The organism is Herbidospora cretacea (genome assembly GCF_001570605.1).
Taxonomy (GTDB): domain Bacteria; phylum Actinomycetota; class Actinomycetes; order Streptosporangiales; family Streptosporangiaceae; genus Herbidospora; species Herbidospora cretacea.
Map to the genome: position 1 here is coordinate 57,672 of NZ_BBXG01000019.1, position 113,163 is coordinate 170,834.

Below are 113,163 nucleotides of genomic sequence, written 5' to 3' on the forward strand. Positions count from 1 at the left end.
CCGACGACGTGGTCGGGGTCTGCGCCTTCGACTTCGGTGGCCGGGTCCTGCTGGCCACCGCGAGCCGCGACCGTACGGCCCGGATCTGGAACGCCGTGACCGGTACGTGTGAGATGACGATTCCCGTGCACGACCCCGCGACCAGTTGCGCGTGGATCGACGGGGCGCTGGCCGTGGGGCTGGACACGGGCGTGCTCGTGATCCGACTCAATCCCGGACTGGCCGGGGGCACTAACTGGGAGGGCGGATCATGACCCATGTCGTCAGGTACGAGATCGACGAGAACACGACGGTCGGGTTCGAGGTCGCCCCGATCCCCGGCTATCACGCCGCGGGGGCGGGGGAGATCGCCGGTCCCATCCGCCAAGCCGTGGAACCGGCGATCCGGGCCGCGCGCGCGGTCCTCGACAAGGCCAAGGAAGCGCGGCCGGACGAGATCTCGCTGAAGTTCGGCATCAAGGTCAGTGGCACGACGAACTGGCTGGTCGCCAAGGCCGCGACGGAGGGGAACTTCGAGATCACGATGGTCTGGAAGGCACGGCCCGACGGCGCGGGCACGGCTGGCCCGCCCGGCGAGGAGGGTGACGACGCCTCAGCCAACGAAGACGACGAGGGCGACGACCCGGCCTAGATGATTGATTCCCAGCCGTTGGCGTGATGTTAGCGGTCGTAGGCGAGCAGGGACCGTTCACTGGCTGGCCGGCGTGGTCGTTGTGCCCGATCACGGCGGTGAGGGCGAGGAGGCGGACGATCACCCGGACGGCGACGCCGGGGATGGTCCGCCCGCCGTGACGCTCCATGTCCAGCTGAACTTTGAGGTCTGGCTGATCGATTCGACGGTCCGACGTAAGGGCTTGATCAGCGCTGTTCCGGTTCGTGGGGGTTCGCCTTCGCCGGTGAGGGCGAAGACGACCGGACACTCCGCCGGGGGCGCAGGGCAGGTGGAGGCGTAGCCCTCAGAAGAAGCGGCTGTGGGAGGAGCAGTAACCGTATTCGGCCCGGCCGGTCAGGGCGCTGTGGGTGGCGGTCTGGCGGGAGCGTCCGCATTCGACAGGGTGGAGTCGGCCCACCCATATGTCGTCGTTCCACAGGGTGGTGTCGTAGGCCAGGACGCAGATCATGTGCAGGACCAGTGGTGAGGCACCACAGGCGCCCTCGCCCACTACGCCAGCGATTCCCGAGCTAAGCCCTTGCAATCAATCATCTAGAGCCGACCGGCCGCCTTCAGGTTCAGGTAGGCGTCGGCCAGCGCCGGGGCCAGGTCGTCCGGCAGGGCGTCGACGACCTCGACGCCGTGACGGCGCAGCCGCGCGGTCACCTGGCGGCGCTCCACGCCCTGGCGTTCGGCCGCCGCCGCGTCGAAGACCTCCTCGGGGCCGTCGCGCCCGGCGGCCAGCGCGGCCACCCGGGGGTCGGCCACCGCCGCCAGCAGCACCAGATGCCTCGACGACAGCTGCGGCAGCACCGGGATCAGGCCCTCGTCCAGCGCGGTCGCGTTGAGGTCGGTCAGCACGACCACCAGGCTGCGCCGCCGGAGCCGGGACAGCACGGCGGCCACCATCCCGTGGGCGTCGGCCTCCACGAGCTCGGGCTGGAGCGGGGCCATCGCGGTGACCAGGGCGGGCAGCAGGTCGCCCCGGCCGCCGCCGCTGACCTGGGCCCGGACCGCCCGGTCGTAGGCGAGGAAGTCGACCCGGTCGCCCGCTCGCGCGCACAGGGCGGCCAGCAGCAGGGCGGCGTCCATGCCCCAGTCGAGCCGGGGCCAGCCGCTCGGGTCGCCGGAGGCGGGGTCGACGCCGACCCGCCCGGCCGAGGTGCGGCCGGTGTCGAGGACGATCAGCACCCGCCGGTCGCGCTCGGGCCGCCAGGTCCGCACGACGACGTCGGCCCGGCGCGCGGTGGCCCGCCAGTCGATCGACCGCACGTCGTCGCCGACGACGTACTCGCGCAGCGAGTCGAACTCGGTGCCCTGGCCGCGGATCTGGACGGGGTTGAGCCCGTCGATGGCCCGCAGCCGCGCCAGCTTGGCCGGGAGGTGACGCCGCGACAGGAACGGCGGCAGCACCCGAACCCGCCCCTCGACCCGGTGGGAGCCCTGCCGGGCGGCCACCCCGAGGGGCCCCAGCGCCCGGACGGTCACCCCGGCGGCCGTGAAGTCGCCCCTGCGGAGCGGCCGCAGCGTCGTGGCCACCCGGCGTCGTTCACCGGGCGGGATGTCCACCTCGTGCTCCCTGGGGGCCGGACGGGTGCTCGGCGGCCAGGCGTCCCGCAGCAGGCCACGCACCCGCCGCCCGCCCGGATTGGCCACCAGCAGGGTGACCTCGGCGGCCTCCCCGAGGCGTACCCGAAGATCGTCGGACCGCTCGAACCGCAGCACCCGCACGCTCCCCGCCAGCGCCAGGTCGACCGCGATCACCAGCACGATCACCGCGACGACCAGCCAGAACGCGACCGCGGCGAGGTCGGCGGGCGCCGCGAGCACCAGCAGCGCCCCGGCCACCGCGAGCAGCGCGGCCCGCCCGGTCAGCGCCATCAGCGCGGCACGGGGACGGACGCCAGGATGCCGTCGAGCACCCCGTCGGCGGTCGCGCCCTCCAGCTCGGCCTCCGGCCGCAGTTGCACCCGGTGGCGCAGCGCGGGCCGGGCCAGCGCCTTCACGTCGTCGGGCGTCACGTAGTCGCGCCCGGACAGCCAGCCCCACGCGCGGGCCGCCGCCAGCAGCGCGGTCGCGCCACGCGGCGAAACCCCCAGTTGCAGCGACGGCGACTGCCGGGTGGCGCGGGCCAGGTCGACGACGTAGGCGAGCACCTCGGGCGACACGTGGGTCTCCGCGACCGCCTTGCGCCCCGCCGCCAGGTCGGCCGCGCTCGCCACCGGCTTCACGTGGGACAGGTCGCGCGGGTCGAACCCCTCGGCGTGCCTCCTGAGCACGGCGATCTCGTCGTCGCGCCCCGGCAGCGGCACGGTCAGCTTCAGCATGAACCGGTCGAGCTGCGCCTCGGGGAGCTGGTAGGTCCCCTCGTACTCCACCGGGTTCTGGGTCGCCGCCACGATGAACGGGTCGGGCAGCGGCCGGGGCGTCCCGTCGACGCTGACCTGCCGCTCCTCCATCGCCTCCAGCAGCGCGGCCTGCGTCTTCGGCGGGGTGCGGTTGATCTCGTCGGCCAGCAGCAGGTTGGTGAAGACCGGCCCGGCCCGGAACTCGAACTCGGCGGTGCGCGCGTCGTAGACCAGCGACCCGGTCACGTCGCCCGGCATGAGGTCGGGGGTGAACTGCACCCGCTTGAAGTCGACCGACAGCGCCCGCGCCAGGGTCCGGACCAGCAGCGTCTTGGCCACACCCGGCACGCCCTCCAGCAGCACGTGGCCCCGGCACAGCAGCGCGATCACGAGGCCGGAGACCACCGCGTCCTGCCCCACCACCGCCTTGGCGACCTCCGCCCGGAGCGCGGCCAGCGCCTCGCGGGAGGCGTCAGGGGCCGTCACAGGTGTCACGAGTCTCGTACCTGCCTTTCGATCGTGTCGAGGTCGCGCGCGAGCGCGACCAGCGCGGCGTCACCGGAGGGGGTGCCGCCGAAGAGGACCTGGCGGACCTGCCCGCCATCCTGCCCGGTCCGGGCGGCGGCCGCCGTGACGATCTCGTCGTCGCCGGCCGTCGCGGTCAGCCCCAGCCGGGGCGTCAGCCGGGCCAGCGCGGCCTGCCGCAGGGCGAGCGCGGCCCGGTCGTGGGCGGCGCGGGCGCGGTAGAGGCGGCCCCGGCCCTCGACGGTCTCGGCGGCCCGGACGACCACCGGCAGCCGCTCCTCGACCACCGGCCCGAGACGGCGTCCCCGCCACAGGGCGGTGAGCAGCACCGCCACGACCAGCGCCCAGACGAACCAGCCGACGTTGGCCGGGATCAGCTCGCTCAGCGGCTTCGCGCCGCCGTCGGGCACCCCGAGCGGAGAGCGCGGGGCGAACCAGGTGACCCTCTGGTGGGTGCCCGCCAGGTTCATCGCCAGCGCGGCGTTGCCGTTCTCCACCAGTTTTCCGTTGGTCATGAACGTTCCCGACCCGACGAGGGTGACCTCGCCGGACACCGAGACCGTGCCGCCGTAGCAGGTCGCGCCGCCGAACGACCAGCCGCCGGTGACGGCGTCGCCGGCCAGCACGGCCGCGTCCAGGTCGCAGCCGGGGTCGCGGACCGTCTCGGCGGCACCGGGCCGGGCGGTCACCCCGGGCGCCAGCGCCCGCAGCACCGGCGGGGTCGGCGCGATCAGCAGCCGCGCCCCCGGCCGCGCCGCGAGCTCGGCCAGCTTCGCCGGGTCGGCCAGGAACTCGGGCCGGGCCACCACCAGCAGCGAGCCCTCGGCCCGCGCGATGGCGTCGTCGAACGTCGTCACCTGGGTCACCGTGACGCCCTGGCCGCGCAGCAGCTCGGCCAGCGCGCGGGCACCGGCGGGGGAGGTCGCCTCGATGTCGAGCCGCCCGCCGTTGCGGACCCCGCTGACCAGCACGATCAGCACCGCCACGACCACGATCAGGCCGGCCGCGCCGAGCACGCCGCGCCACGACCGCCACCGCTCGGTGATCGTCGGGGTGGTGGACGTCGTCACAGGGCCGCCTTCTCCCGCCGGACCGCCTCGTCGAGGCCGGTCAGCTCGGCGTAGGCCTCCGGGGTGCCCGGACGTTCGCCGTAGGTGACGTCGGCGAACGTCCGGGCACCCTGGTCCAGATCGGCCGCGAGCGCCGGCAGGGCCCGGCCCGCCTCGGCGGCCAGTTCGGCGGCCGTACGCCCCGGCATCGGTTCCACGATCGTGCGCTCCTCCAGCTCACGGGCGACGGCCCGGAGGCGCTCCCGGACCGCCTGGGCCCACTCTCCGGCGGCGGCGTGGCGCTCGGCCAGGGTCCGGTGTTCGCCGGCCGACAGCCGGGTCTCGCCGAACAGGCCGCCGCCCCCGGGCCGCCGGGTGGCCGAGGCCTTCCGGGCCGCCCGGATCAGCGCCACCGCGACGACCGCCAGGACCAGCACGAGCACCAGCAGGGTCAGCCAGCCCCCGGGCACGCCCTGGGCGCGGGCGATCAGCTCGGTGATGAGCTCCCAGATCCGGTCGAGCACCTGGTCGAGCCACGACGGCTTCGGATAGGCCGGATCGGAGAGCTCGCGCAGGGCGGCCTCCTGAGCGGCCTCGCGGCCGATCTCGACCGGGACGTCCAGGACCATGGATCAGGGCCAGGGGTTGCGCTGGCGCCACAGGTTCTCGTGGCCGGTGCCCGGAGCGCCCTGCTGACGCTCCACCGCCTCGGTCTGGAGGACCAGGTCGAACGCTTCGGCGCGCATGCGGCGGTCGGCGTACAGGAGAGTGGTGACCCCGGCGCTGAACGGGTTGGTGATGGTGCCGGCGATGATCGCGCCGATGCCGCCGAGGACGGCGGTGATGTAGAACCGCGTGTCGTCGAACGTGGCGGTCGGGTCGCCGAGCGAGCCGAAGATCGAGAACGGCGCCGAGACCGCCGTGGCGACCAGCCCGGCCACGACCGAGGTCAGCAGCAGGATCCCGAAGACCCGCCAGAAGTCACCCTTGACCAGCCGGAACGACCGGCTCATCGCCGCGCCGACCCCGATGCCCTCCAGCACGATCGCCGAACTGGCCAGGCTCAGCTTGGTGTAGAGGAACACCGCCAGGCAGACGCCGCCGACGAACAGGATCAGCCCCAGCACGACCGTCGCGCCGAACGGCAGGCCGGCGGCGGTCAGCAGGAGCAGCAGCCCCATCGGCACCAGGAAGACGCCGAAGACGATCGCCGACTGGAGCAGCGCCAGCCCGATCAGCGGCAGCACCCGGCCCTTGGCCATGTCCCACGCCGCGCCGATCGAGATCTTCTCGCCGAAGACGGCCCGCCCGACGATCCCGGTGAGCATGCCGGTCAGCACGACCAGGGCGATGGTGGTGACGACCGCGCCCAGCAGTGTGCCGCCCAGGAAGGAGAGGGCGGGGCCGAGGATGAGCTCGGGGTTGTCCCGGGCCGTGTCCTCGCTGAGCACCGCCGCGTCGGCGAAGGCGCCCAGCAGGGGCAGCTGGATCGCCAGCGTGACGATCTCGGCGACGGTCACCACCAGCGCCGAGAGCCCGAGCGTCGCCTTCGGGTTGGCCCGGATGAACGACACCGCGCCGTTGTAGAGGTCGCCGATCTGCAACGGCCGCAGCGGGATGACCCCCGGCTTGAGCACCGGGGCGCCGTAGTAGCCGCCGCCGGGCGGCGGCGGGTAGTAGCCGCCGTGCTGGGGCGGCGGGGGCGGCGGGTAGGAGCCGGGGTCGTTGGGTGCGGCCCAGGGACCGGGCGCGCCGTAAGCGGGCGGTTGCGTGGGGGACCAACCGGGAGGCGGCTGCTCACGATCGCCGGGGCCGTCTGTCATGTCCCAATCCTGGCATGATGCGAGCCCCGCCGGTGGGCGGCGTGAAGCACACTTGGAACGTGGCCCGACACAGGCGGATCCAGGGCACGAGCCATAGCCGGCCTTCGGCTGTCCATGGCTCTTGCTTGGGATTCTCGTTACGGTAGCGGCACGTCCGGCCATTTGGGCCTAAACTTCGTCCTTTGTCACGGTCGTGTTTCATCCACCGCAGGGTCACAGGTAACCTTCCGATAAATCGCCCAAATACCTCCTTAGCTGCGCCGAAGAACGAATGAGGGGCCATGAAAGGACGCGTGCTGGTCGTCGACGACGACGCCGCTCTCGCCGAGATGCTCGGCATCGTCTTGCGCGGGGAGGGTTTCGAACCGTCCTTCGTGTCAGACGGCGACAAGGCGCTCGACGCGTTCCGCGACACCCGTCCCGATCTCGTGCTGCTCGACCTGATGCTGCCCGGGGCCGACGGCATCGACGTCTGCCGGCGCATCAGGGCCGAGTCGGGCGTGCCGATCGTGATGCTCACCGCCAAGAGCGACACCATCGACGTCGTGCTGGGCCTGGAGTCGGGCGCCGACGACTACATCGTCAAGCCGTTCAAGCCGAAGGAACTGGTGGCCCGGGTGCGGGCGCGGCTGCGCCGCACCGACGAGCCGACCCCCGAGATCCTGCAGATAGGCGACATCACCATCGACGTCGCCGGCCACTCGGTCAAGCGGTTCGAGGAGACCATCAACCTCACGCCGCTGGAGTTCGACCTGCTGGTCGCGCTGGCCCGCAAACCGCGTCAGGTCTTCACCCGGGAAGTGCTGCTGGAGCAGGTCTGGGGCTACCGCCACGCCGCCGACACGCGGCTGGTCAACGTCCACGTGCAGCGGCTCCGGGCGAAGATAGAGAAAGACCCCGAACACCCCGAGATCGTCGTCACGGTCCGCGGCGTCGGGTACAAAGCCGGTCCAGCCTGAGCCGGATGCCCAAGAAGCGGCCCCGACGGACTCCCCGGCAGATCGCCCGGGGGGTCCGTCGTCGTGCTCGGCGCTACGCCGGGCGGGCCCGTTCGGCCTGGCGGCGCTCCCTCCAGATGCGGGTGGTCACGTCCACCCTGCTGATCTCGGTGGTCGTCGTGGCCGTGCTGGGCGTCTTCCTGTTCCAGTCGATCAACAAGACCATGCTGGCCGGACGGACCGACGCCGCCACCGCCGAGGCCCGCGCCAACGTGCTGACGGTCTCCGACTACCTGGCCAGGGCCGCCGAGCCGGTTCCGGCCGAGGGGTCCGACCCGGCCGTGTCGCCGCCGCCCGACCCCGCCGACCAGGCGATCAACGTGCTGGCCCAGCGCGCCGGGTCGCGCTACGCGGTGGTCATCTACAACAACGACACCGTCGGCCAAGACCGGGCCACCCTCGACATCGACGCGGGCAGGAGCATCCCGCCGGTCTTCCGGGAGCGGGTCCGCACCGACACCACCGACCAGACCGTCGCCCGCTACAGCCCGCTGCGCTACCTCAGCGGTGACACCGTGTCGGGGCTGGTCATCGGCAAGCGCGTCCCGGGCAGCAACGGCACCTACGAGATCTACCACCTGTTCCCCCTCAACGAGGAGGAGGAGACCCTCAGCTCGGTCCTCCAGCTCCTCGTGCTGGTCGGGGCCGGTCTGGTGCTGCTGCTGGCCGCCATCGCCTCGCTGGTGACCCGCCAGGTCGTCACGCCCGTGCGGCTGACCCGCCAGGCCGCGGAACGGCTCGCCTCCGGCCGCCTCGAGGAGCGGCTGAAGGTCCGCGGCGAAGACGACCTCGCCCGCCTCGCCGCCTCGTTCAACGAGATGGCCTCCAACCTCGCGCTCAAGATCCACCAGCTCGAGGAGCTCTCCCAGGTGCAGCGCCAGTTCGTCTCCGACGTCTCCCACGAGCTGCGCACCCCGCTGACCACCGTCCGGATGGCCGCCGATCTCCTGTACGACGCCAGGGAGGACTTCGAGCCCATGGCGTCCCGGTCGGCCGAGCTCATGCAGGCCCAGCTCGAACGGTTCGAGTCGATGCTGGCCGACCTGCTGGAGATCAGCCGCTACGACGCCGGAGCCGCCACCCTCGACCTCGAGTCGATCGACATGCGCGACACCGTGCTGCGCGCCGTCGGCGACTCCGAGGCGCTGGCCGAGCGCCACGCCACCCGCTTCGAACTGCGCCTGCCCACCGACCCGTGCATGGCCGAGTGCGACTCCCGGCGGATCGAGCGCATCCTGCGCAACCTGCTGTTCAACGCGATCGAGCACGGCGAGGGCAAGGACATCGTGGTCACCCTCGGCGCCGACCGCGACGCGGTGGCCATCGCGGTCCGCGACCACGGTGTGGGCCTGCGGCCCGGCGAGGAGAACATGGTCTTCGACCGCTTCTGGCGGGCCGACCCGTCCCGCGCCCGCACGATCGGCGGCACCGGCCTGGGCCTGGCCATCTCCCGGGAGGACGCGATCCTGCACGGCGGCTGGCTCCAGGCCTGGGGCGCCCCGGGCGAGGGCACCCAGTTCCGCCTCTCGCTGCCGCGCACGGCCGGGACCCAGCTCAAGGGGTCGCCGCTGCCGCTGGTGCCGCCGGAGGTCGAGATGCGGCGGACCTGGCGCGGCCACGTCACGCCGGTGCTGTCGGCAGCGGCGGGGGAGTCGGGGGTGTTCGATGTCGACTAGACGCGTCCTCACGCTGGTGGCGACCGCGGCTGCCCTCACGGCGTGCACGATCGTGCCCACCAGTGGCAACCCGCCCACGGCCAGCGAGGAGGAGCGCGGCGGCGACATCCTCAGCCAGACCTACGTCCGGATCCTGGCCCAGCCGCCCCGCCCCGACGCGACCGCCGTGGAGATCGTGCGCGGCTTCCAGGCCGCGATGGCCAGCTCCGACGACCCGCAGCACAAGGTCGCCCGGCAGTACCTGACCGGCCCGGCGGCGACCGGCTGGCAGCCGTGGGCCACCGCGACGACGGTCTGCGACTGCCGCTTCGCCGACGACCTGCCCGAGGAGGACGCCGACAAGTTCGCCGTCTCCTTCAAGGGCAAGAAGGTCGCCACCCTGGACAAGGGCGGGCGCTACCGCGCGACGGCCTCCGAGGAGACGGTCGACGCGTCGTTCACCCTGATCCGGGTCGGCGGCGAGTGGCGCATCTCCGAGGCCCCCGCCGGCCTGATCCTGCTCCGCAGCGACCTCACGAGGGCGTACGCCCCCGTGGACATCTACTTCCCCAACCTGACCTTCACCGGCCTGGTGGCCGACCGGGTCAGGGTGCCGATCGACCCCAGCAAGGGCCTGCCCGAGTCGCTCATCCGCACCCTGCTGAACGGCCCCTCGGGCCCGCTGGCGGGCGCGGTCGAGAACGTCTTCCCGACGGGCACCAAGCTCAACGGCATCCGGGTCGAGGGCGAGACCCTCTACGTCGACTTCTCCCGCCCGATCGCCGGCCTGCGCGGCAGCCCCGACCGCATCAGGGCCATGCAGGCCCAGCTCGCCTGGTCGCTCGGCACCGACCGCATCGGCGGCCGGTACATCGAGATCCTGGTCGACGGCGAGACCTTCCCCGGCGGGGGCATCCGCTTCAAGTCGACCGACTTCCCCACCTACGACCCGGCCGTGGTCACCGGCGACCTGCCCGGATACTTCGTCCGCGACGGCGTGATGCAGCGGGTCGCCAAGGACGGCGAGCAGTCGGCCCCGGTGCTCGGCGCGGCCGGTCAGCCGACCCGGCCGTTCGACCACGCCGCGGTCTCCTCCGAGGACCGCGACCAGGTGGCCGCGCTGATGCGGGACGAGACGGGGGTCTGGGCCACCCAGCTGGTCGAGGGCAGCCCGTGGCAGCGCTGGATCAACGCCCAGGGCCGTCTCACGCCGCCCTCGTGGGACCGCAACGGCGAGGTCTGGTCGGTGGAGTCGGCGGGCGGCAAGTCGCAGGTCTGGCGCGCCTCCACCGTCGGCAGCCAGTCGCCCGTCTCGGCCCCCGACCTCGTGGACGCCGACGTCAGCGCGTTCCGGATCGCCCGTGACGGCGTCAGGGTCGCGGTCGTCTCCGACACCGGGGCCGGTCAGACCGTTCAGATAGGCTCGATCCAGCGCGGCCGGACCTATCAGGTCAGTGCGCTGGAGACCCTGGTGCCCCCGGAGGAGGGTCAGAAGGTCGTCGACGTGGCCTGGAAGAACGCCACCACCCTGCTGGTGCTGACCGAGAAGAACGACTCCCAGCAGGCTCTGGCAGCCTACCCGATCTTGGACGGCGACGAGAAGACCCCGATCGAGCTGTCCAAGCGGCTCGCGTCCATCACGAGCACCGATTCGCGCATCCTGGCCAGCGACGTGAACGGCGCCCTCACGGTGTGGGACGGCAAGAAGTGGAACCTGCTCGTGAAGGGCGGCTCCAGCTTCCCCGCCTACCCTCTGGGGTGAGGTTCGGCAAGTTGTCGGCAGGGAGTGTCATGGTGGTCCGCGTGCTCGACGCGGTGCTCGATCTGCTCGTTCCCCCTCGGTGCGCCGGTTGCGGCGGCCGGGGGGCGTTGGTCTGCCCGCGGTGCGCGGCCGAGCTGACCGCCGCGCCACGCCGCCACGTCCCCGACGCGCCCCCGGAGGGCCTGCCCGAGTGCTGGGCCGCCGCCGGTTACGACGGGGTGGCCCGGCGGGTGCTGATCGCGTACAAGGAGCGCGGCCGCACCGCCCTCGGCGCCGCGCTGGGCGCCTGCCTGGCCCGCGCCCTGACGCATCTCCAGGTCGAGGGCCCGCTGGTCCTGGTGCCGGTGCCCAGCACCCGCCGGTCGAGAAGGGCCAAGGGCCATGATCCCGTACGCCGCGTCGCCGAGGTCGCGGCCCGGAGACTGCGCGCCGGAGGGCTCCAGGTGACCGTGGCGCCGGTGTTGCGGCCCGCCCGGAAGGTCGCCGACCAGGCGGGTCTGACCTCCGCCCAGCGGGCCGCCAACCTGGCCGGGGCGTTCACCTCCCGGCCGGTGCCCCGAGGGCGGGTCGTGCTGGTCGACGACGTGATCACGACCGGGGCCACGCTCGCCGAGGCGGCTCGCGCGCTGCGCGCGGCCGGCGCCGAGGCCGACTGCGCGGTCACGGTTGCGGCCACCCGGAAACGGGTCCCCGTCATGCGACACGCCCGGCGGTCACAATTTCGCTGACATCACGCTGGGTAAAGAAACAGTCAAATAACGACCTGGCTTCAGAGTGACATCCTGATGTCGGCAACCCTATGAACCACCAGTTCAGGAGACCCTTGACGGGATCGCGTGCGGGTGAGCCCATGGCGCCGCATACCATGGGCCGGTTCGGCGTGCCTGCCGAAAAATCACCGAAAGTGATCCTTTGGCGTGGCTCGCGGCTGACATTCGGCCGGGCAGCGACTAGCGTTCAGGACATGGCACCCGTTCGGGTCCGTGGTTGCGCCGGACCGAGTCCCCTCGGGGGTTCGGGCTGGCTAGCCGATGCCAGCCGCAGGCGAAACGGTCCACGTAAGGCGACTCTTGGTCGACCGATCACGGTGCGGCTTAGAGGTAAGACCTGCCTTCCCAAGAATCCAGATGATTCTTGCCAGAAGAGAAGGGCAGTAGTGGCGCGGAGCTGCGAAACCCTCAGCAGGCGGATGTGGGGACGAAGACCAGGTCGGCCGAACGGGTGCTCCTTCATGTCAGTCGATAGGCGAAGGGGGCTTTTGCGTGGACATCATCGTCAAGGGACGGCACACAGGAGTGAGCGACCGTTTCCGTGAACACGTGACTTCCAAGCTGGCCAAGATCGAGCGACTGGACAACCGTCTCATCCGCGTGGACGTAGAGGTCTCTACGGAGAAGAACCCGCGGCTGAGCGACCAGAAGGAGAGGGTGGAACTGACCATCCACTCCAAGGGCCCGGCTGTCCGGGCCGAGGCGGCCGCCGACGACCGGTTCGCCGCGCTCGACATCGCTCTGGGAAAGCTGGAGTCACGGCTGCGGCGGCTGAGCGACCGCCGCAAGATCCATCACGGTAAGAACTGCCCTCCGTCGGTCGCGGAGTTCACCGCCGGCCTGGCCGAAAGCGGCCTGGGCGAACCGGTGGCGAAGCTGCCCGAGCCGGAACTGCTCCACGACGAGTACATCCCGCCGCAGAAGCCGCAGAACGGCTACACCGAACCCATCATCCCGATCGAACAGGACGGCGACGGCCCCCTCGTCGTCCGCGAGAAGTTCCACCAGGCCGACGCCATCACCATCGAGCAGGCCCTCCTCGAGATGGAACTGGTGGGCCACGACTTCTTCCTGTTCCGTGACAAAGAATGCGGCCACCCGAGCGTCGTATATCGGCGGCGCGGATACGACTACGGCGTGTTGCGGCTCGTCGAGGGCTGAACCCGCGCCACCCCTTCCGACGTTTGTCCTTAGACAGAGTTCAACGTGAACGACATGCGCCCCGCCCGGTGCGGGGCGCATGGCGTGCGAGATCCTCGCCAGAACTGGAAGCCATGTCATGATGGCGATCCAGCTACCTGGCCCCCCGACGAGGAGGAGCTGTGAGCGACCGCAGCGTACGAGACGACGCAAGCCGCCCCACCGGGCGCGGTGAGCCGATCCGTGTGCTGATCGTCGATGATCACTCGCTGATCCGCCGCAGCCTGGTGCTGGCTCTCCAGGCCGAGGCGGACATCGAGGTCGCCGGTGAGGCGAGCGACGGTCAGGAGGCCGTGGCGCTCGCCGAGAAGCTGCTGCCCGACGTCGTGCTGATGGACGTGCGCATGCCCAGGCGCGACGGCATCGAGGCGACCAGGGCGATCAAGGAGAGCATGCCGACGACCCGCATCATCATGCTCACGGCCAGCGACGAGGAAGAGGACCTCTTCGAGGCCTTCAAGGCCGGCGCGACCGGATATCTGCTGAAAGACGTGCAGATCGACGAGGTCCCCGACGCCGTGCGCGGGGTCCACAGCGGCCAGTCGTTCATCAACCCCGCCATGGCGACCAAGCTGATCACCGAGTTCGCCAGCATCAGCCGCAAAGAGGCCGAGCGCCCGCCGCAGCTTCCGGTGCCCCGCCTGACCGAGCGGGAGATGGAAGTGCTCCGGCTGGTGGCCAAGGGGATGAACAACCGCGAGATCGCGAAGGAACTGTTCATCTCCGAGAACACGGTCAAGAACCACGTCCGCAACATCCTGGAGAAGCTCCAGCTGCACAGCCGCATGGAGGCAGTGGTCTACGCGGTGAGAGAGCGGCTGCTCGAAATCACCTGATGTGAGCGATCAGCCGCAGATCTCCCACTGCGGCACGTGGCGTTTCTCGCTCATCTGATCTCTTCGATCCGCACGCCGGTGCAGCCGACCCACGTCGCCGCTTCTCTCAGTGCTTCCTCGACCGCGTCGAGCTTCGTCACACCGGGCTGGAGTGTCACTCGCTTGGCCACCAAGGTGGTGCCCTCGCGGGCCGGGTCGACGCGGGCGATCAGCTTCCCGCCGTGCAGCACCGGCATCGCGAAATAGCCGTGGACGCGCTTGTCCTTCGGCACGTAGGCCTCCAGGCGGTGGGCCATGCCGAAGACGCGCTCCGCGCGGGCCCGCTCCCAGATCAGGGAGTCGAACGGGCTGAGCAGGGTGGTGCGGTGGCGGCCTCTGGCCTCACCCAGGGCCAGCGCCTCGGGATCGGCCCAGGCGTTGGGGCCGCCCTTCCTGGCCGGCGGCCAGCCCGCGACGTTCACCGGGACCAGGCCGCTCGCCCCGCTCAGCAGGGCGTCGTCGAGCATGGCGGCGTGCTTGTCCTTGACCCGCGTGTAGTCGACCAGGTCGGCCCGGGTCGCCACCGCCAGCGAACGGCCCGCGATCGCGGTCAGCCGGGTCACGCACTCTTCGTCGGTCAGGTCGATCTCACGGTACTCGGCGGGGATCGCGCGCTCGGCCAGGTCGTAGACCCGCCGCCAGCCCACCCGCCGGACGCAGACCACGTCGCCGACGTCGAGCAGGAACTCGATGGAGATCTTGGAGTCGGACCAGTCCCACCACGGGCCGCCCTTCTTGGCGCCGCCGATGTCCCCGGTGGTCAGGGGGCCGTCGCGGCGGACCCGATCGAGGATGTCGCCCACCGTGGCGGGCACCTCGTGCCAGCGGTATTTGCGCTCGCGGTAGGCGCGGCGCCGGAAGGAGTAGACCGGCCAGTGTTCGATCGGCAGGATGCACGCCGCGTGGCACCAGTATTCGAAGGCGGAGCCGCTCCAATAGGCCTTCTCGACCGCCGGGCGCCCGATCGCGCCCAGCCGGGCATAGGCCACCAGCTCATGAGAGCGCGCCAGCACCGAGATCGTGTCGAGCTGGACGGCCCCCAGCCGCCGCAGCATTCCCGATGGGCCGCCCTTGCGCCCATTGGCGCCCAGGAACCCCTGGGCGCGCAGGATGAGTCGCCGTGCTTCGTCGGCCGTGAGGTCCATCCGGCCGACTGTAGCCGGGGCCACCGACAAGTTCGGATATGAGAAGCGGCCGGACGGAGCCCGGCCGCGTCTCGCGCCTTGGAACTGCCTGAGGAAAGGTTCAGTGCTCGAAGGGGGAGTGGTGCTCCCGGGCGTCCATGACGCGCGGGGCGTCGATGACCACGTCGGAGAAGACGTCGAAGACCAGGGCGAGGACGGCCCCGATGGCCGACACGCCGACGCCGACCCAGACCATGGTCCAGTTGGAGGTGTCGGCGCCCAGCCCGGTGAGGCCCGCGCCGCTGATGATCGTGCCGATCAGAATGGTCGTCACCGCCACCCACGACTTCGCGCTGCCCGCGTGGCTTCCCTGGTGTGAGGTCTCTGCCATACCGTCCTACCCGACTCGCGTCCGCCGTGCCCAGTCTGGAACACCAGACGGTCTTCCTACGTTTGACAGGGTTGAGCCTATCGACCCGCTCACCCGGTCCGCCGCGCCGCTCCCCGCTCAGTCTCGTGGTGGCTGTGTCTGGTGGTCGAACGGCCTACCATGGCACAGGGGAAGTGTGTCTCGTCCTCAGACCTGCGAGGAGCTTTACAAAAGTGGCAGCCATTCTCGACCGAATTCTCCGCGCCGGCGAAGGTAAGACGCTGCGCAAGCTGAAGCGCATCGCCGAGCAGGTCAACTCCATTGAAGAGGACTTCAAGAGCCTTTCCGACGAGGAGTTGAGGGCGCAGACCCAGGAGTTCCGCGACCGCTACGCCGAGGGCGAGTCCCTCGACGACCTGTTGCCCGAGGCGTTCGCGACCGTCCGTGAGGCGGCCCGCCGGGTGCTCGGCCAGCGTCACTTCGACGTGCAGATCATGGGCGGCGCCAACCTCCACATGGGGAACATCTCCGAGATGCGCACCGGTGAGGGCAAGACCCTCACCTGTACTCTCCCGGCCTACCTCAACGCGATCTCGGGCAAGGGCGTCCACGTCGTCACGGTCAACGACTACCTGGCCAAGCGCGACTCCGAGACGATGGGCCGGGTCCACCGCTTCCTCGGGCTCGAGGTGGGCTGCATCCTCGCGAACATGCCGTCCGACGAGCGCCGCCGGCAGTACGCCGCCGACATCACCTACGGCACCAACAACGAGTTCGGCTTCGACTACCTGCGCGACAACATGGCGTGGTCGCTCGAGGAGCTCGTCCAGCGCGGCCACAACTTCGCCGTCGTCGACGAGGTCGACTCGATCCTCATCGACGAGGCCCGCACCCCGCTGATCATCTCCGGTCCCGGCGAGCAGTCCGGCAAGTGGTACTCCGAGTTCGCCAAGATCGTCCCCCGCCTCCGCAAGGGCGTCGAGGGCAAGGACGGCACCGAGAGCACCGGCGACTACGTGGTCGACGAGAAGAAGCGCACGGTCGGCATCCTGGAGGCCGGTGTCGAGAAGGTCGAAGACCTGCTGGGCATCGACAACCTCTACAAGCCGGAGCACACCCACCTCGTCCAATACCTGAACAACGCCCTCAAGGCGAAGGAACTGTTCAAGAAGGACAAGGACTACATCGTCGTCGACGGCGAGGTCCTGATCGTCGACGAGTTCACCGGCCGCGTGCTCCACGGCCGCCGCTACAACGAGGGCATGCACCAGGCCATCGAGGCCAAGGAAGCCGTGAAGATCAAGGACGAGAACCAGACTCTCGCCACGATCACCCTCCAGAACTACTTCCGCCTCTACACCACGCTGTCCGGCATGACCGGCACGGCCACCACCGAGGCCAACGAGTTCCACCAGACCTACAAGCTGGGCGTCGTGCCGATCCCGACGAACCGGCCGATGGTCCGCAAAGACCAGTCCGACATGGTCTACAAGTCCGAAGACGCCAAGTTCATGGCCTGCGTCAACGACATCAAGGAGCGCTACGAGGCCGGTCAGCCGGTCCTCGTCGGCACGACCAGCGTCGAGAAGTCCGAGCGGCTGTCGCGGATGCTCAAGCACAAGGGCGTCCGCCACGAGGTGCTGAACGCGAAGAACCACGCGCGTGAGGCCGCGATCATCGCCGAGGCGGGCCGCAAGGGCGCCGTCACCGTCGCCACCAACATGGCCGGTCGAGGCACCGACATCATGCTCGGCGGCAACCCCGAGTTCCGCGCCGACCTCGAACTCCGCAGCCGCGGCCTCGACCCGGTCGAGACCGCCGAGGAATACGAGAAGGCCTACCCCGAGGCGCTGGAGAAGGCGAAGGAAGCGGTCAAGGCCGAACACGAGGAGGTCACCGCCCTCGGCGGCCTCTACGTCCTCGGCACCGAGCGCCACGAGTCCCGCCGCATCGACAACCAGCTCCGCGGTCGTTCCGGCCGTCAGGGCGACCCCGGCGAGTCGCGCTTCTACCTGTCGCTCGAAGACGACCTGATGCGCCTGTTCAACTCGGCCCGGGTCGAGATGATCATGACCCGCCTGAACATCCCCGAAGACCAGCCGATCGAGTCGGGCATCGTCTCCAAGGCGATCGCCTCGGCCCAGCACCAGGTCGAGCAGCAGAACTTCGAGATCCGCAAGAACGTCCTGAAGTACGACGAGGTCATGAACCGCCAGCGCAAGGTGATCTACGCCGAGCGCCAGAAGGTCCTGGAGGGCGCCGACCTCCACGACCAGGTCAACACCTTCATCACCGACGTCGTCGACGGCTACGTGAAGGGCGCCACCGCCGACGGCTTCGCCGAGGAGTGGGACCTCGACAAGCTCTGGAACGCCTTCCGCCAGCTCTACCCGATCTCCATCAAGATCGAAGACCTGGCCGAAGAGGCCGGCGGCCGCGACGCCATCGACGCCGCCCTCCTCCACGAGAGGATCACGGCCGACATCCTCGCCGCCTACCGCAAGCGCGAAGAGGACTTCGGCGCCGAGGTCCTGCGCGACGCCGAGCGCCGCGTCATCCTCGACGTGCTCGACCGCAAGTGGCGCGAGCACCTCTACGAGATGGACTACCTCCAGGAGGGCATCGCCCTCCGCGCCTACGCCCAGCGCGACCCGCTGATCGAATACCAGCGCGAGGGCTACGACATGTTCACCGCGATGCTCGAGGGCATCAAGGAGAACTCGGTCAACTTCCTCTTCCGCTACCAGCCGCCGCAGCCGGCGCAGGACAGCCCGATCTCCTACGAGGCGGGCGCCGAGCCCAACTCGGCCGTCGCCGAGGCCGGTTCCATCATCGCCAACGCCCTCCGCCGCCCGCCCCGCGAGATGATCTACACGGCGCCGGGCGAAGACGGCGAGGTCGAGGTCCGCCGCTCCTCGCCGGAGCAGCGCGCCAACTACGGCAACGTCGAGCGCAACGCCCCGTGCCCGTGCGGCTCGGGCAAGAAGTTCAAGCGCTGCCACGGCGACCCGAAGCACGCCACGGCCTAACCACCCAAGCCAGAGCCCTCTCCTCCTCACGAGGAGAGGGCTTTCGCGCGTGTACGCCCTGAACCGCCCACCGCCCGGCTTGAACACCGAGCGCCGCGATGTCAGGGCGCTGAGTGGACCTGGACGGATGCTCACACCATCGCGATGTCCGCGTTGAGGCAGGGGCTCACTGAGAACTCCGCGAAGACCTTGTGGCGCTGCGACCGAGCTTCGGGTCCCGGCTGGGCATGCGGCCGGATCAGCGTCGGTTCCGCTGAGCGCTGTGTGGTTCCACGGCACTCAGCGAGCCAGGAGATGGTCACTTCTGGATCGGATGCGCCTCATCCCCGCACAGAAAGCAGTCAGGAGGGCTGCACGAGGCGAACCATGACTGACTTAGCGCCGCGCGGTTCTGCGGCGTTTTGCGGGCTTCAAGGGGCAGGTCATGCGGTCCCGAGCTCCCTCTGGACCGATGCGCCCCATCCTGTCGCAGGGACCAGTCAGTTGGCGGCTGCATGAGGCGAACCATGGCTGGCTTCGCTGAGCGCCGTGTGGTGCCACGGCGCTCAGCGGGTGTCAGGCTGTCTCGAACTCCGTCAGGACCCACTGGACGCCGTAGCGCTCCAGGCGGGCCGCCAGGACGCGGCTGCGGGGGGTGCAGCGGACCAGGGCGCACATTTCCACGACGTCGTCCTTCGGGTGCTGGACGCGGGGGACGCCGACCCATGGCGGGCGGGTGCTGTCGATCATCTTTCCGGCCCGCAGGAGATTGGCGTAGGCACGGCCGCTGAGGTGCTGCTGGACCGTCTGGGGCGGGCGGCGTCCGGCCAGGATCTCGGCCAGCGCCTGGGCCAGGCCGCGCAGGCGGCGCTCGTCGGGGACCGGGCCGGGGGAGGGTTCCGGCGCGTGGGCCAGCGCCAGGGCGCCGTGGGTGCCGGGAACTTGGCGGGGGAACTGGCGGACCTCGGCGGGCTGGCTCTCCGGGTGGGTCGGCAGGGCGAGAGTGCCGTGGTGGGGGGTGTCCGCCGGGTGGCGCTCGTGGGTGTAGACGGGGTCGAGGGCCGGGATGGGCGCGAGCCGGGGGAGTGGCATCGAAGCTCCGTGACAGTCGCAGGATGGGGACGTCAATAAGAGTTTTCGGGCCGGGGAACCGGATACGCGTCCGTAGGTATTCGTCGACGTTGGACGGGGTCGGATCGGCATACATGCCGATAGAGGCGTCCAGGTTGGTATGGACCGCGAGGCGACCGGCCATGGTCACTTCAAGAGGCAGTGCATGCCCGAAGCTCCAGTTGGCAGAGCAATCCAGGAGCCCCAAGCTTCTGGAGCCCCAAGCTGAGGACCGCCGAGCGGAGCCCTGTCGAGAGCCGCGCCTCAGTTGGTGGGGTCGAGGTCGGATTCCGGCTCTCGGCCTGGGGTCAGGATGTTGAGGCGTCTGATGAGGAAGGTGAAGATCGCGTAGTACACGACGAAGTAGACGACGCCGATCGCCATGATGAGGGCGAAGTTGTGGGTGTTGTCCTTGGTCGCGTTGAGGGTCGCGTCGATGGCGCCGCCGGAGAAGCCGAAGCCCAGCCGTCCGCCCAACCCCGCCACCAGCGCCATCGACACCCCCGTCAGCAGCGCGTGGACCACGAACAGCACGGGCGCGACGAAGATGAAGGCGAACTCGATCGGCTCGGTGATGCCGGTGACGAACGACACCAGGGCCGCCGAGATCATGATGGATCCGATCGCGTTGCGGCGGTGTGGGGGCGCCGCGCGCCAGATCGCGATGGCCGCCGCCGGGAGGCCGAACATCATCACCGGGAAGAACCCGGCCATGAACGCCCCGGCGCCGTCCTGACCGGCGAAGTAGCAGTTCAGGTCGCCTGCGGTGTGCAGGCCGTTCACGGTGCAGTCGGGCACGGTGAACCACACGATCGAGTTGACGAAGTGGTGCATGCCCAGGGGGATCAGGGCCCGGTTCACCACCCCGTAGATCCCCGCGCCCAGCGTCGAATGGGTGGCCAGCCAGTCGCCGAACGACGACAGGCCCTGCCCGATCGGCGGCCAGATCAGGCCGAAGACCACGCCGAGGACCAGCCCGGCCAGCGCGGTCAGGATCGGCACGAAGCGCCGTCCGCCGAAGAACGCCAGCCAGGCCGGCAGCTTGATCCGGTGGTATCTCTGCCACAGGATCCCCGCCACCAGGCCCATCAGGATCCCGCCGAGCACCCCGGTCGGGTTGGCCGCCGCCAGGTTGAGCGCCTCGGCGGGCGTCCCGGCGGTCACCACCGTCTGGGCCACCCGTGGCCGCAGCGAGGAGTCGAAGAACATCAGGTGGGTGACCCGGTCCCAGACCAGGTAGCCGACCACGGCGGCCAGCGCGGTCGACCCGTCGGACTTGCGGGCGAACCCGACGGCCACGCCGATCGCGAACAGCAGCGGCAGCGCGTCGAACAGCGCGCCGCCCGCTCCGCCGACGATCCGGGCCACCTTGTCGAGGGTGGGGTCGTCGGTCCGGCCCAGCAGGTCGTCCTGCCCGACCCGGAGCAGGATCGCCGCGGCCGGGAGGGCCGCGATCGGGAGCATGAGAGAACGCCCGATCCGCGACAGCACGGTCATCGTGGCAGGCATCGTCCCTCCCGTTCATCCAGGAGCGGCAGGACGATCCGCACAGCATGGGGAAGCGGGCGGGCCGAGTCTCCCGCGACGGTGAGATCGGGGGTCGCGCGCTTCATGGCTTCCTTCCGGGTCGCTAGGCCCGCCGTGGCTCCAGGAGTGTGCGGAGCTGGTAGCGGTCGGCGCGGTAGGTCGACACGCCCAGTTCGGCGCAGACACCCCCGGCGTACGACCGCCGGGACAGCAGCAGCACGGCTCCGCCGCGCGGCAGTTTGAGCAGGTCGGCGTCGCTGGGGTCGGCTATCCCGCCGTCGATGGTCAGCTCCCCGGCGTCGAGGATCAGACCGTATCGGGACTCCAGGAGCGCGTACAGGGACCGGCCGGAAAGGTCGTAGCTCTCCAGGTCGGGGGCCAGGGCCAGGGGGATGTGGGCGCGCTCGACGGCCAGGGGCTCGCCGTCGGCGGTCCGCAGGCGTTCGATGAAGTGAACCTCGTCACCCGGGGCGATGCCCAGTTCCCTGGCCAGGTGGGCGCTGGCGCGGACCACCCGGCGGTCGAGGTCGCGGCTGCCGGGCTCCAGGCCGCGGGCGCGCATGTCGTCGCTGAACGAGGTGAGCTGGAGGGCCAGCTCGATCTTCGGGCGGGCGACGAAGGTGCCCTTGCCGGGGACGCGGTGCAGGCGGCCCTCGCTGACCAGGTGGTCGACCGCCTGGCGGACGGTCATGCGCGACAGGCCGAAGCGCTGGCAGAGTTCGCGCTCCGACGGGATCGCCGCGCCGATGGGCAGCTCGTTGTTCTCGATGAGGTCGAGGATGATCTCGCGGAGCTGGAAGTACTTGGGGACCGGGCTGTCCGGGTCGATGGTGGCGCCGCTTCCCCTGGCGTCGATGCCGGCCACTGTCGCCTCCCCTCTCCGCTTTGTTATGGTTCGTACTGGTCTAGTCCGGACTAGACCACACCGCCGAAATGTCTGTCAACGTACGGACCGATTACAGGATGGGCACGTGACGACGACGAAGATGCGCAGTGAGATCGCCGAACAGCCGGCCGCCCTGCGCGCCACGCTGGACGCCCTGCTCCCCCGAATCCCCGATGTCACCTCTCTCGCCGGACAGACCCGCCACCTGCTCTTCATCGCCCGTGGCACCTCGGACAACGCCGCCGTCTACGGGCGCTACCTGATCGAGTCGCACGCCGGGCGCCTCGCGGCGCTGGCCGCGCCGTCGATCGCCACAACCTACCGCCGAAAGCTGGACCTCGACGGAGTGCTCGCCGTGGCGGTCTCGCAGTCGGGCCGTACCGAGGAGATCGTCGAGACCCTCGACTGGGCGCGTGACTGCGGCGCGAAGACCGTGGCCATCACCAACGGCGGCGAGGAGAGCCCGCTGGCGCGCGCCGCCGATCTCGCCCTGTGCACGGTCGCCGGGGAGGAGAAGGCGGTGCCGGCGACCAAGACGTACACGACCCAGCTGGCGGCCATGGCGGTGCTGGCGCTGGGGCTCGGGGCCGACGTCCACCGGGACGATCTGCTCAAGGCCCCGGACGCCATCCAGAAGCTCATCGAGGACCCGGGCGACCTCGACGCCCTGGTCGAGGGGCTGGCCGACAAGCCGGGCGTGGTCGTGTCGGGGCGCGGGCTGGCCTTCTCCACCGCGCTCGAACTCGCGCTGAAGCTCAAGGAGGCCTGCTACCTGCACGCCATGGGCCTCTCCTACGCCGATCTGCTGCACGGGCCGATCGCCGTGGTCGACGCCGACACCCCCGCGATCCTCGTCGCGGCCGGTGAGGGCCCGACCCTGGCGGGCACGGTCGCGCTGGCCGAGCGGGTCACCGGAGCGGGCGCGGCCTCCTACGGGGTCGGCGGCGGCGCGGCGCTGAAGAGCGCCTCCACCGCCTCGCTCAACGGCCCCGACCTGCCCGAATGGGTGGCCCCGCTGGGGCTGATCGTCCCCGGTCAGCTGCTCACCGAGGCGCTGTCGCGCAGGCTCGGGTACGACCCCGACGCGCCCCGCGGCCTCAACAAGGTCACCCAGACCGACGAGTAGGGTTCGCCTGAAGATCCAGAGGGAGGCGTCATGGCGGATGCGGCAAAGATCGTCGCGGCACTGGGCGGGCCGGACAACATCATCGAGATCGAGCCCTGCATCACCCGGCTCCGGACCGAGGTCCGCGACGCCTCCAGGATCGACCAGGCCGCGCTGAGGGCGGCCGGGGCCCACGGCGTGATGGCGGCCGGGAACATCGTGCAGGTCGTCGTCGGGCCGGAGGCCGACACGATCGCCAGCGACATCGACGACCTGCTGGACTCCGCTTGACGACCGTCCACTCTCCGGTGAAAGGGTGGGCGATCGGGCTGCCGGCGGTGCCCGACCCCGTGTTCTCGCAGGCCATGGTGGGTCCGGGGGCGGCCGTCGACCCGGCGCGGGGGCCGCAGGTCGCGGTCGCGCCGATCGCCGGGCGGCTGGTCAAGCTCCACCCCCACGCCTACATCGTGGTCGGCGACGACGGCCGGGGGGTGCTGACCCACCTCGGCGTCGACACCGTGGAACTGCGCGGCGCCGGCTTCGAGCCGCTGGCCGTGGAAGGCGACCTCGTCACGGCCGGGCAACCGGTCGTCGCCTGGCATCCGCATGCCGTCGACGAGGAGGGGTATTCGCCGGTCTGTCCGGTGATAGCCCTGGATGCCACACCGGAGAGCGTCTCCGGTGTGGTGAGCGGACCGGTCGAAGCGGGCGATCCCCTCTTCGACTGGCATTGACCCAAAACCGGGTGTTGGATGAGTGGTCCGGACCGCCGGACCCAGAGGAGGCAGCGTGCCGCAACGAAGGCTCATCGTCGAGGCGGAGGTGGGACTGCACGCCCGTCCCGCCGCCACGTTCGTGCAGATCGCGACCAAATCGGCGGCGAGCGTGACCCTCGCCAAGGGCGACGGCGCGCCGGTCAACGCCAAGAGCATCCTGTCGGTGCTGGCGCTCGACGTGAAGAAGGGCGACGCCATCACCATCAGCACCGACGGCGAGGGCGCCGACGAGCTGCTGGAGGAACTGGTCGCGATAGCCGGGGCGCCCTGATGGCCACCACCCTGAAGGGCTCGGGGGTCAGCCCCGGCACCGGCTACGCCGCCGCCCACCTGCTGGTCGGCGCGATCCCCGTCCCCGCCGAGAACCTCAGGCACGCCGGCGACGCCGACGCCGAGAAGGCCCGCGTAGCGGCCGCGCTCGAAGAGGTGGCGGCCGACCTGGAGGCGCGCGGCGAACGCGCCGGGGGAGAGGCCGCCGAGGTGCTGTCGGCCCAGGCGATGATGGCCCGCGACCCGGGCCTGGCCGAAGGGATCGACGAACTGGTCGACGGGGGCCTCTCCGGTGAGAGGGCCGTGTACGAGGCCTTCGGGGCCTACCGCGACCTGCTCGCCGCCGCCGGGGGATACCTCGGCGAACGCGTCGCCGACCTCGACGACATCCGCGACCGCGCCATCTCCCGGCTGACCGGCGCGCCGATGCCCGGGGTGCCGGTCGATGCGACCGAGCCGTACATCCTGGTGGCGCGCGACCTCGCGCCCGCCGACACCGCGCTGCTCGACCGGAACCTGGTCGCCGCCTTCGTCACCCAGGACGGCGGGCCGACCAGTCACACCGCGATCCTGGCCCGCGCGATGGGCGTGCCCGCCGTCGTGGGCTGCGCGGGCGCGACCGCGCTCGTGCCGGGCACATTGCTGCTGGTCGACGGCGCGACCGGCGAGGTCGTCATCGAGCCGGAACCCGCGGCCGCGCGGGCCGCCGTCGAGACCGCGCGGGCCCGCGCCGAGGTCCTTTCCGGCACGACCGGACCCGGCGCCACCGCCGACGGCCACCCCGTGCCGCTGCTCGCCAACATCGGCGGCCCGAAGGACCTCGAGGCGGCTCTGGCCAACGGGGCCGAGGGCGTCGGCCTCTACCGCACCGAGTTCCTCTTCCTCGACCGCGCCGACGCGCCGACGGGCGACGAGCAGGAGGCCGCCTACCGGGCCGTCTTCGACGCCTTCCCCGGAGGCCGGGTCGTGGTCCGCACCCTCGACGCGGGCGCCGACAAGCCGCTCGCCTTCCTGCCGCCGCCCGGCGAGGAGCCCAACCCGGCCCTCGGCGAACGCGGCCTGCGCATGTTCCGGCGCTACCCCGACATGATGGCCGCCCAGCTCGGCGCGCTCGCCCGCGCCGCCGAGGGCACCGAGGCCGTCCCCTACGTCATGGCCCCCATGGTCGCCACCGTCGACGAGGCGGCCTGGTTCGCCGACGCCTGCCACGCGGCCGGGCTGGAGACCGCGGGCATCATGATCGAGGTGCCGTCGGCCGCGCTGCGCGCCCGCCACCTGGCCGGGGTCGTCGACTTCTTCTCGATCGGCACCAACGACCTCACCCAGTACGCCATGGCCGCCGACCGCCAGGTCGCCGGCGTCTCCGACCTGCAGGACCCGTGGCACCCGGCGGTGCTCGACCTCATCGCGCTGGCCGCCGAGGCGGCGGGCGCGGCCGGGAAGAGCTGCGGCGTCTGCGGCGAGGCGGGGGCCGATCCGGTGCTGGCGTGCGTGCTCGTCGGACTCGGCGTGACCTCGCTGTCGATGGGGTCGCCCGCGCTGCCGTGGGTGCGCGCGTCGCTGGCCCGGCACACCCTCGAGCAGTGCCGTGCGGCGGCCGAGGCCGCCCGGGAGGCACCGGGCGCGTCCGAGGCGAAGGAGGCGGCCCGCGCCCACCTGACCGGCCTCACTGATCTGGGACTGTAGCCGCTACGGTGTCGGGGTGTCCCTCCACAGGGCGCTGCTCGGCGCCGGTCTGCTCGTCGTCGTGGCGGGGTGTTCGACCACCCCGCCACGCACCTCCCTCCCCACCCCCCCGACCTCGACGGTCGTGGCGCCCCCGCCACCGTCGCCGTCCCCCTCGCCCTCTCCCGTGCTGGAGATGTCGGTCGAGGAGAAGGTCGGCCAGCTCTTCATGCCGGTGCTCTACGGCGCGACGGCCGACACCGAACACCAGGAGAACCTGGCCCGCTACGGCGTCGGCACCCCCGCCGAGGTCATCGGGAAATACCACCTCGGCGGCATGATCCTGTTCCCCGGCACCGGCAACATCGAGAACGCCCGCCAGGTCGCCGAGCTCACCGCCGGGCTGCGCAAGGCCTCCCCGAAGGTGCCGCTGCTGATCGGCGTCGACCAGGAGAACGGCATCGTCTCGCGGCTCAAGGGCATCATCACCGACCTCCCCGGCGCCTCGGTGATCGGCCAGACCGGTGACACGCGCAACGCCCGCGACGCCGCCCGCGTCACCGCCGAGGAGCTGAACGCTCTTGGCATCTCGCTCGACTTCGCCCCCGTCGCCGACGTCAACGTCAACCCGAACAACCCGGTCATCGGCCCGCGCGCCTACGGGAACGATCCCGAGGAGGTCGCCGACATGGTGGGCGCGGCCGTCCAGGGCTTCCACGACGGCGGCGTCGCGACGACGGTGAAACACTTCCCGGGCCACGGCGACACCAACGTCGACAGCCACACCGCCCTGCCGGTCATCGACCACACCCGCGCCCAGTGGGAGAAGCTCGACGCGCCGCCGTTCAAGGAGGCCATCGCCAACGACGTCGACGCCATCATGAGCGCCCACATCGTGATGCCCGCGCTCGACCCGTCGGGCGACCCGGCCACGCTGTCCAAGAAGATCCTCACCGGGGTGCTCCGCGACCAGCTCGGCTTCAACGGGGTCGTCTTCACCGACGCGCTCAACATGGAGGGCGTCCGGAAGAAGTACGGCGACGGCGAGGTGGCCGTCCGGGCGATCCTGGCGGGGGTCGACATCCTGCTCATGCCGCCCGACTTCAACGCCGCCCGCGACGCCGTGCTGGCCGCGATCCGGTCGGGCCGCATCAGCGCGACCAGGCTGAACGCCTCCGTCGAGCGCATCCTGGCGCTGAAGGCGCACTACGGCCTGGACAACCCGCGCGCCTTCCCCCACCCGTCGCGGGTCGGCAAGCTCCTCAAGACCGCCGAGCACCGCGCGATCGCCCGGCGCATCACCGCGGGCACGCGATGACTACCCTTTGACCACATGACGGTCAAAGGGGTGCTCATCGACTGGGCCGGGGTTCTCACCACGAGCATGGCCGAGTCCATCAACACATGGCTGGTGGCCGACCGCATCGACACCTCCCACTACACCGAGGTGATGCGGGGCATGATCGCGTCGGCCTACGGCGGCGACGGCGCGGAGAACCCGATCCACACGCTGGAGCGGGGGGAGATCACCGCGCTCGCCTTCGAGACGGCCCTGGCCGCCGAGCTGCGCACCCACGACGGCCTCCCGCCGGTCGCCGAGGGGCTGCTGACCCGCATGTTCGCCGGATTCCAGCCGGTCGAGGCGATGTTCGAGATGCTGCGCCGGGCGCGCAAGGCCGGTTACAAGACCTGCCTGGTGTCGAACTCGTGGGGCAACGACTACGACCGCACCGGCTGGGAGGAGGCGTTCGACGCCGTCGTCATCTCGGGCGAGGTCGGCATGCGCAAGCCCGAACCGCGCATCTTCGCCCACGCCGTGAGCCTGGTCGGGCTCGAACCGGCCGAGTGCGTCTTCATCGACGACATCGAGGCCAACATCACCGCCGCCCGGGAGCTCGGCTTCACCGGCATCCTGCACACCCACGCCGGCACCACCATCGCCGAGCTGGAGACGTTGCTCAAGGTGCCTCTGAGGTCGGCGTGATGGGACACTCGTGACATGCGTGTCTACCTTCCGTGCACGCTCCCCGCGCTGGCCCGAACGGCCGCCGCGGGTGAGCTCGGCCCCGCTCCGCTGACCGGGTTCGCCGTGACGCCCGCCCTGGTGGAGTGGTATGCCTCCGGCGACACCGAGGAGCTCGAATACGTCGCCCTCACGGAGGCGGCGCGCGCGTCGCTGCGGATGATCGCGGCCGACCTGGCCGACGGCGTGACCGCCCCGGCCCGCCGGGTGGTGATCGCCGCCGACATCCCCGACGCCGAGGTGCAGGTCAGCGCCGACGTGGCCGAGCGCGGCCGGGTGAGGCTCGGCGCGGCCGTGCCGATGCGGCTGGTCCAGGCCGCCCACGTCGACGAGCCGGCCGCGATCCCCGACGTCGAGGCCGCCGCCCTGGCGCTGAAGGCCGCCGACGCGGGCGACGACGACGCACGGTTCACCGTCGACGGCGCCGAGGCCCACGAGCTGCTCTGGTACGCCACCCAGGAGATCCCCGACGTCCTCGGCTAACCTGGGTGGCGCTATGACACACATCGTCTGGGACTGGAACGGGACGCTCTTTCACGACTCCGACGCGGTCGTGCGCGCCACCAACGAGATCTTCCGCCCTTATGGGGTGGCCCCGATCGACCTCGACGGGTTCCGCGGCGTCTACTGCCGCCCCATCTGGGTCGCCTACGAACGCATCATCGGCCGCGCCCTCGAAGAGGGCGAGTGGGAGCGCCTCGACGAGGGCTTCCACCTCCACTACCACCGGCTCATGGAGGCCTGCCTGCTGGCCGAGGGCGCGGTGGCGAGCCTGACCGCGTGGGGCGAGGCCGGCCGCAGCCAGTCGCTGCTGTCGATGTGGGCCCACGAACGGCTGGTGCCCAAGATCGCCGAGTTCGGCATCGACCACCACTTCACCCGGGTCGACGGCCTGCGCCTGACCAGCCCGGGGGGCCACAAGGCCGAGCACATGGCCGAACACCTTAAGGCCCTCGACCTCGACCCCCGCGACGTGATGGTGATCGGCGACAGCGTCGACGACGGCCTCGCGGCCCGCCACGTGGGGGCTCGGGCGGTCCTCTACACGGGCGGCATGACCAGCCGCGCCGAGCTCGAGTCGCTCGGTTTCCCGGTGGTCGACTCGCTTTCAGACGCGATGGATCTGATCTGACCTGATCGGCATCAGAGGGCCTTACCCTGGGGCGAAGCCGCACTTATCCCCCGGGAGGGCCCCCATCGACCGCCGACTCGTCCTCTGGAACATCGACCTGACCCTGGTCGACGTCACGATCGTCACCCGGGACGCCTGGGCCGAGGCGTTCCGCGCGGTCACCGGGCGGCCCCTCGTGAAGCTGGCCCCCGCGATGGGACGCCCCGACTCGGAGCTCATCTTCGAGACGCTGGCGCTCAACGGCATCACGGTCGACGACGGTCACCTGCCGGCGTTCATCGACGCGCTCGCCCGGTCGTTCGGCGACCGGCGCAAGCGCCTGGCCAAGGAGGGCCGGGCGATGCCCGGGGCCAAGGACGCGCTGCACGCCGTCTCCCGGCTCGACGGGACGGTCCAGTCGGTGCTGACCGGCACCATCAGGTCCAACGCCGTCCACAAGCTGACCGCCTTCGGCCTGCACAAGTACGTCGACTTCGAGGTCGGCGGCTACGGCGAGGAGGTCTACCCGAAGGCCAGCCTCCTCCAGGTCGCCCAGGGCAGGGCCAAGGACAAGTACGGCGCGCCGTTCTCGGCCGTGCTCATCGGCGACTCGACGCGTGACGTGCAGGCCGCCCGGATCGCCGGGGCCGCGATGATCGGGGTCGCGTCGGGCCGGTCGAGGGCCGGCGAGCTGACCGAGGCGGGGGCCGACATCGTGCTGCCCGACCTGTCGAACGCCTCCGAGGTGGTCGCCGCGGTGGCCCGGCTCACCGACCGTTATGTGGGGGGCCGACAGTGACATGACCATGGCCCCACATCAGGATGGAGCCATGGTTAGCGAAGGTGACGTGCTCTGGGTCCCGTCGGCCGAGGTCGTCCGGGACGCCCGGATCACCCGTTTCCAGGAGGCGGTGGGCAGACCCGGCTCCTACGACGGGCTCTGGTCGTGGTCGGTGGAGGAGCCCGCCGCTTTCTGGACGGCGATCTGGGATTACTTCGGCGTCGTCGGTGACCGCGCGAACGGTCCGGTCATTTCCGGAAATATGCCGCAAACTCAGTGGTTCGCGGGCAGCGCCATTAATTACGCGGAAAATGCGCTGAAAGGTCCCGACGACCGTCTTGCGGTTATTTTTCGGGACGAAACGGGCGAGCGGCGAACGTACACACTTGGGCGGTTGCGCGACGAGGTCGCGCGGGCGCGGGCCGGGCTGGTGGAACTCGGCGTCGGGAGGGGCGACCGGGTCGCCGGATATCTGCCGAACATCCCCGAGGCGCTGATCGCCTTCCTCGCCACCGCGTCGCTCGGCGCGATCTGGTCGTCGTGCTCGCCCGACTTCGGGGCCCCGGCCATCATCGACCGGTTCACCCAGATCCAGCCGAAGGTCCTGATCGCCGTCGACGGCTACACCTACAACGGCCGATGGTTCGACCGGACCGGCGTGGTCGCCGACATCGCGGCGCGGCTGCCCTCGCTCCACGCGACCGTGAGGGTGTCGGAGTGGGACTCCTTCGCCCGGCCCGGTGACCTGGCCTTCGACCGGGTCCCCTTCGACCACCCGCTCTGGATCCTCTACTCCTCCGGCACGACCGGGCTCCCCAAGCCCATCGTCCACGGCCACGGCGGCGTGGTCGTGGAGCACCTGAAGTCGCTGACCTTCCACCAGGACCTCGGCGAGGGCGACCTGTTCTTCTGGTACACCACCACCGGCTGGATGATGTGGAACTACCTCATCGGCGGCCTGCTGGTCGGCGCGGCCGTCGTCCTGTACGACGGCTCGGCCGCCCACCCCTCGACGAGCGCCCTGTGGGACCTCGTCGCCGAGGAGGGCGTGACCTACTTCGGCACCGGCGCCCCCTACATCGTCGCCTCGATGAAGGCCGGCCTGAAGCCGCGGGGCCTGTCGGCGCTGAAGGGCATCGGCTCGACCGGCTCCCCGCTCCCGCCCGAGGGCTTCGCCTGGGTCTACGCCGACGTGTCCGGTGAGGTCCAGCTCGGCTCGTTCTCCGGCGGCACCGACGTCTGCACCGGTTTCGTCGGCGCGGTCAGGACGCTGCCGGTCCGGGCGGGCGTCATCCCGTGCCGCTCCCTGGGCGCGCGGGTGGAGGCGTTCGACCCGTCGGGACACCCGGTCACCGGAGAGGTGGGGGAGCTGGTCATCACCGCGCCGATGCCCTCGATGCCGGTCATGTTCTGGAACGACCCCGATGGCCACCGCTACCGCGAGTCCTACTTCGAGGAGTATCCCGGCGTCTGGCGGCACGGCGACTGGATCAAGATCCTCCCCGACGGGAGCAGCGTCATCTACGGCCGCTCCGACTCGACCCTCAACCGGGGCGGGGTCCGGATGGGCACCAGCGAGTTCTACCGGGTGGTCGAGCGCTTCGACGCCATCGCCGACAGCCTCGTCATCGACACCGGCAGGCTCGGCCAGGAGGGCCGGCTGCTCCTCTACATCGCCCTGGCCGAGGGCCGCGAGCTCGACGAGACGCTGGTCAAGGAGCTGAAGACCGCTCTGCGCACCGAGCTGTCGCCGCGCCACGTGCCCGACGAGATCGTGGCGGTGCCGGGGGTCCCGCGCACCCTGTCGGGCAAGAAGCTCGAAGTGCCGGTGCGCAAGATCCTCCAGGGCGTCCCGGTCGAGAAGGCCGCCAACCCCGACGCGATGGCCAACCCCGAGGTGCTGGCGTTCTTCACACCCCTTGCGGATGCCTGAAGAACCCGGTCGGGTCGTAGGTCTTCTTCACGAGCGCTAAGCGGGCGGCGTTCGGACCGTAGTACTGGCTCTTATAGTCATTTATGCCTATATCGGGGTAGTTAATGTAGGCATGCTTTCCGAGCCTCGGCGTCATCGCGTCGCGCGCCGAACGCACCCACGGACTTGCGCCGTCGAAGTGGGCGTAGTACTGGAGGCTGAAAAGCGCGGTGCGATGGGGAAAAGCGGTCGCGCCCGGGGCCACCCGGCCGACCGCCCCGCGCAGCGCGTCGATGAGGACGGTGTGCCGCCCCGGCCGGGCGACCTGAGCGATTAGTGCACGAATGGTCGAATCGCTCATTTCCGTGTACGCGAAATGCGAACTGGCGCTGAACCGGTCGCGCGGGCCGTTGTGGCACGACTCCTGGGTCGAGCAACCCGCCATGAAATACATGGCCTGGAGATAACCCATCGATCTGACCGATCGTGTCGGCGCGGTGAAACCCTTCAGAAGCGCCTCACAACGCGACCTGGAGCCCAAATAGAGCCCGGTGACGGAAACGGAGCGCCCGGGGTCCTGCGAGAGGTGCAGATTGGACCACAGCGCGTCGGGCGCCGAGGGCGCCCATTTCTGCCATTTCTTCACCACGTCGAACGCCTGCGACCACGGCCACCGCATCGTGAAGACGGTGACGTCCTGGATGGGGTGGGTCTGGTAGGTGAACGAGGTCGCGATCCCGAAGTTGCCGCCGCCGCCACCCCTGAGCGCCCAGAACAGGTCGGGGTGGCTCTGGGCCGAGGCCGTGATGAGCTTCCCGGCGGCGGTCACCAGGGACACCGATCTCAGCACGTCGATCGTCAGCCCGTAGCGCCGCGAGACGACCCCGATCCCGCCGCCCAGCGTGAGCCCGGCCACCCCGACCGTCGGGCACGAGCCCGCCGGGATGCTGACGCCGCTCTTCGCGAGCTGGGAGTAGACGTCGATGAGCTTGGCTCCCGACCCGACCGTGGCCAGGCCGGCGGTGTGCCGCACGGTCTTCAGCTGGGAGACGTCCACGACCAGGCCCGAACCGGTCGACCACCCGGCGTACGAGTGGCCGCCCGACCTCGGGTGCACCACCAGGCCGTTGCGGCGGGCGAACCCCACGCACGCCGCCACGTCGGCGGCGGTGGCGCAGTAGGCGACGGCCCGGGGCGCCGCGTTGTCGAAGGCCACGTTGAAGACGCGCTTCGCGGTGGCGTAGGAGGCGTCGCCGGGCCGTACGAGACGGCCCTTCAACGTCCGGTCCAGTGCGCGCCAGTCGGGCGCCGCGCCCGCGAACGGCGCGAGCGCCGCCGCGGACAGGAATTCACGACGATCCACTGCAGATCACTCCCCGAGGTTCCGTACTACCTCGTGAGACGACCGCGAAGATAACAAAACGGCTACTTCCGGGAGTCGACTCGGAGCGCGAGCGCGGGGCACATCTCCACCGCCCGCTGCGCCTCGCTCTTCGCCCAGGTCGGGACCGGCGAGTCCATGAACACCGGGAACCCGTGGTGGTCGAGTTTCACCAGGTCGGGCATGAGGTGCGCGCACAGGCCGTGGCCCTGGCAGCGGGTCCAGTCGACCACCAGCCGCACGTCGCTGGCCTCGGTGATCGGCATCGGCAGGGTGTTCTGCACGCCCCGGCCGCACGAGCCGTTGATGATGTGCTCGTCGACGTCCTCGGCGAAGGCCTCCAGCGCCGACAGCACGAACCGGGTCGTCCCGTCGGGGTGGAAGCAGGCGCCGCGGCCCTTGACCGCCGTGGCGGCCGACTTCACCAGGTCGTGGGCCTGCGGGTCGCCCATCGTGAGGTCCGACAGCGCTCTGGCCAGCGCCGGGAGGCCGATGCGGCACGGGCCGCACTGCCCCGACGACTGCTGCGCGAGATACGCGGCGACCCGGACCGTCTCCCCGAGGGGACACGTGTCCGGGCCCAGCGGAACGATGATGCCCGCGCCGAGCTCACCGCCCGCCTGCTGCATGCCCCGGCGCGAGACGATCGCGCCGTAGGCGTCGGCCGCGCTGAGCCACTTGCCGTGGTAGCCGCCGATCAGGACGCCGTCGCCGACGTCCGCCTCGCACATGTCGAGCACCTGCGCCAGCGGGACGCCGGGCGTGACCTCCACGACCGACGGCGCCTTCACCGACCCGCTCACGCTGAGCAGGGTCGTGCCGGGCTCCTGCACGGTGCCGACGGCGCCGTACTCCTCCGGGCCCAGCTCGGCCAGGAGCGCGAGCTGGGCGAAGGTCTCCGTGTTCGACAACAGGGTGGGCAGGCCGCGGACGCCCGCGTCGCTGGTCCGGACCTTGCGCCCGGACGGCTGGCCCAGCTCGCCGTTGACCGCCCGGACGAGGGACCCGCCCTCGCCCGAGATGAACCGCTCCTGGATGCCGGCCACCCGGACATACCCGATGAGCCCGCGTTCGGCCACGGCCGCCCGCATCGAGCCCTCCGCCAGCTCACCCGCGGGGGTGGCGATGACCACCTCTTTGGCGTCCAGCGCACTGGCCGCCAGCAGCGCGCCCTCGAGCACGAGGTGCGGCTTGCGGGTGAGCAGCATCTTGTCCTTCATGCTGGCGGGCTCGCCTTCGGCGGCGTTGACCAGCACGACGGTGTCGGAGTTGCGCGCGTTGGCCGCGACGGCCCTGAGTTTGCGCGCGAACGGGAAGGCCGCCCCACCGCGTCCCCGCAGGTCGACCTCTTCGGCCAGTGAGATCAGTGAGTCGACGGTCTGGCCGTCGAGTTTGCCGTGCACCTCGTAGTGAGTGTCGAGGTCCATCCGGCGGTGCTCGTCGAGCCCGGCGGTGAGCCGGGCCGGGCCGAGCCTGCGGATCTTCGAGACGCGGTAGGGAATCATGTCTTAGACAACCCTCCTTAGCTTCTGTGGCTGGGCGATCTGCTCGCGTTCGGCCAGCCTGGTCGTCTTCCGCTTGGCGTCCTCCTGCGGCATCGGCAGCTCTTCCATCTCGTCCACCATGGTCGTCTTGGGCCGGAGCGAGACGATCGCGCGGATCATGAGGGCGGTGCCGACGGCGACGATGCAGAGGATGTAGCTCCACGCGACCCAGGCGGCCGGAGTACGACCGGCCGCCAGGCCGTGCAGGATCGATACGGGCCAGGCCAGGTAGGCCAGGTCATGCAGGCCGCGCCAGATCCAGGGGTGCACGGCCAGGGCGAACCGGCCGCGCATGACCCCGGTGGCAATGATCACGATGAACAGGTCCGACGCCACGGCGCCGGCTCCGACCGCCAGGCTGGTGGTGGGAATCACCGACCCGTACGACGGGACCAGCCCGGCCGCGATCTTCATACCGATGTGGACGACCAGGAATCCGACCCCGATCAGGGCGGCGCCCCGGTGCACCAGCTGGGCCCGGACGCGCCACTTGATGGGCAGGATCATCCGCTCGGACGTGAGCAGTCCGAGCCCGACGGTCGTCGTGAGTGCCACGAGCGAGAAGACGCCCGCGTAGAACGTGAGGAACTCTTGCGCCATCGCGAGGACCTGGGTGCTCAGGCCCAGACGGGCGCCGAGCAGGGATCCGGCCATGATGGTGAACGCGAGAGAGCCCAGGACGATCCGAACGCCTCGTTTCTGAAGATCGAAGCGCTCGGACCGTCGATGAGCCCGCCTTTTTGACACTGATTCCTCCGGTCAAGGGGGGATCTGCCGGGGCTCTGGGCCGCCGGTCAGCAGCGGCGATTACGGTTGATGCACGACACCATGAAGTTCATGAGGTTGTTGGGCATGACGTTGTGGAAGTCGGCGTGGTCGGTGATCGGGCTGTGCTTCTGCTCCGGGAACGAGTCCACGGCGAAGCTGGCGCCCTGCGGCACCGCGTAGGCCAGCGTCATGCGCAGCTGGGGCACGGGCCGGGTGCCCTGGGGGCAGCGGCCGCTCTGGTCGGGGAACACGATGTGCGTCCGGTGGTTGGCGCTGTCGGTGTTCTGACCGTCCCAGCAGCTCGGGAAGTCCAGGACGCGCACCACGAGGCTGCCTCTCGGGCAGACCGGGTACTTGTCGGAACTGGCCCGGTTGGTGAAGCCCGAGCAGGTCCACTGGGCTCGGGCGTTGGCCGGGCCGTTGGTGGCCGCCTTGGCGTCACCGGTGATCACACGCAGGAAGCGGGGCATCGCGCTGACCCGGGCGAACCGGTTGCCGCGGAACTGGAGCTGGACCACGCGCGGGGTGAGGATCCGGCCGACGTTGCCGTCCGCGAAGCCGCCGATCTCCGAGCCGTCCTGGCCGGGCCGCGGGGGCTGGCCGGTCCGCTGGGGCTGCGGCTGCTGGCCGTTCTGGCCGCCGTTGTTGTTCCCGCCGTTCTGGTTGCCGCCGCGGTTGCCGAACCGGCTGTTGCTGTTGTCCGGCTGGGGCTGCTGCTGCCTGCTGAGGGTCTGCGACTGCGCCGCGCCGTTGCCGTTCTCGGCGTTCTGCTGCTGGCTCTGGTCGGTCTGGCCGGTGTTCCCCGCCTGGTCATTGACGGGCTGGTCGCCTTGCTGCGCAGCCTGGTCATTGACGGCTTGATCGTTGGGAGCGGCCTGGTCACCCTGCTGCTGTTGCTGGGCCTGGGCGGACGGGTCCTGCTGCTGGCCCTGCTGGTCCTGCTGCTGGTTCGGGTCCTGCTGCTGTTGCTGCTGGTTGGGGTCCTGCTGCTGCTGCTGCTGTTGCTGCTGGCGCTGGTTCTGGTTGTTGTTCTGGCCCTGGCGCGGGATGTCCGGCCGGAGGCGGAGGATGGGCCAGAAGTAGGCGGACCGGTCTCCGTTGCGGCACGTCGTCCCGCCGGCGGCGAGCGACTGGTCGGTGGAGAATCCGCTGGTCGTGACGTTGCCCACGTAGTCGTGGACGTGGTGGGCGCCGTTGGTCACACCGGGGGCGACGATGTGGTTGTCGGAGTTGCGGTGCCCTCTTTCGTTGCGGCCGCAGACCGACGTGAACGACCCGCCGCCCGCGGCGACGCCCTGGGCGCGGCCGATCTGGCGGATGTCGACGAAGTCGGTCAGGGCCGGGCCGAGTGCCTCGCACTCGGCCCCGCCGATCGCTGGATCACAGGCCGCGAAGGCCGGAAGGGGGAACCCCGCGGGGCCGACGAGGGACCCGATCAGCAGAGCTCCCGCCACCGCGATGGCGCGTTTACGCATGTTCTTCTTCCTCCTGGTTAGACCGGCGGGACCGGAAGCGCGGAGTAGTCCACCAGTCCGGTCTCCTCAAGCACGCGCATGTGCTTCATGACGACCGTGTTGGCCTCCGCGGCGAAGGCGCGGATCCTGTCGTTCCTGGTCCCCGCGCGGATGGCGGCGACCGTGGCGAAGACCTTGCCGTGCGCGGCGCGCAGCCGGTCGGCGAAGATCTGGTCGAACTCGGCACCGGTCGCGTTCGACATCTCACCCAGCCAGCGCTGCTGGTCAGGGTTGGGTTCGTTGGGCATCAGCACGCCGAGCGCGGCGGCCTCCGCGCGGACCGCCTCGTCGAGCTTGGCGTGATCGGCCTCAAGGTGCTGTCCGGCGATCTTGACCTTCTCGTTCTGCGAGCGCTCCTGCGCCCAGCGGCCGGCGGGGATCTCCCAGAGACCCGCCCACCGCACCTTCACGAGAAAGTCCCTGTCGGCGGGGCTCAACGGGCCCCACCGGGTCGACGTGAACCCCTGCTGCGCCGTCGCCTGCTCCTGCGGCACGACGACGATGACGGCCACGGCCGCCGCGAACAGGAACACTGCGAAGACCACGAGCTCCCCGAACCGGAACCGCATGGCGTCTCCTCTCTTTCGGGGGGAGGTACGCGGCCTTGGGGCGGATGGTTCAGGAATAGTTAGAAATGACGAGAGTTGTCAGAGTTGTGTACAGGCCACAAAGGCTGATGCAAATATGTGGCCTGTGCGCCGACAACTCGACAGCCGGTTCGAGCGTCTGGACCCCGACGTTGACCCTGATTGGGATGATCGCCTCATCAGGGAGCTCTATAACGAGTTCGGTGGTCCGTTGCTCCGTCAGGTCAGGCAGACGACCGGCAACGACCTTCAGTGGGCGGAGGACGTCGTTCAGGAGACGTTGCTTCGTGCCTGGCGTAACGCGGCGAAACTGACATGGGAGAGAGGTCTGCTCTGGGCATGGCTTCTCACCGTCTCTCGCCGCATCGTGATCGACGGCCGCCGCCGCCGCGGTGTCCGTCCTCGGGAGGTGGAACCGCCCGAAGCGGACAGCATCGCGGTGCCCGACGGCGCCGACAAGACCTTGGCGGCGATCGTCGTCGCCGATGCCTTACGCGGTCTAAGCGCCGATCACCGAGAAGTTATCGAACAGACATACTTACGGGACCGTACGGTTAACGAGGCAGCAGAGATACTGGGGATACCTCCGGGTACTGTGAAATCGAGGCTGTACTACGCTCTGCGTTCCCTCCGCGGGGTCCTGAAGGAGAGGGGAGTGGCCAGCTGATGTCCGAGTCGTCACACTTCGAAGTGGCGGCGTACGCCCTCGGGGTGCTTGACGACGGCGACGTCGAGGCCTTCGAACGCCACCTCGACGCGTGTGAGCGGTGCCGCCAGGAGCTCAAGGCCATGGCCGAGCTCCCCGGCCTGCTCGATGAAGTGAAGTTCTCATCGGAGCGTGCCAACTAATCCGCGTGAACGCGTTACCGCAGCCGTCGACCTTGAGTTGACGGCTGCGGCGTTTTCGGCTGTTATCGGGAGCGATGGGCACATGTCGTCCGGTCAATGGAGACCGGCGGACGTCCCGCCCCGAGGTCGCGTCCCCCGTGTCGTGGATCTATCACCGCTTCACGGGAAGCGCTGTGCGATGCTGACACGACCGCCCTCCTCTTCGCGGCTGACGTGAGGGCCCTCACACAACTCGCAACAGCTCACAAAGGAGTGAGGACCGCGATGCCGCTCGACCCGGCCGGGGAACTCGACGACCTGCTCCGCGCGGCCGCCGCCGCGTGTGGCGACCAGACCGCCGACACTCTCGGCTTCCTGCGGGAGTTCTACCGCAACGTCCCGCCCGACGATCTCGCCGACCGCGACCCCGTGAACGTCTGCGGGCCCGCCCTCGCCCACCGGAAACTCGCCGCCCTGCGCCCCCAGGGCCGGGCGCTGGTCCGGGTCCTGGCGCCGACGCTCGACGAGCACGGCTGCGACCCGGGCGCCTCGGTGGTCCAGATCGTCACCGACGACATGCCCTACCTGGTCGACTCGGTCACCAACGAGATCGAACGCCACGAGCTCGGCACCCACCTGATCGTCCACCCCCAGATGCGGGTCCGCCGCGACATGACCGGCCGGCTGCTCGGCCCCGACGAGATGGACGTCACCGGCCTGACCCTGGCCGAGTCGTGGATGTACATCGAGATCGACCGCCAGAGCGACCCGACCGCGCGGGCGCTGCTGGAGTCCGACCTCCTGCGCGTCCTCGACGACGTGCGCGGCGCGGTCGAAGACCAGGCCAAGATGCGCGCCCTGGCCGTCTCCACCGCCGACGACCTCGCGGTGAACCCGCCGCCGCTCGACCCGGCCGAGGTGGAGGACAGCCTGGAGCTGCTCCACTGGCTGGCCGACGGCCACTTCACCTTCCTCGGCTACCGCGAATACCGCCTGGAGGAGGACGACACGCTGACCTCCCAGCCCGGCACCGGCCTCGGCGTGCTGCGCCCCGACCGGGCCGGTTCGGGCAGCTTCGCCGCGATGCCGCCGGAGCTGCGCGCCAAGGCCCGCGAGAAGCAGGTGCTGATCGTCACCAAGGCCAACAGCCGGGCCACCGTCGCGCGCCCCGCCTACCTCGACTACGTCGGGGTCAAGCTGTTCTCGCCCGAGGGCGAGGTGGTCGGCGAGCGCCGTTTCCTCGGCCTGTTCACCCACGTCGCCTACAACGAGTCGATCTCCCGGGTGCCGCTGCTGCGCCGCAAGCTCGCGGCCGTGCTGGACAAGGCCGGGCTCTCGCCCGACAGCCACGACGGCAAGGACCTCATCGAGATCCTGGAGACCTACCCGCGCGCCGAGCTGTTCCAGATCTCCGCCGACGAGCTGCTGCCGATCGCCCTCGGCGTGCTGCGGCTGCGCGAGCGCAAGCAGGTCAAGCTGTTCCTGCGCCGCGACGACTACGGCCGCTACATCTCCTGCCTCATCTACCTGCCGCGCGACCGCTACACCACCAAGGTCCGCCTCCAGATCCAGGACCTGCTGATGCGGGCGCTCGGCGGGCGCACCCTCGACTACAGCGCGATGATCGGCGAGTCGGCGCTGGCCCGGCTCCACGTCGTCATTCGGGGCGAGCGCGGGCTGCCGCTGACCACTGAGGGCGTCGACGTCGAGTCCCTCGAAGCCAAGGTCACCGCCGCCACCCGCACCTGGGAGGACGACCTCGCGACCGCCATCGGCGAGCTCTGCGACGACGACGACGCGCCCGCGCTGATCCGCCGCTACAGCATCGCCTTCCCCGAGGGGTACAAGGCCGACTTCCCGGCCCGCGCCGCCGTCGCCGACCTCAAGCGCCTCGAACAGCTCAGCGACGACGACGCCGACGACATCGGCATGAACCTCTACCAGCCGCTCGACGCCGTCGAGGGCGAGTGGCGGTTCAAGCTCTACCGCCTCGGCGTGGCGATCTCCCTGTCCCACGTGCTGCCGCTGCTGGCCCGCATGGGCGTCGAGGTCGTCGACGAACGGCCCTACCAGATCGACCGCGACAACGACCCGCGCACCAAGGACGCCTGGATCTACGACTTCGGCCTGCGCTACACCATCTCGGGGGAGCTCGCGGCCGAGGACTTCAAGCGCCTGTTCCAGGACGCCTTCGCCGCCCTGTGGAAGGGCCAGGTCGAGGCCGACGGCTTCAACGCGCTCGTGCTGGCCGCCGGGATGACCTGGGAACAGGCCGAGGTGCTGCGCGGCTACGCCAAGTACCTGCGCCAGGCCGGGGCCACCTTCTCCCAGGACTACATCGAGAAGACCCTGCTCGGGAACCTGCGCCTGGCCCGGCTGCTGGTGCGCCTGTTCGAGGCCCGGCTCGACCCGCGCCTGCCCGAACACTCCCGGCTCGACCTGTCGGCGGCCCTCACCGAAGAGGTGCTGGCCGCGCTCGACGAGGTCGCCTCGCTCGACGAGGACCGCATCCTGCGGGCCTACCTCGAATGCGTCTGCGCGACGCTGCGCACCAACTTCTTCCAGCGTGACGCCGAGGGCCGGCGCAAGCCGTACACATCACTGAAGTTCGACCCTCAGGCGATCAGCGTGCTGCCCCTCCCGAGGCCCAAGTTCGAGATCTTCGTGTACGGCCGCCGCGTCGAGGGCGTGCACCTGCGCTTCGGCAAGGTGGCCCGAGGCGGTCTGCGCTGGTCCGACCGCATGGAGGACTTCCGGACCGAGATCCTCGGCCTGGTCAAGGCGCAGATGGTGAAGAACACCGTGATCGTGCCGACCGGGTCCAAGGGCGGCTTCGTCGTCAAGCACCCGCCGCAGGGAGGCCGCGACGAGTTCCTCGCCGAGGGCATCGCCTGCTACAAGCAGTTCATCTCCGGCCTGCTCGACCTGACCGACAACCTGGTCCACGGCCAGGTCGTGCCGCCCGCCGACGTGGTGCGCCACGACGGCGACGACACCTACCTCGTGGTCGCCGCCGACAAGGGCACCGCGACGTTCTCCGACATCGCCAACGGCGTGGCCAAGGACTACGGCTTCTGGCTGGGCGACGCGTTCGCCTCCGGCGGCTCGGTCGGCTACGACCACAAGGCCATGGGCATCACCGCGCGGGGCGCGTGGGAGTCGGTCAAATACCACTTCCGCACGCTCGGGCTCGACACCCAGACCACCGACTTCACCGTCGCCGGCGTCGGCGACATGTCGGGCGACGTGTTCGGCAACGGTATGCTGCTCTCGCCGCACATCCGCCTGGTGGCCGCCTTCGACCACCGCCACGTCTTCGTCGACCCCGACCCGGAGGCCGCGAGCGGCTTCGCCGAACGCGAGCGCCTGTTCGCCCTGCCGCGCAGCTCGTGGGACGACTACGACCGCGGCCTGATCTCCGCCGGGGGAGGGGTGTGGCCGCGTACCGCCAAATCCATCCCGGTCTCCGCGCAGATGCGGGCCGCGCTCGGCATCGTCGACGGGGTCACCTCGCTGGCCCCCAACGACCTGATCAGCGCGATCCTCAAGGCGCCGGTCGACCTGCTGTGGAACGGCGGCATCGGCACCTACGCCAAGGCCACCGCCGAGTCCAACGCCGACGTCGGCGACAAGGCCAACGACGGGCTGCGGGTCAACGCCGCCGACCTGCGCTGCAAGGTCATCGGCGAGGGCGGCAACCTCGGCTTCACCCAGCTCGCCCGCATCGAGTTCGCGCTGCGCGGCGGCCTGGTCAACACCGACTTCATCGACAACTCGGCCGGGGTCGACACCTCCGACCACGAGGTCAACATCAAGATCCTCCTCGACGAGGCGGTCCGCGAGGGCGACCTGACCGAGAAGCAGCGCAACGGGCTGCTGGCCGAGATGACCGGCGAGGTCGGCGAGCTCGTGCTGCGCGACAACCACGCCCAGAACGTGGTGCTCGCCGCCGCCCGCAAGCAGGCCGCCGACATGCTCCACATCCACACCCGCTACCTGCGGCGGCTGGAGCGGCAGGGGCAGCTCAACCGCGCCCTGGAGTTCCTGCCCACCGACAAGGTGCTGGCCGAACGCCGCCAGAGCGGGCTCGGGCTGACCGCGCCCGAGTTCTCGGTGCTGCTGGCCTACACCAAGCTCGTGGTCGACCAGGAGATCCTGGCCAGCGACCTGCCCGACGACCCGACGCTGCGCGAATGGCTGGTCTCCTACTTCCCCTCGGCGCTGCGGGGGACGTACCAGACCTACATGGACAACCACCCGCTCCGGCGGGAGATCATCACCACCGGCGTCGTCAACGACCTGGTCAACAGCGGCGGCACGAGCTTCGTCTTCCGGTTCCAGGAGGAGCTCGGCGCGTCCGCGGCCGACATCGCGCGGGCCTACCTGGTCACCCGGCAGGTCTTCGACCTGCCCGCCTTCCGCCGCCAGGTCGAGGCGCTCGACAACCGGATCGACGTCGACACCCAGCTCGCCATGCTGCTCGAAGGCCGCAAGCTGTCCGAGCGCGGCACCCGCTGGCTGCTCAACAACCGGCGCCCGCCGCTCGACCTGGCCGCCTCGGCCCGCTTCTTCGCCGACGGCGCCGCCGCCCTGCTGCCCCACCTGCCCAAGCTCCTGACCGGCCCCGACCTGGCCGCCTTCGAGGAGCGCCGCGACCAGTACATCGGCCGCGGCGTCCCCGACGAGCTGGCCGAGCGGGTCGCCGCGATGGTGCCCGCCTACTCGACCTTCGACCTGGTCGAGATCGCGGTCGCCACCGACCGGCCGGTCGGCGAGGTGGCCGAGGTCTACTTCGACCTGGCCGACCGCATCCAGCTCGCCCGCCTGCGCGAACGCGTGATATCGCTGCCGCGCGACAGCCGCTGGAACACCATGGCCCGCTCGGCCCTGCGCGACGACCTGTACGCCGCGCACGCCAGCCTCACCCGCGACGTGCTGATCCACAGCAAGCCGGGCGAGGCCCCGGAGGAGCGGCTGGCCCGCTGGTCGGAGGGGAACGAGGCGGCCGTGACCCGGTCCCGGCAGACGTTGTCGGAGATCTGGGAGAGCGACGTCTTCGACCTGGCGACGCTGTCGGTCGCCCTCCGCGCGATCAGGACCCTGGTCGCGACCAGCGGACTTCCGCACTCCAGCTAGAGAAGCACGACTCCGCCGGTGGCGACCTTCGGGTGGCCACCGGTCTGGGCTCTATTGGGTGGCGCTGGCCTGGGTGATGCGGCCGTCGTAGGCGATGATCTCGGCCGGGGCCTTGGAGGTGCGCGGGGGGACCAGAGCGAGGAACTGCTGGGTCTCCTGGATGCGCCGGTCCTTGACGATCTGGGGGTTGGCGAGGTCCCAGGTGGCGTCGTCGGGGAGCGGGAGATTGCCGCCGACGGCGTTGGGGAGCACCGGTATCCACTGGGTGGTGCGGGTCAGCGTGTAGAACAGCAGGCCGCCGCCGTCGGCGGTCCGGACCGCCTGGACCGGGTAGGACGCCGCCGCCGCGAAGATCGAGATGTAGTCGTAGCCGGCCCGCTTGTAGACGTCCTTCTGCGTGTCGATGTCGTCGTAGAAGCCCTTGGTCAGCGGGCCTTCCTTGATCAGCGCGGAGGTGAACCCGCCCGGCCCCTCCTCGGCGACGGTGGCGTGGAGCGGGCCCAGCAGGTTGGGGCTGATCGCGATCGACTGGTCGCGCGCGTCGAGCGGGGTGGCGTAGCCCTCGGCGTCCTTCTCGATCTCCGGCAGGACGGCGTCGCCGTTCAGCAGGGTGGTGAAGCCGCGCTGCCAGGCCTCGCCCTCCTTCATGAACGTCATGATCGCCGTCTGCTTCTCCTTGCCGTGGCGCCGCTCGGCCACCGTCGCGAACCAGGGCGTGACGCCCTTCGGCAGGCGCGGCACGATCTCCGTGCGCGGTCCCCAGGAGTATCGGATGGGCCTGTTTTCGGATGACCGATATTCGGCCAGCACGAGCGGATCCTGGCCGTCCCTGGCGCGTTCGAGGGCCATCCGGCCGTCGCCCATGGACCTGATCACGTCGTCGGCCGCCAGGAAGACGTCGGCCGCCTTCGTGGCCTCGTCGATCGTGAGGGCGAGCGGCGACGGGGTGGGGGAGGGCTTCGTGGTGGCCGCGACCGGGCTCGGCCTGGGCGCCGGGGCCTGGCTCGTGCAGGCCCCGAGCAGCAGCAACACGCCGGAGAAAGACAGGGAAAGGGTCAGCGCGCGGCGCATGTGAACCCCCCTCCCTTGTGCAAAAGGGACCGTACCTGAGTCGGTCCGGTGTTCGCGTACCCTTTAGAAACGTGGCAGCCATCGATCCAGCAGAAGAGATCAACGAGCTTACCGGCACCCTGAACAGCATTCAGGACGTGCTCGACCTCGACAGCCTGCGCAAGCAGATCGACGAGCTGGGCGAACAGGCCGCGGCCCCCGATCTGTGGAACGACCCCGAGGCCGCCCAGAAGGTCACGAGCAAGCTCTCCCACCTCCAGAGCGAGGTGAACAGGGTCGAGGCGCTGACCGCGCGGATGGAAGACCTCAAGGTCCTCTACGAACTGGCGGCCGAGGAGGCCGACGACGACACGCTGGCCGAGGCCGACAAGGAACTGGCCGCCCTGCGCTCCGACATCGGCGCCCTGGAGGTCCGCACCCTCCTGTCGGGCGAATACGACGCCCGCGAGGCCCTGGTGACGATCAACTCCCAGGCCGGCGGCGTCGACGCGGCCGACTGGGCCGAGATGCTCCTGCGCATGTACCTGCGCTGGGCCGAGCGCAAGGGCTACGGCACCGAGGTCTACGACACCTCCTACGCCGAAGAGGCCGGCATCAAGAGCGCCACCTTCACCGTCAAGGCCCCCTACGCCTACGGCACCCTCCGCGGCGAACACGGCACCCACCGCCTGGTCCGCATCAGCCCGTTCGACAACCAGGGCCGCCGCCAGACCTCGTTCGCGGGCGTCGACATCGTGCCCGTGGTCGAGCAGACCGACCACATCGACATCGTGGAAGACGACCTGCGGGTCGACGTCTACCGCTCCTCGGGCCCCGGCGGCCAGGGCGTCAACACCACCGACTCGGCGGTCCGCATCACCCACTTGCCGACCGGCATCGTGGTGTCGTGCCAGAACGAGCGTTCCCAGCTCCAGAACCGGGCCTCGGCGATGGCCGTCCTCCAGGCCAAGCTCCTGGAGCGCAAGCGCCAGGAGGAGGCCGCCGCGATGAGCGAGCTCCGCGGCGAGACCACCAGCTCATGGGGCACCCAGATCCGCAACTACGTGCTGCACCCCTACCAGATCGTCAAGGATCTGCGCACGGGCGTCGAGGCCGGCAACCCGACGGCGGTCCTCGACGGCGACCTCGACGGCTTCATCGAGGGCGAGATCCGCTGGATGCGCCGCCAGGAGTCAGGTCAGGAGTAGACCACCTTCAGGGCCGTCAGCGCGAGGGCGAGCACTATCACAAGGGCCACCAGAAGTGGCGGCATTCCCATGAATCCGTGGAAGTGCAGCCGTTCCCTGGCGCCCCGGCAGGAGGGGCAGCGGCCTTCCACCACCGGATGGGCACACGCGGCGCAGATCAAGTGTTCGCAGCTCATCGGCCCTTTACCTATGCCCTAATCGTTTTGTTTCCGTTATGGACGTTCCATGCCAGTGTTACCCCTAGACTGAGCTCTGGCCAACCGGAACGTCGATCTGGAGCAAAGAGACCGGCGCCCCCCGGTATGGATGTCCCCCGCCCCCTAGACTGGCATGCCGTGATGCGCCCGTGATCCATTTCGATAATGTCACCAAGGTCTATGTGAACCAGAACCGCCCTGCGCTCGACCACATCTCGGTCGACGTCGACAAGGGCGAGTTCGTGTTTCTCGTAGGACCGTCGGGCTCGGGAAAGTCGACGTTCCTCCGCCTGGTTCTCAAAGAGGAGAGGCCCAACTCCGGCGCCATCCACGTCGCCGGCAAGGACCTCGCCAAGCTCTCCAACTTCAAGGTGCCCCACCTCCGGCGCCGCATCGGATGCGTCTTCCAGGACTTCCGGCTGCTGCCCAACAAGAACGTCTATGAGAACGTGGCCTTCGCACTCGAGGTCATCGGCAAGCCGCGCCGTTTCATCCGCAAGGTCGTCCCCGAGGTCATCGAGCTGGTCGGCCTCGAGGGCAAGGCCCACCGCATGCCCGACGAGCTGTCGGGCGGCGAGCAGCAGCGAGTGGCCATGGCGCGGGCCTTCGTCAACCGACCGATGATCCTGCTGGCCGACGAGCCCACGGGAAACATCGACCCCGCGACGAGCATCGGCATCATGAAGGTGCTCGACCGCATCAACAGGACCGGCACCACCGTCCTCATGGCGACGCACGACGCCGCCATCGTGGACTCCATGCGCAAGCGTGTGGTGGAGCTGGAGGATGGCAAGATCGTCCGCGACCAGTCGCGGGGTGTCTACGGCCAGGCTTACTAAGAAGGAAGCATGCGGGCGAATTTCATCTTCTCCGAGGTCTGGATCGGCCTCCGTCGCAACCTCACGATGACCATCGCGGTCATCGTGACCGTTGCCGTCGGCATGGCGCTGCTCGGCATCGGGCTGATGATCAACTCACAGGTCTCGAGCATGACCAGTTTCTGGAGCGACAAGGTCGAGCTCTCGGTCTACCTGTGCAAGGAGAACTCCCCCTTCGAGGCGTGCACCGACAAGAAGGGGATCTCCGAGGAGCAGAAGGTCGCTCTTGAGGACGTCATCAAGGGCATGCCGCAGGTCGAGGGCGTGACCTTCGAAGACTCGGCCAAGGCTCTCGAGAACTTCATGAACAACGACTCCAACAACGTCTTCGCCTCGTTCCTCAAGGTGGAGGACATGCCCGAGTCGTTCCGGGTGAAGCTGTCCGACCCGGCGCAGGCGGCGGCGGTGACCGAGGAGCTGTCCGGCCAGGCCGGCGTCTCCAACATCATCAACGAGCGCCAGCTCCTCGACAGCTACTTCGGCTTCATGGACAAGCTCCAGTGGATGGCCCTGTCGGTCGCCTTCGCGATGGTGTTCGCCGCCACGCTGCTGATCGGCAACACGGTCCGGCTGTCGGCCTACAACCGCCGCCGGGAAACCGGCATCATGCGGCTCGTGGGCGCCTCCAACGTCTACATCCAGCTGCCGTTCGTGCTCGAAGGCGTCATCGCGGGCCTGATCGGCGGCGTGCTCGCGGCCGTCATGCTCATCACGTGCAAGATCCTGATCTTCGACGGCATCCAGACGTTCCTGCCCGAGGCCCTCGGCTGGAACACCGTCGCCGGGATCATCTCCGGCACGATGGCCATCGGTGTGATCATCTGTATCCTCGCGTCCTTCATCACGCTCCGCCGCTATCTGCGGGTGTGACGAGCCGCCGGTAGGCTCTTGCCCATGCCTCGTGAGACCGGGCGCAAGGTCATCGCCCAGAACAAGCGTGCCCGCCACGAATACTTCATCGAAGACACCTACGAGGCCGGTCTGGTCCTGACCGGCACCGAGGTGAAGTCCCTTCGTGAGGGCCGCGCCAACCTGACCGACGGCTTCGCCGCAGTCGAGAACGACGAGGCGTGGCTCTACAACGTGCACATCCCCGAATACACCCAGGGCACCTGGACCAACCACTCCGCCAAGCGGAAGCGGAAGATGCTCCTGCACCGCAAGGAGATCGCCAAGATCTACGCGACGCTGAGGGAGAAGGGTCTGACCCTGATCCCCCTGGCCCTCTACTTCAAAGACGGCCGGGCCAAGATCGAGGTCGGCATCGCCCGCGGTAAGAAGGACTACGACAAACGCCAGACCCTCCGTGAGAAGCAGGACAACCGGGATATGCGACGGGCCATGTCGGGCGCCATCAGGCGCAAGGGGGGCAGCTAGGCCGTGTCCCCCCGTCGTCCCCTGCGTCTGGCCCTCGCCCTCGCCCTCGTCGCACCCGGGCTGACCGCCTGCTTCGAGGAGCCGTCCCCCCACGAGGCGGTCCGTGACTTCCTCGTGGGGTGGCAGAGCGGCGACTACGAGATGGCGGCCCGCCGGTCCGACGCCGACCCGGCCACCGTGGTCAAGGCGCTCGGCGACGTCGGGCTCCACCTCGACGCCGCCTCGATCCGGTTCGCGCTCGGCACCATCAGCCTGGACGGCGACAACGCCAAGGCCAACTTCTCCGCCGAGGTCAACCTCGGCGAGAACAACCCGCTGTGGACGTACGACAGCATGCTCCCCCTGCGTCTGGTCGACGGCCGGTGGAAGGTCCACTTCTCCCCCGAGGTCATCCACCCCGACCTGCACGAGGGCCAGCGGCTCGCCGTCAAGATCAACCCTGAGGGCCGTCAGCCGATCATCGACCGCAACGGCGACACCCTCCAGGAGGACGACACCCAGTTCGTCGCCCAGGTGGTCCCGAAGGAGCTCACCGACCCGGCCAAGGTCTGCGAGGAACTCTCGAAGATCACCGGCTTCGCGCAGGACCGGCTCCTCAGCCGCATCCTGTCGGCCCCGCCGACCGACGCGGTCCCGCTGGCCACCTTCGGCCCGAACAAGTACCGCGAGCTGGCCGCCAAGCTGAGGGCGATCCCCGGCCTGACCATCCAAGAGGAACACCCGCCGGTCGCCCCCAAGTCGCCCGCGCAGATCGTCGGCCGCGTCAACGCCGTCACCCCCGAGAGCGAGCAGCAGCTCGGCGGCCCCCAGCGGGCCGGTGACACCGTCGGCCGCGACGGCCTCCAGAAGGCCTACCAAGACCAGCTCACCGGCTCCACCGAGACCCGCGTCGTCATCCTCGACACCAAGTCGTGGGAGCAGGTGAAGGAGCTCAAGTCGTGGCCCGGCCGGGAGAACATCCCGGTCAAGACCACACTCGACACGGCCATGCAGCACGCCGCCGACCTGGCCGTCGCCGGCACCCAGCCGGCCGCGCTCGTCGCCGTCCAGGCGTCCACCGGCGAGATCCGCGCCATCGCCACCAAGGGCCTCCACCAGCAGAAAGACGCGCTGGCCGGCAAGTTCCCGCCCGGCACCGCGTTCTCCATCGTCACCACCGACGCCCTGCTCAAGGCCGACCTCGACACCCAGGAGAAGGTCCCCTGCACCGCCGACCGCACCGTCGGCGGGGCCCGGTTCCAGCAGGTCGGCGTCACCGCCGCCGCCCCCACCTTCGAGGCCGACTTCGCCCACGGCTGCGTCACCGCGCTGGCCTCCATGGCCCGCAAGGTCGAGAGCGACGACCTGCTCCTCAGCGCCCAGCAGTTCGGCATCGGCGCCGACTGGACCCTCCCGCTCCCCGGCCACAGCGGCCACGTCCCCGCCCCCGCGACCGACGCCACCAGGGCCAAGGTCATCGCCGGCACGTCCGTCCAGGTCAGCCCGCTCGCCATGGCTCTGGTCGCCGGCGCTGTGCAGTCGGGCACCTGGCGCCCGCCCGTCCTCGTCACCAGCCCCGCGCTGCCCGACACCAACACCGAGATCGTCACCCCCACCGTCGCCCCCAAGCCGATCAACCTCGACCCGGGCCGGGTCTCGACGCTCCGCACCCTCATGAGAGCCGGGGTGACCAGCGGCTCCGCCAAGGCCGCGGCCGTCGCCGGGTCCGAGGTCTACGGCGTCGCCTCCCACGTCGGCTACGTCGAGAAGAAGCAGCGCAAGCAGCTCTCCTGGTTCGTCGGCTGGCAGGGCGACATCGCCGTCGCCGTCATGGTCGAGACCTCCGTCCCCGGAGCCGCGCCCGCCGTGGCGGGGTCGTTCTTCGGCGCGCTGGCGCCCTAGGGGGAATACGTGTTCGCGGTAGGGCGGTTGTACAGGTAAAGTTGCGGTGTCCGGGAGCTGGCGCGACCGGGTTTGACAAGTTCACATGGGGGTGACCGGTTTCGACTTTGGCATTACAAGGCAGGGGAAGCGGGTCGAGGACGGCGGACATAACCTCGTTAACACTGTGACCGCAAACAAATAAGTGCCAATACCAAGGCCACTTCGGTTAGCCAGGGTTCCCTGGCTCTCGCTGCCTAAGCAGACGAGTTAAACCGTGTCAGCCCGAGACCGCCTCCGGCTCGGGATCTGGCATCGCTAGGAGGCTCCACCATCTTCGCCGGCCGCGGGGGAGGATGGGAAACCAAACAGCGGATGAGCCCGTCGGCGACTCGCCTGTGAGAGCGCCGGGGCTGAGAAAACGCTAAACAGGCTGCACCCGGAGAAGCCCTGGCTCGGTGCTGAAGGACGCGGGTTCGATTCCCGCCACCTCCACGCGAAATGGATGGCTCGTGGTTGCCGCCCCTTCGGGGCGGCTGTCACGGGCCATTTCGCGTTCGTGCATACGGGGGGACGACCCCCCGAACCCCCCGATACGAGAGGGCTGTCGCCCCCTCGCGCTCCCCCTGGCCGCTGTCGCGTCCTGTCGTCGCTGGCGCTCCGGATCGCTTCGCTCCTTGCGAGGGGGCTCCGCTCCCTCGCGCTCCCTGGCAAGGCCTCGCTTCGCTCGGGCGGCATCCTCGCTTCGCTCGGGGATGAAGTCCAGATAATTCACAGGTTCCCATCGTCTTTCAGAGCTCGGGCTGGCGTCGATTCGTACAGGATGAGGCTCTTCAATCGGACGGCATGTCAGTCCGTGTTGGTGGAGCCGGGCGGCACAATGGCTGGCATGACTGTTGACCTCGCTGACGAGCTTGGCGACAAAGAGAGCACCGTTCTGGAGTTCAAGCTGTCCGCGTCCAACCGCGACAAGATCGGCCAGGCGATCTGCGCGCTCGCCAACGATCTGTGCGGGCGTGGTGGCGGGGATCTGCTCATCGGAGTAGATGATCACGGCGAGCCGGTTCTCATCCTGGACACCACTGACCGAGAGTTGCTCAGACTGACCGAATATCGCGACAGCGGGCAGATCCTGGATCGGCCGTCAATGACGGTGGAGGTGGTCACGTATAAGAACAGGCCAGTCATCCGAATCCACGTGAATGCTTCGACGACTCCGCCCGTGCGATATGACGGCGTCGTCTGGGTGCGGCCGGGGCCGACGACACGCAAGGCCACCCGGGAGGATGAGCGGGTGCTGGCCGAGCGCCGTCGATCGCTCGACGGGCCGTTCGACGGACGGAGTGTGCCGGGCAGCACGCTCAACGATCTGGATCTGGCGCTGTTCCGATCCACCTACCTTCCGTCCGTGGTCTCTCCTGACGTCATCGAAGAGAACGGGCGTCCGCAGGAACACCAGCTCGCGAGCTTGCGCATGGCTGACCTGACGGCGACGCCGACCGTGCTGGGGCTACTCGTTCTCGGGTTCGACCCCAGTGGTTTCATCCCCGGCGCCTACCTGCAGTTCGTGCGATACGACGGCGTGGGTCTCGACGCCGCAATCGCCGACGACCAGGAACTGCGATCCAACGTCGTCGACCTGGGCAGCCGTCTTGACGCATTGTTCCGCGGCCACCTGCATACCCAGGTAGTGGACGACGAGGGGTTCCGCGAGGTGCAGCGGCCCGATTACCCGCTCGCCGCCTTGCGTGAGGTTTGCATGAACGCCGTTATGCACCGCAACTACGAGACTTCCTACGGGCCTATCCGTATCCTCTGGTTCGCCGACCGGATCGAGATCACCAACCCGGGCGGGCCATACGGGCAGGTCCGCGCTGACAACTTCGACCGGGTCAGCGACTATCGGAACCCGTCGCTTGCCGCAGCGATGAAATCACTGGGGTACGTTAACCGTTTCGGGCGAGGGATCGGCCGAATCCAGGCGTCGCTGGACGCCAATGGCAATCCGCCCGCCGATTTCCTCGTCGACGAATCGTCGTGGTCGGTGACCTTGAGGAGAGCAGAATGATCTCGGTAGCACTCTTCAACAACAAGGGAGGCGTCGGTAAGACGACGCTCACATATCATCTGGCCCACATGCTCCAGCGCCTTGGGCATCGGGTGCTCGCCGTCGATTTGGATCCACAGGCCAACCTGACTTCGGCGTTTCTCGACGAGCGGGAGCTCGCGACGATCTGGGGAGAACCGGAGATCGAAGCATGGGGATCGAGGCAGCTCACCCTTCTAGACGCGATCTTCCCTCGGGTAACCCCAGACTCCGGGACGGTCGCTGCCTCAGTTCAACCGATCATGGAAGGGCTCGGTGACGTTGCGTTCTACGCGCCGACACGCATCACCGACGGCCTCTGGCTCGTACCCGGAGACCTTGAACTGAGCGCGTTCGAAGACAAGCTCTCGGCCGCTTGGCCGAACTGTTTTACGGGTGATCACGCCGCCATTCGGACGACTACAGCCTTCTATCGGATCGTCGACGACGCCGCCCGCAAAGTCAGTGCCGACATCGTGCTCATCGACGTCGGGCCGAACCTGGGCGCGATCAACCGGGCCGCCCTCCTCGCAGCGGACAGCGTGCTGATGCCTCTTGCTGCGGACCTGTTTTCCCTTCGTGGTTTGCGTAACCTAGGTCCGACGTTGCGAGCCTGGCGGTCGACATGGCAGCAGACCGTGTCACCCAGAGTGCCGAAGACGATTGCCTCTCCTTCGGGAGAGATGCGACCCCTCGGCTATGTGATCATGCAGCCAACCATGCGCCTGGACCGGCCGGTCAAGGCCTATCGGCGTTGGCTGGAGCGCATCCCTTCCGTCTTCGCTGAATCGGTGCTCGACGAACGACTATCCGATCATCGGTCGTACGAGATCGCGACCCTAAGGAATTACCAGAGCCTGATGCCCTTGGCCCACGACGCCCGCAAGCCGATGTTCGATCTCAAAGCGGCAGACGGGGCTATCGGCAGCACGCAGACCTACGTGCAAAAATGCCGCGCCGAGTTCCGTGAGCTCGCCGAGACCGTGATTGAGCGACTCACCGAGGTCCGGGCGCAAGGCGAAGACGACCCAAGGGTCTGCCCGTGAAGCTCTCGACGGCGTGGCGCGAGGCTGGCCGTTCGCGGTGGGTCGGCGTCTCTGCGAGTCGTTCCTCTAGTGTCTGGAGGGATGGGTTCGAGTGGGTCTCGTCGCCGCTCTGACCTTGGTGAACTATCAGATGAGCCGCATGTGACGACCGATCCGATCGGGTGTGCTGGCTTATGGCGGTTCTTCAGCGCATTTCTGTCGGTGGTGGCTGCCACCATGACGACGTGATCATGCAGCCCATTGACGTCTCCTGGCTCTGCGGTGAATACGGCGAGGAGTGCTACAGCTTCATCTACGTTCGCACGGCACCCGAACAGGCGGTCGCCCTCCTCGGCGGCGACTACGCGGACTTCGAACCGGCCCCACTGCCTGACGATCCCGATGACTGGCCACAGTCGGGGGACCCCCTTGGAGTCGCCGCCATAGGCGACTGGACGATCATCTATGACCCCGACTGGCTCAGCACCGACCAGAAACTGATCACCCGGCTCTCCGGAGGAACTCGCCTCGTCTCCCACGCGGCTCTCGGCATCAAGGACACGGACAAGTTCTTCTGGTGCGAGGACGGTGAGGTCAGGTACCTCTACGGAGGCGACGATGCCTTTGTCATGGATTTTCCGGACGAACTCACCGACGTCGTGGAGGAGATCAATAAGCTCTACCCGTCGATTCCCCGCCTGTACAGGGGACCGGCGTTCCTCCTGATCGAACACCTGACCGGAATCAGGCCGACCGAGGAACTCCTGAAAAGCCTGACCTTCATGTGGGGCACCGTCCACGCCGAGGGGTAGCGCTCATTTTGCACTTGGGTGGCGGGCTCTTGCCAGGCGGCCGGGGATGGCTCATACGCCTGCCCCCGGCAGAGGCGACTGGCGGCCGGCCTGACAAACCGCTCGGCACGCACACCTGCGCCGGTCCATCATGAGATCGGCTCACAACGGCCCGGACCCGCAACTGGTCGGCGGGGCGCTGTGGCGTGGGCTCGGTTGCTGGGCGCGGCGGTTGTCCTGAACCAGTGATGCGGCTGGCCGCAGGATGCCAACTTTTCCTTTGTAAGGCGCGTCTTACCTTTATGGGCTTATTGTTCCGTGCCACCGCCGCAGCCGTCGCCTTCATCGTCGCCGCGGTCCCGGCCGCGGCTCACGCCGTGGCGCCGGTCAACCAGTGGAGTGTCGCCCGTGACGATCGCCGCGACTCCTACGACGCGCTGACGGTCACGCCGGGTGGGGCGGTCTGGGTCGCGGGGACCCGGCGCGGGGCGAAGGGGACGGAGTCGTTGCTGCTCAAGGGCGACCGGTCCACGTTCAAGCGGGTCGCCGGGCCCGGTTTCCGGGTGAAGCGGCTGGCGTCGGCGTCGGACACGCGGGTCTGGGCCTTCGGGGCGTCGCGGTATGGGCGGTGGGACGGCAAGCGGTGGCAGGCCAAGTCGTGGCCCTATGGGCGGGTCGATCGGGCCTACTCCATCGGTGAGAACCTGTGGGTCGTTGAGAACGCGAACACGTTCTCCGCTGCCAAGGGCGCGAAGTGGAAGGCGCAGTCCACGTTGCGGCGGCTCGTCGGGTCGGCCTGGCGGAAGGTCGCCACGCCGATCGTGGTCAAGGGGCTCGACGGCAGGTGGGCGGCGGGGTCGGCGCGGGGGAAGGCGGCGCTGGCCCGCTGGACCGGGACGGCCTGGCATTCGGTCGCGCTTCCGGCGGTGCCGTCCGCGCATCCCGGTCAGGTCTCTGAGTTGACCGATGTCGCGGTGGACGGGGAGACCGGGCGGGTGATGGCCGTCGGGTGGGCCGCCTGGCCGTGTGGTCGGGCGTCCTTCTGCGGGGAGACGCTGCTGCTGTCCGGCTATCTCGGGGGCTTCGAGTACGAGGTCCGGAGCGAGCTGGGCATCCAGCCGCGCGCTCAGGCGGAGCCCGACGGTCGGGGTGGGGCCTGGATCGTCGTCAACGCCAAGGGCGGCGGCAGTGCGTTTGTGCACATCGTCGTCGACAGTGTCGAGACGGGTGTCTTTCCGGCTCCGCCGAAGCAGAAGGGGACCGTGCGTGATCTCGCCGTGCAGCTGGAGAGCGGCGGGTACGGCTGGGCGGTCGGTTCGGCTTCTCCCAGCCGCCACGGGCTGATCTGGGCCTACCGTCGTTAGGCGAAGCGGGCGACGACCTGTTTGACGCTGGTCAGCTTCGCTCCTGTGGCGGCCTCGTCGTGGACGTAGGCGTTCAGGGTCACCTTCACGCCTGGACGCACCTCGTATTCGGTGTCGTTCGCGGTGAAATTGCCCTTGTCGGTCTGGACGACGAACTCGACCTCGACGTTCACCTTGTCGTCGGTCGTGTTGGTGAACTGCTGGCACACGATAAGTGAGCCGATCGAGTCGGGGCAGGGGGTGACCTCGCCCAGCATGCCGGCGACAGCGGGGTCGATCTCGGGAACGGCCGCGGTCGGCCCCTCGGTCGGCTGGCCGAGGGCGCCGAGCCCGCCGAACGCCTCGGCGATGCTGTCGCGCAGTTCCGCCTTCACCACCTCACGTCCGGTGAAGTAGCCCGCCCCGAAGACCGCGACCGCGAGCACCCCGGCGGTCACGAGGAAGCGCGGGGACGAGAGACGCCGGACCGGTTGCGGATCCCATGGCTGCTGTGACATTCGATCCCCCTGGTGGTTAGAGCGTTCCAAAGCGAATCGGTCCTGCGTGCGCAGCGTTACGCGGCCCACGTTTCTCAGGCGAGGTGGCGGGCGAAGAAATGCACGGTGTTGTCCAGTTCGAACGCGGGGATCTCGCCGTGCTTGCCGGGGTTGGCGTGCAGGGTCTTCTCCGTTGAGGCGAACGCGTCGAACAGGGCCAGGCCGTGGGCCCGGGGGACGCGTTCGTCGTGCCACTGGAGGAGGAACTCGACGGGGACGGTGATCCGACTCGCGGCTTCCTCCAGGATCGGCGAGCCGCCCAGGCCCATGACCGCGGCCCTGATCCTCGGCTCGGCCGCGACGAACGGGACGCCCAAACCGCAGCCCAGCGACACGCCCCAGTAGCCCACCGGTCCCGCGCCCACGTGGGGAAGATCTTGGACGACGTCCAGAACCCCCTGCCATTCCGGGACGGTCTGGCGGGCCACCAGCGCCTGGAAGGCGGCGATCAAGGGGGCGAGGTCCTCGCCGGCCTCCGCTTTCGCCTGGTTCTCGATGGCGATGCGGTTGTAGGTCTCGTCGGCCGGGCGGTCGCCGTGGCCGGGGACGTCGGGGGACGTGACCGCGTAGCCGAGTTCGGTGACGAGGCGGTGGGCTCGGGTGACGATGTCCGAGGCCTTCTTGTGCCGGCCGCCGCCGTGGCCCATCAGGATGAGCGGGCGGGGGCCGGTGGCCTCCGCCGGGGTCCACAGGGCGGCGGGGACGCCGCCGGCGGTGAAGAGCTGTTCGCGGATGCCGTTGGACGTCGTGTCAGAGGTGAAGCGCATGGTGGTGCGGGCCTTTCGGAGTGCCTGCGGGCACTCCCTGGGCCATGCGGGGGAGGGAGGCCCGATCTGTCGTCGTGTTGATCGGTCTCACCTCCTTCGGTCGCAATTGCGCACGGCGCTGTAGAAGGTATCACTGCGGTGGCCGCAGCAGGACTCGAACCTGCGCGTGACCCGGTTCCGTAGACCGGCGCTCTGTCCACTGAGCTATGCGGCCGCGTACCCCGTACCGGATTCGAACCGGCGATCTCTCGGGTGAAAGCCGAGCGTCCTGACCACTAGACCAACGGGGCTTGCCTGTCGTGACCCGTACCGGATTCGAACCGGTGACCTCCTGAGTGAGAGTCAGGTGTCCTGAACCAGCTAGACCAACGGGCCCTGCACGCGCCCTTGCGGGCGCTTCTTGTCCTGCGGGTGTCCTGCGGTGTCCTGCGTGCCGCCCCGGGGATTCGAACCCCGACTGCCCGTGTCCTGAGCACGGTGCCTCCTGCCGTTGGGCTAGAGCGGCCTGGTACGTCCGGTGGGAGTCGAACCCACAAACTCCGGCTCCTCGGGCCGGTGCCTCTGCCATTGGGCTACGGACGTGTGCGCTGCCAGAGCACGATTCGAATGTGCATTTTCCCGGTTCAAAGCCGGGCGTCCTGCCGTTAGACGATCTGGCAATGGAATGAATCCCGCTATTGAATTCTGGGCAGCGGAAACGAAAAAGCCGCCGGGGTCTTCCCTGGCGGCTTCGTGGCGGTGTTCCCCTGGTCTAGCTGGGGAGACGCCGGTGCCGCAGGATTAGGGCGCGCAGGGATCGCGATTCTCGCGAGCGAAGGCTGCGGGCCTGTTCCTGCCGGGCTTCGTAGCTCACGGGAATCATCCTTTCCTGCGTTTTCGGTGCGGCTGGCTTGTTGGTGAAACCGTAGCCGCTCGAATTGTCGGACGCTATGTATTTAATTTCACCGGGGGTGGGTGTCGGTGACGGCGATGACCTCGTCCAGGCGGGTCAGGGCTGACTGGAGGCGGGTCAGCTGGCCGTTGATGCGGTCGCGTTCCGTGTGGAGGAGTCTGCGCTGGGCTTCGTCGGTGTGGCCGTGGGCGAAGCAGGGGAGCAGGGCGGCGATGGTGCGGCTGGTGAGGCCGGCGGCGTACATGTCCTGGAAGAACCTCACCCGCTCGACTGCTTCTTCCGGATAGTGGCGCTGGCCCGAGTCGCTGCGGTGCGGGGCCAGCAGGCCCTGCTCCTCGTAGTAGCGGAGGGCGCGGACGCTGACTCCCGAGCGGGCCGCCAGTTCACCGATGCGCATGGAGGAACACCCTTGCCTCTGACGTCAACGTCAGGTTCTAGGTTACCCGTCATGGACATCAAAGACTCTGTCGCCCTGGTGACCGGGGCCAATCGTGGGCTGGGGCGCGCGTTCACCCAGGAGCTGCTCGACCGGGGGGCACGCAAGGTCTACGCCGCGGCGCGGCGTGTCGAGGACGTCGATCCGGGTTCGGGACGGGTGGAGGCGATCAGGCTCGACATCACCGACGCCGGCGACGTCAGGCGGGCGGTGGAGGTCGCCCGGGACGTCACCCTGCTGGTCAACAACGCCGGGACCAACACCTCCACCGATCTGGTCACGGGTGACCTGGACCGGATCAGGCTCGACCTCGACACCCACTTCTACGGGACGCTGGGCATGGTGAGGGGGTTCGCGCCGACCCTGGCGGCCAACGGGGGCGGCGCGATCGTGAACGTTCTGTCGGCGATGTCATGGTTCGCCTATCAGGGCGCCAACGCCTATCACGTCGCCAAGGCGGCCGAATGGGCGCTGACCAACGCGGTGCGGCTGGAGCTGGCCGCCCAAGGGACGCTGGTGACGGGCGTCCACCTCGGGCTGGCCGACACCGACATGGCCGCGGGGCTCGACGGCGAGAAGCTGCCTCCGGCCGAGGTCGCGCGGACCGTTCTCGACGGGGTCGAGGCCGGGACGTGGGAGGTGCTGGTCGACGACTGGAGCGCCCACATCAAGAAGTCGCTCGCCCTGGACCCGCAGATGGCCGGTCAGCCGTAGGTCGGGTATTGCGGCCAGCCCTCCGGCGAGTCCTCCCAGTCTTCCTGGCGGCCCCACGGGGTCAGGTCGAGATAGCTGTGGGTGAAGACCAGGCGGTCGACGCCCCGGGCGGTCGTGCTGTAGGTGCGGTAGACGCGGTCGCCGTCGCGGAGGAAGACGCTCAGCATGAAGCCTCCGCCGGCGCCGCAGTCGTCGGCGAACGTGGTGCCCTTGGAGGACAGGAACGGGAGGGTCCAGCCGCGTTCGGCCTTGTAGCCCTCGATCTGCTCCAGGGGCATGTTGGAGATCGTGGCCCAGCTCACGCCCTTCGCGGCCAGCGACGGGAGCGCGGTGGGCGGGACGCTGTCGGTGAATTTGGTGCAGCCGGGACAGAAGTGGCCGGGGCCGTTGTCCATGAACTGGTAGACGATCAGCTGGTCACGGTCCTCGAACAGGTCGAGCAGGGTCCGGGGGCCGTCGGGGCCCTCGAAGACGTAGTCGGCCCGGAACTCGACCATGGGGAGGCGGCGGCGCCGGGCGGCCAGGGCGTCTTCGGCCCTGGTCAGCTCCTTCTCGGCCTTCAGCAGGTCCTCGCGCGCCAGCTGCCACTCTTCAGGTGATACGACTGGTGGTTTGGTCATAGGCGGATTCTGCCCGCTGGGTATGACAGAAACCGAGGGTGCCCAGGTCAAGGGGGATGCAGATGGAACTGGACGGACAGCGGGTGGTCCTCCTCGGGGGCACCTCGGGCATCGGGCTGGGCGCGGCCAAGATCGCTGCGGCGCACGGCGCGGAGGTGGTCGTGGTCTCCTCGCGGGAGGAGAACGTGCGGGTGGCCCTGGAGATGCTGCCCGATTCGGCGTGGGGGGACGTCGCCGATTTCAGCGACACGGCCGCCATCGAGCAGGTCGTCGAGCGGATAGGGCGGCTCGACCATCTGATCTACACGGCCGGGGAGCCTCTCTACATCTCCCCGGTCGAGCATCTCGATCTCGCGACCGCCCGTGAGTACTTCCAGATCCGGTTCTTCGGCGCGCTGGCGGCGGCGAAGGCCGCGCGGAGCAGGATCTCCGAGCAGGGCAGCATCACGGTCACGGCGGGGGTGGCCAAGGACCGGCCGGGGTTCGGGTGGGCGGGGCCCGCGTCGATCTCCGGGGCGCTGGAGGCGCTGACCAAGGCGCTGGCGGTGGAGTTCGCGCCCGTACGGGTGAACTGCGTGGCGCCCGGGGTGATCAGGTCACCGCTGTGGCAGGGGACGCTGCACGTCGAGGAGATGTACCAGGAGATCGCCGACACCAGCCTGGCCGGGCGGGTCGGAGAGGTCGAGGACGTGGCGAAGGCCTACCTCTATCTGATGACGCAGGAGTACTCGACCGGGATGGTGCTGACCGTCGACGGGGGCATCACCCTGGTTTGACAGACTGTCCGGCATGTCGGTGGAAGCGGTCTGGCGGGGGCTCGGGCTGCCGGGCATCGTGGATGTCCATACACACTTCATGCCCCAGCGGGTGCTCGACAAGGTGCAGGCCTATTTCGCCGGCGCCGAAGGCTATCTCGGGTTTCCCTGGCCCATCTCCCACGGCAACGACCCGCAGGATCACGTACGGAGACTGCGGGATTTCGGCGTGGTGCTCTTCACCGCGATGATTTACCCGCACAAGCCGAATATGGCTGCATGGCTGAACGAATGGGCGCGCGACTTCGCCGCCGTCACCCCCGATTGCGCGCTCACGGCGACCTTTTTCCCCGAGGAGTCCGCGCGGGCGTACGTACCGGAGGCGCTGGAAGCGGGCGCCCGGGTGTTCAAGGCGCATCTGCAGGTGGGGGAGTACGACCCGCGCGATCCCCTGCTCGACCCCGTCTGGGGGATGCTCGCCGACGCCGGGGTGCCGGTGGTCACCCATTGCGGGTCGGGGCCGGTGCCGGGGCGGTTCACCGGGCTGCGGCCGATCACCGAAATGCTCGAAAGGCATCCGCGGCTGAAATTGGTCGTGGCGCACATGGGGCTACCGGAATATCGCGGTTTCCTCGATCTCGCCGACCGATTTCCCGGGGTTTGTCTCGACACGACCATGGCGTTCACGGAATTCACGGAGAAAGCGTGGCCGTTTCCGTCTGGTGAACTGCCACGCCTTCTCGACAAAGGGGATCGCATTCTTTTCGGGAGCGACTTCCCCAACATCCCGTATGACTATGCGGAGGCGGTCGGCGCGCTGGTCCGGCTGGACCTCGGCGACGACTGGCTCCGGGCGGTGCTCTACGGCAACGCCGTTCAGATCTTGCGGCCGACCGCTCCGTAGGCGCCGTGGATCCGCTGGGCGAGCACCGCGGGGTCCTCCTCGGTGCGCCAGGTGGCGAGCGCGACGAGGCCGGGCTCGGCCAGCTCGAACCCGGTGAAGTACTCGCTGATCTGGGCCTTCGTCCGGGGGGTGAAGCCCAGGGAGTCGGAGTTGTACGCGTCGGCGGCGTCGGCGATCGTCTCCGGGAAGAAGTCGGCCGTCACGTGGCTGACCGCGAAGTAACTGCCGGGCACGAGCGCCTCGGTGTACTGACGGACCAGGCCGGCCGGGTCTTCCTTGTCGGTGATGAACATCAGGGTGCCGACGATGACCAGGGCCACCGGCTCGCTGAAGTCGATGACGCCCTTGATCTCCGGATGGTCGATGATCGACGCCGGGTCGCGCAGGTCGGCCTCGACGTAGCAGGTGCGGCCCTGCCGGGTGCTGCGGAGCAGGGCGCGGGCGTGCGTCATCACGATGGGGTCGTTGTCGACGTAGGCGATCCTGGCCGCGGGGTTGACCTGCTGGGCCACCTCGTGGGTGTTGCCCTGGGTGGGGATGCCGGTGCCGATGTCGAGGAACTGGCTGACGCCCTGTTCGGCGATGTACCTCACGGCGCGGCCCAGGAAGGCGCGGTTGTCGCGGGCCCCTTGGACGATCCCCGGCGAGGCGATCCTGGTCGCCTCGGCGACCTTGCGGTCGGCTTCGAAGTTGTCCTTGCCACCCAGCCAATAGTCGTACACGCGAGCCGAATGGGGGACCGACGTGTCGATTCTCGGCGCGTTCTCGTCACGCGGGGACGCCCACGGCAATACGTTCTTCGGCTCCGACATGGGGACTCCAAGGGGGTCGCGGCTTCGGGTCAGCTTAAACCCGATGATCGTCTCCCCAGACTAAGAATCCGTTATTTTCCGACGAGATTCCTTAAATGCGGGCGTAGTCTGCTATTTCGGTCAGCAAAGCGCGCTTGCCGGCTTCGTCCATGAATGACGCCCTGACCGCATTTCCGGCCAGGTCGGCGAGCCCGGACCGGTCCAGGCCGAGCAGCTGGGCGGCGACGGCGTACTCCTGGTTCAGGGAGGTGCCGAACATCGGCGGGTCGTCGGAGTTGACGGTGACGAGCACGCCCGCCTTCACCAGCTCGGGCAGCGGGTGCTCCTCCAGCGAGGCGACGGCCCTCGTGCAGACGTTGGACGTCGGGCAGACCTCCAGCGGGATCCGGCGCTCGGCCAGGTGGGCGAGCAGCTCGGGGTCGCGCGCGCTGCCGATGCCGTGGCCGATGCGCTCGGCCTTCAGCTCGCGCAGCGCCTCCCAGACCGTCTCGGGGCCGGTGGTCTCGCCGGCGTGCGGGAGCGAGTGGAGGCCCTCGGCGCGGGCGGCGTCGAAATAGGGCGCGAACTGCTTCCTCGGCACGCCGACCTCCGGCCCGCCCAGCCCGAAGCCGATCAGGCCGTCGGGGCGCTGGTCGAGCGCGATCCGCAGGGTGCTCTCGGCCGCCGGGAGGCCCAGCTCACCGGGGATGTCGAAGATCCACTTGAAGGCCAGGCCGTGGTCCTTCAGGACCGAGGCGCGGGCGTCCTCGATGATCTCGCAGAACTGCTCCGGGGCGAAGCCGTTGATCAGATGGGTGTACGGCGTCACGGTCAGCTCGACGTAACGGGCGTTCTGCGCCGCGAGGTCCCGGCCGACGCCGTAGAAGAGCTGCCACAGGTCCTCGGGGTCGCGGATCAGGTTGAGCACCGCGACGTACACCTCGATGAAGTGGGCGAAGTCGCGGAAGGTGAAGAACTCGGCCAGCCGTGCGGGGTCGGCCGGCACCGGGGTGCTGCCCTCGTGGCGGGCGGCGAGCTCGGCCACGACCCGGGGGGATGCGGAGCCGACGTGGTGGACGTGCAGCTCCGCCTTGGGCAGACCGGCGATGAAGGTGTCCAGATCTGTTGTCACGAGCCCGACCGTAGCGCTGGGCGTCGAACCAGGGCCAACTTCTTACACGGAAATGTCAGCTTCCGCTGGGAAGTTCGCCCAGTGTCACCTGAACGGTCGTCTGGCTGCCGTTCGAGCGCCGCACGACGACCGGCACCGTCTGGCCGGGCTTCAGCGTCGCCAGCACCTCGCTCAGGGTCGCGGTGTCCTCGGTGGGCTTGCCGTTCACGCTGGTGATGACGTCGCCGTTCTTGATCCCGGCCTTGGCGCTCGGGCCGTTCCTGGTGACCGCTCCGACCTGCACGCCCATCGGTTCTCCGTCGTCGCCGATGGCCGTCCCCACCTGGACGCCCAGAGCCGCCCGCCGCGTGTTGACCACGCGGCCGTTCTGGATGATCTGCCGGCCGATGTCGGTGGCGGTCGCGCTCGGGATGGCGAAGCCGATGCCGTCGGCCGGGCCCTGCTGCGGGTTGTTGGCCCCCAGGGTCGGGATGCCGATCACCGCGCCGCTCAGGTCGACCAGGGCGCCGCCGCTGTTGCCCGGGTTGATCGGGGCGGAGGTCTGGATCGCGTTGGCGATGGTGCTGCCCTGCGAACCGCGTTCGGCCGGGCCCAGGACCGTCCGGCCGAGGGCCGACACGATGCCCGAGGTGACCGTGCCGGAGAAGCCGAGCGGGTTGCCCATGGCCAGCACGATCTGGCCCACGCGGAGCTTGGTGGAGTCGCCGAACGTCGCCGGGTTGAGGCCGCGCGCGTCGGCGACCTTGATGACGGCCAGGTCGCCGGCCGGGAAGGAGCCGACGAGGGTGGCCTTGCGGGCCGGGCCTCCCGTCGGGAGGGCGACCTCGAAGTCGCGGGCCTGGCCCACGACGTGGGCGTTGGTCACGATGTGGCCCTGGGTGTCGAACACGATCCCGGAACCCAGGGCGTTGCCGGTGGTGATCTGCACGATCGACGGCAGCACCCGGTGGATGACCTCCTCGTAGGCCGACTCCAGGCCGAGCGCCTGCTGCGACGGCGTCACCGGCGTGCTCGCGCTGGGTGAGGCGGAGGCCGCCGGCGTCGCCGTGGACGTACCGGTGGACGAGTTCGAGCAGCCCGCCGCCGCCGCGAGGCAGGCGAGGACGGCGATCCGGCTGATGACCGGCGAGAATTCCATGCGACCCTGTCTACCCAGGTAGATCACCGGATGCCAGCACCGACGAGCAGATCGTTGGACCGTGCCATCGTCCGGCTTCGATCATGACTTCTGACGTAATCTGCCGTCATGGCGGACGAACTCGGCACCCCAGCCCGGCCGTCGGCGCGCTCTTACGACGCGCCAACCACCCCGCTCCCGATCTATCGCCCTCCCGTCGAGGAGGAACCCGCCCCGCCCCCGCCGCCACCGGAGGGCGGCAACCGGATGCGGGTCCTGTGGTCGGTCTTCGCCGCGCTCGTCACCGTCGCCGCCGTGGTGTTCGCCTTCTCGGCCTTCTCCGCCGACGAGCCCGTCCGCGAGGTGACGGTGTTACCCGCCGCCGAGACCGCCGTGAAACCCTCTCCGAAACCGTCGCGGACCCCGCTCTCGCTCCCCAGGCCGCCGGTCCGGAAGGCGCTGGCCGCCTACTCCGGCGCCGGCACCCCGACCGCCGGCCTGGTCGACGACCGCCGTTCCGGGATCGTGTACGCCGCCTTCGCCGACCCCTGGGAGAAGGTCAGGCCCGACCCCTTCCAGGCCCGCCAGCGCGCCGGCCAGGCGATCATCGCCTCCGGCCCGATCCCCGGCGCGAACCCCGGCACTCCGAAGACGGCGGCCCAGTGGCGTGACCTCACCGCCAAGGCCGCCCGCTGGACGGTCACCCGCTACCAGCCCAAGGAGGCCACCTTCCAGTGGACGGCCTCGCAGAAGATCCCCGGCGGCACCGGCTGGCTGCTCGGCTACCGGGTCGCCTGGGAGACCGGCGGCCGGCGGCACACCGCCGAGGCGATCGTGGTGCTGGTGGCGACCGGAGGGAAGCCCGGGATGCTCTTCGCCTCGGTGCCCGATTCGCGAAAAGAGCTGCGGAGAGACCTGAACGTCCTGCTGGAGACGGTTCGCCCCCGGTAGCCTCGAAGCTTCTTCTAGAATATGATTCTGTCCACATTGCCGAGTGTGGAGGGGTCTTATGGCGATCGGGCTGAGCGAGGAGCACGAAGCGCTGCGCGAGTCGGTGACCGGGTGGGCGGGTCGCCACATCACGCCGCAGGTCGTGCGGGCCGAGTCGACGGAGCGGCCCGCGTTCTGGTCCGGCCTCGCCGATCAGGGACTGCTCGGCTTGCACCTGCCCGAGGAGGCCGGCGGCTCCGGTTACGGCCTGCTGGAGGCCGCCGTCGCGGTCGAGGCACTGGCCGAGAAGATGACGCCCGGCTCCTACGTGCCGACCCTCCTGGCCAGCGCCGCGATCCACGCCGCCGATGAGAAGTCCGACCTGCTGGCCGGGCTGGCCGACGGGTCGCTGACCGGCGCGCTCGCCCTCGACGCGAACCTGACCGGCACCGGCCTCACCGGCACCGGGCGGATCTCCGGGGTGGCCGAGCAGGTGCTCGGCGCCGCCGAGGCCGACATCCTGGTGCTCCCGGTGGGCGACACGTGGGTGGTCGTCGAGGCGTCGGCCGCGACCGTGACCCCGATCCCGGCGCTCGACCTCACCCGGGGCGTCGCCCGCGTCGAGCTGTCCGACGCGGAAGTACGGGTCCTCGACGGCCTGACCGGGGAGACCGTGCGGCAGCTGGCCGCCGTGCTGCTCGGGGCCGACGCGATCGGGGTGGCCTCCTGGTGCGTCAACGCCGCCGCCGACTACGCCAAGGTCCGGGTGCAGTTCGGCCGTCCGATCGGCCAGTTCCAGGGGATCAAGCACAAGCTCTCGCGGATGCTCGTGGCGCTGGAGCAGGCCCGCGCGACCGTCTGGGACGCCACCCGCGCCACCGGCTCCGAGCGCGACCACGCCGCCGCCATCGCCGGGGTGGTCGCCCCCGACGCGGCCGTGCAGTGCGCCAAGGACGCCATCCAGACCTTCGGCGGCATCGGCTACACCTTCGAGCACGACGCCCACCTCTACTTCCGCCGCGCCCTGACGATCCGGGCGCTTCTCGGGTCGTCGGCCGACTGGAAGGAGCGGGTCGCCGCGCAGAGCCTGAGCGGGGTGAGCCGGGAGATGCGGCTCGACCTGCCCGAGGACGCCGAGCCGCTGCGGGAGCGGATCCGCGGCGAGCTGGCGGAGATCGTGCCGCTCGAAGGGGTGGAGCAGAAGCGGGCGCTGGCCGCGGCCGGGTTCGTGATGCCCCACCTGCCCCGGCCGTGGGGGCGGGACGCCTCGCCGCTGGAGCAGGTGCTGATCCAGCAGGAGATCAAGGCGGCCGGGCTCAAGCTGCCGCAGATGATCATCGGCGCGTGGGTGGTGCCCTCGATCGCCGTCTACGGCACCGACGAGCAGCAGCAGCGCTTCCTGCCGCGCACCCTCAGCGGGGAACTGGTCTGGTGTCAGCTGTTCTCCGAGCCGGGCGCGGGGTCCGACCTCGCCAACGTCCAGATGAAGGCCGAGCGGGTCGAGGGCGGCTGGCGGCTCAACGGGCAGAAGATCTGGACCAGCGTGGCCCACGTCGCCGAGTGGGGGATCTGCATCGCCCGCACGTCCAGCGAGGGCTCCAAGCACGACGGCATCACCTACTTCATCGTCGACATGAAGGCCGAGGGGGTGACGGTCCGGCCGCTGACCGAGATGACCGGCGAGAACCTGTTCAACGAGGTCTTCTTCGACGACGTGTTCGTGCCCGACGAGCTGGTGGTCGGCGCGGTGAACCAGGGCTGGAAGGTGGCCCGCAACACCCTGTCCAACGAGCGCGTCTCGCTGTCGTCGGGCTCCGGCGGCACCGGCGCGTCCGTGCCCGACCTGGTCGGGCTGGCCGGGCGGCTCGGCCGCGAGCTGACCTCGCCGGAACGCCAGGAGCTCGCCGAGGTCGTCTGCGAGGGCCACTCGATCAACGCGCTGTCGCTGCGGGTCACCCTGAAGCAGCTCGCCGGGACCGAGCCGGGCGCCGACGCGTCGGTCCGCAAGCTGCTGTCGACCTCGCACGCCCAGCACGTCTCGGAGTGCGCGGTCAACCTGGTCGGGCCCGCCGCCGTGACGGCGGCCGACTGGAAGCTCGGCGACGCCGGCTACTGGAACCGGGCGATCCTGGCCACCCGGGCCATGACCATCTACGGCGGCACCACCGAGGTCCAGCTCAACATCATCGGCGAGCGCATGCTGGGCCTGCCCCGCGACCCGGAGCCGGGTAAGTAGGAACTTGTTCTGTAAACCTGTTCCGGGCCTGATTCAAGACCTGGAACAGGTTGCAGTTCAGTTGTAGCGTCCAGAACATGCGGACGCGCGCGGCCGACATGTTCGGCATCGAGTTCCCGATCTTCGCCTTCAGCCACTGCCGCGATGTCGTCGCGGCGGTGAGCCGGGCCGGGGGCATGGGCGTCCTGGGCGCCCTCTACTTCACGCCGGAGGAGCTCGAGACCGAGCTCACCTGGATCGACGAGCACGTCGACGGCAAGCCCTACGGCGTCGACGTGGTCATGCCCGCCTCCTACGAGGGCGCCGACTTCGCCCCCGAGGAACTGGTCGGGCGGCTCCAGGGGATGATCCCCGAAGGCCACCGCAGGTTCGTCGACGACCTGCTGGCCAAGCACGGCGTGGCCGAGTCGGAGAGCGCGGCCGGGCGGGTGCTGCTCGGCTGGACCGACGCCACCGCGCGCCCCCAGGTCCGGACGGCGCTCGAACACCCCATCGCGCTGCTCGCCAACGCGCTCGGCCCGCCGCCCGCCGACGTGGTCGAGCAGGCCCACGCCAAGGGCGTGAAGGTCGCGGCGCTGGCCTCCACCCCCCGCCACGCGATCAAACAGGTCGAGGTCGGCGTCGACCTCGTGGTGGCGCAGGGCACCGAGGCGGGCGGCCACACCGGCGAGATCTCCACGATGGTGCTGATCCCGCAGGTGGTCGACGCGGTGGACGTGCCGGTCCTGGCCGCCGGGGGCATCGGCGACGGGCGGCAGGTCGCCGCCGGGCTCGCGCTCGGCGCGGAGGGCGTCTGGACGGGCTCGATCTGGCTGACCGTCGAGGAGGCCGACACCCCCGAGATGGCCAGGCGGCGGATCCTGGCGGCGACCTCGCGCGACACGGTCCGGTCGCGGTCGTGGACGGGCAAGCCCGCGCGGCTGCTCAAGAACGAGTGGACCGACGCCTGGGAGGCCGCCGACTCGCCCGGCACGCTGCCGATGCCGCTTCAGTTCATGCTGGTCAGCGACGCGCTGCGGCGCATCGGCCGGTCGGACGCCAGCGAGCTGGCCACCTTCCCGGCCGGTCAGATCATCGGCACGATGAACGATGTCAAACCGGCCCGGCAGGTGATCTTCGACCTCGTCGAGGGCTATGTCGAGGCCATGGAGCGGCTCCGGGGCATCAGTGACCGGTGAACCGGGCGGGCCGCTTCTCCCGGAAGGCCAGCGCCCCCTCCTTGGCGTCCTCGCTGCCGATGACCGGCCAGCCGAGGGCGTCGGAGATCGCGAGCGCCTCCTCCTCGGGGAGCCCGACCGTCTCGCGGTGGGCCCGCAGGATCGCCTGTACGGCGAGCGGCCCGCTGGCGGCGACGTCGTCGGCCAGTTCGCGGGCCTTCGCCAGGGCCTGGCCGTCGGGCACTACCTGGTTGACCAGGCCCATCCGCTGCGCCTCGTGCGCCCCGACCGAACGGCCGGTGAGCAGCAGGTCCATCGCGAAGGCGTAGGGGATCTGGCGGGTCAGCCGGATCGCGCTGCCGCCCATCGGGAACAGCGCCCGTTTGGCCTCGAACAGGCCCAGAGTGGCGCTCTCGGCGACCACGCGCAGGTCGGTGCCCACGAGCAGTTCGGTGCCGCCCGCGACGGCGTAGCCCTCGACGGCGCAGACGATCGGCTTGGTCGGCACGGCCTCGCGGAGCAGGCCGCGCCAGTGGTAGTTGGGGATCTCCGTGGCCCGTCTGCGGACCCGTTCGTCGTCGCTGGGGCGGGACATGGCCTTGAGGTCGGCGCCGGCGCAGAACGTGCCGCCCGCTCCGGTCAGGATGCCGACCCTGACGTCCTTCTGTTCGGATATGTACGCCCAGGCGTCCGCCAGCCCGACGAGCATGTCGGTGGACAGGGCGTTGCGCGCCTCCTGGCGGTCCATGGTCACGATCACGACGTGACCGTCGCGGTCGACTCGGCAGTGCGGGGTGCTGATCGGCAGGCGTTCCACGTACGTACTGTCCGACGCCGACCTCCGAAGATCAAGCGCTTGGTTGGAAGGAGCGCTCATGGGTTCACTCGGATTCTGGCGGCTGGCGGAGGCCGACCCCGCCTGGATCGCCGCGATCGACCCCGACGGCACCGAGCACACCGCGGGTGACCTGCTGGCCCGTGCGAACCGGCTGGTCCACGGGCTGCGCGACCTCGGGCTCCGTCCCGGGGACGGGATCTGCGGGCTGGTGCCCAACGGCGCCGACGGGCTGGTGCTCTACCTGGCGGCGCTGCAGGCCGGGTGGTACTACACGCCGGTCAACTGGCACCTGACCGGGCCGGAGATCGCCTACATCGTCGAGGACAGCGAGGCCAGGGCCTACTTCGTGGATGAGAGGTTCGCGGCCGAGGGCGTCCGGGGCCGGGCCGGGCTGGGGCCGGAACGGTGTTTCGCGTTCGGGGAGGTCGAGGGCTTCTCGCCGATCCCGACCGGGTCGCCGGAGACACCCTCGGAGCGGACCGCGGGCGCGACCATGCACTACACGTCCGGGACGACCGGACGCCCCAAAGGGGTCAGGCGCGCGCTGAGCGGTCTCGACCCGGACGACATGGCCGAACTCATGACGTCCCTGCTCAGGCTGTTCGGGATCACCGAAGGGCAGCCCAACGCCCACCTCGTCACCGCGCCCGCCTACCACACGGCCGTCACCCAGTTCGGCGGCAGCGCGCTGCACATGGGCCACACGCTCGTGCTGATGGACAAGTGGGACGCCGAGGAGACGCTGCGGCTGTGCGAGCGCCACCGGATCACCAACTCCCACCTGGTCCCGACCCACTTCAAGCGGCTGCTGTCGCTGCCGCACGAGGTGCGGGACCGCTACGACCTGTCGTCGCTGCGGTGGATGATCCACGCCGCCGCGCCCTGCCCGGTGCCGGTCAAGTCGGCGATGCTCGACTGGTGGGGCGACGTCATCTGGGAGTACTACGCCGCCACCGAAGGAGGCGGGACCATCGCGTCCCCGGAGGACTGGAAGAAACACCCCGGAACGGTCGGCAAGGCCTGGCCCATCAGCGAGCTCCTGATCGTGGACGACGCCCTGGAGCCCGTCGGACCCGGCACCCCCGGCACCGTCTACATGAGGATGGGGGCGGCCTCCTTCGAGTACAAGGGCGACCCCGAGAAGACCCGGGCGGGCCGCCTCGACGACTTCTTCACCGTCGGCGACATCGGCTACCTCGACGACGACGGCTTCCTGTTCCTGTGCGACCGCAAGGCCGACATGATCATCTCGGGCGGCGCGAACATCTACCCCGCCGAGATCGAGAACGAGCTGCTCGTCCACCCGAAGGTCGCCGACGTCGCGGTGTTCGGCATCCCCGACGACGAGTGGGGCGAGCAGATCAAGGCGGTCGTCGAACCCGCCGCCGGGGTGACGCCCGGCCCTGAGCTCGCGGCCGAGCTGCTCGACTCGCTGCGCGGGCGGCTGTCGACGATGAAGTGGCCCAAGACCATCGACTTCATCGACGAGATGCCCCGCGAACCCAACGGCAAGCTGCTGAAACGTAAACTGCGGGCGCCTTACTGGGAGGGCCGGGCCAGTGCCATCTGAACCCAACCACATCTTGGAGTTCCCAGGCGGCTACACCCGGTCGACCGGGCCGGTGATCGGCCGCTTCCTCACCGAGTTACGCGCCGGCCGCATCGTCGGGGTGCGGACCGCCGCGCGGAAGGTGCTGGTGCCGCCGCTGGAGTACGACCCGGAGACCGGCGAGCCGACGCTGACGACGCCCGGCCAGACGGGGCCGGTCCGTGACCCGGTCCGGGAACCGGCGCTGTCCTACGACTTCGTCGAGGTCGGGCCCGCCGGGACCGTGCGCGAGTGGACCTGGGTGGACCCGCCGCGCAAGAACCATCCGCTCGACCGGCCGTTCGCCTGGGCGCTGATCCGGCTCGACGGCGCGGACACCTCGCTCGTGCACGCGGTCGACGCCGGGACCGTCAAGGCCATGCGGGCCGGGCTGCGCGTGTGGCCGCGCTGGCGGCCCGACCGGGTCGGCTCGATCACCGACATCGAGTGTTTCGTCCCGGAGGTCACCACGATCGTGGCGAACGTGCGGACCGCGTACACCGTCACCCCCGGCGGGGCATTGGGGCGCTATCTCGACGGTCTGAGCAGGAACGTCTTCCTCGCGGGCCAGTGTCCGACCTGCCGGAGCGTCTACGTGCCCTACCGGCTGTCGTGCCCGCAGTGCGGGTCGGTCATCGACGACGAGGTCGAGGTCGGGCCGGGCGGCTCGGTCACCACGTTCGCGATCAACAACCTGCCCGATCCGCGCGCGCCGCAGGTGCCGTTCGTGTCGGCGTACATCCTGCTCGACGGGGCCGACATCCCGATCATCGCGCTGCTGGCGGAGGTCCCGGCCGGGGAGGTCGCCGAGGGGATGCGGGTGCGGGCCGTGTTCGAGGGCGGGACCGTCAAGTGGTTCGCGCCGGAACGGGAGGCGTGATGAGACCGGTCGCCGTCGCGGCGTTCGCGCAGACCACGCACACCGATCACGACACCGGGCTCTCCGAGCCCGAGCTGATCCTGCCGGTCATCCAGGCGGTACGCGCGCAGTCGGGCCTGCGGGAGTTCGGCTTCACCTGCTCGGGGAGCTGCGACTACCTGGCCGGGGCGCCGTTCTCGTTCGTGTCGGCCCTCGACGCGCTCGGCGCGTGGCCGCCCATCCAGGAGAGCCACGTCGAGATGGACGCCGCCTTCGCCCTCTACGAGGCGTGGGTGCGATTACAGCACGGCGACGTCGACTCGGCCCTGGTCTACGGCTTCGGCAAGTCCTCGCTGGGCGACCTGCGCGAGATCATGACTCTCCAGCTCGACCCCTACTACCTCGCGCCGCTGGGCCTCGACCAGCTCTCGTACGCGGGCCTCCAGGGCAGCGCCGTCAAAAGCGATGTGGCGGCGATAGCCCGGCGGAGCTGGGAATCCGCTCGATCCAACGAGTACGCGCTCAAGCTGCCCGAACCCGTGGAGACCGCCCCGATCACGGACGGAGCCGCCGCGATCGTGCTGGTCGCGGGCGATCTGCTCCAGGAACGCACGGACCTCGCCTACATCAATGGCATCGCGCATCGCATAGACCCCCACTATCCGGGCATGAGGAACCTCGCCCGGTCGGCCTCCGCCGCCGCAGCCGCAACGGCGGCGGGGGTCGGCAAGGGCCATGTCGACGTCGCCGAACTGCACGTCCAGTTCGCCCACGAGGAGACGATCCTCGTCGACGCGCTCGGACTCGGGGCCGGCACGGACATCAACCCCTCCGGCGGGCCGCTGGCCGCCAACCCGGTCATGGCGACCGGGCTCATCCGCATCGGCGAGGCCGCCCGGCGGGTCATGGACGGCACCGCCGCCAGGGCCGTCGCCCACGCCACCAGCGGGCCCTGTCTCCAGCAGAACCTGGTCGCCGTCCTGTCCCGGGAGTCGTGATGGGTCATCGTTGCGCGGTCATCGGGGTCGGCCAGACCCACTACACGACCCGCCGCCGGGACGTCTCCATGGCGGGGCTGGTCCGGGAGGCGGCGCTGCGCGCCCTGGAGGACGCCGGGCTGACCTTCGCCGACATCGACGCCGTGGTCATCGGCAAGGCCCCCGACCTGTTCGAGGGCGTCATGATGCCGGAGGCCTACCTCGCCGACGCGCTCGGCGCGGCCGGGAAACCCATGACGCGGGTGCACACCGCCGGCAGCGTCGGCGGGTCCACGGCGCTCGTCGGGGCCTCGCTCATCCAGGGCGGCGTGCACGACCGGGTGCTGGTGGTGGCGTACGAGAAACAGAGCGAGTCGAACGCCACGTGGGCCCTGTCGACCCATCTCCCGTTCACGTCGTCGCTGGTCGTGGGGGCGGGCGGCTACTTCGCGCCGCACATCCGCGACTACATGAGGCGCTCGGGCGCGCCCGGCCACGTCGGGGCGCTGGTGGCGGTCAAGGACCGGCTGAACGCCCTCAAGAACCCCTACGCCCATCTGAAAATCCCGGGGATCGACCGGGCCATGGTCGAGTCGACGCCCATGCTGTGGGAGCCGATCCGCTACCTGGAGACGTGCCCGTCGTCCGACGGGGCGTGCGCGATGGTGCTGTCGTCGGAGCGGGCGGTGACCGGGACGCCCGCGTGGGTGCACGGCGGCGCGATGCGCTCGGAGCCGATCTTCCGGGCCGGCCGCGACACGGTCAGCCCGCAGGCCGGGATCGACTGCGCCGCCGACGTCTACCGCCAGGCCGGCGTGACCGACCCCCGCCGCGACCTGGACGTGGCCGAGGTCTACGTGCCGTTCAGCTGGTACGAGCCCATGTGGCTGGAGAACCTCGGGTTCTGCGGGGTCAACGAGGGCTGGAAGCTGACCGAGGCCGGGGCCACCGCCCTCGACGGCGACATCCCGTGGAACGCCTCCGGCGGCGTCCTGTCGAGCAACCCCATCGGCGCCTCCGGGCTGATCCGGTTCGCCGAGGCCGCGCTCCAGGTCCGCGGCATGGCCGGGGAGCACCAGGTCGACGGGGCCAGGAAGGCCCTCGGGCACGCGTACGGCGGAGGCGCGCAGTTCTTCGCCATGTGGATCGTCGGAGCGGAGAAGCCATGAGGTTCCACCACGCCGACCTGTTCGAGGGCATCGCCGACGCCATCGGCGACCGGACGGCCGTGATCTGCGGCGACGCCCGCGCGACCTACGCCGAACTCGACACCGCCGCGACCCGGCTGGCCAACCACCTCTCGGCGCACGTCAAGCCGGGGGAGCACGTCGGGATCCACCTGTACAACGGGCTGGAGTACGTGACCTCGCTGCTGGCGGTCCTCAAGATCCGCGCGGTGCCGGTGAACGTGAACTACCGCTACGTGGCCGACGAACTCCGCTACCTCTACGACGACTCCGACATGGTCGCCCTGGTCTACTCCTCGGAGTTCGACGACCGGGTCGCAGCGGCCCGGACCGACCGGATGACGCACCTGATCGCGGTGGGGGACTCGGCGATCGCGGACGCGGTGCCGTACCCGACCGCGCTGGAGGGCTCGCCGGAGCGGGACTTCGGGCCGCGCGACGGCGCGGACCTCTACATCATCTACACCGGCGGGACCACCGGCCTGCCCAAAGGGGTGATGTGGACGCACGAGGACCTGTTCATGGCCTTCGGCGGCGGCAACCCCTACGGCCCGCCCCACGCGACCCCCGAGGGTGTGGTCGAGCAGGCCCGCAACGGCGGCCCGCTGACCATGATGGCCGCCGCGCCGCTGATGCACGGCGCGGCGCAGATGGGGACGTTCATCGCGTTCTGGATGGGCGCGACGATGGTCTACGTGCCGCGCTTCGACGCGGAGGCGGTGCTGCGCGCGATCGAGCGTGAGAAGGTGATGTCGATCAACATCACCGGCGACGCGATGGCGGTCCCGCTGGCCGACGCCCTGGAGAGCGGTACCTACGACCTGTCGTCGCTGTTCGTCTTCAGCTCGACCGGCGCGATCCTCACCGGGACGGTCCGCGACCGCCTCCAGGCGCTGCTGCCGACCGTCATGATCATGGACAGCTTCGGCTCGACGGAGTCGGGCTACACCGCCTCGGCCGTCGCCGGCTCGTCGCCGGAGGCGGGCCTGAAATACCAGCCCAACCCGAACGCGACCATGGCCGTCCTCGACGGCGCGCTGCGGCCGGTCACCCCCGGCGAGATGGGCGTCGTCGCCAAGACGGGACGGATCGCCCACGGCTACTACAAGGACCCCGCCAAGACCGCCGAGACCTTCGTGACCGACGCCGACGGCGTGAAGTGGCTGCTCACGGGCGACCTCGCCAAGGTCGAGGACGACGGCGCGATCCGCGTCTACGGCCGGGGCTCCCAGTGCATCAACACGGGCGGCGAGAAGGTCTTCCCCGAAGAGGTCGAAGCGGTGTTGAAGGGCCACCCGGGCGTCTTCGACGCCGTGGTGACGGGGCTGCCCGACGACCGCTGGGGCCACCGGGTCGCCGCCGTCGTCGAACCCCGGACCAAGGACCTCACGGAGTCGGACCTCGACGCCCACTGCCGGGAACGCCTGTCGGGCTACAAGGTCCCCCGCCAGTACGCCTTCGTCGACCTGCTGGTCAGGTCACCGGCGGGCAAGGCCGACTATCGCTGGGCCCGCGAGCAGTTCAGCGCCTGACGTCGTAGGTCAGGTGGGTCGCCAGCGGTGAGTGGCGGCAGCCGACCAGGTCGAGGTCGGCCTGGAAGGTGCCGTCGAACAGCGGGGTGCCCGCGCCCAGGACCAGCGGCGCGATGTGGATGCCCAGGCGGTCGACGACGCCCATCCGCAGGTACTGCCGGATCACGTCGGCGCCGCCGCCGATCGCGATCGGCTTGCCGCCCGCCGTCTCCCGGGCCCGCTCCAGCGCCTCCTCGGCGCCGGTGACGTAGGTGAAGGCGGTCGGCAGGTCGTCGGTGACGCGGTTGGTCAGCACGAAGACCGGGCTGTCGAACGGGTTCTCGTCGCCCCACCGGCCGGCCGCCTCGAACATGCCCCGGCCGACGATGGAGGCGCCCGCGTCGTGGAACCCGGCGAGCACCTCGGCGTCGACGGGGTTCCGCTCACCGTCGAACGACGGGTTCTCGTAGCTCCACGGCCCGCCGAACACCCAGTAGTGGAGGCGTTCGCCGCCGTCGCCGAGCCCCCGGCCGGGGGCCCAGTTCGGCCCGGCGACGAAACCGTCGAGAGAGATCGTGATGTCCGCGTGAATCATGCCGCCATCGTGCCGGGCGGCACCGACAGAACCGCTACTTCGACGGCTCGCCGGTGAACGCGGCCACCGCGCCGAGCCCGATGTAGACGACACCGCTGCCGACGTCGAGCCGCCGCCGCGCCGCCACGGAGCCCTTGATCCGCCCGGCCAGCGCGGAGGCGGCCAGGGCGTAGGTGCCGTCGCTGGCCATGCCGAGGACGATCCAGACCATGCCGAGCAGGACGATCTGCGGGGCCAGCGGGCCAGCGTGCGGGTCGGCGAACTGCGGGAGGAAGGCCAGGAAGAAGATGGCGGTCTTCGGGTTGAGGACGTTGACCACGAAGCCCTCGCCGAACAGGCGCGTCTTCGGGGTGGCGGTGACGACGGCCTCCTCGGCCGGGCTCCGGTCCATCAGCTTGCGGACGCCCAGGTAGACGAGGTAGGCGGCGCCGGCGTACTTCACGACGGTGAAGGCGGTGGCCGAGGCGGCCAGGACCGCGCTGATGCCCAGCGCGGCGGCGGCGACGTGGACGAGCGAACCGGTGTGCACGCCGAGGACCGACACCAGCCCGGCGGCGCGCCCCTGGGCGACGCTGCGGGTGACGATGTAGACCACGGCGGGGCCGGGCACGAGCAGCAGCGCCAGGGTGGCGACGGAGAAGACGGCGAGCGTCGGCAGATCGGGCATGCCGTGAGGATAGGAACGCCGGCCGGGGTCAGGCCAGCGGTTTTGAGAGGGCCTCCAGCAGCGCCTGGGTGGCCGGGGGGTCGGGCGGGGCGCCATAGGTGGCGGCGTACACGTGGCGGACCGACCCGGGGAGTTCGGCCGTTCTGACCTTCGGGTTCCGGTGGGCGCGCAGGGCCAGCGACGGCAGCAGCGCCGCGCCGAGCCCGGCGGCGACCATCGCCTGGACGGCGACGTAGTCGTCGGTGGTGAAGGTGATGTTCGGGGTGAACCCCTCTTTGGCGCACAGGTCGAGCAGGTGGCGGCGGCAGCGTTCGCAGCCGGCGATCCACTGGCCGTCGCGGTGGTCCTTCAGCGTTGGGCCGTCGAGGTGGACCAGGTGGCCGGGGTCGTCGAACAGGTGGCGGGTGCGGATGTCGGGGTCCTCGCCCAGGCCGTAGCCGAAGACCACCGCGACGTCGGCCTCGCCCGACCTGATCAGGTTCAGCGCGTCGGGCGGTTCGGCCTCGGTGATGTGCAGTTCCACGCCGGGATACGACTCCGCGAGCCGCACCCCGGCCTCCGGCACGAACGTGCCGAGCGCGGAGGGGAACGCGGCCAGCCTGACCCGGCCCGCCCGAAGCTGGATGAGCGCCTCCAGTTCGGCGGCGGCCGAGTCGAGGCGGCCGAGGATCTCGGCGGCGCGTTCGGCCAGCAGCCGCCCGGCGTCGGTCAGCCGGACCCCGCGCCCGACGCGTTGCAGCAGCTTCGCGCCGGTCTCGGCTTCGAGGCGGGCGAGGTGGTGGCTGACGGAGGGCTGGGCGTAGTGGAGTTCCTTGGCGGCCGCGGTGAGCGAGCCGGTGCGGGCGACGGCGACGAGTACCCTCAGGCGAACGGGGTCCAGCATCCGATCGATGCTACCCCTCAAGGACATATCAACATGGTCTATGGGTTTCCGGTCGATTCCCTATTGGACCTATGAATGCGGGTGGGGTCAGGCTTGTCGGCATGACGGACATGCGCGACATCCTCCGGGCCGCCTCCCTGCTCTCCCGGCACCTCCCGCCGACGCCGATGTGGAGCTACCCCGTGCTGAACGCGGTGGCCGGGGCGGAGCTCTGGGTCAAACACGAGAACACCCAGCCGATCGGGGCCTTCAAGGTCCGGGGCGGAATCACGCTGCTCGCCGCCCTGCCCGGCCGTGAGCGCGGGGTGGTCGCCTACTCGACGGGGAACCACGCGCAGTCGATCGCCTTCGCGGCGCGGCTGTTCGGGACGGCGTGCGCGATCGTGATGCCGGAGAACCCCAACCCGGCCAAGGTCGCCGCCGTCGAGGCGCTCGGGGGGACGGTCGTCGTCGGGGGAGCGACCATGGTCGAGGCCGCCGACGTGGCCCGCGAGGAGGCCGACCGGCTCGGGTGGCGGCTGATCAGCCCGGCCGACGAGCCCGAGATCATCGCCGGGGTCGGCACCCTCTACCTGGAGATCCTCCGCGACCAGCCCGACCTCGACGCGATCGTGGTCCCGGTCGGCAGCGGCACGGGAGCCGCCGCGGCCTGCCTGGTGGCGCGGGCGCTCGCCCCCGGCTGCCAGGTGATCGGCGTGCAGTCCGCCGCCGCCCCGGCGGCGCACGACTCGTGGCGGCTCGGCGAGATGGTGCTCCGTCCGATGAAGACGCGGGTGGACGGCCTGGCGACGGGCTCCGCCTACGCGCTCCCGCAGCAGGTCATGCGCGAACTGCTGACCGACTTCCTGCTGGTCGGCGACGACGAGATCCGCGCCGCCCAGCGCCTCATGCTCACCCACGCGCACACCCTGGCCGAGGGGGCGGGCGCGGCGGCTCTCGCGGGGGTGCTGTCCCGACGCGAGGAGTTCGCCGGGAAGAAGGTCGCGATCGTCGTGTCGGGCGGCAACGCCGGGCCCGCGGAGCTCGCGGCGCTGCTGCCTTCTGGCGCATAAGCCTGTCAGGTCAGGTCAGGTCGTCGCGGTTCGCCTCGTCGAGTTCCTGGAGGCTCTGGCGGGTGAGTTCCAGGTCGGCCGTCAGCGCGTCGAGGGCGGTCGAGGTGCCGGTGCCGGTGGTCGTGTCCATCGCGGAGAGTTCGATCACCCGGGCCACCAGGCCCTCCAGGATGATCACCGTCGACTCCAGCCGGACCAGGAGCCGTTCCCTGGTCGAGGACAGCCGGGCGTGGACCTCCTCCTGGGCGGTCAGGGCGCTGATCGCGCGGTCGAGTTCGCCGGCGATCTCCGGGCGGGCCGACTCGCGCGCGTGGGTCAGGCGCAGCCGCTCCTGCCGCAGGAAGCCGGCGTCGAGGCGGCCGAGGGCGGCCGTCGTCACCGAGGTGTGGGCGGCCAGCCTGCGCAGCGTCACGACGGTGTCGTCCACCTGCGGTCTCATCGCGGCCACCGGGTCCATCAGCAACCGGCCGCGCATCCCCTCGGTCAGCTCGGCGAAGGTGGCCGCCGCGCGTTCGGCCCGTGCGAGGGCGCGGTCCTCCGGGCTGCCGCCGGTGACCGGCGGAGGCCCGGCGGTCTCGGCGGCCTCGACGGGCTCGCGCGAGGACAGGAGGGCCGCCGCCACCCAGCCGACCACGGCCACCACGACGGCGACCGGGATCGACAGGCGGACGGCCAGGGCGGCGAAGCCCACGGCCAGGGCCAGGGCCAGCGTCCACGGGTGGACGAACCTAGAAATTGGCGATCACCTCCGTGAAGATCCGGTCGATCACGCCGGGGTCGCGGGAGTCGTAGGAGGCGGCACGGGTCGTCTCGGAGATCGTCTTCAGGGTCGCCAGGTCGGCGTCCGCGCCGTAGGCGATGGTGAAGACCCGCACCGGGTCCTCCGCGCCCAGGCCCTTCAGGAGGTCGTCGAGGGAGATCGACTGCTGGACCTCGTTGCGTCCGTCGGTGAGCAGCACCACGGCGTTGATGGTGTCGCTTCGGGCCTTCTTCCGCACGTGCTTGACCGCCGCCAGCGCGGTGTCGTAGAGACCCGTCGCGCCCTGGGGACGCAGCCGGTCGATCTCGGCGCGCAGCTCGTCGCGGGTGCCCGTGGCGACGGGGACCAGGTCGTCGTGTCCCGTGGAGAACGACCACAGCCCCACCCGGTCGCGCGGCCCGAAGTCGCCGACGGCCCGTTTGGCCGCGGCCTGGGCGAGGGCCAGCTTCGATCTGCCCGTACGGGAGACGGACGCCTCCATCGAGCCGGACACGTCCATGACCATCAGCACGTTGGCCGGCTTGCGCAGCTCGGCCCAGCTCGTCAGCACCGCGTCGAGCACCTTCGGCGCGGGGACCTGGAGGATCTTCGCCTTGAGGTCCTCGTCGAAGCGCCGGAAGCCGTGGCCGGTGAAGATCCGCTGCTGGGCGGGGGCCCGCAGATAGGCCAGGAAGTCGGCCGCCACCGCGCGCTTGGCGGCGGAGGCCCATTTCAGCACGGCGTAGGGGTTGTCGGACAGGAGCGTGCCCTCTTTGGGATGGATGGCGACGAGCGGCACCTTCGGCCGGTCGTGCTGCCCCAGGGTCGCCGGGTCACCCGTCGGGTTGCCCTGGTTGTAGTCCCAGACCGACTTCTCCTCGACGGTGACCGCCGAGATGTAGGACATCGCGGCGTCCGCGTCGTCGGCGCGCAGCAGGTTGGACAGGAAGGTGAGCGTGGTGTCCCCGTAGTGGACGATCGACCGCTCCACCCCCTGGACGAACCGCCGCGTCCGCGCCGAGGCCACGTCACGCGTGGTCAGATCACCGGACAGGCCGGTGGCCGCGACGTACGCGCCGACGGTCGCGTTCAGCCCCGATGTGGAGAACCCGGGATGGGTCTTGCCGAGCCGGAAGTCCCCCCACTCGGGGTGCCCGTGCCGCGCCCACCCCTCGCCGGAGGAGGCCAGCTCCAGCACGTCACCCCAGCCGAGCGCCTTCTCCGGCCACCCGAGGGCCTGCGCCATCGGCTCGGGCATCGCGATGACCAGCGGCGTCTTGGCGATCGAGGGGTTGCCGGCCCCGACGGGCGCCGAGGGCGACCGCTGGCGCAGCAGCGTCAGCCACCCGGACGCCGCCGGGCTCCACACGTCGGGCCGGGCCCCGTCGTCGCGGGACCACCCGCCGGCGATGGCGTCGAGCGCGGCCCCCGACGCCATCGTCACCACGGTCACCCGCCCGCAGCCCTTGAGCGAGAAGTCGGCCGCCATCCGGCGTAACAGCTCGGCCTTCTCGCTTGACGCCGCGATCCGCAACCCGGCCTTCGACGGCGTGCACTCGGGCCCGGCCTGGACCGTCCGCACCACCACGATGAGCGCGCCCACGACGATGGCGGTGACGATCAGGGCCGAGGACCGGGATCGACGGCGCACACGGGCCTCCCACGAATATGTCGGTATATATCCCGACGAATGGGGGCCGGTGTTAGTTCTCAGGCCGTGCCGTACTCCAGCAGGAACAGCGCCTCGCTCGTGGCGACCTTGCGGAGCTCCTCGATCACGACCCGCTCGTTGGGGGCGTGGATGCGGGCGGCCTCGTCCTCGCAGCCGAAGAGCAGCAGCTCGGCCTCGGGGAACTGCCGCTGGAGGGTGGCCACCAGCGGGATGCCGCCGCCCTGGCCGACGTCGCGCGGCTCACGGCCGAACGCGCGCGTCATGGCCCGGTCGAGCGCGGCCCGCGCCGGACCGCCCGCGGGAGCCTGGAAGCCCGAGCCCACCGAGACGTCGGAGATGGTCACGTGGGCGCCCCACGGCGCCTGCGCCTCCAGGAACGAGGTCACGTCGGACAGGGCCGTCTTCGGGTCGTTCGCGGCGGGGACGCGGATGGTCACCCGGGCCCGCGCGACCGCCTGGATGGCGTTGACCGCGCCCGAGACCGTCGGCACGTCGAGACCGGTCACCGTGATCGCGTAGGAGCCCCAGACCCGGTCGGCGATCGAGCCCGTGCCGACCAGCGAGACCCCGTCGAGGACCCCCGCGCCCGCGCGGAACTCCTCGTCGGTCCCGGCGTCGCCGTCGAAGACGCCCTTCTCCAGACCCGGCACCCGCACGTCGCCGTTGTCGTCGTGGAGGGCGACCAGCATCCGCATCAGCGCCGACAGGGCGTCGGGGGCAGGGCCGCCGAACGAGCCGCTGTGCAGGGCGTCCTCCAGCGTGCGGACCTCGACGGTGAACGCGGCCATGCCGCGCAGCGACGTCGTCACCGCCGGGTCGCCCACGGCGGGGTTGCCGCAGTCGGCCACGATGATCGCGTCAGCCCTGACCAGCTCGGGGTTCTCCTCGACGAACGCCTCCAGGCGCTCACCGGCGTACTCCTCCTGGCCCTCGATGATTACCCGGACGCCCACCGGGAAGTCGCCGTCGAAGGCGCGCAGCGCGGTGAGGTGGGTGATGATGCCGGACTTGTCGTCGGCGGCGCCACGGCCGTACAGCGCGCCGCCGATCTCGGTGGGCTGGAAGGCCGGGGTGTTCCAGAGGGCGGGGTCGCCGGGGGGCTGGACGTCGTAATGGGCGTACAGGAGAACGGTCGGCGCGCCCTCGGGCGCGGGGGCCTCGGCGTAGACGGCGGGGAAGCTGCCCTCGACCGGCACCTGGCGCACGGTCGGCAGGCCGGCGTCGCGCAGCAGCGACTCCACGGCCGCGGCGGCCTTGAGCACCGCCTCCTCGGGATGGCCGGGGAACGCGACCGACGGGATAGAGACCAGCGCCTTGAGGTCCTCCACCGCGCGGGGCATGGCGGCGGCGACGGCGTCTTCGATGTCACCAGGAGTCATGCGCCCATCGAACCACAAACCAGGCACGCTCCAGATGTCCGACGAATTTCGTCGTCTTTACACGTGGGTATCGCGGAATCCGAAGCGCTTTCAATTTGCAACCACGTTTTCCCTTGGCAGATGTCCGGGAGGCAATGCACACTGAGGCGGAGCTCAGACACCAAGGGAAGTAGCAGATGACGCACCCGGAAGACCTGCAGAGAGCCGCTCACGACAACCTCTGGATGCACTTCACCCGACACGGCGCCTATGAGAACGCCGAGGTCCCCATGATCGTCCGGGGTGAGGGGTCCTACATCTACGACGTCAACGGGAAGCGCTACCTCGACGGCCTCGCGGGGCTGTTCGTCGTGCAGGCCGGACACGGCCGCAGCGAACTGGCCGAGGCGGCCGCCAAGCAGGCCCAGGAACTGGCCTTCTTCCCGCTGTGGTCCTACGCCCACCCCAAGGCCGTGGAGCTCGCCGCCCGTCTGGTCGAGCACACCCCCGGCGACCTGAACCGGGTGTTCTTCACCACAGGCGGCGGCGAGGCCGTCGAGACGGCGTGGAAGCTGGCCAAGCAGTACTTCAAGCTGACCGGCAAGCCGATGAAGCACAAGGTCATCAGCCGCCAGATCGCCTACCACGGCACCCCGCAGGGCGCGCTGTCGATCACCGGCATCCCCCTGTTCAAGCAGATGTTCGAGCCCCTGGTGCCGGGCTCGGTCCGGGTGCCGAACACCAACCACTACCGCGCCGACGAGATCACCGGCGTCCCCGGCATGACCCCGGAGCAGTACGGCATCTGGGCCGCCGACCGGGTCGCCCGCGCGATCGAGATGGAGGGCCCCGACACGGTGGCCGCCGTTTTCGTCGAGCCGGTCCAGAACGCCGGCGGCTGCTTCCCGCCCCCGCCCGGCTACTTCCAGCGGCTGCGCGAGATCTGCGACGAATACGACGTTCTGCTCGTCTCGGACGAGGTCATCTGCGCCTACGGCCGTCTCGGCACCATGTTCGCCGGGGAAAAATTTGACTACGTACCGGACATCATCACGTCCGCGAAGGGTCTGACCAGCGGGTATTCTCCACTTGGAGCGATGATCTGCTCCGACCGGCTCTTCGAGCCGTTCAAGTCGGGGACCGAGATGTTCGCCCACGGCTACACCTTCGGCGGTCATCCCGTCTCGGCGGCCGTGGCACTGGCGAACCTCGATTTGTTCGAGCGCGAAGACCTGCTGGGTCACGTGACCCGCAACGAGGGCGCGTTCCGCGCCACCCTGGAGAGGCTCCACGACCTGCCCATCGTCGGCGATGTGCGGGGCAGCGGGTTCTTCTGGGGCGTCGAGCTCGTGAAAGACAAGTCCACCAAGGAGACCTTCACCGCCGACGAGTCGGAGCGCCTCATCCGGGGCTTCCTCTCCAAGGCGCTGTTCGAGGCAGGCCTGTACTGCCGGGCGGACGATCGCGGCGATCCCGTGATCCAGCTCGCCCCGCCGCTCATCTGCGGCCAGAAGGAGTTCGACGAAATCGAATCCATCCTTCGCGGAGTCCTCACCGAAGCCTGGGCTCTGCTCTGAGAAAGGAACCCGGAAGATGAAGATCGGCGTGCCCGCCGAGGTCAAGAACCACGAATATCGTGTCGCCGCCACTCCGGCCGGCGTTCATGAGCTGGTCCGTCACGGCCATGACGTCCACGTCCAGCGTGGCGCGGGCCTCGGTTCGCACATCCCCGACGAGGAGTACCTGGCGGCCGGCGCGAAGATCGTCGACACGGCCGACGAGGTGTGGGCCGAGTCGGAGATGGTCCTGAAGGTCAAGGAGCCGATCGCCGAGGAGTACCACCGGCTCCGCGAGGGCCAGGTGCTCTTCACCTACCTCCACCTGGCCGCCTCCCGGCCGTGCACCGACGCGCTCCTCGCGAGCCGCACCACGGCCATCGCCTACGAGACGGTCCAGGTCGGCGGCGCGCTGCCGCTGCTGGCCCCGATGTCGGAGGTGGCCGGGCGGCTGGCGCCGCAGGTGGGGGCGTACAACCTGATGCGCTTCAACGGCGGCCGGGGCGTGCTCCCGGGCGGCGTGCCCGGTGTGGCACCGGCGAAGGTCGTCGTCATCGGCGGCGGCGTCTCGGGTCTGCACGCCGCGCAGATCGCCGTCGGCATGGGCGCCGAGGTGACCATCCTCGACGTCAACATCGACCGGCTGCGCTTCATCGACGCGATCTACCAGGGCCGCCTCAAGACCCTGGTGTCGACGTCGTACGCGATCGAGAAGGCCTGCCTGGAGGCCGACATGGTGATCGGCGCGGTGCTGATCCCGGGCGCGAAGGCCCCGACGCTGGTGCCGAACTCGCTCGTGGCCCGCATGAAGGCGGGGTCGGTGCTCGTCGACATCGCCATCGACCAGGGCGGCTGCTTCGAGGACTCCCGGCCGACCACGCACGCCGAGCCGACCTTCACGGTCCACAACTCGATCTTCTACTGCGTGGCCAACATGCCGGGCTCGGTGGCCAACACCTCCACCTACGCCCTCACCAACGCCACCCTGCCCTACGCGGTCAAGCTGGCCGACCAGGGCTGGAAGAAGGCGCTTGCGGGCGACGCCGGGCTCGCGCTCGGGCTCAACACCCACGAGGGCCTCGTCACCAACGAGCCGGTCGCGGTGGCCCACCAGCTCCCCTACACCCCGGTCGGCGAGATCCTCGCCGCCTAACTGAGACCGAGGCGTTTTCGCAGGTCACGGGCCGTCTCCAGGACCCGCTCCACTTCGATGGGCGCGGGCCAGGGGGCGGTCCCCGGTCGTAGCAGGGTGGCCCGGACCGCCGCGAGGTGCTCGACGGCGGTGGCGTGCAGGCCGCTCTTGTCGGTCAGCCAGGTGACCGGGTCGATGGGGTCGCGCAGCCGCCGGGTGACCATGTCCCAGGTGCCGAGGATCTCGCTCAGGTCGGCGACGTCGAGGGTGGTCTCGCCGCGCCGTCCGGCCGCCGCGACGGCCAGTTCGGCCCGCGCGGCCAGTTCGGGCTCGGCGGGCCGGTCCCAGCCGGGCGTCTTCGGCAGGCGGCTCCACCGCTCGGCCTCGATGGCGCGGTCGGTGGCGGTCAGCAGGTTGGCCAGCTCCAGCGCCGCCCGGTAGTGGCCCTGCCCGGCAGCCTGCCGCAGCCAGTGTTCCCCGCCGCTCATGTCGGCGTGCTCGGCGATCAGCAGCAGCCCGAAGTTGTACGCGGCCTCCGCGTCCCCGGTCGCCGCCGCGCGGCCGAACCAGTGGGAGGCGGCGCGCGGGTCGTCGAGTTCGACGCAGACGAAACCGGCCATGCGCTGGTCGTCTACCCGGCCGGTGCCCGCCGCGCGCTCGAACCAGGCGCGGGCGGAACGGAGGTCCCTCCTGGCCAGGGCCAGGTTGCCCAGCTGGGAGGCCGAGCCGGGGTGGTCGTGCTGGGAGGCCAGCCGGTAGAGCACCTCCGCGCCCTCGGGGTCGCGCAGGGCGTGGAGCAGCAGGCCCAGGTGGTAGGCGGCCTCGGCGTGGCCGCAGCGGGCGGCGTACTCCCACCAGTGGCGGGCGTCGCCCTCCTCGCCGGTCGAGTAGCCGAGGAAGCCCAGGTCGTGGGCGCTGGTCAGGTCGCCGTCGAGGGCGGCCCTGCGGTGCCAGTCGCGGGCCCGGGTCAGGTCTCCGGCGTCCTCGCAGAGCAGCGCGAGCTTTCTCGACGCCCGCCTGGACCCGGCGGTGGCGGCGGTCTCGTACCAGTGGAAGGCCGCGGGGGCGTCGCCCTTCTGCTCCAGCAGCAGGGTGGCCAGGTTGGCGGCGGCCTCGGCGTCGCCGGTGCCGGCGGCCCGTTCATACCAGCGCAGGGACTCCTCCAGGGACCCGTGCTTCTCGTGCCACTTGCCGAGGTTGAAGGCGCTGTCGACGTTTCCGGCCCCGGCCGCGCGCTCCCACCAGTGGCGGGCCGCCGAGCGGTCGCCGCGCTGGGCGTAGAGCCGCCCGAGCAGGTGGGCCGCCCGGGCGTCCCCCGCCTGGGCGGCGGAGTGCAGATCGTCGCCCTCGCCGTCGGCGGCGGGGCGGGGCGGCGGGACCTGCGCGGTCCTGGCCGACACCTCAGGCCACATTGTCATGGCGGACAGATTCGCATGTAACAGTCCGGTCACGGAGGGTGATTGCCAGTTTATTGCCTCAGCGGATGCTGATGAATCCCGAGAACATGCCCATGCCGCACGAGTATCGGACCGTCCCCGGCCCGCGCGCGCCGAGCCGCACCGTGACCTGCCCGGTCTCCGGCAGGGCGACGTCCCGGCCGTCGATCGCGACCGTGGTGGTGCAGCTCCGGTTGTCCTCGGTACGGAAGACCACGACGATCTCCCGATGGGCCGCGGCCGTGATCGCGGCGGGCCGGAACCCGCCGGGCGTCGCCCAGACCACGTTCCCGGCCGAGGCCGCGACGGCGGGGCTGTCGGGCAGCCAGCCGCCGAGCCGGACGCCCGAGAAGACGGTGAAGAGCCCGGCCGCGATCACCAGCACCCCGGCCCACCGGGCCAGCCGCTTCAGGACGATGCCGACCAGGGCGAAGGCCGGCGACGACCCCAGCACGAACCCGCCCATCAGCACCGCCCCCGCGAGCGCCGACCCGGTCGAGACCGCCCCGAGTTCGGTGCTGAGCGTGACCCCGCACGGCACCAGGATCGTCGCCGCGCCCCGGGCGAACGGGCCTCCGGTGAGCGGCCGGCACGCCATCGGCCTGCGCAGCAGCGCGATCCCCGCGACCACCACCCCGGCCCCCGCGACGATCAGCACCAGCGCCCGCACGACCGGCGCGATCACCAGCGCCGAGCCGGCCAGCCCGAGCAGCGCCCCCAGGGCGACGTGGACGACGGCACGCCCGGCCAGGAAGGCCCAGATGCGGTCGACCCCCGCGATCAGCCCACCCTGGACCGCCGTGCACGACACGGAGCCCGCGAGCAGCCCGGCGCCCACCCCGCCGGCGAACAAGGCCATCACCAGCGCAACCTAACGTGACCGGCCGGACGCGAGAAGTGGCGCGAATGCCACTCCCTCCGCACCTGGCCACGGTACGGAAAGCGCTTACCGTGCTATTCCATCACGTCCACCCCGGCCTGACCAGGCCGGACTCGTAAGCGATCACTACGAGCTGGGCGCGGTCGCGTGCCCGCAGCTTCATCATCGCCCGGCTGACATGGGTCTTCGCCGTGGCGGGCGACATGAACAGCTTCCCGGCGATCTCGTCGTTGGTCAGCCCGTTGCCCACCAGTGCCAGCACCTCGCGCTCCCGCTCGGTGAGGGAGCCCAGCTCCTTCGGGACGACCGGCGCCTTGGCCCGCGACGCGTATTCGGCGATCAGCCGCCGGGTCACGCCGGGGGAGAGCAGCGCCGCCCCGCCCGCGACCACCCTGACCGCCTGGATGAGCTCGGCCGGCTCGGTGTCCTTGACCAGGAAGCCGCTGGCCCCGCCGCGGAGCGCCTCGAAGACGTACTCGTCCAGCTCGAAGGTGGTGAGCATGACCACCCGGGGCCCCGGCGGCATCAGCCGCACGGCGGTGAGCCCGTCGGTGCCGGGCATCCGGATGTCCATCAGGACCACGTCGGGCTGGTGCTCCCCGGCCAGCCGCACGGCCTCCGCGCCGTCGCCCGCCTCGGCGACCACCTCCATGCCCTCCTGGGCGTCGAGCAGCGCCCGGAACCCGGCCCGGACGAGAGCCTGGTCGTCGGCGAGCAGGATCCTGATCACGAACTCTCCTTGGGTGTCTCTCCGGCGGGGATCGGGAGGGTCGCCGCGACGCGGAAACCGGCGTCGTGGGGGCCCGCCGTCAGCGAGCCGCCCAGGGCCGAGGCGCGTTCGCGCATGCCGGGGATGCCGTTGCCGCCGCCCAGGTCGGTGACGGCGTCGCGCTTCCCCGCGCCGTCGTCGGTGACCGTGACGCTCAGGGTGTCGTCTCCGTAGTCGAGGCAGACCAGCACCGACGAGCCGGGGGCGTGCCGGGTCACGTTGGTGAGGGACTCCTGGACGATCCGGTAGGCGGCCCGGTCGGGGCCGTGGGGGACCTGCCGGACCTCGCCGGTCCGGACGACCTTCACGTCGAGGCAGCTGCGGTCGGCCAGGTCGTCGAGGCGGTCGAGCCCGGCGGTCGGATTGCGGGGCGCGCCCTCGCGCAGCACGTCGAGGACGCCGCGCATCTCGCTCAGCACGTCCTTGGACGCCGTCTTGATCGTCGACAGGGCGCTTCTGGCCTGCTCGGGATGGCTCTCGATCAGGTGGAGCGCGGTCGAGGCCTGCACGTGGATGAGCGAGATGTTGTGGGCCAGCACGTCGTGGAGCTCCTGGGCCATGCTCAGCCGCTCCTCGCTGGCCTGCCGCCGCTCCTCCTCGGCCGCCTTCTCGGCCTTCTCGGCCCGGCGCTCGCGGAAGGCCCGCATCCATTCGGCGAACGTGAGCACCAGGAACAGGAACGCCACCACGCCGGCGTGGTGGAGCCAGGAGTGCGGTCCCGGGGTGAGCCACGTCGAATAGCCGATCATGAAGACGAGCGAAGCCAGGCCCCAGCCCCAGGCGGGGCCCCGGTGACCCGAGACCAGAGAGTAGACGATCATGATGATCGGGGTCAGGAAGGCCGGCCCGAACGCGAAGCCGCACAGCACGTAGGCCCAGGTCGCCAAGACGGTGACAGTCAGCGCCGCGACCGGCCGCCGCCGCATCCACAAGATCATCAAAGGGCCGACGAGCAGCAGCAGATAGCCTCGCCAGTCGAGCGGCGCGCGCTCGGTCTGGGGATATTGGGCGCCCTCGGTCGCGACGACCTGCACCACCGCCGCGACGATGGCGTGCACCACGTCTCTGCGCTCGACCACGCTGTCACGTTAGGCGACACCGGAGGGCATGACATCCGCCCGAGGGGGAAGCTCGGGGTACACCTCAAGGCGTAGCGGGTCTTGACATGTCCGGTCATCCTTGGATGATCACAAAGTGGAGGTGGCCGATGAGACGCGTCACAGGCGCCGCGCTCGGGATCGTCGTCATGGGGGCGCTCGTCGCACCCCCCGCCCAAGCCAGGCCCCAGGTGGAGAAGAAACCGGTCGCGGAGGGCTACGGCGGCGCCGTGGCCACGGTCGACCTGGACGCCAGCAAGATCGCTCTGGACGTGCTGAAACACGGCGGCAACGCCATGGACGCCGTGGTGGCCGGAGCCGCCGCCCTGGGCGTGACCGAGCCCTACTCGGCCGGTCTGGCCGGTGGCGGCTTCATCGTCTACTACGACGCCCGCTCCCGGCGCGTGATCAACATCGACGGCCGTGAGACCGCCCCCGCGAAGATGACCCCCTCGACCTTCGAGGGCATCCCCTTCGACCAGGCGGTCACCAGCGGCCTGTCGGTCGGCGTCCCCGGCAGCGTGGCCCAGTGGGACCTGGCCCTGCGCAGACACGGCACGCTGTCGCTGAAGAAGGCCCTCAAGCCCGCCGCCGACCTGGCCCGCAAGGGCTTCGTCGTCGACCAGACCTTCTACGACCAGACCGCCGCCAACGCGGCCCGCTTCGCCGACATCACCTCCACGGCGGCCCTCTACCTCCCGAACGGCGCGCCGCCCCCGGTCGGCTCGACCTTCCGCAACCCCGACCTGGCCCGCACCTACCAGGAACTCGCCGACAAGGGCCCCTCCTGGCTGTACGGCGGCAAGCTCGGCCAGGAGATCGTCGCCACCGTCAAGGCCCCGCCCGTCACCCCCGGCTCGACCCGCAACGTCAGGGCCGGCCTGATGGAGGTCTCCGACCTGCGGGCCTACAAGGCGCTCACCCCCGAACCGACCAAGGTCCGCTGGAACAACCTCGACGTCTACGGCATGGCCCCGCCCTCCTCGGGCGGCTCCACCGTCGGCGAGGCGCTCAACATCCTGGAGTACGCCGGCCCGGTCGGCCTGAGCGAGTACCTCGACGCCAGCCGCCTGGCCTTCGCTGACCGCAACGCCTACGTGGGCGACCCCGCGTTCGTGCAGGTCCCGCTGAGGGAACTGCTGTCGGAGGGCTTCGCCAAGGAGCGCGCCTGCCTGATCGGCGACACCGCGCTGCCCCACCCCGCCGCCCCCGGCCAGCCCGACGGCGCGTACGGCCCCTGCGCCACGCCCGCCCCCGCGCCGGGGACCAAGGAGCAGCAGCCCGAGGGGCCCGAGACCACCCATCTGGTCGCCTCCGACCGGTGGGGCAACGTGGCGGCGTACAACATCACCATCGAGCAGACCGGCGGCGCCGGGATCGTGGTGCCCGGCCGGGGCGTCCTGCTCAACAACGAGATGACCGACTTCACCTTCGGCCCGGCCCCCGGCGACCCGAACCTGCCCGCCCCGGGCAAGCGCCCGCGCTCCTCGATGGCCCCGACGATCGTGCTCAAGGACGGCAGGCCGCTGCTCGCGGTCGGCTCGCCCGGCGGCGCGACGATCATCACGACCGTCCTGCAGATCCTGGTCAACCGCTTCACGTTCGGCATGTCACTGCCCGACGCCCTGGCCGCCCCGCGCGCCTCGCAGCGCAACACCGCGGCGACCCAGGCCGAACAGGCCTTCATCGACCGCTACGGCCCCGAGCTGACCGCCAAGGGCCACACGTTCACGCCCACCCCGGAGATCGGCGCGGCGACCGCGCTGGAGTTCCTCCGGCACGGCAAGGTGCAGGCCGTCGCCGAGCCCGCCCGTCGCGGCGGGGGCAGCGCGCTGGTCGTCAAGGACTAAAGAGAGCATGACAAAACCGCCGGCGGGCGCGGTCGCCGGCGGTTCTGCTCTGTGAGGTTGTCCTTTAGGCCGTGAACGCGAAGTAGGCCACGACCGCCACCACGATCACCAGGGCGACGCCCAGGGCGATGTAGAGGGGCAGGCGCGACGACTCCTGCTGCTGGGCCTGCTGCGCGGCCTCTTCCTGGTTACGGGCGAAGGCGCGGAAGGCCTGCGTGTTCCCGGCCGGGTCAACCTGAGGGTCAGACATGGCACGAACTCTAGCGACACACCATGCCCACGAGACACCAATATGTCGTTATTGCTAGCTTTGGCGAATCCGGCCCCATGGCCGGGACCGGTGTGCATGACAGATACCTTGTGAGTCATGCTGCGCACCCTGTTCGCTCCTCGGCTGGTGGGCCTCCACCTGCTGGTGATCGGGGTCCTGGTGGCCTTCTTCCTGCTCGGCCGCTGGCAGCTCGGCGTCTTCACCGACTCCGGGCACCCTCAGGCCACCGACGACCCGGCCCCGGTCGCGCTGACCGAGCTCAGCAGGCCCGGCGAACGCGTCACCACCGACGAGGTCGGCCGTCAGGTCACCGCCACCGGGACCTACGACGCCACCGCGCAGTTGCTGGTGGCCGACCGCCGGCCCGACGTCGACGCGCCCGGCGGCCGGGCCTCGGCCGGCGCCGGGTTCTGGCTGCTGACCCCGCTCACCCTCGCCGACGGCTCGATCATGCCGGTGGTCCGCGGCTGGGTGGCCTCGCCCGGCGATCCGGCGGTCGACGTCCCGGCGGGCGAGGTGAACGTGGTCGGCCGCCTGCGGCCCCCCGACCAGTCGGACGCGGTCCAGCGCGGCGGCGTCCTGCCCACCGGGCAGGTCGCGACCGTCTCTACGGCAGAACTGCTCAACCTGTGGGACGGCGACCTGCGCGACGGCTACGTGGTGGCCACGCGGCAGACGCCGGCCCTGTCGGCCACCCCGGTGGCCGTGCCCGCCCCCTCCGTGGGGGCCCCGCTGACCTGGCGGAACCTGGCCTACGCGGCCCAGTGGTGGATCTTCGCGGTGTTCGCGGTCTACATGTGGTTCCACTTCGTCCGCGACGCCGTACGCTCAACCGACCCCGAACCTCAGCCGGAGACGTGACCGTGGAATCCGCCCTCAAACCGTTCCGCGTGATGGCCTACATCGTGGGCTGCATGCTGCTCGTGCTCGTGACCGGGATGGTCCTGCGCTACGGGTTCGACATCCCCGGGCCCTCGCAGATCATCTCGCCGATCCACGGCTTCCTCTACATGGTCTATCTGGTCGCCACCATCAACCTGGGCCTCAAGGCCCGCTGGTCCTGGGGCTACATCCTGGGCGTGATGCTCGCCGGCACGGTGCCCTTCCTGTCGTTCTACTTCGAGCGGAAGGTCACCGACCGGGTTCACGCCCAGGTCGCGGCGGCTTGAGCCGTCGGTCTCAGCGGCCGATGCCCCGGCGGCGCAGCCGCAGGAGCCGGCGCCGCTGGGACTCGTCGAGCATGAACCAGGCGACGACGGGCGCCCCGAGGAGCCCGACCACCACCAGGAACGAGATCAGGCCGGGCAGCAGCCAGATGGCGAGCAGCGAGCCGATGCCCGCACCGATGTAGTACTTGGCGAGTGGCGACATTGGGGCCCCTTCGGATCATTCGCGATACATCTCAATACTGGACGATGGATCCTCAACGCGCGCCCAGAGCCCGCAGTTCCCTGAGCGTCCTGACGCCACCGGGGTCGTTCTCCGTGCTCGCGGGCACCACGGCTATCTCGTCGACTCCGGCGTCGCGATATTCGGCCAGCCGCTTCTCGGCCGAGTCGCCGAGCAGCCCGACCGATTCGAGCAGCTCGTCGGGGATCCTGGCAAGCAGCTCACGCGGGTGGGGGCCGCTGCGGGCGAAGGCGACGACGTCCCCGAACCCGGCCTCGGCGAACATCTCGCCATAACCGGGGGCGGCCAGATAGCCGACGACGCCCCGGCGGAGCTGCTCCATCGCGGCCGGGTCGGCGGCGGTCGAGGCGGTCACCCAGGCGGTGACCCTCTTCCCTCCCGCCGCGCGGTGGTCGCCGGCCAGGCGGGCGGCGGAGGCCGGGGTGACCAGGTTGAGGACCATGCGGTCGGCCCCGGCCGCGATCCTCACGGCCTGCGGGCCGAAGGCGGCGACGGTGATCGTCGAGCGGGGGGCGTCGAGACGCAGGCGGTAGCCGGAGGACCGGGCATGCGCCGACTTCCCCCCGTCGAGCAGGCCGCGCAGCACCTCCACCTGCTCGGCCAGCGCTTTGGCCGAACCCGCGTGCGGCCGGCCGTGCCACTTCTCGACCACGAGCGGGCTGGATGTGCCGATGGCGACGTTCACCGTTCTCTTGACGAGGTCGGACACCGAGGCCGCGCCCATGGCGATCATCATCGGGTCGCGGACCGCGACGGCGAAGGGGCCGAGGGTGAGGCTGATCCGTTCGGTGGCCAGGCCTATGGCGGTGCCGAGGGCGAAGGCGTCGTAGGTGGCCATCTCGCCCACCCACAGTTCGGGATAGCCGAGGTCGTCGGCCGCCCTGGCGGTGAGCAGGGCCTCGGAGGCCGGCCGGTCCTGCCATAGACCGAGGGAAACGCTGAGCATGTGGAGCCGATCTTTTCTGGTGACTATCGGAGCTGGTCTGCCCGTACCCACGTGGCGTGGAAGCCGAGCGGGACCCGTTGCGGGAGCAGCACCCGCGCCACGGGACCCTTGGTGATGTCGGACGCGTCCAGGATCTGCACCTCGGAGCGCTGCTCCCGTTCGTCGGTGACGAAGCTGACCAGGTAGCCGTCGTCCTCGCCGGTCGAGCCGTCGCGGGGGGCGAAGGGGGCCTCGCTGCCGTAGCGGTGGTCGCCGTAGTAGTAGGTCTGCTTGGCGCCGGTGAGGTTGTCGTACTTCACCAGGCCGTCGAACAGGTTGGTGGGCGCCTGCTTCACCGAGACGTTGTAGGCGTAGCGGGATCTCCGGCCGGTCAGGCGCTGGTCGATCGAGGGGAACTCGGTGTTGTGGTCGCCGTCGACGTAGTCCTCGGAGGTCGCGCCGGTCGTCAGGTCGAAGCGGTAGCGGTACATGCGCGCGTCGAGCCTCAAGTAGTTGATCATGCGGGCGAGCACGCTCCCGGTGCCCGCCGGGGCGGGGCGGCCGACGCGGCAGACGTCCAGGACGATCTCGTCGCCCTCCTCCCACGCGTTGACCACGTGGTAGATGTAACACGGCTTCGCCTCGAACCACCGGATCTGGTCGGCCCGGCCGCGCTTGGGGATCACGCCGAACCTGGCTGGCAGCGACCGGTCGAAGGTCAGCTTGTAGCGGCCCTGGCGGGCGGCGTCGAGGTCCTGGAACAGCGGCAGGTCCATCAGCACCGCGTGGTTGTCGGTGATCGCCATGTCGTGGGGCAGCCGGGCGCCCGGCAGGTCGAGGTCGACCAGGTGGTCGACGGTGCCCTGGGGGCCGATCACCCCGTACCGGAGGAACGAGGGCCTCGGCCCGTAGTCGAACCAGAACAGCTCCCCGGTCCGCTCGTCGACCTTCGGGTGGGCCATGACGTCGCCGGTCAGCGTGTCGAGGAAGGTCTGCGCGCCGAGCGTCTCCAAGGACAGGGGGTCCATCGTGTACGGCTGCCCGCACAGGTACCACGTCGTGAGCAGCCGCCCCTGGTGGAACACGATGTCGGTGTTGGAGGAGTCCTTCAGGTTGAGCCCGCGCGTGTTGCCGAACGGGTTGGCCTTGGGGTTCTCCATGACCCCCGTCCACAACGCCTGCCCGGCCGCGCTCTCGGCCTGGAACGCCTTCGTGCGCACCCACCGGTTGCGGTAGCGGGCGGCGCCGTTCTCGAAGTGCATGGCGTGGACCATGCCGTCGCCGTCGAACCAGTGGTAGCGGCCCCGCATGGGGAATCGCGCGTTCGGGCCGTTGCGCAGGTAGACCCCGTTGAGGTCGCGCGGGATCTCGCCGATGACGGTCAGGTCGTCAGCGGTGATCTCCTCATGGACGGGCGCGTAGACCCCGAGGAGATATGGGTTGTCTTCGCCGGATTCGTCCAGAACTTCCATACCCGGACGCTACGGAAAGAGAAGTCAGCTCGTCAATGTGCCCTTAGAGTGGGATATTCGGGTTCATCCAGTAAGCGCGGGGAAACATGCACAGCACCACCTGTCAGGAATCTCATGTCTGAGGCCACCCTGACGGTCGCACCACCTTCGGCCCCGGTCGAAGAGCGGCTCACCCCGATCGGTCAGGCACTCACGATCCTCGGTGACCGATGGGTCCTGATGATCCTCCAGCGGGCCTTCCTCCTCCGGGTCCGCACCTTCGCCGGCTGGCGCGACGAACTGGGCATCAGCGAGTCGGTGCTGGCCTCCCGCCTCAAGGAACTGGTGGCCTGCGGCATCTTCGAGACCGCCGCCTACCGCAACGGCCGCGTCCGCTACGAATACCGCCTCACCGAGCGCGGCCTCGGCCTGTGGTCGCTGCTGGTGGCGATCTACTCGTGGGAGCGCGACTGGACCAGCCGCGAGCTTCCCCCGCTGATCCACGACGCCTGCGGCAACGAGGCGCGCCCGGTGCTCGGCTGCGGCCACTGCCACACCGCGATGACCGCCCGCGCCACCCACACCGTCCGGGGCCCGGACGCCACCTTCGCGAGCGTGCACGCCCCCCGCCAGCACCGCCGCACCACCGGCCCCCGCCCCGACTACCTCGGCTACTGCCCCGACGCGCTGGAGATCCTGGGCGACCGGTGGTCCACCCACGTGCTGGCCGCCGCCTTCCTCGGGGTGAAGCGCTTCGGCGACTTCCAGGCCGAGATGGGCATCGCGCCCTCCGTGCTGACCGACCGGCTGCGCCGCTTCGTGGACCTGGGGGTGCTGCGCCCCGCCGAGTCGGGCTACCGCCTGACCGACCGGGGCCTGGCCTTCTTCGAGGTCTTCGCCTTCATCGTCGACTGGGCCCAGCGGGAGCTCCCGGCGCCGCCGAGCTTCCTGCTGGACATCACCCACAAGTCCTGCGGCGCCGGGCTCGCTCCCGTCCTGCTCTGCACCGGCTGCGACGGCGTGCTGGCCCGCCGCGAGGTGCACTTCGACATCAGTGCCTGAAGGTCTCCCGGACCTCCTCGGCCATGATGTGCCGTTCGGCCGCGCTGGTCAGCGAGTCCAGCGCGCAGTACTCGTATCTCTCCTCCGCCGTCACATGCGCGAACACCCAGGCGCGGAGAAGTTCCAAATGACGTGTGAAGTCGTGCGAATCGGGATCCAGGCTCGTGAGGAGCTCCCTGACCTTCCGCGCCTCGGTCCTCCGGTTCGCGACGATCTCCGCCCCGCCGTTCAGGCGGGCCAGCGCGACTGGATGGACGACGTTCTCCTCGGCCTCCTCGTGTACGGCCAGCAGCCGCTTCAGCCTCCCGAAGATCTCCTTCCGGTCGGCCGGTTGACTGCGCTCCACTTCATCGAACAGATCCCTGATCAGGGCGTGCTGTCGGGTCAGCACGGTGATCACGTCCAGTTCCTGATCCGGCTCGACAGTGGTGCGGCGGTCCATGTGTCGCCTCCTTTCTGATCTCCTCCGCCTAACCCACACGAATCAGCCGAAACTCGTTGACCCTGGCGACGGGGTTGCCTAATGTTCCGGGCACAATCAAAGAGCCCCGGGAGTCCGGCATGAGGCTGCACGCGAAGGACGTCGTCGAGCGCTACACCTCCGCCGGGTGGTGGACTGACGACACGATTGACGGCATGTTGCGGGCCCGGGTCGCGGAGCGGCCGACCTTCCTGGCCGTGGCCGACCCGCCGAACAAGGCCTCTTTGATGGACGGGTCCGTCGTGAAACGGCTGACCTGGGAAGAATTGGACGCCGAGGTCGACAGGGTGGCCGCCGTTCTTCTTGATCACGGGGTTTCCGCCTCTGACGTGGTGGCCGTTCAGCTCCCGAATTCGGTCGAGCTGGCGGTGACCGTTCTGGCGGTGGTGCGGATCGGGGCGATCGTCACGCCTTTTCCCGTGCAGTTCAAGCGGTATGAACTCGGGCAGCTGACCCCCCTCGCCGCCGCCTCCGTCTTCGTCACCTCCGTCGACCGCGCCGACGTCGCCCGGGAGATCGGGGTGGAGACCGTCCTGGAGTGGGGCGGGGAACTGGAGACGGCCACCGGGGACGCCGGGAAGCTCGCCGCCCACCTCGCCTCGCTGAGCGTCGACCCCAACGACTGCGTCACCATCTGCTGGACGTCGGGGACCGAGGCCACCCCCAAGGGGGTGCCGCGCTGCCACTACGACTGGGGCGCCGTGGGCTGGACCTGCGCCGACGCCGTCGGCCTCGGGCCCTCCGACGTGGTCCTCAACCCGTTCCCCATGGTCAACATGGCCGGCATCGGCGGCGTCTTCATGCCGTGGCTGCGCACGGGGTACGCCCTCATCCAGCACCACCCGTTCGACCTGCCCGTCTACCTGTCGCAGGTCTCCGCCGAGCGGGTGACCTACACGCTCGCGCCGCCCGCGCTGCTGACGATGCTGCTGCACAAGCCCGAGGTGCTGGGGCAGTTCGACATCTCCTCCCTCACCCGGATCGGGTCGGGGTCTGCGCCGCTGCCGCCGCCCATGGTGCGGGGGTGGCAGGAGAAGTACGGAATCGCCATCATCAACTTCTTCGGGTCGAACGAGGGGATCGCGCTTCTCTCCGACCCGGAGACCATGCCGGATCCCGATGACCGGGCTCGGTATTTCCCTCGTCCCGACGCTCCGGGGACTTCTTGGCCCGGGACGCTCGGGGGGACTTCGGTCAAGCTGTTCTCGCACGACGGGACCGAGGTGACCACCGAAGGGGTGCCGGGGGAACTGCGCCTATCCGGACCCACCGTTTTCGCGGGATACCTCGCCGGGACCGCTGAGTCGGACCCCTTCGACGACGACGGCTATCTCATTACGGGAGACGTCTTCGAGCTCGCCCAAGGGCGGTATCTGCGCTACGTCGACCGGGCGAAGGACCTCATCATCCGGGGCGGGATGAACATCGCGCCGGCCGAGGTCGAGGCGCTGCTCGCGGGGCATCCGTCGGTCGCCGAGGTGGCGATCGTGGGCTATCCGGACGCGGTGCTGAACGAGAAGGCCTGCGCGATGGTAGTGGCGAAGCCGGAGGCCTCGGTCACGCTCGAATCGCTGGTCGACTTCCTGCGGGACGCGGGGATCGCCTCCTACAAGCTGCCGGAGCGGCTGGAGGTCGTCGAGGCGCTGCCGCGCAACTCCCTGGGGAAGGTCCTCAAGCGGGAACTGCGCGAGACGCTCTAGTCCGGATAGCGGATCAGCAGGCTCGCCTGCACGTCCTCCGGCCCCCGGGCCGCGTAGAGGTGGGGCGTGCTCGCCGAGAACACCAGGTGGTCACCCGGGCCGCCCGTCGAGGGTGACGCCTCGGGGCCGACCTCGGCCACCCCGGTGAAGATCGTCAGGTGTTCGGTCACGCCGGGGCCGTGGGCGGGGGAGACCTGCGACGTCCCCGCGGCGATCACCAGCCGGTAGAGCTCGTAGGTCACCCCGGCGTCGGCGAAGGACTCCAGCAGGGTGCCCTTGACCGCCACGTCCGGCAGCACCGCGGGTGACGAGAGCAGGGCGGTCAGCGGGACCTCCAGGGCCGCCGCGACCTTCCACAGCGTCTCCATGGTCGGGTTCCGGGTGCCCGTCTCCAGGCCGGACATGGTCGCCTTCCCCACCCCCGCCATCCGGGACAGGGCGGACAGGGACACGCCCTTCGCCTCGCGGAGATCTCTGAGGCGGCGGCCTATCGCTTGGGCGTCCACGCGGGTTATCCTCCCTCACGTCGCAAGCGTTCCGTTTATGGAACGGGGAGGTGTGCCATGGTCCAGCCGATCGTCGCGGGGATCGTCACCGCCGTCGTCGGGTTCGCGAGTTCGTTCGCGATCCTGCTCGCCGGGTTCCAGGCCGTGGGGGCGAGCCCCGTCCAGGCGGCCTCGGGGCTGCTGGCGGCGTGCCTCGCGGTGGGGGCGAGTTCGATCTGGCTGTCGCTGCGCCACCGGATGCCGATCGTCGTCGCCTGGTCGACGCCGGGGGCGGCGCTGCTGGCCTCGACGGGCGCGGTCGGCGGGGGGTTCGCGACCGCCGTGGGGGCGTTCCTCGTCTCGTCGGCGCTGATCGTCGTCGCGGGGCTGTTCACGCCGCTCGGGCGGTGGATCGCCGCCATCCCGCAGCCCATCGCCGCCGCGATGCTCGCGGGGGTGCTGCTCGACCTGTGCCTCGCGCCGGTGAGGGCCGTGGTGCAGGTGCCCTGGCTGGCGATCCCCGTCGTGCTCGTCTGGCTGGTGCTGATGCGGTTCGCCCGGACGTGGGCGGTGCCGGCGGCGCTGGTCGTCGCGATCGTGCTCATCGCCGCGCCCGTCGACGCCGGGTGGCCGCAGCTCGCCTTCACCGCGCCGCAGTTCACGGTGCAGGGGGTGGTGTCGATCGCGCTGCCGCTGTTCCTGGTGACCATGGCGTCCCAGAACGTGCCCGGCATGGCGGTCATGGCGGGGTTCGGCTATCAGGTGCCCCTTCCGGCGGCGCTGCGGGTCACCGGGATCGCCTCCGCCGTCGCGTCGCCGTTCGGGGGGCACGCGGTGAACCTCGCCGCCATCTCGGCGGCGCTCTCGGCCGGGCCCGACGCGGAGCCCGACCCCGGGCGCAGGTGGATCGCCTCCACCACGTCCGGGGTCGCGATGATCGGGCTGGGGCTGTCGGCGGCGGTGGCGACCTCGTTCGTGGTGCAGTCGCCGCCGATCCTGATCCAGGGGGTCGCGGGGCTGGCGCTGCTGGGGGCGCTCACCTCGGCGATCAGGAACATCGAGGGGGAGTCGGCGATCATCACGTTCCTCGTCACCGCCTCCGGCGTGAGCTTCCTCGGGGTCGGGGCCGCGTTCTGGGGGCTACTGGCGGGTGGGGTCGTTCACGTCTTCTTCAGCGCCTCCAGGACGAAGGCGAAGATCTCCGCCTCGTAGTCGAGGTGGGCGTAGCGGCCGGGCGGGCCGGAGTGGCCGCCGTCCGCCACCTCGACGCGGAACAGCACGTCGGCTCCCCGTTCGCGCAGGGCGGCCACCCATTTGGCGGGCTCGTGGACCAGCACGCGCGGGTCGTTCACGGCGCCCGTGACCAGCAAGGGCGGCAGGTCACCGCTGGGGATGTTGTCGTAGGGGGAGTAGGCCAGCATCCACGTGAAGTCCTCCGGCCGTCGCGGGTCGCCCCACTCGTCCCACTCGTTGACGGTCAGCGGGATGGTGTCGTCGAGCATGGTCGTGACGACGTCCACGAAAGGGACCTCGGCCACGACCGCGGCCCAGAGGTCGGGGCGCATCCCGTACACGGCGGCTTGGAGGAGGCCGCCCGCCGACAGGCCGCGGGTGGCGATGCGGGAGACGCGGCCGGCCAGCAGGTGCTCGGCCGCGGCGATGTGATCGGTGAAGGTGGTGGCCTTGTGGTCCAGGCGGCCGGCCTGCCACCAGGCGCGGCCCATCTCGCCGCCGCCGCGCACCCCCGCGTGGGCGAAGATCGCTCCTTCGTCGAGGAAGGCCGACAGGGCGGCGTCCCAGACCGGGTCGAAGACGTGCTCGTAGGCGCCGTAGCCGTAGAGGAGGCAGGGGGCGGTGCCGTTCAACGGCACGTCGCGGCGGCGGACCACGGTGATGGGGATGACCGCGCCGTCGGGGGCGGGGGCCCAGATGCGTTCGCTGACGTAGCCGTCGAAGCGCGGGTTCTCCTTCAGCAACTCCTGTGCGCCGGTCGCCAGGTTCAGGCTCCACCACTGGGTCGGTTCGCTGTACGACCCCGTCTCGAAAGTGACCGTCTCGGTCAGGTACTCGTGATTGTGCACAAGAGAGATGCGTCCGCACGGAACCGGAGGATGCACCTCATACGACGTCCCGTCGTCTCCAAGCACCCGCAGTAAGGGGTCGCCGCCACGTCGCAGGGTCAGCACCTTGTAGCCGTCGAAGCAGTCGACCGCGTGGATCCGCTCACCCGGCAGCGGCGGCACGCCCACCACACGGAACTCCGAGTGGCCGTCGTCGGTCCAGGTCACCAGGCCGTCGAGGGTCGCGTCACAGCGATATTCGATCCCCGCCCGCCGTCCGCCCACCGACTCCGGCACGCCGTCCACGACCGACCACACCTCTGTCGTGTCGCGGTTCGCGGCGGTGATCAGAAGGTGGGTGCCCGAGCGGGTCGCCCGCACGGTCAGCTCGAAGCGCCGGTCGCCCTCCCGGAGCACCAGTTCGTCCACACCCGTGGCGATGTCGTATCGGCGTACCTCCCAGGGGCGGTACACCTCGTCCACCACCGTGTAGTAGAACCACCCGTCGGCCCAGCCACCCGTGTAATAGGTCCGCGGGATGCGCACCGGCAGGTCGGTCATCGTGGACAGGTCGCGAAACCGCAGCTCATAGACCTCGTCGCCGGTCACGTCCACCGAATAGGCCAGCCAGCGGTCGTCCGGCGAGACCTCGCGCACGCCGAGCTCGACGTAGTCGCCGAAGGTGTCCAGGTCGAGAAGCGTCTGGTCAGAACCATCACGCTTTCGTCTGAATTCGCCGAACTCTCTTCCGGTGTCAATTCGCGTGTAGTAGACAAAGGCCCCATGACGCCAACTGACTGAAGACTCAGTCTCAGGCGTCCGTCCAGCCATTATGGCTGCGAGGTGCTGCCGAAAGGGGGCGGTGTGGGCGATCCGGGACTCGTAGCGCCGCCGCTCGGAGATGAGCACGTCTCGTACCGCCTCGGGGTCCCGCATCCAGGCGTGGTCGTCGATCCGCTCGATGCCGTGCAGTTTGTGCACTACCGGGTGTGTCATGGCAGGACAGTACCGATTTGGAGCCACTCCCGCCCCCGGAGGTCGATATGCACCATTTCGTCGTGAAAGTACTGACCTTGGCGCTTGCCGGAGGGCTCCTTTCCACCCCGCTCACTCCCACCCCCGCCGCCGCCAAGACCACCTTCACGATCGGCATCCAGTCGGACGTCGACTCCACGAACCCGTTCACCGGCATCGTCGTGGAGGCCTACGAGACCTACGCGCTCATGTACGACTACCTCACCACCTCCAGCGCCAAGGACGTCTCCCCCCAGCCCTCCCTCGCCGAGTCCTACAGCGAGGCCCCGGACCAGAAGTCCTGGACGTACAAGATCAGATCCGGGGTGAAGTGGTCGGACGGGCAGCCGCTGACGGCCCGCGACGCCGCGTACACCTTCAACCGGATCATCGACGGCGACTTCGAGCAGACCAACTACGGCAACTACGTCGCCAACATCGACAAGGCCGAGGCGGCCGACGACACCACCCTGGTCCTGCACGTCAAGCAGCCGACGCCGATCATGGAACGGCTGGCCGTGCCGATCCTGCCCGAGCACGTCTGGAAGGGCGTCGACGGGGACGCGGTCAAGTCGTACGCGAACGAGCCCGGGAGCGGCAAGCCCGTGGTGGGTTCCGGGCCCTTCCAACTCGTCGAGCGGCGGAAGGGGCAGTATCTCCGCTTCGCCGCGAACAAGAACTACTGGCAGGGTGCGCCGAAGTTCGACGAACTGGTCTTCCGCGTGTTCACCAACGCCGACGCCGAGGCGCAGGCGCTGGTCCGGGGGGAGATCGACTTCGCCTACGACCTGCAGAGCAACGTCTTCAACTCGCTCAACGGCAAGCCGGGTGTGACCACCCGCAGCTCCAAGTACTCCGGCTTCAACGAGATCGCCTTCAACACCGGCGCGGCCCTGGCCGACGGCACCGCGATCGGCGACGGCCACGAGGCGCTGAAGAACAAGCAGGTCCGCCTGGCCATCTCGCACGCCATCGACCGCAAGACCCTCGTCGACCGGGTGCTCAACGGCCACGGCTCGCCCGGTGACTCCTTCATCCCGCCGGTCTATCCGCTGCTGCACTACACGCCGACCGCGCCGCAGAACTTCGACCTGGCCAAGGCGAACCAGCTGCTCGACGAGGCCGGATATCCGAAGAAGGCCGACGGGACCCGGTTCGCGCTGCGGCTGTTCTCCCGGCAGGAGTCGCAGGACTCGCAGAGCACCGCCGAGTTCGTCAAGAGCTGGCTGAAGGAGATCGGGATCGACGTCACCGTCAAGGTGATGTCGGAGGACACCCTCACCGAGGTGATCGGCCAGGGGAACTACGACATGTTCGAGTGGGGCTGGGTGGTCGAACCCGACCCCGACTACCAGATGTCGGTCTTCACCTGCGGCAAGCGCAGCTACAAGGACGGCGACGCCGTCTACGCCGACCTGTCCGACTCGTTCTACTGCAACCCGGCCTACGACGAGCTCTACGAGCGGCAGGCCGGCGAGACCGACCAGGCCAAGCGCGCCGAGCTGGCCAAGCAGATGCAGCAGCTCGTTCACGACGACGCGGCGTACGCGATCACCTATTACTACGACGACCTGGTCGCCTACCGCAGCGACCGGTGGACCGGCTTCACCCCCCAGCCCGACCCCGACGGGTCGCTGCTGTTCCAGTACGGCGTCCACTCCTACCTGACGATGACTCCCGTCACGGCCCCCGGAAAGACGGCGGCGGAGAAGCCCTCCGACGGCAGCCCGGTCCTCGTCATCGTGATCGTGGCGGGGGTGCTCCTCATCGTCGGGGCCGGGTTCCTGGTGCTGCGGCGCCGTTCGTCGGTCTCCTCCGACGACCGGGAGTGAACCGGTGCGCGGCTACGTCCTGAAGAAGGTCGGCTGGTCGATCGGCACGCTGCTGTTCGTCGTGGTCTTCAACTTCTTCCTGTTCCGGCTGCTGCCGGGCGACCCGATCGGCCTCTACACCCGTGGCCGGAACATGTCGCCCGACCAGCTCATCCGGCTGCGTCAGCAGCTCAACCGGCCCATCGGCGAACAGTTCATCACCTACCTGTCCAACCCGTTCGCCTCGACGATCAACTCGACCCGGTTCAACCGGCCCGTCTGGGAGATCATCGGCGAGCGGGTCTGGCCGACCGTGCTGCTCGTCGGGACCGCCGTGCTGGTCGCGGCGCTCGCCGGGGTGTGGCTGGGCATCCGCAGCGGGTGGCGGCGCGGGTCGCGGTTCGACCGCGTCACCACCGGGACGACCAACACGCTCTACGCGATGCCGGAGTTCTGGGTCGGCATGATGCTGATCATGTGGCTGCCGTTCTTCCCGAGCGGCGGCATCAACTCGGTGGGCGTGACCGGTTTCCTCCCGACGGTGGTGGACACGGCCTGGCACCTGGTGCTCCCCGTGACCGCGCTCGCCATCGTCTACCTGGCCGAGTACACCTCGATCATGCGGGCGTCACTGGTCGACGAACTGCGGCAGGACTACCTCACCCTCGCCCGCGCCAAGGGCCTGCGCGAGGACCTGGTGCGGCGGCGGCACGCCGTGCCCAACGCGCTGCTGCCCACCATGACGCTCATCTTCCTCAACCTCGGCTTCGTGATCGGCGGGGCCATCACGGTCGAGTACGTCTTCTCCTGGCCCGGTCTGGGGCTGCTCACCGCCGAGGCGCTGCGCGGGCCCGACATCCCCCTGCTGCAGGCGGTGTTCCTGCTCTTCTCCCTCGGGGTGATCGTGTTCACACTGCTGGCGGACCTGCTGTACGCCGTGCTGGACCCACGGGTGAGCACGCAATGACGGCCATCGCCTGGCAGCGGCGGCGGGCCACGGCGTCCCGGTTCTGGGCGGATTTCCGCTCACACCGGTCGGCCCTGGTCGGACTGGGCATTCTGCTGTTCTTCGGGCTGGTCGCCGTCTTCGCCTCGGTGCTGGCCGACCCCGCCGGGCTCGACGTGACCAAGGCGACCGCGCCGGCGCACGCCGCGCCGTCCGGCGACCACTGGCTCGGCACCGACCAGAACGGCCGCTCGGTGCTCACGCTGCTCATCCACGGCACCCGGGTGTCGCTGATCGTCGGGCTCGCGGCCACCGCCATCGCGATCGTCATCGGGACGGTCATCGGGATCATGGCCGGGTTCTACGGCGGCTGGGCCCGGTCGACGCTGATGGGGCTGACCGACTGGTTCCTGGTCATCCCGTTCCTGCCGCTGGCCATCGTGATGGCCACCGTGCTCGGGGCGTCGCTGCTGAACATCATCATCGTCATCGGGGTCACGTCATGGCCCGGCACCGCCCGGCTGGTCTGCGCGCAGACGCTCAGTGTGCGGGAGCGGCCGTACATGGAACGGGCGCGGGCGCTCGGCGGCGGCGACTGGCACCAGATGACCCGGCACATCCTGCCCAACGTGATGCCGCTGGTGCTGGCCCATGTGGTGCTGACCGTGTCGGTGGCGATCCTGTCGGAGACGACCCTGTCGTTCCTCGGGCTCGGCGACCCGACGCGGCCGTCGTGGGGGTACATCCTCGACAACGCCTACGGGACCGGCGCCATGTCGAACGGCGAGTGGTGGTTCGTGCTGCCGCCAGGCCTCTGCGTGGTGGCCGTGGTCCTGGCGTTCACGCTGGTCGGGCGGGCTTTGGAGGCCGTGCTCAACCCACGGCTGCGGGAGGGGTCATGAGCCTGCTGGAGTTGCGGGACCTGTCGGTCACCTACGCCGGCGACGTCCCGGCCGTGCGCGGGGTCTCGCTGAGCGTCGCGCCGGGCGAGGTGCTCGGCGTCGCGGGCGAGTCGGGGTGCGGCAAGTCGACCATCACCAACGCGGTGCTGCGGCTGCTGCCGAAGTCGGCGACGGTCGGCGGGTCGGTGCTGCTCGACGGCGAGGACGTCCACGGGATGTCGTTCGGCCGTCTGCGCGCCGTCAGGTGGGCCACCGCGTCGATCGTCTTCCAGGGGGCGCTGCACTCGCTGAACGCGGTGCGGACCATCGGGCGGCAGATCGCCGAACCCATCCTGCTGCACGAGCCGAAGACCTCCCGCAAGGCCGCCGACCTGCGCGTCGGTGAGCTGCTGGAGCAGGTGGGGCTGCCCGCCCGGCGGGCCCGCGACTACCCCCACCAGCTCTCCGGCGGGCAGCGGCAGCGGGTGATGATCGCACTCGCGCTGGCGTGCCGGCCGCGGCTCGTCATCGCCGACGAACCGACGACCGCGCTCGACGTGATGGTGCAGGCGCAGGTGCTGCAACTGCTGTCCGGGCTGGTCAAGGACCTGGGGCTGGCGTTGGTGCTGATCTCGCACGACCTGTCGGTGCTCGGCACGACCTGCGACCGGGTCGCGGTCATGTACGCCGGGAAGGTGGTCGAGGAGGGGCCCGCCTCGGTGGTGTTCGACGATTCGCGCCATCCCTACAGCGGCGCGCTGGCCGGGGCCTTCCCCCGCGTCGGCGACCCCCGGTTCCGCTACGCGCCCGCCGGTCTCGCGGGGGATCCTCCGTATCCGGGGGATCTGCCGGCCGGGTGCCCGTTCCATCCCCGGTGCCCGGTGGCGTTCGACCGGTGCTCGGAGGCCGAGGTCGAGCTGCTCGACGTGGGCGCCGGACGGCGGGCCGCCTGCCTGCGCGCGGGGGAGGCCTCGTGAGCGCGCTGGCCGCACGCGGCGTCCACGTCCGGTTCGGGGCGGCGCGGGCCGTCGACGGCGTCGACCTGGAGATCGGTTCCGGCGAGATCGTCGCGCTGGTCGGGGAGTCCGGGTGCGGCAAGTCGTCGCTGGCCAGAGCCCTTCTCGGGCTGGTACGACCGGTGCGGGGCACCGTGGAGTGCGCCGACCGCCCGCTCGACTACCGGCGGCTGAAGGAGTTCCGGCGGCACGTCCAGCTCGTGCTCCAGGACCCGAGCGGGTCGCTGAACCCCCGCCACACCGTCTACGAGGCGGTGGCCGAGGGGCTCAGGATCCACAAGGTGCCCGGCGACGAGCGCGAACTCGTCGCGGCGGCGCTGTCCAAGGCCGGGCTGCGCCCGCCCGAGCGGTTCTTCCTCCGCTATCCGCACGAACTGTCCGGCGGCCAGCGCCAGCGGGTGGTGATCGCCGGGGCGCTCGTGCTGGAGCCCGACGTGCTGGTCGCCGACGAGCCCGTGTCGTCGCTGGACGCCTCGGTGCGCGGGGAGATCCTGGCCCTGCTGCTCCGGCTGCGGACCGAACTCGGGCTGTCGCTGCTGGTGGTGACGCACGACCTCGGGCTGGCGTGGAACATCGCCGACCGGGTCGCGGTGATGTACCTGGGCCGCATCGTCGAGACCGGTGACACGGCGCGGGTGCTGACGTCGCCGCGGCATCCGTACACGAAGGCGCTTCTCTCGGTCGTCCCGGAGATCGCCCGGCAGGACCCGATCGTCCTGAAGGGTGAGGCGCCCGACCCGTCCCGGATCCCGGCCGGCTGCCGGTTCCGGCCCCGATGCCCCGCCTACGCCGCCGGACTCCCCGCCGAGCTGGCGGAACGCTGTGAGAAGGAGACCCTGCCCGTGCTGCCTGCCGACCGCGGCCACCACGCCGCCTGTGTGCTGCCATGAGCGGCGTCGGGACGATCTGCTCCGATCTGATCAGGATCGACACCACCAACGAGGGTGACAACCGGGGGCGGGGCGAGCGCGGCGCGGCCGAATACGTGGCGACGCTGCTGTCCGACGCCGGGGTCCCGGCCACGATCCTCGAGACCTCGCGCGGCCGGTCGAACGTGGTCGCGCGGGTGCGCGGCGCGTCCGACGGCGACCCCTTCCTGATCCACGGGCATCTCGACGTCGTCCCCGCCCAGGCCGACGACTGGGCGGTGCACCCCTTCTCCGGGGAGATCGTCGACGGGGTGGTGTGGGGGCGCGGCGCGGTCGACATGAAGGGCACCTGCGCGATGACGCTCGCCCTGGTCCAGGAGTGGGCCGCGCGCGGGGTCCGGCCGTCGCGCGACGTCGTGCTCGCCTTCACCGCCGACGAGGAGGCGACCGGCGAATACGGGTCGTACTACCTGGCCAGGGAGCACGCCGCCCTGTTCGAGGGGGTCCGGGAGGCGATCAGCGAGGACGGCGGCTACTGCGTCGTCCACAACGGACGCCGCATCTACCCCGTGGCCGTCGGCGAGCAGGGCATGGCCTGGATGAGGCTGACCGCGCGGGGGGTCGCCCAGCACGGGTCGCTCCGGGCGGTGGACAACCCGGTCGCCGAGATGTGCCACGCGATGTCGCGCCTGGCGTCTTACGAGTGGCCGATCCAGCTCACCCCCGGCGTGGTCAGCATGCTCGACGGGATCTCCCGGGCGCTCGGCCGCGAACTGGACAGGTCCGACCTCGACGGAGAGGCCCGGCGGCTCGGCCAGGTCGGGGAGCTGTTCGCCCACGTCCTGCGGAACTCGGCGAACGTGACGATGCTGGACGCCGGCTACAAGGTCAACGTCATCCCCGGCTCGGCGTCCGCCCAGGTCGACGGCCGGTTCCTGCCCGGCTCCCGGGACGACTTCCTGGCCACCGTCGACTCCCTGCTCGGCCCCAAGATCAGCCGCGAGTTCGTCTGCTTCGAGGACGCCCCCGAGGCCGACCCCGGCGGCCCCACCTTCGACGCGCTCTGCGCCTCACTGGTGGCCGAGGACCCCGAGGCGCTTCCGGTCCCGTACGTGATGAGCGGCGGCACCGACGCCAAGGCCTTCCACGAACTCGGCGTCGTGACCTACGGCTTCGCGCCCCTCGCCCTGCCGGAGGGCTTCGACTACAACGCGATGTTCCACGGCGTCGACGAACGGGTGCCGGTCAGCGCGCTGGAGTTCGGCGTGCGGGTGCTCGACCGCTTCTTCCGCCCGTGATCGGCATCTGGTCCCCCGCGACCCTGCGGCACGACCCTTCGGCGGAGATCTGGATCGGCCTGCGAACCCCGGGCACGGAGGTGGCCGAACGGGTCCACCGGATCCGCGACGCGGTCGCCGCCGACTGGGTGCCCGCCGAGGAGGCACCCTGGAGCGCGCTGACCTCGGTCCACTCCGAGGGCCTGCTCCGGCACCTGCGCGACGTCTACGCGGAGTGGGTCGCGGCGGGCTACCCGCAGGACCGGGTGGTGCCCTACGTCTTCCCCACCGAGGCGATGCTCGGCGGCCTGCCCGGGCGGCTGCCCGCCGCCGTCCACGGCCGGGCGGGCCGGTACGCCTACGACACGATGACCCTGGTCGGCCTGGGAACCTGGGAGGCGGCGTTCGCGGCGGCGGGCGCGGCGTGGACGGCGGCCCGGCGGGTCTCTGACGGGTTGGTGTACGCCCTCTGCCGCCCGCCCGGCCACCACGCGACGCGGGACGGCTACGGCGGCTCGTGCTACCTGAACAACGCCGCCGTCGCCGCGACGACCCTGCTGGCCGAGGGGTGCGCGAAGGTCGCCGTCATCGACGTGGACGCCCACCACGGCAACGGGACCCAGTCGATCTTCTGGGAGCGCGCGGACGTCTTCTACGGCAGCGTCCACGTCGACCCGGGCGCGGGCTGGTTCCCCCACTACATGGGCTTCGCCGACGAGACCGGCGGCGGGACCAACCTGAACGTCCCCCTCGCACCGGAATCGGGGGACCCGGCCTGGCTCGCCGGGGTGGCCCGGGTATGCGAGGCGGCGGCCCGCTTCGGCGCGGAGGCCCTGGTCGTGTCGCTGGGGGTGGACGCCGCCGCCGACGACCCGGAGAGCCCGCTGCGCGTCACCGAGGACGGCTACCTGGAGACCGGCCGGCTGCTGGGCGGACTGGGGCTGCCGACGGTGGCGGTCCAGGAGGGCGGCTACCACCTGGAGACCCTCGGCCCTCTGGTGGCCACCACCCTGCGAGGGCTCAGCACGTCGAAGCGCGGCGTCGAATAGGAACCCAACGGGCCGCGGATCTTCTGGACATCCGTCCCTTCCCGGACGAAATGGCTAGGAATCCTGCCTGGTCGCGAGCCACCTCTCGTGGCTCTCCGCCAGCTTCGGCCACAGGATCGAGCGTTCGCCGGCCGTCGGGTGGAGGTTGAAGACGTCGGCCAGGGCGGCGAAATAGTCGGTCTCCCGGTCGAGCGTGGTCGACGTCGAGTCGTGGCCGGTCCGGGTCAGCACCAGCCCCCGCACCGCGTCGACCCCCGTCGCGTCGCGCCGCTGGATCGACAGGACGCGCACGAACCCCGACTCCGGCGACGTCGACAGCCGGACGTGCTCCGACTCGAACGCCGACATCTCCGTCGGCGCCTTGCGGAAGTCCATCCCGGTGAAGCTGCCGCGCGGGTCGTGGTCGAACCGCCACCCGCCGGGCTCCGCCTCGGACGGCCGCAGCCGGTAGGTGAACGGCCCCTGGTCGTAGACCCCCTCGATGAGGGGGATCGGCGAGTGGATCGCGTCGCCGAGACCGGCGTCGACCAGCCACTCACCGGAGGGGTTCTCGTCGGTCGGCAGCCCGGCGACGGTCAGCACGAGGTGGTTTCCGCGCGCCCCGGCGGGGTCGGACGGCGAGCCCTGCACGCCGCCGAAATGCCGGGTCACCGAATAGCCCAGCGCCGACAGCAGCTCGGAGAGCGCGCCGTTCAGATGGAAGCAGTAGCCGCCCCGCCCGGCGATGATCCGGGCGGCCGATTCGGCCGGGTCCACGCTCGTGGGCCGTCCCAGCCAGATGGGCAGCGTCTCGTAGGGGACGCGCTCCACATGTGCCCGCTGCAGCGCGGTAAGCGCGTCTGCGCTCGGCTCTCCGGAGGGGAGCCGGAGCCGTCGGAGATACCCGTCAACGTCGATCACGACCCCACGCTAGACCCCGCCACCGACAGAATCGCCTGCACGAAAGCTCCACAAAAAGCCACGATTGGTCTGCACGTCCCCCCTCTACGCTGCCCTCATGGCTTATCCCCAGCAGCGCCGGGTGCTGGTCGTCGAGGACGACGACACCATCGCGCGAGCGGTCGCGACCCGGTTGACGGCGGAAGGGTTCGACGTCCGCGTCGCCGGTGACGGCGAGGGGGCGCTGCTCGCGTACGCCCGCTTCGAACCTGACCTGGTGGTGCTCGACCGGCTTCTGCCGGGACTGGACGGGCTGGAGGTGTGCCGGCGGATCCAGGCCGCCCGGCCGGTCCCGGTCCTCATGCTCACCGCGCTCGGCGAGGAGACCGACGTGCTGGTCGGGCTCGGGGTCGGGGCCGACGACTACATCACCAAGCCGTTCAGCATGCGGGAGCTGGTGGCGCGGATCCACGCGCTGCTGCGGCGGGTCGACCGGGCGGTGCAGCTCGCGGCCGAGGAGACGGTGCTGCGGGTCGGGGAGATCGAGATCAACCTGGCCGAGCGGCGGGTGTTCGTGCGCGGGGCCGAGGCGCAGCTCACCCGGACCGAGTTCGACCTGCTCAGGCGGCTCGCCGAGCGGCCCGGCCAGGTCTACGAGCGGGAGCGGCTGCTCGCCGACATCTGGGGGTTCTCCGAGGCGGCGGCGACCCGGACCGTCGACAGTCACGTGCGGGCGCTGCGGCGCAAGCTCGGGTCGGAAGTGGTGCGGACCGTCCACGGCGTCGGGTACGCCCTGGTGCGCCCATGAGGCCGCTCGACTTCCTCGGCCGGATCAAGGTCAAGCTCGGGATCGTCATCGTCGGGGCCGTGGTGACGGCGTTCGTCGTCAACGAGGTGGGGATCGCCGGGGGCGTCTCCGCCGAGCTGCGGATCGCCTTCGCCGTGTTCCTGGCGCTCATCCTCGTGCAGGTGCTGGCCCGGGGGATGATCAAACCCCTGCGGGAGATGGCCGCCGCCGCGCAGACCATCGCCAAGGGTTCGTACGGCCTGCGGGTCACCGCGACCAGCCGCGACGAGGTGGGCGAGCTGGCCAGGGCCTTCAACGCGATGGCCGCCGACCTGGGGGAGGTCGACCGGCAGCGCCGGGAGCTGGTGGCCAACGTGAGCCACGAGCTGCGGACCCCCATCACCGGCGTGCAGGCGGTGCTGGAGAACGTCGTCGACGGCGTCTCCCCGCCGGAACCGGAGATCCTCGGCACCGCCCTGGCGCAGACCCAGCGCCTGGGCCGTCTCGTGGCCCAGCTCCTCGACCTGTCCCGGCTGGACTCGGGGGCCCGGCCGATCGAGGCCGAGGAGTTCGACCTGGCCGACCTCGGCGGCCAGGCCGTCCGCGAGGCGTCGCTGGCCCGCGACGACGTGACCGTCGCGTGCGAGGTCGAACCCGGCCGCCACCTGACGTCGGCCGACCCCGTCCTGCTCGCGCAGGTCCTGGCCAACCTGCTGGACAACGCCGTCCGGCACAGCCCACCCGGCGGGACCGTCACCCTCACCTCCCGGACCTCCCCCGACGGCACCCTCGCCGTCGAGGTCGCCGACGAGGGCCCCGGCATTCCCGCCGACGACCGCCAGCGCGTCTTCGAACGCTTCTCCCGCCTGGACGCGGGCCGCGCCGCCGACGCCGGAGGAGCGGGCCTCGGCCTGGCCATCGCCAAGGAGATCGCCGAACTCCACGGGGGCACCCTCACGGTCGCGGACGGCCCTGGCTGCCACATGCTCCTCACCCTCCCGAAGGCGGTCCGCGAACCGTCGGGCCGCACCCTCGCGGCGGGCCGGACCTCAGGACGACGGGTCCACGCCCGCCTCCCCATGGAGCCTGCGGTGAGCCGACCAGGAACCGATACGGAGGCCGGTTCCAGGAAAAATCCGGACCTGAGCAGGCTGGCCGCCCCCATCCGGCCGAACGGCCCCACCCCCACACCGGCCAAGGTCGCGGCCATGACCTCAAGCCACGAGACCAGGCCGGTTACGGCTGTGGCCTTGACCTCAAGCCACGAGGGCTCACCCGTCAGGGGAACGGACTCGGCTTCAGGCCACGAGACCACGCCGGTTACGGCTGTGGCCTTGACCTCCGGTCCCGAGGGCTCGCCCGCCAGGGGAGTGGGCTCGGCCTCAAGCCACGAGACGACGCCGGTTACGGCTGTGGCCATGACCTCAAGCCACGAGGGCTTCCCCGCCAGGGGAGCGGGCTCGGCCTCAGGCCACGAGGCCTTCCCGGTCAGGGCGGGGGCCTTGACTCCAGGCCATGAGGGCTCGCCCGTCAGAGATGTGGCCTTGACCTCCGACCATGAGACATCGCAGGTCAGCGCATATGACCAGACGGCCGAGGCGGCAGCGGGATCGGCCGGGGAACCGGCTTCGGGCACAGCCGATTCGGCCACGGCGGAAGTGGCGGCCGCGTCGGATTCATCCACGGGATCGCGTCAGGTGCCGGCATCGCTGGTGGCGCGGGGTGCCGCCGCGCTGCCGGATGCGCGAATGGCCTCAGGGGGAGCTATGGCGGACTCGTCCACGATCCCGGGAACTGGGCCCGCCCCAGGCTCGCCGATGACCTCGGCCGGAGGTTCGTTCTCGGCGCCGGATTCGCTGACGAGGTCGGGACCCTCGAAAGCAACCGCCGGAGCTGCGGCGATGGCATCGACGGAAAGGCCGGGTCCACCCGCCGAGCATGCGGCGAGTGCACCGATGGGCTCGGCGGAAGGGCCAGGTTCACCCGCACAGGTCCGGGATCCAAAGGTGACGGCCGAGCATGCGGCGACTTCGACGTCGGCAGCGGCGGAAGGGCCCAGTTCACCCGAACGGGTGCCGACTTCGCCGGCTGGGTGGGTCGGAAGAGCCGTTTCGCCCGGCCACCCGCCGGCCGCCTCGGACATTCCGGGTGCGCCGACCCTTCCCGTCCCGCTCGGCAGAACGTCGCCCGGGGGCCCGCCGCGTCCCCCCGGCCCGCCCACCCACCTCGACGAACCC

At 70.3% G+C, this 113,163-nt stretch carries 103 protein-coding genes, 6 tRNA genes, 1 other RNA gene and 1 pseudogene (1 of these 111 cut by a window edge); 62 read left to right on the plus strand and 49 right to left on the minus strand.

Annotation, left to right across the window (positions count from 1 at the left end; genetic code table 11):
• A protein-coding gene (locus AW270_RS29420; protein WP_157522801.1) for an AAA family ATPase crosses the window boundary here: on the plus strand, positions 1–254 show its end. 3,928 nt of this gene lie to the left of the window's left edge; the window shows 254 of its 4,182 coding nt (coding positions 3,929–4,182); the start codon falls outside the window, past its left edge; the stop codon is at positions 252–254.
• Positions 251–631, plus strand: coding sequence for a CU044_2847 family protein (locus AW270_RS29425; RefSeq protein WP_063819386.1), 381 nt, complete (start codon positions 251–253; stop codon positions 629–631). The genes AW270_RS29420 and AW270_RS29425 overlap by 4 nt, the downstream gene beginning before the upstream one ends.
• A 29-nt stretch (positions 632–660) precedes the next feature.
• Here the strand turns inward: AW270_RS29425 and AW270_RS42305 are convergent.
• From AW270_RS42305 to AW270_RS29450, 6 genes and pseudogenes are all read right to left on the minus strand, one after another.
• Positions 661–1,142, minus strand: a pseudogene (locus AW270_RS42305) (transposase family protein); the annotation flags it as partial.
• 62 nt (positions 1,143–1,204) lie between these two features.
• Positions 1,205–2,533, minus strand: coding sequence for a DUF58 domain-containing protein (locus AW270_RS29430; RefSeq protein WP_061299375.1), 1,329 nt, complete (start codon positions 2,531–2,533; stop codon positions 1,205–1,207).
• Positions 2,533–3,495, minus strand: coding sequence for an AAA family ATPase (locus AW270_RS29435; RefSeq protein WP_061299376.1), 963 nt, complete (start codon positions 3,493–3,495; stop codon positions 2,533–2,535). Before AW270_RS29435 ends, AW270_RS29430 begins: the two co-directional genes overlap by 1 nt.
• Complete coding sequence (locus tag AW270_RS29440) at positions 3,492–4,595, minus strand: DUF4350 domain-containing protein (protein WP_061299377.1); 1,104 nt, start codon at positions 4,593–4,595, stop codon at positions 3,492–3,494. The genes AW270_RS29435 and AW270_RS29440 overlap by 4 nt, the downstream gene beginning before the upstream one ends.
• Positions 4,592–5,203, minus strand: a complete 612-nt coding sequence (locus tag AW270_RS29445) for a DUF4129 domain-containing protein (RefSeq protein WP_061299378.1) — start codon at positions 5,201–5,203, stop codon at positions 4,592–4,594. The genes AW270_RS29440 and AW270_RS29445 overlap by 4 nt, the downstream gene beginning before the upstream one ends.
• 3 nt (positions 5,204–5,206) lie before the next feature.
• On the minus strand, positions 5,207–6,397 hold the full coding sequence (locus AW270_RS29450; protein WP_061299379.1) for a DUF7847 domain-containing protein: 1,191 nt from the start codon (positions 6,395–6,397) through the stop codon (positions 5,207–5,209).
• A gap of 281 nt (positions 6,398–6,678) precedes the next feature.
• Between AW270_RS29450 and mtrA the strand changes: the two genes are divergently transcribed.
• From mtrA to AW270_RS29480, 6 genes are all read left to right on the plus strand, one after another.
• Positions 6,679–7,356, plus strand: a complete 678-nt coding sequence (gene mtrA / locus AW270_RS29455) for an MtrAB system response regulator MtrA (RefSeq protein WP_061299380.1) — start codon at positions 6,679–6,681, stop codon at positions 7,354–7,356.
• Positions 7,357–7,361: 5 nt separating this feature from the next.
• Positions 7,362–9,071 carry an MtrAB system histidine kinase MtrB gene (mtrB, locus tag AW270_RS29460; RefSeq protein WP_061299381.1) on the plus strand — a complete coding sequence of 570 codons (1,710 nt, stop codon included), beginning with the start codon at positions 7,362–7,364 and terminating at the stop codon, positions 9,069–9,071.
• Positions 9,061–10,812 carry an LpqB family beta-propeller domain-containing protein gene (locus AW270_RS29465; RefSeq protein WP_082801921.1) on the plus strand — a complete coding sequence of 584 codons (1,752 nt, stop codon included), beginning with the start codon at positions 9,061–9,063 and terminating at the stop codon, positions 10,810–10,812. The genes mtrB and AW270_RS29465 overlap by 11 nt, the downstream gene beginning before the upstream one ends.
• Positions 10,813–10,841: 29 nt before the next feature.
• Complete coding sequence (locus AW270_RS29470) at positions 10,842–11,540, plus strand: ComF family protein (RefSeq protein ID WP_245674912.1); 699 nt, start codon at positions 10,842–10,844, stop codon at positions 11,538–11,540.
• A gap of 534 nt (positions 11,541–12,074) precedes the next feature.
• Positions 12,075–12,743: a ribosome hibernation-promoting factor, HPF/YfiA family gene (hpf, locus tag AW270_RS29475; protein ID WP_061299383.1), complete on the plus strand. Its 669-nt coding sequence runs from the start codon at positions 12,075–12,077 to the stop codon at positions 12,741–12,743.
• 161 nt (positions 12,744–12,904) lie between these two features.
• Positions 12,905–13,618: a response regulator gene (locus AW270_RS29480; RefSeq protein ID WP_030451246.1), complete on the plus strand. Its 714-nt coding sequence runs from the start codon at positions 12,905–12,907 to the stop codon at positions 13,616–13,618.
• 50 nt (positions 13,619–13,668) lie between these two features.
• Here the strand turns inward: AW270_RS29480 and AW270_RS29485 are convergent, their stop codons facing one another.
• Both AW270_RS29485 and AW270_RS29490 read right to left on the minus strand, forming a co-directional pair.
• Positions 13,669–14,802, minus strand: coding sequence for a winged helix-turn-helix domain-containing protein (locus tag AW270_RS29485; RefSeq protein WP_061299384.1), 1,134 nt, complete (start codon positions 14,800–14,802; stop codon positions 13,669–13,671).
• Positions 14,803–14,902: 100 nt separating this feature from the next.
• Positions 14,903–15,172: a hypothetical protein gene (locus tag AW270_RS29490; RefSeq protein ID WP_061299385.1), complete on the minus strand. Its 270-nt coding sequence runs from the start codon at positions 15,170–15,172 to the stop codon at positions 14,903–14,905.
• Between the two features lie 212 nt (positions 15,173–15,384).
• Here AW270_RS29490 and secA point away from each other — a divergent pair, with 212 nt between their 5' ends.
• A complete protein-coding gene (gene secA, locus AW270_RS29495) occupies positions 15,385–18,180 on the plus strand; it encodes a preprotein translocase subunit SecA (protein WP_061299386.1) in 2,796 nt (931 codons plus the stop codon).
• A 555-nt stretch (positions 18,181–18,735) separates the two neighbouring features.
• Here secA and AW270_RS29500 read toward each other — a convergent pair.
• The 3 genes from AW270_RS29500 to AW270_RS29510 all read right to left on the minus strand — a co-directional run bounded on the left by AW270_RS29500 (position 18,736) and on the right by AW270_RS29510 (position 21,661).
• Positions 18,736–19,251 carry an Rv3235 family protein gene (locus AW270_RS29500; RefSeq protein ID WP_061299387.1) on the minus strand — a complete coding sequence of 172 codons (516 nt, stop codon included), beginning with the start codon at positions 19,249–19,251 and terminating at the stop codon, positions 18,736–18,738.
• 282 nt (positions 19,252–19,533) lie between these two features.
• Entirely contained in the window at positions 19,534–20,778 is a 1,245-nt protein-coding gene (locus AW270_RS29505) for a PTS transporter subunit EIIC (protein WP_061299388.1), read from the minus strand.
• 121 nt (positions 20,779–20,899) lie between these two features.
• Positions 20,900–21,661 (minus strand): GntR family transcriptional regulator, encoded by a 762-nt coding sequence (locus AW270_RS29510; RefSeq protein WP_245674913.1) that lies wholly within the window; start codon positions 21,659–21,661, stop codon positions 20,900–20,902.
• Positions 21,662–21,782: 121 nt separating this feature from the next.
• On the opposite strand from AW270_RS29510, the gene AW270_RS29515 reads away from it, so the two are divergent.
• The 11 genes from AW270_RS29515 (at position 21,783) to AW270_RS29565 (ending at position 31,346) form a co-directional block, all read left to right on the plus strand.
• Complete coding sequence (locus AW270_RS29515; protein ID WP_061299477.1) at positions 21,783–22,808, plus strand: SIS domain-containing protein; 1,026 nt, start codon at positions 21,783–21,785, stop codon at positions 22,806–22,808.
• 30 nt (positions 22,809–22,838) lie between these two features.
• Positions 22,839–23,078, plus strand: a complete 240-nt coding sequence (locus AW270_RS29520) for a PTS sugar transporter subunit IIB (protein WP_061299389.1) — start codon at positions 22,839–22,841, stop codon at positions 23,076–23,078.
• Positions 23,075–23,521: a PTS sugar transporter subunit IIA gene (locus AW270_RS29525; RefSeq protein ID WP_061299390.1), complete on the plus strand. Its 447-nt coding sequence runs from the start codon at positions 23,075–23,077 to the stop codon at positions 23,519–23,521. The genes AW270_RS29520 and AW270_RS29525 overlap by 4 nt, the downstream gene beginning before the upstream one ends.
• A 55-nt stretch (positions 23,522–23,576) precedes the next feature.
• Positions 23,577–23,834 carry an HPr family phosphocarrier protein gene (locus tag AW270_RS29530; RefSeq protein ID WP_061299391.1) on the plus strand — a complete coding sequence of 86 codons (258 nt, stop codon included), beginning with the start codon at positions 23,577–23,579 and terminating at the stop codon, positions 23,832–23,834.
• Positions 23,834–25,519 (plus strand): phosphoenolpyruvate--protein phosphotransferase, encoded by a 1,686-nt coding sequence (gene ptsP / locus AW270_RS29535; RefSeq protein WP_061299392.1) that lies wholly within the window; start codon positions 23,834–23,836, stop codon positions 25,517–25,519. The genes AW270_RS29530 and ptsP overlap by 1 nt, the downstream gene beginning before the upstream one ends.
• Positions 25,520–25,535: 16 nt before the next feature.
• Positions 25,536–26,816, plus strand: a complete 1,281-nt coding sequence (gene nagZ / locus AW270_RS29540) for a beta-N-acetylhexosaminidase (protein WP_245674914.1) — start codon at positions 25,536–25,538, stop codon at positions 26,814–26,816.
• Between the two features lie 15 nt (positions 26,817–26,831).
• Complete coding sequence (locus tag AW270_RS29545) at positions 26,832–27,482, plus strand: HAD family hydrolase (protein WP_061299393.1); 651 nt, start codon at positions 26,832–26,834, stop codon at positions 27,480–27,482.
• A 15-nt stretch (positions 27,483–27,497) separates the two neighbouring features.
• Positions 27,498–28,004, plus strand: coding sequence for a DUF6912 family protein (locus AW270_RS29550; RefSeq protein ID WP_061299394.1), 507 nt, complete (start codon positions 27,498–27,500; stop codon positions 28,002–28,004).
• A 13-nt stretch (positions 28,005–28,017) separates the two neighbouring features.
• Positions 28,018–28,653: an HAD family hydrolase gene (locus AW270_RS29555; RefSeq protein ID WP_082801922.1), complete on the plus strand. Its 636-nt coding sequence runs from the start codon at positions 28,018–28,020 to the stop codon at positions 28,651–28,653.
• Positions 28,654–28,717: 64 nt separating this feature from the next.
• The gene (locus tag AW270_RS29560) at positions 28,718–29,431 is read left to right on the plus strand and encodes an HAD family hydrolase (RefSeq protein WP_061299396.1); all 714 of its coding nucleotides are present in this window, start codon (positions 28,718–28,720) and stop codon (positions 29,429–29,431) included.
• Between the two features lie 31 nt (positions 29,432–29,462).
• Entirely contained in the window at positions 29,463–31,346 is a 1,884-nt protein-coding gene (locus AW270_RS29565; protein ID WP_061299397.1) for an acetoacetate--CoA ligase, read from the plus strand.
• Here the strand turns inward: AW270_RS29565 and AW270_RS29570 are convergent.
• The 5 genes from AW270_RS29570 to AW270_RS29590 form a co-directional block, all read right to left on the minus strand.
• On the minus strand, positions 31,324–32,688 hold the full coding sequence (locus tag AW270_RS29570) for an FAD-binding oxidoreductase (RefSeq protein WP_061299398.1): 1,365 nt from the start codon (positions 32,686–32,688) through the stop codon (positions 31,324–31,326). The genes AW270_RS29565 and AW270_RS29570 overlap by 23 nt on opposite strands.
• Before the next feature lie 62 nt (positions 32,689–32,750).
• Entirely contained in the window at positions 32,751–34,211 is a 1,461-nt protein-coding gene (locus AW270_RS29575; RefSeq protein ID WP_061299399.1) for an NADH-quinone oxidoreductase subunit NuoF family protein, read from the minus strand.
• A 3-nt stretch (positions 34,212–34,214) separates the two neighbouring features.
• Positions 34,215–34,904 carry a hypothetical protein gene (locus AW270_RS29580; protein WP_061299400.1) on the minus strand — a complete coding sequence of 230 codons (690 nt, stop codon included), beginning with the start codon at positions 34,902–34,904 and terminating at the stop codon, positions 34,215–34,217.
• A 140-nt stretch (positions 34,905–35,044) separates the two neighbouring features.
• Positions 35,045–36,493 carry a DUF1996 domain-containing protein gene (locus tag AW270_RS29585; RefSeq protein WP_061299401.1) on the minus strand — a complete coding sequence of 483 codons (1,449 nt, stop codon included), beginning with the start codon at positions 36,491–36,493 and terminating at the stop codon, positions 35,045–35,047.
• A 17-nt stretch (positions 36,494–36,510) separates the two neighbouring features.
• Positions 36,511–37,101, minus strand: a complete 591-nt coding sequence (locus AW270_RS29590; RefSeq protein WP_061299402.1) for a DUF4142 domain-containing protein — start codon at positions 37,099–37,101, stop codon at positions 36,511–36,513.
• Between the two features lie 115 nt (positions 37,102–37,216).
• On the opposite strand from AW270_RS29590, the gene AW270_RS29595 reads away from it, so the two are divergent.
• From AW270_RS29595 to AW270_RS29605, 3 genes are all read left to right on the plus strand, one after another.
• Positions 37,217–37,786, plus strand: coding sequence for a sigma-70 family RNA polymerase sigma factor (locus tag AW270_RS29595; RefSeq protein ID WP_061299403.1), 570 nt, complete (start codon positions 37,217–37,219; stop codon positions 37,784–37,786).
• The gene (locus tag AW270_RS41935; protein WP_061299404.1) at positions 37,786–37,968 is read left to right on the plus strand and encodes a zf-HC2 domain-containing protein; all 183 of its coding nucleotides are present in this window, start codon (positions 37,786–37,788) and stop codon (positions 37,966–37,968) included. Before AW270_RS29595 ends, AW270_RS41935 begins: the two co-directional genes overlap by 1 nt.
• 264 nt (positions 37,969–38,232) lie before the next feature.
• A complete protein-coding gene (locus tag AW270_RS29605) occupies positions 38,233–43,083 on the plus strand; it encodes an NAD-glutamate dehydrogenase (RefSeq protein ID WP_061299405.1) in 4,851 nt (1,616 codons plus the stop codon).
• Between the two features lie 51 nt (positions 43,084–43,134).
• On the opposite strand, the gene AW270_RS29610 is transcribed toward AW270_RS29605, so the two are convergent.
• Positions 43,135–44,154 (minus strand): DUF8094 domain-containing protein, encoded by a 1,020-nt coding sequence (locus AW270_RS29610; protein ID WP_061299406.1) that lies wholly within the window; start codon positions 44,152–44,154, stop codon positions 43,135–43,137.
• Between the two features lie 71 nt (positions 44,155–44,225).
• On the opposite strand from AW270_RS29610, the gene prfB reads away from it, so the two are divergent.
• The 10 genes from prfB to AW270_RS29665 all read left to right on the plus strand — a co-directional run bounded on the left by prfB (position 44,226) and on the right by AW270_RS29665 (position 54,919).
• Positions 44,226–45,341, plus strand: a complete 1,116-nt coding sequence (gene prfB, locus AW270_RS29615) for a peptide chain release factor 2 (RefSeq protein ID WP_061299407.1) — start codon at positions 44,226–44,228, stop codon at positions 45,339–45,341.
• Between the two features lie 346 nt (positions 45,342–45,687).
• Positions 45,688–46,377, plus strand: coding sequence for a cell division ATP-binding protein FtsE (gene ftsE / locus AW270_RS29625; protein WP_061299409.1), 690 nt, complete (start codon positions 45,688–45,690; stop codon positions 46,375–46,377).
• Between the two features lie 9 nt (positions 46,378–46,386).
• Positions 46,387–47,286, plus strand: a complete 900-nt coding sequence (gene ftsX, locus AW270_RS29630; protein ID WP_061299410.1) for a permease-like cell division protein FtsX — start codon at positions 46,387–46,389, stop codon at positions 47,284–47,286.
• Positions 47,287–47,310: 24 nt separating this feature from the next.
• Positions 47,311–47,793, plus strand: a complete 483-nt coding sequence (smpB, locus tag AW270_RS29635) for an SsrA-binding protein SmpB (protein WP_061299411.1) — start codon at positions 47,311–47,313, stop codon at positions 47,791–47,793.
• 3 nt (positions 47,794–47,796) lie between these two features.
• Positions 47,797–49,674 carry a penicillin-binding transpeptidase domain-containing protein gene (locus AW270_RS29640; RefSeq protein WP_061299412.1) on the plus strand — a complete coding sequence of 626 codons (1,878 nt, stop codon included), beginning with the start codon at positions 47,797–47,799 and terminating at the stop codon, positions 49,672–49,674.
• 87 nt (positions 49,675–49,761) lie between these two features.
• Positions 49,762–50,151, plus strand: a transfer-messenger RNA (tmRNA) gene (gene ssrA, locus AW270_RS29645).
• A gap of 391 nt (positions 50,152–50,542) precedes the next feature.
• On the plus strand, positions 50,543–51,721 hold the full coding sequence (locus AW270_RS29650; protein ID WP_082801931.1) for an ATP-binding protein: 1,179 nt from the start codon (positions 50,543–50,545) through the stop codon (positions 51,719–51,721).
• Complete coding sequence (locus AW270_RS29655; protein WP_061299413.1) at positions 51,718–52,785, plus strand: ParA family protein; 1,068 nt, start codon at positions 51,718–51,720, stop codon at positions 52,783–52,785. Before AW270_RS29650 ends, AW270_RS29655 begins: the two co-directional genes overlap by 4 nt.
• A gap of 230 nt (positions 52,786–53,015) precedes the next feature.
• Positions 53,016–53,576: a DUF6461 domain-containing protein gene (locus tag AW270_RS29660; protein WP_245674918.1), complete on the plus strand. Its 561-nt coding sequence runs from the start codon at positions 53,016–53,018 to the stop codon at positions 53,574–53,576.
• 281 nt (positions 53,577–53,857) lie between these two features.
• Entirely contained in the window at positions 53,858–54,919 is a 1,062-nt protein-coding gene (locus tag AW270_RS29665; protein WP_157522807.1) for a hypothetical protein, read from the plus strand.
• On the opposite strand, the gene AW270_RS29670 is transcribed toward AW270_RS29665, so the two are convergent.
• The 9 genes from AW270_RS29670 to AW270_RS29705 form a co-directional block, all read right to left on the minus strand.
• A complete protein-coding gene (locus AW270_RS29670) occupies positions 54,916–55,416 on the minus strand; it encodes a hypothetical protein (protein ID WP_157522810.1) in 501 nt (166 codons plus the stop codon). The genes AW270_RS29665 and AW270_RS29670 overlap by 4 nt on opposite strands.
• 74 nt (positions 55,417–55,490) lie before the next feature.
• Positions 55,491–56,222 carry a dienelactone hydrolase family protein gene (locus AW270_RS29675; protein WP_061299417.1) on the minus strand — a complete coding sequence of 244 codons (732 nt, stop codon included), beginning with the start codon at positions 56,220–56,222 and terminating at the stop codon, positions 55,491–55,493.
• A gap of 139 nt (positions 56,223–56,361) precedes the next feature.
• Positions 56,362–56,436, minus strand: a tRNA-Arg gene (locus AW270_RS29680).
• Between the two features lie 3 nt (positions 56,437–56,439).
• Positions 56,440–56,512 (minus strand) — tRNA-Glu (locus AW270_RS29685).
• Positions 56,513–56,522: 10 nt separating this feature from the next.
• Positions 56,523–56,597: transfer RNA gene (locus tag AW270_RS29690), tRNA-Glu, on the minus strand.
• A gap of 56 nt (positions 56,598–56,653) precedes the next feature.
• Positions 56,654–56,727, minus strand: a tRNA-Leu gene (locus AW270_RS29695).
• A 1-nt stretch (position 56,728) separates the two neighbouring features.
• Positions 56,729–56,804: transfer RNA gene (locus tag AW270_RS29700), tRNA-Leu, on the minus strand.
• Between the two features lie 5 nt (positions 56,805–56,809).
• A tRNA-Gln gene (locus AW270_RS39145) sits at positions 56,810–56,881 on the minus strand.
• 282 nt (positions 56,882–57,163) lie between these two features.
• The gene (locus AW270_RS29705) at positions 57,164–57,511 is read right to left on the minus strand and encodes a MerR family transcriptional regulator (RefSeq protein ID WP_061299418.1); all 348 of its coding nucleotides are present in this window, start codon (positions 57,509–57,511) and stop codon (positions 57,164–57,166) included.
• A gap of 51 nt (positions 57,512–57,562) precedes the next feature.
• On the opposite strand from AW270_RS29705, the gene AW270_RS29710 reads away from it, so the two are divergent.
• Complete coding sequence (locus tag AW270_RS29710) at positions 57,563–58,264, plus strand: SDR family oxidoreductase (RefSeq protein WP_061299419.1); 702 nt, start codon at positions 57,563–57,565, stop codon at positions 58,262–58,264.
• Here the strand turns inward: AW270_RS29710 and AW270_RS29715 are convergent.
• Positions 58,255–58,884, minus strand: a complete 630-nt coding sequence (locus AW270_RS29715; RefSeq protein ID WP_061299420.1) for a DUF899 domain-containing protein — start codon at positions 58,882–58,884, stop codon at positions 58,255–58,257. The genes AW270_RS29710 and AW270_RS29715 overlap by 10 nt on opposite strands.
• 62 nt (positions 58,885–58,946) lie before the next feature.
• Between AW270_RS29715 and AW270_RS29720 the strand changes: the two genes are divergently transcribed.
• Positions 58,947–59,660, plus strand: coding sequence for an SDR family oxidoreductase (locus AW270_RS29720; RefSeq protein WP_061299480.1), 714 nt, complete (start codon positions 58,947–58,949; stop codon positions 59,658–59,660).
• 13 nt (positions 59,661–59,673) lie between these two features.
• The gene (locus tag AW270_RS29725) at positions 59,674–60,543 is read left to right on the plus strand and encodes an amidohydrolase family protein (protein ID WP_061299421.1); all 870 of its coding nucleotides are present in this window, start codon (positions 59,674–59,676) and stop codon (positions 60,541–60,543) included.
• Here the strand turns inward: AW270_RS29725 and AW270_RS29730 are convergent.
• From AW270_RS29730 to AW270_RS29740, 3 genes are all read right to left on the minus strand, one after another.
• Positions 60,516–61,355, minus strand: coding sequence for an SAM-dependent methyltransferase (locus tag AW270_RS29730; protein ID WP_061299422.1), 840 nt, complete (start codon positions 61,353–61,355; stop codon positions 60,516–60,518). The genes AW270_RS29725 and AW270_RS29730 overlap by 28 nt on opposite strands.
• Before the next feature lie 91 nt (positions 61,356–61,446).
• A complete protein-coding gene (locus AW270_RS29735; protein ID WP_061299423.1) occupies positions 61,447–62,466 on the minus strand; it encodes an adenosine deaminase in 1,020 nt (339 codons plus the stop codon).
• 55 nt (positions 62,467–62,521) lie between these two features.
• On the minus strand, positions 62,522–63,604 hold the full coding sequence (locus AW270_RS29740) for a S1C family serine protease (RefSeq protein ID WP_061299424.1): 1,083 nt from the start codon (positions 63,602–63,604) through the stop codon (positions 62,522–62,524).
• A gap of 108 nt (positions 63,605–63,712) precedes the next feature.
• On the opposite strand from AW270_RS29740, the gene AW270_RS29745 reads away from it, so the two are divergent.
• The 3 genes from AW270_RS29745 (at position 63,713) to AW270_RS29755 (ending at position 67,927) form a co-directional block, all read left to right on the plus strand.
• Positions 63,713–64,534 (plus strand): hypothetical protein, encoded by an 822-nt coding sequence (locus AW270_RS29745; protein WP_157522813.1) that lies wholly within the window; start codon positions 63,713–63,715, stop codon positions 64,532–64,534.
• Positions 64,535–64,592: 58 nt separating this feature from the next.
• Complete coding sequence (locus AW270_RS29750; RefSeq protein WP_061299426.1) at positions 64,593–66,749, plus strand: acyl-CoA dehydrogenase family protein; 2,157 nt, start codon at positions 64,593–64,595, stop codon at positions 66,747–66,749.
• A 77-nt stretch (positions 66,750–66,826) separates the two neighbouring features.
• Positions 66,827–67,927, plus strand: coding sequence for an NAD(P)H-dependent flavin oxidoreductase (locus AW270_RS29755; RefSeq protein WP_061299427.1), 1,101 nt, complete (start codon positions 66,827–66,829; stop codon positions 67,925–67,927).
• Here AW270_RS29755 and AW270_RS29760 read toward each other — a convergent pair.
• Positions 67,914–68,723, minus strand: coding sequence for a crotonase/enoyl-CoA hydratase family protein (locus tag AW270_RS29760; RefSeq protein ID WP_245674916.1), 810 nt, complete (start codon positions 68,721–68,723; stop codon positions 67,914–67,916). The genes AW270_RS29755 and AW270_RS29760 overlap by 14 nt on opposite strands.
• 58 nt (positions 68,724–68,781) lie before the next feature.
• Between AW270_RS29760 and AW270_RS29765 the strand changes: the two genes are divergently transcribed.
• From AW270_RS29765 to AW270_RS29785, 5 genes are read left to right on the plus strand one after another with little or no spacing between them, the layout of a single operon-like run.
• Entirely contained in the window at positions 68,782–70,314 is a 1,533-nt protein-coding gene (locus tag AW270_RS29765) for an acyl-CoA synthetase (protein WP_061299429.1), read from the plus strand.
• Positions 70,304–71,212 (plus strand): OB-fold nucleic acid binding domain-containing protein, encoded by a 909-nt coding sequence (locus AW270_RS29770; RefSeq protein WP_061299430.1) that lies wholly within the window; start codon positions 70,304–70,306, stop codon positions 71,210–71,212. Before AW270_RS29765 ends, AW270_RS29770 begins: the two co-directional genes overlap by 11 nt.
• The gene (locus AW270_RS29775; protein WP_061299431.1) at positions 71,212–72,189 is read left to right on the plus strand and encodes a thiolase family protein; all 978 of its coding nucleotides are present in this window, start codon (positions 71,212–71,214) and stop codon (positions 72,187–72,189) included. The genes AW270_RS29770 and AW270_RS29775 overlap by 1 nt, the downstream gene beginning before the upstream one ends.
• The gene (locus AW270_RS29780) at positions 72,189–73,337 is read left to right on the plus strand and encodes a thiolase family protein (RefSeq protein WP_061299432.1); all 1,149 of its coding nucleotides are present in this window, start codon (positions 72,189–72,191) and stop codon (positions 73,335–73,337) included. Before AW270_RS29775 ends, AW270_RS29780 begins: the two co-directional genes overlap by 1 nt.
• Positions 73,334–74,887 (plus strand): acyl-CoA synthetase, encoded by a 1,554-nt coding sequence (locus AW270_RS29785; RefSeq protein WP_061299433.1) that lies wholly within the window; start codon positions 73,334–73,336, stop codon positions 74,885–74,887. The genes AW270_RS29780 and AW270_RS29785 overlap by 4 nt, the downstream gene beginning before the upstream one ends.
• Here AW270_RS29785 and AW270_RS29790 read toward each other — a convergent pair.
• Genes AW270_RS29790 through AW270_RS29800 form a run of 3 tightly spaced genes read right to left on the minus strand, consistent with a single transcriptional unit; the run spans position 74,877 to position 77,011 of the window.
• On the minus strand, positions 74,877–75,461 hold the full coding sequence (locus tag AW270_RS29790) for a dihydrofolate reductase family protein (RefSeq protein ID WP_061299434.1): 585 nt from the start codon (positions 75,459–75,461) through the stop codon (positions 74,877–74,879). The genes AW270_RS29785 and AW270_RS29790 overlap by 11 nt on opposite strands.
• A 34-nt stretch (positions 75,462–75,495) precedes the next feature.
• Entirely contained in the window at positions 75,496–76,128 is a 633-nt protein-coding gene (locus AW270_RS29795) for a LysE family translocator (RefSeq protein WP_061299435.1), read from the minus strand.
• Between the two features lie 28 nt (positions 76,129–76,156).
• Positions 76,157–77,011 carry a LysR family transcriptional regulator gene (locus tag AW270_RS29800; RefSeq protein WP_061299436.1) on the minus strand — a complete coding sequence of 285 codons (855 nt, stop codon included), beginning with the start codon at positions 77,009–77,011 and terminating at the stop codon, positions 76,157–76,159.
• 101 nt (positions 77,012–77,112) lie between these two features.
• Between AW270_RS29800 and AW270_RS29805 the strand changes: the two genes are divergently transcribed.
• Positions 77,113–78,063: a threonine ammonia-lyase gene (locus AW270_RS29805; RefSeq protein WP_061299437.1), complete on the plus strand. Its 951-nt coding sequence runs from the start codon at positions 77,113–77,115 to the stop codon at positions 78,061–78,063.
• A gap of 10 nt (positions 78,064–78,073) precedes the next feature.
• Here the strand turns inward: AW270_RS29805 and AW270_RS29810 are convergent, their stop codons facing one another.
• From AW270_RS29810 to AW270_RS29820, 3 genes are read right to left on the minus strand one after another with little or no spacing between them, the layout of a single operon-like run.
• On the minus strand, positions 78,074–78,754 hold the full coding sequence (locus AW270_RS29810; RefSeq protein ID WP_061299438.1) for a hypothetical protein: 681 nt from the start codon (positions 78,752–78,754) through the stop codon (positions 78,074–78,076).
• Between the two features lie 37 nt (positions 78,755–78,791).
• A complete protein-coding gene (locus AW270_RS29815) occupies positions 78,792–80,453 on the minus strand; it encodes a substrate-binding and vWA domain-containing protein (RefSeq protein WP_061299439.1) in 1,662 nt (553 codons plus the stop codon).
• A 59-nt stretch (positions 80,454–80,512) separates the two neighbouring features.
• Complete coding sequence (locus tag AW270_RS29820) at positions 80,513–81,853, minus strand: dipeptidase (protein WP_061299440.1); 1,341 nt, start codon at positions 81,851–81,853, stop codon at positions 80,513–80,515.
• A 176-nt stretch (positions 81,854–82,029) separates the two neighbouring features.
• On the opposite strand from AW270_RS29820, the gene AW270_RS29825 reads away from it, so the two are divergent.
• Both AW270_RS29825 and ald read left to right on the plus strand, forming a co-directional pair.
• Complete coding sequence (locus AW270_RS29825; RefSeq protein WP_061299441.1) at positions 82,030–83,409, plus strand: aspartate aminotransferase family protein; 1,380 nt, start codon at positions 82,030–82,032, stop codon at positions 83,407–83,409.
• Positions 83,410–83,425: 16 nt separating this feature from the next.
• Positions 83,426–84,541, plus strand: coding sequence for an alanine dehydrogenase (gene ald / locus AW270_RS29830; protein WP_061299442.1), 1,116 nt, complete (start codon positions 83,426–83,428; stop codon positions 84,539–84,541).
• Here the strand turns inward: ald and AW270_RS29835 are convergent.
• The 4 genes from AW270_RS29835 to AW270_RS29850 all read right to left on the minus strand — a co-directional run bounded on the left by AW270_RS29835 (position 84,538) and on the right by AW270_RS29850 (position 88,684).
• Complete coding sequence (locus AW270_RS29835; protein ID WP_061299443.1) at positions 84,538–85,938, minus strand: tetratricopeptide repeat protein; 1,401 nt, start codon at positions 85,936–85,938, stop codon at positions 84,538–84,540. The genes ald and AW270_RS29835 overlap by 4 nt on opposite strands.
• A gap of 58 nt (positions 85,939–85,996) precedes the next feature.
• Positions 85,997–86,815 (minus strand): sulfite exporter TauE/SafE family protein, encoded by an 819-nt coding sequence (locus tag AW270_RS29840; protein WP_061299444.1) that lies wholly within the window; start codon positions 86,813–86,815, stop codon positions 85,997–85,999.
• 103 nt (positions 86,816–86,918) lie between these two features.
• Positions 86,919–87,566: a response regulator transcription factor gene (locus AW270_RS29845; RefSeq protein WP_061299445.1), complete on the minus strand. Its 648-nt coding sequence runs from the start codon at positions 87,564–87,566 to the stop codon at positions 86,919–86,921.
• Positions 87,563–88,684, minus strand: a complete 1,122-nt coding sequence (locus AW270_RS29850) for a histidine kinase (RefSeq protein WP_061299446.1) — start codon at positions 88,682–88,684, stop codon at positions 87,563–87,565. The genes AW270_RS29845 and AW270_RS29850 overlap by 4 nt, the downstream gene beginning before the upstream one ends.
• 128 nt (positions 88,685–88,812) lie before the next feature.
• On the opposite strand from AW270_RS29850, the gene ggt reads away from it, so the two are divergent.
• Positions 88,813–90,552, plus strand: coding sequence for a gamma-glutamyltransferase (gene ggt / locus AW270_RS29855; protein ID WP_061299447.1), 1,740 nt, complete (start codon positions 88,813–88,815; stop codon positions 90,550–90,552).
• Between the two features lie 64 nt (positions 90,553–90,616).
• On the opposite strand, the gene AW270_RS29860 is transcribed toward ggt, so the two are convergent.
• A complete protein-coding gene (locus AW270_RS29860; protein ID WP_061299448.1) occupies positions 90,617–90,802 on the minus strand; it encodes a hypothetical protein in 186 nt (61 codons plus the stop codon).
• A 117-nt stretch (positions 90,803–90,919) separates the two neighbouring features.
• Between AW270_RS29860 and AW270_RS29865 the strand changes: the two genes are divergently transcribed.
• Positions 90,920–91,684, plus strand: a complete 765-nt coding sequence (locus tag AW270_RS29865) for an SURF1 family protein (protein ID WP_061299449.1) — start codon at positions 90,920–90,922, stop codon at positions 91,682–91,684.
• Complete coding sequence (locus AW270_RS39150; RefSeq protein WP_245674917.1) at positions 91,681–91,992, plus strand: DUF3817 domain-containing protein; 312 nt, start codon at positions 91,681–91,683, stop codon at positions 91,990–91,992. Before AW270_RS29865 ends, AW270_RS39150 begins: the two co-directional genes overlap by 4 nt.
• Before the next feature lie 10 nt (positions 91,993–92,002).
• On the opposite strand, the gene AW270_RS29875 is transcribed toward AW270_RS39150, so the two are convergent.
• The 3 genes from AW270_RS29875 to AW270_RS29885 are packed head-to-tail and all read right to left on the minus strand — an operon-like array spanning position 92,003 to position 94,630.
• A complete protein-coding gene (locus AW270_RS29875) occupies positions 92,003–92,194 on the minus strand; it encodes a tail-anchor membrane protein (RefSeq protein WP_061299451.1) in 192 nt (63 codons plus the stop codon).
• 52 nt (positions 92,195–92,246) lie between these two features.
• Positions 92,247–93,179 carry an LLM class F420-dependent oxidoreductase gene (locus AW270_RS29880; RefSeq protein ID WP_061299452.1) on the minus strand — a complete coding sequence of 311 codons (933 nt, stop codon included), beginning with the start codon at positions 93,177–93,179 and terminating at the stop codon, positions 92,247–92,249.
• 23 nt (positions 93,180–93,202) lie between these two features.
• Entirely contained in the window at positions 93,203–94,630 is a 1,428-nt protein-coding gene (locus AW270_RS29885; protein WP_061299453.1) for a carotenoid oxygenase family protein, read from the minus strand.
• A gap of 114 nt (positions 94,631–94,744) precedes the next feature.
• On the opposite strand from AW270_RS29885, the gene AW270_RS29890 reads away from it, so the two are divergent.
• Positions 94,745–95,671: a winged helix-turn-helix transcriptional regulator gene (locus tag AW270_RS29890; RefSeq protein ID WP_061299454.1), complete on the plus strand. Its 927-nt coding sequence runs from the start codon at positions 94,745–94,747 to the stop codon at positions 95,669–95,671.
• Here AW270_RS29890 and AW270_RS29895 read toward each other — a convergent pair.
• A complete protein-coding gene (locus AW270_RS29895; RefSeq protein ID WP_061299455.1) occupies positions 95,661–96,113 on the minus strand; it encodes a hemerythrin domain-containing protein in 453 nt (150 codons plus the stop codon). The two genes, AW270_RS29890 and AW270_RS29895, sit on opposite strands and share 11 nt — an antisense overlap.
• A gap of 119 nt (positions 96,114–96,232) precedes the next feature.
• Here AW270_RS29895 and AW270_RS29900 point away from each other — a divergent pair, with 119 nt between their 5' ends.
• Entirely contained in the window at positions 96,233–97,852 is a 1,620-nt protein-coding gene (locus tag AW270_RS29900; protein WP_061299456.1) for a class I adenylate-forming enzyme family protein, read from the plus strand.
• On the opposite strand, the gene AW270_RS29905 is transcribed toward AW270_RS29900, so the two are convergent.
• On the minus strand, positions 97,849–98,358 hold the full coding sequence (locus AW270_RS29905) for a helix-turn-helix domain-containing protein (protein WP_061299457.1): 510 nt from the start codon (positions 98,356–98,358) through the stop codon (positions 97,849–97,851). The genes AW270_RS29900 and AW270_RS29905 overlap by 4 nt on opposite strands.
• Positions 98,359–98,415: 57 nt before the next feature.
• Between AW270_RS29905 and AW270_RS29910 the strand changes: the two genes are divergently transcribed.
• A complete protein-coding gene (locus AW270_RS29910) occupies positions 98,416–99,549 on the plus strand; it encodes a benzoate/H(+) symporter BenE family transporter (RefSeq protein ID WP_061299458.1) in 1,134 nt (377 codons plus the stop codon).
• Here the strand turns inward: AW270_RS29910 and AW270_RS29915 are convergent.
• Positions 99,498–101,393: a prolyl oligopeptidase family serine peptidase gene (locus AW270_RS29915; RefSeq protein WP_082801926.1), complete on the minus strand. Its 1,896-nt coding sequence runs from the start codon at positions 101,391–101,393 to the stop codon at positions 99,498–99,500. The two genes, AW270_RS29910 and AW270_RS29915, sit on opposite strands and share 52 nt — an antisense overlap.
• A 62-nt stretch (positions 101,394–101,455) precedes the next feature.
• Between AW270_RS29915 and AW270_RS29920 the strand changes: the two genes are divergently transcribed.
• The 7 genes from AW270_RS29920 to AW270_RS29950 are packed head-to-tail and all read left to right on the plus strand — an operon-like array spanning position 101,456 to position 109,260.
• Complete coding sequence (locus tag AW270_RS29920; protein WP_169807392.1) at positions 101,456–103,243, plus strand: ABC transporter substrate-binding protein; 1,788 nt, start codon at positions 101,456–101,458, stop codon at positions 103,241–103,243.
• Between the two features lie 4 nt (positions 103,244–103,247).
• A complete protein-coding gene (locus tag AW270_RS29925) occupies positions 103,248–104,189 on the plus strand; it encodes an ABC transporter permease (RefSeq protein ID WP_061299461.1) in 942 nt (313 codons plus the stop codon).
• Positions 104,186–105,070, plus strand: coding sequence for an ABC transporter permease (locus AW270_RS29930; RefSeq protein ID WP_061299462.1), 885 nt, complete (start codon positions 104,186–104,188; stop codon positions 105,068–105,070). Before AW270_RS29925 ends, AW270_RS29930 begins: the two co-directional genes overlap by 4 nt.
• Positions 105,067–106,026 (plus strand): ABC transporter ATP-binding protein, encoded by a 960-nt coding sequence (locus AW270_RS29935; protein WP_061299463.1) that lies wholly within the window; start codon positions 105,067–105,069, stop codon positions 106,024–106,026. Before AW270_RS29930 ends, AW270_RS29935 begins: the two co-directional genes overlap by 4 nt.
• Positions 106,023–106,955, plus strand: coding sequence for an ABC transporter ATP-binding protein (locus AW270_RS29940; RefSeq protein ID WP_169807391.1), 933 nt, complete (start codon positions 106,023–106,025; stop codon positions 106,953–106,955). The genes AW270_RS29935 and AW270_RS29940 overlap by 4 nt, the downstream gene beginning before the upstream one ends.
• Positions 106,952–108,232 carry a M20/M25/M40 family metallo-hydrolase gene (locus tag AW270_RS29945; RefSeq protein WP_061299464.1) on the plus strand — a complete coding sequence of 427 codons (1,281 nt, stop codon included), beginning with the start codon at positions 106,952–106,954 and terminating at the stop codon, positions 108,230–108,232. Before AW270_RS29940 ends, AW270_RS29945 begins: the two co-directional genes overlap by 4 nt.
• Positions 108,229–109,260 carry an arginase family protein gene (locus AW270_RS29950; protein WP_061299465.1) on the plus strand — a complete coding sequence of 344 codons (1,032 nt, stop codon included), beginning with the start codon at positions 108,229–108,231 and terminating at the stop codon, positions 109,258–109,260. Before AW270_RS29945 ends, AW270_RS29950 begins: the two co-directional genes overlap by 4 nt.
• Before the next feature lie 54 nt (positions 109,261–109,314).
• Here AW270_RS29950 and AW270_RS29955 read toward each other — a convergent pair whose 3' ends face one another.
• Positions 109,315–110,160: an arylamine N-acetyltransferase family protein gene (locus AW270_RS29955; RefSeq protein WP_061299466.1), complete on the minus strand. Its 846-nt coding sequence runs from the start codon at positions 110,158–110,160 to the stop codon at positions 109,315–109,317.
• A 97-nt stretch (positions 110,161–110,257) separates the two neighbouring features.
• Here AW270_RS29955 and AW270_RS29960 point away from each other — a divergent pair, with 97 nt between their 5' ends.
• Both AW270_RS29960 and AW270_RS39155 read left to right on the plus strand, forming a co-directional pair.
• Positions 110,258–110,947: a response regulator transcription factor gene (locus AW270_RS29960; protein WP_061299467.1), complete on the plus strand. Its 690-nt coding sequence runs from the start codon at positions 110,258–110,260 to the stop codon at positions 110,945–110,947.
• On the plus strand, positions 110,944–113,163 hold a 2,220-nt coding region (locus tag AW270_RS39155; RefSeq protein WP_157522819.1), incomplete at its 3' end, for a HAMP domain-containing sensor histidine kinase. The genes AW270_RS29960 and AW270_RS39155, both read left to right, overlap by 4 nt.

What these genes read in the sequence shown, in the direction of transcription:
- AW270_RS29425 (WP_063819386.1), top strand. Translation starts at nt 251, where the DNA reads ATGACCCATGTCGTCAGGTACGAGATCGACGAGAACACGACGGTCGGG.
- AW270_RS29430 (WP_061299375.1), bottom strand. Translation starts at nt 2,533, where the DNA reads ATGGCGCTGACCGGGCGGGCCGCGCTGCTCGCGGTGGCCGGGGCGCTG.
- AW270_RS29445 (WP_061299378.1), bottom strand. Translation starts at nt 5,203, where the DNA reads ATGGTCCTGGACGTCCCGGTCGAGATCGGCCGCGAGGCCGCTCAGGAG.
- AW270_RS29450 (WP_061299379.1), bottom strand. Translation starts at nt 6,397, where the DNA reads ATGACAGACGGCCCCGGCGATCGTGAGCAGCCGCCTCCCGGTTGGTCC.
- mtrA (WP_061299380.1), top strand. Translation starts at nt 6,679, where the DNA reads ATGAAAGGACGCGTGCTGGTCGTCGACGACGACGCCGCTCTCGCCGAG.
- mtrB (WP_061299381.1), top strand. Translation starts at nt 7,362, where the DNA reads ATGCCCAAGAAGCGGCCCCGACGGACTCCCCGGCAGATCGCCCGGGGG.
- AW270_RS29465 (WP_082801921.1), top strand. Translation starts at nt 9,061, where the DNA reads ATGTCGACTAGACGCGTCCTCACGCTGGTGGCGACCGCGGCTGCCCTC.
- AW270_RS29470 (WP_245674912.1), top strand. Translation starts at nt 10,842, where the DNA reads ATGGTGGTCCGCGTGCTCGACGCGGTGCTCGATCTGCTCGTTCCCCCT.
- AW270_RS29485 (WP_061299384.1), bottom strand. Translation starts at nt 14,802, where the DNA reads ATGGACCTCACGGCCGACGAAGCACGGCGACTCATCCTGCGCGCCCAG.
- AW270_RS29490 (WP_061299385.1), bottom strand. Translation starts at nt 15,172, where the DNA reads ATGGCAGAGACCTCACACCAGGGAAGCCACGCGGGCAGCGCGAAGTCG.
- AW270_RS29500 (WP_061299387.1), bottom strand. Translation starts at nt 19,251, where the DNA reads ATGCCACTCCCCCGGCTCGCGCCCATCCCGGCCCTCGACCCCGTCTAC.
- AW270_RS29505 (WP_061299388.1), bottom strand. Translation starts at nt 20,778, where the DNA reads ATGCCTGCCACGATGACCGTGCTGTCGCGGATCGGGCGTTCTCTCATG.
- AW270_RS29515 (WP_061299477.1), top strand. Translation starts at nt 21,783, where the DNA reads ATGCGCAGTGAGATCGCCGAACAGCCGGCCGCCCTGCGCGCCACGCTG.
- AW270_RS29520 (WP_061299389.1), top strand. Translation starts at nt 22,839, where the DNA reads ATGGCGGATGCGGCAAAGATCGTCGCGGCACTGGGCGGGCCGGACAAC.
- ptsP (WP_061299392.1), top strand. Translation starts at nt 23,834, where the DNA reads ATGGCCACCACCCTGAAGGGCTCGGGGGTCAGCCCCGGCACCGGCTAC.
- AW270_RS29545 (WP_061299393.1), top strand. Translation starts at nt 26,832, where the DNA reads ATGACGGTCAAAGGGGTGCTCATCGACTGGGCCGGGGTTCTCACCACG.
- AW270_RS29550 (WP_061299394.1), top strand. Translation starts at nt 27,498, where the DNA reads ATGCGTGTCTACCTTCCGTGCACGCTCCCCGCGCTGGCCCGAACGGCC.
- AW270_RS29555 (WP_082801922.1), top strand. Translation starts at nt 28,018, where the DNA reads ATGACACACATCGTCTGGGACTGGAACGGGACGCTCTTTCACGACTCC.
- AW270_RS29565 (WP_061299397.1), top strand. Translation starts at nt 29,463, where the DNA reads ATGGTTAGCGAAGGTGACGTGCTCTGGGTCCCGTCGGCCGAGGTCGTC.
- AW270_RS29575 (WP_061299399.1), bottom strand. Translation starts at nt 34,211, where the DNA reads ATGATTCCCTACCGCGTCTCGAAGATCCGCAGGCTCGGCCCGGCCCGG.
- AW270_RS29580 (WP_061299400.1), bottom strand. Translation starts at nt 34,904, where the DNA reads ATGGCCGGATCCCTGCTCGGCGCCCGTCTGGGCCTGAGCACCCAGGTC.
- AW270_RS29585 (WP_061299401.1), bottom strand. Translation starts at nt 36,493, where the DNA reads ATGCGTAAACGCGCCATCGCGGTGGCGGGAGCTCTGCTGATCGGGTCC.
- AW270_RS29590 (WP_061299402.1), bottom strand. Translation starts at nt 37,101, where the DNA reads ATGCGGTTCCGGTTCGGGGAGCTCGTGGTCTTCGCAGTGTTCCTGTTC.
- AW270_RS29595 (WP_061299403.1), top strand. Translation starts at nt 37,217, where the DNA reads ATGTGGCCTGTGCGCCGACAACTCGACAGCCGGTTCGAGCGTCTGGAC.
- AW270_RS41935 (WP_061299404.1), top strand. Translation starts at nt 37,786, where the DNA reads ATGTCCGAGTCGTCACACTTCGAAGTGGCGGCGTACGCCCTCGGGGTG.
- AW270_RS29605 (WP_061299405.1), top strand. Translation starts at nt 38,233, where the DNA reads ATGCCGCTCGACCCGGCCGGGGAACTCGACGACCTGCTCCGCGCGGCC.
- AW270_RS29610 (WP_061299406.1), bottom strand. Translation starts at nt 44,154, where the DNA reads ATGCGCCGCGCGCTGACCCTTTCCCTGTCTTTCTCCGGCGTGTTGCTG.
- ftsX (WP_061299410.1), top strand. Translation starts at nt 46,387, where the DNA reads ATGCGGGCGAATTTCATCTTCTCCGAGGTCTGGATCGGCCTCCGTCGC.
- smpB (WP_061299411.1), top strand. Translation starts at nt 47,311, where the DNA reads ATGCCTCGTGAGACCGGGCGCAAGGTCATCGCCCAGAACAAGCGTGCC.
- AW270_RS29650 (WP_082801931.1), top strand. Translation starts at nt 50,543, where the DNA reads ATGACTGTTGACCTCGCTGACGAGCTTGGCGACAAAGAGAGCACCGTT.
- AW270_RS29655 (WP_061299413.1), top strand. Translation starts at nt 51,718, where the DNA reads ATGATCTCGGTAGCACTCTTCAACAACAAGGGAGGCGTCGGTAAGACG.
- AW270_RS29660 (WP_245674918.1), top strand. Translation starts at nt 53,016, where the DNA reads ATGCAGCCCATTGACGTCTCCTGGCTCTGCGGTGAATACGGCGAGGAG.
- AW270_RS29665 (WP_157522807.1), top strand. Translation starts at nt 53,858, where the DNA reads ATGGGCTTATTGTTCCGTGCCACCGCCGCAGCCGTCGCCTTCATCGTC.
- AW270_RS29670 (WP_157522810.1), bottom strand. Translation starts at nt 55,416, where the DNA reads ATGTCACAGCAGCCATGGGATCCGCAACCGGTCCGGCGTCTCTCGTCC.
- AW270_RS29675 (WP_061299417.1), bottom strand. Translation starts at nt 56,222, where the DNA reads ATGCGCTTCACCTCTGACACGACGTCCAACGGCATCCGCGAACAGCTC.
- AW270_RS29705 (WP_061299418.1), bottom strand. Translation starts at nt 57,511, where the DNA reads ATGCGCATCGGTGAACTGGCGGCCCGCTCGGGAGTCAGCGTCCGCGCC.
- AW270_RS29710 (WP_061299419.1), top strand. Translation starts at nt 57,563, where the DNA reads ATGGACATCAAAGACTCTGTCGCCCTGGTGACCGGGGCCAATCGTGGG.
- AW270_RS29715 (WP_061299420.1), bottom strand. Translation starts at nt 58,884, where the DNA reads ATGACCAAACCACCAGTCGTATCACCTGAAGAGTGGCAGCTGGCGCGC.
- AW270_RS29720 (WP_061299480.1), top strand. Translation starts at nt 58,947, where the DNA reads ATGGAACTGGACGGACAGCGGGTGGTCCTCCTCGGGGGCACCTCGGGC.
- AW270_RS29725 (WP_061299421.1), top strand. Translation starts at nt 59,674, where the DNA reads ATGTCGGTGGAAGCGGTCTGGCGGGGGCTCGGGCTGCCGGGCATCGTG.
- AW270_RS29730 (WP_061299422.1), bottom strand. Translation starts at nt 61,355, where the DNA reads ATGTCGGAGCCGAAGAACGTATTGCCGTGGGCGTCCCCGCGTGACGAG.
- AW270_RS29740 (WP_061299424.1), bottom strand. Translation starts at nt 63,604, where the DNA reads ATGGAATTCTCGCCGGTCATCAGCCGGATCGCCGTCCTCGCCTGCCTC.
- AW270_RS29745 (WP_157522813.1), top strand. Translation starts at nt 63,713, where the DNA reads ATGGCGGACGAACTCGGCACCCCAGCCCGGCCGTCGGCGCGCTCTTAC.
- AW270_RS29750 (WP_061299426.1), top strand. Translation starts at nt 64,593, where the DNA reads ATGGCGATCGGGCTGAGCGAGGAGCACGAAGCGCTGCGCGAGTCGGTG.
- AW270_RS29755 (WP_061299427.1), top strand. Translation starts at nt 66,827, where the DNA reads ATGCGGACGCGCGCGGCCGACATGTTCGGCATCGAGTTCCCGATCTTC.
- AW270_RS29765 (WP_061299429.1), top strand. Translation starts at nt 68,782, where the DNA reads ATGGGTTCACTCGGATTCTGGCGGCTGGCGGAGGCCGACCCCGCCTGG.
- AW270_RS29775 (WP_061299431.1), top strand. Translation starts at nt 71,212, where the DNA reads ATGAGACCGGTCGCCGTCGCGGCGTTCGCGCAGACCACGCACACCGAT.
- AW270_RS29780 (WP_061299432.1), top strand. Translation starts at nt 72,189, where the DNA reads ATGGGTCATCGTTGCGCGGTCATCGGGGTCGGCCAGACCCACTACACG.
- AW270_RS29785 (WP_061299433.1), top strand. Translation starts at nt 73,334, where the DNA reads ATGAGGTTCCACCACGCCGACCTGTTCGAGGGCATCGCCGACGCCATC.
- AW270_RS29790 (WP_061299434.1), bottom strand. Translation starts at nt 75,461, where the DNA reads ATGATTCACGCGGACATCACGATCTCTCTCGACGGTTTCGTCGCCGGG.
- AW270_RS29795 (WP_061299435.1), bottom strand. Translation starts at nt 76,128, where the DNA reads ATGCCCGATCTGCCGACGCTCGCCGTCTTCTCCGTCGCCACCCTGGCG.
- AW270_RS29800 (WP_061299436.1), bottom strand. Translation starts at nt 77,011, where the DNA reads ATGCTGGACCCCGTTCGCCTGAGGGTACTCGTCGCCGTCGCCCGCACC.
- AW270_RS29805 (WP_061299437.1), top strand. Translation starts at nt 77,113, where the DNA reads ATGACGGACATGCGCGACATCCTCCGGGCCGCCTCCCTGCTCTCCCGG.
- AW270_RS29820 (WP_061299440.1), bottom strand. Translation starts at nt 81,853, where the DNA reads ATGACTCCTGGTGACATCGAAGACGCCGTCGCCGCCGCCATGCCCCGC.
- AW270_RS29825 (WP_061299441.1), top strand. Translation starts at nt 82,030, where the DNA reads ATGACGCACCCGGAAGACCTGCAGAGAGCCGCTCACGACAACCTCTGG.
- ald (WP_061299442.1), top strand. Translation starts at nt 83,426, where the DNA reads ATGAAGATCGGCGTGCCCGCCGAGGTCAAGAACCACGAATATCGTGTC.
- AW270_RS29835 (WP_061299443.1), bottom strand. Translation starts at nt 85,938, where the DNA reads ATGACAATGTGGCCTGAGGTGTCGGCCAGGACCGCGCAGGTCCCGCCG.
- AW270_RS29840 (WP_061299444.1), bottom strand. Translation starts at nt 86,815, where the DNA reads ATGGCCTTGTTCGCCGGCGGGGTGGGCGCCGGGCTGCTCGCGGGCTCC.
- ggt (WP_061299447.1), top strand. Translation starts at nt 88,813, where the DNA reads ATGAGACGCGTCACAGGCGCCGCGCTCGGGATCGTCGTCATGGGGGCG.
- AW270_RS29860 (WP_061299448.1), bottom strand. Translation starts at nt 90,802, where the DNA reads ATGTCTGACCCTCAGGTTGACCCGGCCGGGAACACGCAGGCCTTCCGC.
- AW270_RS29865 (WP_061299449.1), top strand. Translation starts at nt 90,920, where the DNA reads ATGCTGCGCACCCTGTTCGCTCCTCGGCTGGTGGGCCTCCACCTGCTG.
- AW270_RS29875 (WP_061299451.1), bottom strand. Translation starts at nt 92,194, where the DNA reads ATGTCGCCACTCGCCAAGTACTACATCGGTGCGGGCATCGGCTCGCTG.
- AW270_RS29880 (WP_061299452.1), bottom strand. Translation starts at nt 93,179, where the DNA reads ATGCTCAGCGTTTCCCTCGGTCTATGGCAGGACCGGCCGGCCTCCGAG.
- AW270_RS29885 (WP_061299453.1), bottom strand. Translation starts at nt 94,630, where the DNA reads ATGGAAGTTCTGGACGAATCCGGCGAAGACAACCCATATCTCCTCGGG.
- AW270_RS29890 (WP_061299454.1), top strand. Translation starts at nt 94,745, where the DNA reads ATGTCTGAGGCCACCCTGACGGTCGCACCACCTTCGGCCCCGGTCGAA.
- AW270_RS29895 (WP_061299455.1), bottom strand. Translation starts at nt 96,113, where the DNA reads ATGGACCGCCGCACCACTGTCGAGCCGGATCAGGAACTGGACGTGATC.
- AW270_RS29900 (WP_061299456.1), top strand. Translation starts at nt 96,233, where the DNA reads ATGAGGCTGCACGCGAAGGACGTCGTCGAGCGCTACACCTCCGCCGGG.
- AW270_RS29910 (WP_061299458.1), top strand. Translation starts at nt 98,416, where the DNA reads ATGGTCCAGCCGATCGTCGCGGGGATCGTCACCGCCGTCGTCGGGTTC.
- AW270_RS29915 (WP_082801926.1), bottom strand. Translation starts at nt 101,393, where the DNA reads ATGACACACCCGGTAGTGCACAAACTGCACGGCATCGAGCGGATCGAC.
- AW270_RS29930 (WP_061299462.1), top strand. Translation starts at nt 104,186, where the DNA reads ATGACGGCCATCGCCTGGCAGCGGCGGCGGGCCACGGCGTCCCGGTTC.
- AW270_RS29935 (WP_061299463.1), top strand. Translation starts at nt 105,067, where the DNA reads ATGAGCCTGCTGGAGTTGCGGGACCTGTCGGTCACCTACGCCGGCGAC.
- AW270_RS29945 (WP_061299464.1), top strand. Translation starts at nt 106,952, where the DNA reads ATGAGCGGCGTCGGGACGATCTGCTCCGATCTGATCAGGATCGACACC.
- AW270_RS29960 (WP_061299467.1), top strand. Translation starts at nt 110,258, where the DNA reads ATGGCTTATCCCCAGCAGCGCCGGGTGCTGGTCGTCGAGGACGACGAC.